The 114,096-nt window shown below is 64.4% G+C and carries 103 protein-coding genes and 2 tRNA genes (1 of these 105 only partly in view); 43 read left to right on the forward strand and 62 right to left on the reverse strand.

Features of this window, described 5'->3' with window-relative positions:
- Positions 1–78: 78 nt before the first annotated feature.
- Positions 79–1,278 (reverse strand): tyrosine--tRNA ligase, encoded by a 1,200-nt coding sequence (gene tyrS / locus PTT45_RS04710; RefSeq protein WP_273811783.1) that lies wholly within the window; start codon positions 1,276–1,278, stop codon positions 79–81.
- A 181-nt stretch (positions 1,279–1,459) separates the two neighbouring features.
- Between tyrS and PTT45_RS04715 the strand changes: the two genes are divergently transcribed.
- Both PTT45_RS04715 and PTT45_RS04720 read left to right on the forward strand, forming a co-directional pair.
- Entirely contained in the window at positions 1,460–2,878 is a 1,419-nt protein-coding gene (locus PTT45_RS04715) for a peptidoglycan DD-metalloendopeptidase family protein (protein WP_273811784.1), read from the forward strand.
- A gap of 1 nt (position 2,879) precedes the next feature.
- On the forward strand, positions 2,880–3,971 hold the full coding sequence (locus tag PTT45_RS04720; protein ID WP_273811785.1) for an anhydro-N-acetylmuramic acid kinase: 1,092 nt from the start codon (positions 2,880–2,882) through the stop codon (positions 3,969–3,971).
- Positions 3,972–4,057: 86 nt separating this feature from the next.
- On the opposite strand, the gene erpA is transcribed toward PTT45_RS04720, so the two are convergent.
- On the reverse strand, positions 4,058–4,408 hold the full coding sequence (gene erpA / locus PTT45_RS04725; protein WP_043308183.1) for an iron-sulfur cluster insertion protein ErpA: 351 nt from the start codon (positions 4,406–4,408) through the stop codon (positions 4,058–4,060).
- Between the two features lie 169 nt (positions 4,409–4,577).
- Complete coding sequence (argC, locus tag PTT45_RS04730) at positions 4,578–5,612, reverse strand: N-acetyl-gamma-glutamyl-phosphate reductase (RefSeq protein ID WP_273811786.1); 1,035 nt, start codon at positions 5,610–5,612, stop codon at positions 4,578–4,580.
- Between the two features lie 276 nt (positions 5,613–5,888).
- Here argC and hemJ point away from each other — a divergent pair, with 276 nt between their 5' ends.
- The 4 genes from hemJ (at position 5,889) to PTT45_RS04750 (ending at position 9,177) form a co-directional block, all read left to right on the forward strand.
- The gene (hemJ, locus tag PTT45_RS04735) at positions 5,889–6,314 is read left to right on the forward strand and encodes a protoporphyrinogen oxidase HemJ (RefSeq protein ID WP_273811787.1); all 426 of its coding nucleotides are present in this window, start codon (positions 5,889–5,891) and stop codon (positions 6,312–6,314) included.
- Between the two features lie 20 nt (positions 6,315–6,334).
- Positions 6,335–7,297, forward strand: coding sequence for an NAD(P)H-dependent flavin oxidoreductase (locus PTT45_RS04740; RefSeq protein WP_273811788.1), 963 nt, complete (start codon positions 6,335–6,337; stop codon positions 7,295–7,297).
- An 88-nt stretch (positions 7,298–7,385) separates the two neighbouring features.
- Positions 7,386–8,366 carry a DUF805 domain-containing protein gene (locus PTT45_RS04745; protein WP_273811789.1) on the forward strand — a complete coding sequence of 327 codons (981 nt, stop codon included), beginning with the start codon at positions 7,386–7,388 and terminating at the stop codon, positions 8,364–8,366.
- 4 nt (positions 8,367–8,370) lie between these two features.
- Positions 8,371–9,177 (forward strand): SDR family NAD(P)-dependent oxidoreductase, encoded by an 807-nt coding sequence (locus PTT45_RS04750; RefSeq protein ID WP_273811790.1) that lies wholly within the window; start codon positions 8,371–8,373, stop codon positions 9,175–9,177.
- Here the strand turns inward: PTT45_RS04750 and PTT45_RS04755 are convergent.
- Positions 9,174–10,655, reverse strand: coding sequence for an AAA family ATPase (locus PTT45_RS04755; RefSeq protein WP_273811791.1), 1,482 nt, complete (start codon positions 10,653–10,655; stop codon positions 9,174–9,176). The two genes, PTT45_RS04750 and PTT45_RS04755, sit on opposite strands and share 4 nt — an antisense overlap.
- 59 nt (positions 10,656–10,714) lie before the next feature.
- Here PTT45_RS04755 and PTT45_RS04760 point away from each other — a divergent pair, with 59 nt between their 5' ends.
- Together PTT45_RS04760 and coq7 are read left to right on the forward strand one after the other, a co-directional pair.
- Positions 10,715–11,053 (forward strand): histidine triad nucleotide-binding protein, encoded by a 339-nt coding sequence (locus tag PTT45_RS04760; RefSeq protein WP_273811792.1) that lies wholly within the window; start codon positions 10,715–10,717, stop codon positions 11,051–11,053.
- Between the two features lie 84 nt (positions 11,054–11,137).
- The gene (gene coq7, locus PTT45_RS04765) at positions 11,138–11,785 is read left to right on the forward strand and encodes a 2-polyprenyl-3-methyl-6-methoxy-1,4-benzoquinone monooxygenase (protein ID WP_273811793.1); all 648 of its coding nucleotides are present in this window, start codon (positions 11,138–11,140) and stop codon (positions 11,783–11,785) included.
- 60 nt (positions 11,786–11,845) lie between these two features.
- Here coq7 and PTT45_RS04770 read toward each other — a convergent pair whose 3' ends face one another.
- Entirely contained in the window at positions 11,846–12,268 is a 423-nt protein-coding gene (locus PTT45_RS04770) for an OsmC family protein (protein ID WP_021702473.1), read from the reverse strand.
- A gap of 237 nt (positions 12,269–12,505) precedes the next feature.
- Here PTT45_RS04770 and crp point away from each other — a divergent pair, with 237 nt between their 5' ends.
- A complete protein-coding gene (gene crp, locus PTT45_RS04775; RefSeq protein ID WP_043308170.1) occupies positions 12,506–13,150 on the forward strand; it encodes a cAMP-activated global transcriptional regulator CRP in 645 nt (214 codons plus the stop codon).
- 58 nt (positions 13,151–13,208) lie between these two features.
- Here the strand turns inward: crp and trpC are convergent, their stop codons facing one another.
- From trpC to PTT45_RS04835, 12 genes are all read right to left on the reverse strand, one after another.
- Positions 13,209–14,045 carry an indole-3-glycerol phosphate synthase TrpC gene (gene trpC, locus PTT45_RS04780; protein ID WP_273811794.1) on the reverse strand — a complete coding sequence of 279 codons (837 nt, stop codon included), beginning with the start codon at positions 14,043–14,045 and terminating at the stop codon, positions 13,209–13,211.
- Positions 14,042–15,088, reverse strand: coding sequence for an anthranilate phosphoribosyltransferase (gene trpD, locus PTT45_RS04785; protein WP_273811795.1), 1,047 nt, complete (start codon positions 15,086–15,088; stop codon positions 14,042–14,044). Before trpD ends, trpC begins: the two co-directional genes overlap by 4 nt.
- Positions 15,088–15,681 carry an aminodeoxychorismate/anthranilate synthase component II gene (locus tag PTT45_RS04790; protein ID WP_273811796.1) on the reverse strand — a complete coding sequence of 198 codons (594 nt, stop codon included), beginning with the start codon at positions 15,679–15,681 and terminating at the stop codon, positions 15,088–15,090. Before PTT45_RS04790 ends, trpD begins: the two co-directional genes overlap by 1 nt.
- Before the next feature lie 11 nt (positions 15,682–15,692).
- Positions 15,693–17,171, reverse strand: coding sequence for an anthranilate synthase component I (trpE, locus tag PTT45_RS04795; protein WP_273811797.1), 1,479 nt, complete (start codon positions 17,169–17,171; stop codon positions 15,693–15,695).
- A gap of 73 nt (positions 17,172–17,244) precedes the next feature.
- The gene (locus tag PTT45_RS04800) at positions 17,245–18,018 is read right to left on the reverse strand and encodes a phosphoglycolate phosphatase (protein ID WP_273812262.1); all 774 of its coding nucleotides are present in this window, start codon (positions 18,016–18,018) and stop codon (positions 17,245–17,247) included.
- Between the two features lie 38 nt (positions 18,019–18,056).
- The gene (rpe, locus tag PTT45_RS04805) at positions 18,057–18,731 is read right to left on the reverse strand and encodes a ribulose-phosphate 3-epimerase (RefSeq protein ID WP_273811798.1); all 675 of its coding nucleotides are present in this window, start codon (positions 18,729–18,731) and stop codon (positions 18,057–18,059) included.
- A 102-nt stretch (positions 18,732–18,833) separates the two neighbouring features.
- Positions 18,834–19,661 carry an ABC transporter permease gene (locus tag PTT45_RS04810; RefSeq protein WP_273811799.1) on the reverse strand — a complete coding sequence of 276 codons (828 nt, stop codon included), beginning with the start codon at positions 19,659–19,661 and terminating at the stop codon, positions 18,834–18,836.
- A gap of 16 nt (positions 19,662–19,677) precedes the next feature.
- On the reverse strand, positions 19,678–20,925 hold the full coding sequence (locus PTT45_RS04815; protein WP_273811800.1) for an ABC transporter permease: 1,248 nt from the start codon (positions 20,923–20,925) through the stop codon (positions 19,678–19,680).
- A gap of 123 nt (positions 20,926–21,048) precedes the next feature.
- On the reverse strand, positions 21,049–22,089 hold the full coding sequence (locus tag PTT45_RS04820) for an ABC transporter substrate-binding protein (protein ID WP_273811801.1): 1,041 nt from the start codon (positions 22,087–22,089) through the stop codon (positions 21,049–21,051).
- 44 nt (positions 22,090–22,133) lie between these two features.
- Entirely contained in the window at positions 22,134–23,243 is a 1,110-nt protein-coding gene (locus PTT45_RS04825; protein ID WP_273811802.1) for an ABC transporter ATP-binding protein, read from the reverse strand.
- 170 nt (positions 23,244–23,413) lie between these two features.
- Positions 23,414–24,043 (reverse strand): response regulator, encoded by a 630-nt coding sequence (locus PTT45_RS04830; RefSeq protein ID WP_273811803.1) that lies wholly within the window; start codon positions 24,041–24,043, stop codon positions 23,414–23,416.
- Positions 24,040–26,418 (reverse strand): PAS domain-containing sensor histidine kinase, encoded by a 2,379-nt coding sequence (locus PTT45_RS04835; protein ID WP_273811804.1) that lies wholly within the window; start codon positions 26,416–26,418, stop codon positions 24,040–24,042. The genes PTT45_RS04830 and PTT45_RS04835 overlap by 4 nt, the downstream gene beginning before the upstream one ends.
- 98 nt (positions 26,419–26,516) lie before the next feature.
- Here PTT45_RS04835 and PTT45_RS04840 point away from each other — a divergent pair, with 98 nt between their 5' ends.
- Positions 26,517–27,506: an alpha/beta hydrolase family protein gene (locus tag PTT45_RS04840; RefSeq protein WP_273811805.1), complete on the forward strand. Its 990-nt coding sequence runs from the start codon at positions 26,517–26,519 to the stop codon at positions 27,504–27,506.
- A 48-nt stretch (positions 27,507–27,554) separates the two neighbouring features.
- Here PTT45_RS04840 and PTT45_RS04845 read toward each other — a convergent pair whose 3' ends face one another.
- The 3 genes from PTT45_RS04845 to PTT45_RS04855 are packed head-to-tail and all read right to left on the reverse strand — an operon-like array spanning position 27,555 to position 30,023.
- Positions 27,555–28,328, reverse strand: a complete 774-nt coding sequence (locus PTT45_RS04845) for a TerB family tellurite resistance protein (RefSeq protein ID WP_273811806.1) — start codon at positions 28,326–28,328, stop codon at positions 27,555–27,557.
- Between the two features lies 1 nt (position 28,329).
- Entirely contained in the window at positions 28,330–29,001 is a 672-nt protein-coding gene (murU, locus tag PTT45_RS04850; RefSeq protein WP_273811807.1) for an N-acetylmuramate alpha-1-phosphate uridylyltransferase MurU, read from the reverse strand.
- On the reverse strand, positions 28,998–30,023 hold the full coding sequence (locus tag PTT45_RS04855) for an aminoglycoside phosphotransferase family protein (RefSeq protein ID WP_273811808.1): 1,026 nt from the start codon (positions 30,021–30,023) through the stop codon (positions 28,998–29,000). Before PTT45_RS04855 ends, murU begins: the two co-directional genes overlap by 4 nt.
- A gap of 127 nt (positions 30,024–30,150) precedes the next feature.
- Here PTT45_RS04855 and PTT45_RS04860 point away from each other — a divergent pair, with 127 nt between their 5' ends.
- From PTT45_RS04860 to PTT45_RS04910, 11 genes are all read left to right on the forward strand, one after another.
- Positions 30,151–32,925 (forward strand): LPS-assembly protein LptD, encoded by a 2,775-nt coding sequence (locus tag PTT45_RS04860; RefSeq protein WP_273811809.1) that lies wholly within the window; start codon positions 30,151–30,153, stop codon positions 32,923–32,925.
- Positions 32,900–34,198, forward strand: a complete 1,299-nt coding sequence (locus tag PTT45_RS04865) for a peptidylprolyl isomerase (RefSeq protein ID WP_273811810.1) — start codon at positions 32,900–32,902, stop codon at positions 34,196–34,198. Before PTT45_RS04860 ends, PTT45_RS04865 begins: the two co-directional genes overlap by 26 nt.
- Before the next feature lie 88 nt (positions 34,199–34,286).
- The gene (gene pdxA / locus PTT45_RS04870; protein ID WP_273811811.1) at positions 34,287–35,279 is read left to right on the forward strand and encodes a 4-hydroxythreonine-4-phosphate dehydrogenase PdxA; all 993 of its coding nucleotides are present in this window, start codon (positions 34,287–34,289) and stop codon (positions 35,277–35,279) included.
- Positions 35,280–35,484: 205 nt separating this feature from the next.
- Positions 35,485–36,297, forward strand: coding sequence for a 16S rRNA (adenine(1518)-N(6)/adenine(1519)-N(6))-dimethyltransferase RsmA (gene rsmA, locus PTT45_RS04875; protein WP_273811812.1), 813 nt, complete (start codon positions 35,485–35,487; stop codon positions 36,295–36,297).
- A gap of 31 nt (positions 36,298–36,328) precedes the next feature.
- Positions 36,329–36,709, forward strand: a complete 381-nt coding sequence (apaG, locus tag PTT45_RS04880; RefSeq protein WP_273811813.1) for a Co2+/Mg2+ efflux protein ApaG — start codon at positions 36,329–36,331, stop codon at positions 36,707–36,709.
- Complete coding sequence (locus tag PTT45_RS04885; RefSeq protein WP_273811814.1) at positions 36,709–37,533, forward strand: symmetrical bis(5'-nucleosyl)-tetraphosphatase; 825 nt, start codon at positions 36,709–36,711, stop codon at positions 37,531–37,533. The genes apaG and PTT45_RS04885 overlap by 1 nt, the downstream gene beginning before the upstream one ends.
- On the forward strand, positions 37,530–37,859 hold the full coding sequence (glpE, locus tag PTT45_RS04890) for a thiosulfate sulfurtransferase GlpE (RefSeq protein WP_273811815.1): 330 nt from the start codon (positions 37,530–37,532) through the stop codon (positions 37,857–37,859). Before PTT45_RS04885 ends, glpE begins: the two co-directional genes overlap by 4 nt.
- 279 nt (positions 37,860–38,138) lie before the next feature.
- The gene (locus PTT45_RS04895; RefSeq protein ID WP_273811816.1) at positions 38,139–40,061 is read left to right on the forward strand and encodes a PrkA family serine protein kinase; all 1,923 of its coding nucleotides are present in this window, start codon (positions 38,139–38,141) and stop codon (positions 40,059–40,061) included.
- 74 nt (positions 40,062–40,135) lie between these two features.
- Entirely contained in the window at positions 40,136–41,407 is a 1,272-nt protein-coding gene (locus PTT45_RS04900) for a YeaH/YhbH family protein (RefSeq protein WP_273811817.1), read from the forward strand.
- Positions 41,408–41,417: 10 nt separating this feature from the next.
- Positions 41,418–42,983 carry a SpoVR family protein gene (locus tag PTT45_RS04905; protein WP_273811818.1) on the forward strand — a complete coding sequence of 522 codons (1,566 nt, stop codon included), beginning with the start codon at positions 41,418–41,420 and terminating at the stop codon, positions 42,981–42,983.
- A gap of 80 nt (positions 42,984–43,063) precedes the next feature.
- Positions 43,064–44,293, forward strand: coding sequence for a multifunctional CCA addition/repair protein (locus tag PTT45_RS04910; protein ID WP_273811819.1), 1,230 nt, complete (start codon positions 43,064–43,066; stop codon positions 44,291–44,293).
- Here PTT45_RS04910 and folK read toward each other — a convergent pair.
- Both folK and folB read right to left on the reverse strand, forming a co-directional pair.
- Entirely contained in the window at positions 44,290–44,823 is a 534-nt protein-coding gene (folK, locus tag PTT45_RS04915) for a 2-amino-4-hydroxy-6-hydroxymethyldihydropteridine diphosphokinase (protein WP_273811820.1), read from the reverse strand. The two genes, PTT45_RS04910 and folK, sit on opposite strands and share 4 nt — an antisense overlap.
- Entirely contained in the window at positions 44,820–45,173 is a 354-nt protein-coding gene (gene folB / locus PTT45_RS04920; RefSeq protein ID WP_273811821.1) for a dihydroneopterin aldolase, read from the reverse strand. Before folB ends, folK begins: the two co-directional genes overlap by 4 nt.
- 75 nt (positions 45,174–45,248) lie before the next feature.
- Between folB and plsY the strand changes: the two genes are divergently transcribed.
- The gene (plsY, locus tag PTT45_RS04925) at positions 45,249–45,818 is read left to right on the forward strand and encodes a glycerol-3-phosphate 1-O-acyltransferase PlsY (protein WP_273811822.1); all 570 of its coding nucleotides are present in this window, start codon (positions 45,249–45,251) and stop codon (positions 45,816–45,818) included.
- A gap of 19 nt (positions 45,819–45,837) precedes the next feature.
- Here the strand turns inward: plsY and tsaD are convergent, their stop codons facing one another.
- Entirely contained in the window at positions 45,838–46,863 is a 1,026-nt protein-coding gene (gene tsaD / locus PTT45_RS04930; protein ID WP_273811823.1) for a tRNA (adenosine(37)-N6)-threonylcarbamoyltransferase complex transferase subunit TsaD, read from the reverse strand.
- A 204-nt stretch (positions 46,864–47,067) separates the two neighbouring features.
- Here tsaD and rpsU point away from each other — a divergent pair, with 204 nt between their 5' ends.
- From rpsU to PTT45_RS04960, 6 genes are all read left to right on the forward strand, one after another.
- On the forward strand, positions 47,068–47,283 hold the full coding sequence (gene rpsU, locus PTT45_RS04935; protein ID WP_021702507.1) for a 30S ribosomal protein S21: 216 nt from the start codon (positions 47,068–47,070) through the stop codon (positions 47,281–47,283).
- A gap of 140 nt (positions 47,284–47,423) precedes the next feature.
- Positions 47,424–49,424, forward strand: a complete 2,001-nt coding sequence (gene dnaG, locus PTT45_RS04940; RefSeq protein ID WP_273811825.1) for a DNA primase — start codon at positions 47,424–47,426, stop codon at positions 49,422–49,424.
- A 67-nt stretch (positions 49,425–49,491) separates the two neighbouring features.
- A complete protein-coding gene (rpoD, locus tag PTT45_RS04945) occupies positions 49,492–51,333 on the forward strand; it encodes an RNA polymerase sigma factor RpoD (RefSeq protein WP_273811826.1) in 1,842 nt (613 codons plus the stop codon).
- An 85-nt stretch (positions 51,334–51,418) separates the two neighbouring features.
- The gene (locus tag PTT45_RS04950) at positions 51,419–55,153 is read left to right on the forward strand and encodes a bifunctional diguanylate cyclase/phosphodiesterase (RefSeq protein ID WP_273811828.1); all 3,735 of its coding nucleotides are present in this window, start codon (positions 51,419–51,421) and stop codon (positions 55,151–55,153) included.
- A gap of 17 nt (positions 55,154–55,170) precedes the next feature.
- Positions 55,171–55,247, forward strand: a tRNA-Ile gene (locus PTT45_RS04955).
- Between the two features lie 275 nt (positions 55,248–55,522).
- Complete coding sequence (locus tag PTT45_RS04960; RefSeq protein WP_273811830.1) at positions 55,523–56,524, forward strand: hypothetical protein; 1,002 nt, start codon at positions 55,523–55,525, stop codon at positions 56,522–56,524.
- A 204-nt stretch (positions 56,525–56,728) separates the two neighbouring features.
- Here PTT45_RS04960 and PTT45_RS04965 read toward each other — a convergent pair whose 3' ends face one another.
- Positions 56,729–57,622, reverse strand: a complete 894-nt coding sequence (locus PTT45_RS04965; RefSeq protein ID WP_273811831.1) for a LysR substrate-binding domain-containing protein — start codon at positions 57,620–57,622, stop codon at positions 56,729–56,731.
- Between the two features lie 183 nt (positions 57,623–57,805).
- Here PTT45_RS04965 and PTT45_RS04970 point away from each other — a divergent pair, with 183 nt between their 5' ends.
- From PTT45_RS04970 to PTT45_RS04980, 3 genes are read left to right on the forward strand one after another with little or no spacing between them, the layout of a single operon-like run.
- On the forward strand, positions 57,806–58,834 hold the full coding sequence (locus PTT45_RS04970) for an alpha/beta hydrolase (RefSeq protein ID WP_273811833.1): 1,029 nt from the start codon (positions 57,806–57,808) through the stop codon (positions 58,832–58,834).
- A 17-nt stretch (positions 58,835–58,851) separates the two neighbouring features.
- A complete protein-coding gene (locus PTT45_RS04975) occupies positions 58,852–60,069 on the forward strand; it encodes an MFS transporter (RefSeq protein WP_273811835.1) in 1,218 nt (405 codons plus the stop codon).
- Positions 60,070–60,085: 16 nt separating this feature from the next.
- Positions 60,086–60,532: a cyclophilin-like fold protein gene (locus PTT45_RS04980; protein ID WP_273811836.1), complete on the forward strand. Its 447-nt coding sequence runs from the start codon at positions 60,086–60,088 to the stop codon at positions 60,530–60,532.
- A 477-nt stretch (positions 60,533–61,009) separates the two neighbouring features.
- Here the strand turns inward: PTT45_RS04980 and PTT45_RS04985 are convergent, their stop codons facing one another.
- The 7 genes from PTT45_RS04985 to PTT45_RS05015 form a co-directional block, all read right to left on the reverse strand.
- A complete protein-coding gene (locus PTT45_RS04985; RefSeq protein WP_273811837.1) occupies positions 61,010–61,417 on the reverse strand; it encodes a hypothetical protein in 408 nt (135 codons plus the stop codon).
- 240 nt (positions 61,418–61,657) lie between these two features.
- On the reverse strand, positions 61,658–63,112 hold the full coding sequence (locus PTT45_RS04990; RefSeq protein ID WP_273812264.1) for a tyrosine-type recombinase/integrase: 1,455 nt from the start codon (positions 63,110–63,112) through the stop codon (positions 61,658–61,660).
- A 321-nt stretch (positions 63,113–63,433) separates the two neighbouring features.
- Complete coding sequence (locus tag PTT45_RS04995; protein WP_273811838.1) at positions 63,434–63,967, reverse strand: hypothetical protein; 534 nt, start codon at positions 63,965–63,967, stop codon at positions 63,434–63,436.
- A gap of 279 nt (positions 63,968–64,246) precedes the next feature.
- Positions 64,247–64,693, reverse strand: a complete 447-nt coding sequence (locus tag PTT45_RS05000; protein ID WP_273811839.1) for a hypothetical protein — start codon at positions 64,691–64,693, stop codon at positions 64,247–64,249.
- 376 nt (positions 64,694–65,069) lie between these two features.
- Positions 65,070–65,288, reverse strand: coding sequence for a helix-turn-helix domain-containing protein (locus PTT45_RS05005; RefSeq protein ID WP_273811840.1), 219 nt, complete (start codon positions 65,286–65,288; stop codon positions 65,070–65,072).
- A 79-nt stretch (positions 65,289–65,367) separates the two neighbouring features.
- Positions 65,368–65,853 carry a hypothetical protein gene (locus PTT45_RS05010; protein ID WP_273811841.1) on the reverse strand — a complete coding sequence of 162 codons (486 nt, stop codon included), beginning with the start codon at positions 65,851–65,853 and terminating at the stop codon, positions 65,368–65,370.
- Positions 65,850–67,163 carry a tyrosine-type recombinase/integrase gene (locus PTT45_RS05015; RefSeq protein WP_273811842.1) on the reverse strand — a complete coding sequence of 438 codons (1,314 nt, stop codon included), beginning with the start codon at positions 67,161–67,163 and terminating at the stop codon, positions 65,850–65,852. Before PTT45_RS05015 ends, PTT45_RS05010 begins: the two co-directional genes overlap by 4 nt.
- A 129-nt stretch (positions 67,164–67,292) precedes the next feature.
- Here PTT45_RS05015 and PTT45_RS05020 point away from each other — a divergent pair.
- The 3 genes from PTT45_RS05020 (at position 67,293) to PTT45_RS05030 (ending at position 72,001) form a co-directional block, all read left to right on the forward strand.
- Positions 67,293–67,367: transfer RNA gene (locus PTT45_RS05020), tRNA-Ser, on the forward strand.
- Between the two features lie 354 nt (positions 67,368–67,721).
- Positions 67,722–70,922 carry a M10 family metallopeptidase C-terminal domain-containing protein gene (locus PTT45_RS05025; RefSeq protein ID WP_273811843.1) on the forward strand — a complete coding sequence of 1,067 codons (3,201 nt, stop codon included), beginning with the start codon at positions 67,722–67,724 and terminating at the stop codon, positions 70,920–70,922.
- Positions 70,923–70,996: 74 nt separating this feature from the next.
- Positions 70,997–72,001 carry a hypothetical protein gene (locus PTT45_RS05030; RefSeq protein ID WP_273811845.1) on the forward strand — a complete coding sequence of 335 codons (1,005 nt, stop codon included), beginning with the start codon at positions 70,997–70,999 and terminating at the stop codon, positions 71,999–72,001.
- Positions 72,002–72,053: 52 nt separating this feature from the next.
- On the opposite strand, the gene PTT45_RS05035 is transcribed toward PTT45_RS05030, so the two are convergent.
- The 4 genes from PTT45_RS05035 to PTT45_RS05050 all read right to left on the reverse strand — a co-directional run bounded on the left by PTT45_RS05035 (position 72,054) and on the right by PTT45_RS05050 (position 76,122).
- A complete protein-coding gene (locus PTT45_RS05035) occupies positions 72,054–72,212 on the reverse strand; it encodes a YqaE/Pmp3 family membrane protein (RefSeq protein WP_003084988.1) in 159 nt (52 codons plus the stop codon).
- 84 nt (positions 72,213–72,296) lie between these two features.
- A complete protein-coding gene (locus tag PTT45_RS05040; protein ID WP_273811851.1) occupies positions 72,297–72,530 on the reverse strand; it encodes a DUF1145 domain-containing protein in 234 nt (77 codons plus the stop codon).
- 11 nt (positions 72,531–72,541) lie between these two features.
- On the reverse strand, positions 72,542–74,257 hold the full coding sequence (locus tag PTT45_RS05045; protein ID WP_273811853.1) for a sulfatase-like hydrolase/transferase: 1,716 nt from the start codon (positions 74,255–74,257) through the stop codon (positions 72,542–72,544).
- 77 nt (positions 74,258–74,334) lie between these two features.
- Positions 74,335–76,122 carry an alkyl/aryl-sulfatase gene (locus PTT45_RS05050; RefSeq protein ID WP_273811855.1) on the reverse strand — a complete coding sequence of 596 codons (1,788 nt, stop codon included), beginning with the start codon at positions 76,120–76,122 and terminating at the stop codon, positions 74,335–74,337.
- Positions 76,123–76,218: 96 nt separating this feature from the next.
- On the opposite strand from PTT45_RS05050, the gene PTT45_RS05055 reads away from it, so the two are divergent.
- Complete coding sequence (locus PTT45_RS05055; protein ID WP_273811857.1) at positions 76,219–77,136, forward strand: LysR family transcriptional regulator; 918 nt, start codon at positions 76,219–76,221, stop codon at positions 77,134–77,136.
- 6 nt (positions 77,137–77,142) lie between these two features.
- On the opposite strand, the gene speB is transcribed toward PTT45_RS05055, so the two are convergent.
- Together speB and PTT45_RS05065 are read right to left on the reverse strand one after the other, a co-directional pair.
- Positions 77,143–78,096: an agmatinase gene (gene speB / locus PTT45_RS05060; RefSeq protein WP_273811858.1), complete on the reverse strand. Its 954-nt coding sequence runs from the start codon at positions 78,094–78,096 to the stop codon at positions 77,143–77,145.
- Positions 78,097–78,154: 58 nt separating this feature from the next.
- The gene (locus PTT45_RS05065; RefSeq protein ID WP_273811859.1) at positions 78,155–79,228 is read right to left on the reverse strand and encodes a polyamine ABC transporter substrate-binding protein; all 1,074 of its coding nucleotides are present in this window, start codon (positions 79,226–79,228) and stop codon (positions 78,155–78,157) included.
- Positions 79,229–79,370: 142 nt separating this feature from the next.
- Between PTT45_RS05065 and PTT45_RS05070 the strand changes: the two genes are divergently transcribed.
- Complete coding sequence (locus tag PTT45_RS05070) at positions 79,371–80,267, forward strand: LysR family transcriptional regulator (RefSeq protein ID WP_273811860.1); 897 nt, start codon at positions 79,371–79,373, stop codon at positions 80,265–80,267.
- 3 nt (positions 80,268–80,270) lie between these two features.
- On the opposite strand, the gene PTT45_RS05075 is transcribed toward PTT45_RS05070, so the two are convergent.
- Positions 80,271–80,456, reverse strand: a complete 186-nt coding sequence (locus tag PTT45_RS05075) for a hypothetical protein (RefSeq protein WP_273811861.1) — start codon at positions 80,454–80,456, stop codon at positions 80,271–80,273.
- Positions 80,457–80,770: 314 nt separating this feature from the next.
- Between PTT45_RS05075 and PTT45_RS05080 the strand changes: the two genes are divergently transcribed.
- Positions 80,771–81,331: an NADPH-dependent FMN reductase gene (locus tag PTT45_RS05080; RefSeq protein WP_273811863.1), complete on the forward strand. Its 561-nt coding sequence runs from the start codon at positions 80,771–80,773 to the stop codon at positions 81,329–81,331.
- Here PTT45_RS05080 and PTT45_RS05085 read toward each other — a convergent pair.
- A complete protein-coding gene (locus PTT45_RS05085; RefSeq protein ID WP_273811865.1) occupies positions 81,328–82,812 on the reverse strand; it encodes a flagellin in 1,485 nt (494 codons plus the stop codon). The genes PTT45_RS05080 and PTT45_RS05085 overlap by 4 nt on opposite strands.
- Before the next feature lie 158 nt (positions 82,813–82,970).
- Between PTT45_RS05085 and PTT45_RS05090 the strand changes: the two genes are divergently transcribed.
- The gene (locus PTT45_RS05090; protein ID WP_273811868.1) at positions 82,971–83,900 is read left to right on the forward strand and encodes an ion channel; all 930 of its coding nucleotides are present in this window, start codon (positions 82,971–82,973) and stop codon (positions 83,898–83,900) included.
- A gap of 62 nt (positions 83,901–83,962) precedes the next feature.
- Positions 83,963–84,580, forward strand: coding sequence for a glutathione S-transferase (locus PTT45_RS05095; protein WP_273811870.1), 618 nt, complete (start codon positions 83,963–83,965; stop codon positions 84,578–84,580).
- On the opposite strand, the gene PTT45_RS05100 is transcribed toward PTT45_RS05095, so the two are convergent.
- From PTT45_RS05100 to PTT45_RS05135, 8 genes are all read right to left on the reverse strand, one after another.
- Entirely contained in the window at positions 84,568–85,101 is a 534-nt protein-coding gene (locus tag PTT45_RS05100; RefSeq protein WP_273811872.1) for a hypothetical protein, read from the reverse strand. The genes PTT45_RS05095 and PTT45_RS05100 overlap by 13 nt on opposite strands.
- A complete protein-coding gene (locus PTT45_RS05105) occupies positions 85,098–85,376 on the reverse strand; it encodes a hypothetical protein (protein WP_273811874.1) in 279 nt (92 codons plus the stop codon). The genes PTT45_RS05100 and PTT45_RS05105 overlap by 4 nt, the downstream gene beginning before the upstream one ends.
- Before the next feature lie 118 nt (positions 85,377–85,494).
- A complete protein-coding gene (locus PTT45_RS05110) occupies positions 85,495–85,800 on the reverse strand; it encodes a hypothetical protein (RefSeq protein ID WP_443218150.1) in 306 nt (101 codons plus the stop codon).
- A gap of 45 nt (positions 85,801–85,845) precedes the next feature.
- Complete coding sequence (creD, locus tag PTT45_RS05115) at positions 85,846–87,195, reverse strand: cell envelope integrity protein CreD (RefSeq protein WP_273811876.1); 1,350 nt, start codon at positions 87,193–87,195, stop codon at positions 85,846–85,848.
- Positions 87,196–87,302: 107 nt separating this feature from the next.
- On the reverse strand, positions 87,303–87,737 hold the full coding sequence (locus tag PTT45_RS05120) for a CBS domain-containing protein (RefSeq protein WP_273811877.1): 435 nt from the start codon (positions 87,735–87,737) through the stop codon (positions 87,303–87,305).
- Positions 87,738–87,856: 119 nt separating this feature from the next.
- A complete protein-coding gene (gene creC, locus PTT45_RS05125; RefSeq protein WP_273811878.1) occupies positions 87,857–89,278 on the reverse strand; it encodes a two-component system sensor histidine kinase CreC in 1,422 nt (473 codons plus the stop codon).
- Between the two features lie 5 nt (positions 89,279–89,283).
- Positions 89,284–89,964 carry a two-component system response regulator CreB gene (gene creB / locus PTT45_RS05130; protein ID WP_273811880.1) on the reverse strand — a complete coding sequence of 227 codons (681 nt, stop codon included), beginning with the start codon at positions 89,962–89,964 and terminating at the stop codon, positions 89,284–89,286.
- A 60-nt stretch (positions 89,965–90,024) separates the two neighbouring features.
- A complete protein-coding gene (locus PTT45_RS05135; protein ID WP_273811881.1) occupies positions 90,025–91,272 on the reverse strand; it encodes an HD-GYP domain-containing protein in 1,248 nt (415 codons plus the stop codon).
- A gap of 143 nt (positions 91,273–91,415) precedes the next feature.
- On the opposite strand from PTT45_RS05135, the gene PTT45_RS05140 reads away from it, so the two are divergent.
- From PTT45_RS05140 to PTT45_RS05155, 4 genes are all read left to right on the forward strand, one after another.
- Complete coding sequence (locus tag PTT45_RS05140) at positions 91,416–92,303, forward strand: acyltransferase (RefSeq protein ID WP_273811882.1); 888 nt, start codon at positions 91,416–91,418, stop codon at positions 92,301–92,303.
- 97 nt (positions 92,304–92,400) lie between these two features.
- Positions 92,401–93,735 carry an ATP-dependent RNA helicase DbpA gene (dbpA, locus tag PTT45_RS05145; RefSeq protein WP_443218153.1) on the forward strand — a complete coding sequence of 445 codons (1,335 nt, stop codon included), beginning with the start codon at positions 92,401–92,403 and terminating at the stop codon, positions 93,733–93,735.
- 13 nt (positions 93,736–93,748) lie between these two features.
- Positions 93,749–95,002, forward strand: coding sequence for a diguanylate cyclase domain-containing protein (locus tag PTT45_RS05150; RefSeq protein ID WP_273811884.1), 1,254 nt, complete (start codon positions 93,749–93,751; stop codon positions 95,000–95,002).
- A 167-nt stretch (positions 95,003–95,169) separates the two neighbouring features.
- Positions 95,170–97,098 (forward strand): tyrosine-protein phosphatase, encoded by a 1,929-nt coding sequence (locus tag PTT45_RS05155; RefSeq protein ID WP_273811885.1) that lies wholly within the window; start codon positions 95,170–95,172, stop codon positions 97,096–97,098.
- A gap of 60 nt (positions 97,099–97,158) precedes the next feature.
- Here PTT45_RS05155 and PTT45_RS05160 read toward each other — a convergent pair whose 3' ends face one another.
- The 15 genes from PTT45_RS05160 to PTT45_RS05230 form a co-directional block, all read right to left on the reverse strand.
- Positions 97,159–98,124, reverse strand: coding sequence for a helix-turn-helix transcriptional regulator (locus PTT45_RS05160; RefSeq protein WP_273811886.1), 966 nt, complete (start codon positions 98,122–98,124; stop codon positions 97,159–97,161).
- Positions 98,125–98,222: 98 nt separating this feature from the next.
- Positions 98,223–98,972, reverse strand: coding sequence for a substrate-binding periplasmic protein (locus PTT45_RS05165; protein ID WP_273811887.1), 750 nt, complete (start codon positions 98,970–98,972; stop codon positions 98,223–98,225).
- A gap of 400 nt (positions 98,973–99,372) precedes the next feature.
- On the reverse strand, positions 99,373–103,557 hold the full coding sequence (locus PTT45_RS05170) for a DUF6701 domain-containing protein (protein ID WP_273811889.1): 4,185 nt from the start codon (positions 103,555–103,557) through the stop codon (positions 99,373–99,375).
- A 2-nt stretch (positions 103,558–103,559) separates the two neighbouring features.
- Positions 103,560–103,919 (reverse strand): hypothetical protein, encoded by a 360-nt coding sequence (locus PTT45_RS05175; protein WP_273811890.1) that lies wholly within the window; start codon positions 103,917–103,919, stop codon positions 103,560–103,562.
- Positions 103,920–103,962: 43 nt separating this feature from the next.
- Positions 103,963–104,856 carry a PulJ/GspJ family protein gene (locus tag PTT45_RS05180; protein WP_273811891.1) on the reverse strand — a complete coding sequence of 298 codons (894 nt, stop codon included), beginning with the start codon at positions 104,854–104,856 and terminating at the stop codon, positions 103,963–103,965.
- On the reverse strand, positions 104,847–105,341 hold the full coding sequence (locus tag PTT45_RS05185) for a type II secretion system protein (RefSeq protein ID WP_273811892.1): 495 nt from the start codon (positions 105,339–105,341) through the stop codon (positions 104,847–104,849). Before PTT45_RS05185 ends, PTT45_RS05180 begins: the two co-directional genes overlap by 10 nt.
- A complete protein-coding gene (locus tag PTT45_RS05190) occupies positions 105,338–105,769 on the reverse strand; it encodes a pilus assembly FimT family protein (RefSeq protein WP_273811893.1) in 432 nt (143 codons plus the stop codon). Before PTT45_RS05190 ends, PTT45_RS05185 begins: the two co-directional genes overlap by 4 nt.
- 6 nt (positions 105,770–105,775) lie before the next feature.
- Positions 105,776–106,234 carry a type II secretion system protein gene (locus PTT45_RS05195; RefSeq protein ID WP_273811894.1) on the reverse strand — a complete coding sequence of 153 codons (459 nt, stop codon included), beginning with the start codon at positions 106,232–106,234 and terminating at the stop codon, positions 105,776–105,778.
- Between the two features lie 21 nt (positions 106,235–106,255).
- The gene (locus PTT45_RS05200) at positions 106,256–106,744 is read right to left on the reverse strand and encodes a type II secretion system protein (protein ID WP_273811895.1); all 489 of its coding nucleotides are present in this window, start codon (positions 106,742–106,744) and stop codon (positions 106,256–106,258) included.
- Positions 106,745–106,761: 17 nt separating this feature from the next.
- Positions 106,762–107,280: a hypothetical protein gene (locus tag PTT45_RS05205; protein ID WP_273811897.1), complete on the reverse strand. Its 519-nt coding sequence runs from the start codon at positions 107,278–107,280 to the stop codon at positions 106,762–106,764.
- Positions 107,277–108,512: a type II secretion system F family protein gene (locus PTT45_RS05210; protein WP_273811899.1), complete on the reverse strand. Its 1,236-nt coding sequence runs from the start codon at positions 108,510–108,512 to the stop codon at positions 107,277–107,279. The genes PTT45_RS05205 and PTT45_RS05210 overlap by 4 nt, the downstream gene beginning before the upstream one ends.
- Positions 108,509–110,248, reverse strand: a complete 1,740-nt coding sequence (locus PTT45_RS05215) for a GspE/PulE family protein (RefSeq protein ID WP_273811901.1) — start codon at positions 110,246–110,248, stop codon at positions 108,509–108,511. The genes PTT45_RS05210 and PTT45_RS05215 overlap by 4 nt, the downstream gene beginning before the upstream one ends.
- Entirely contained in the window at positions 110,245–111,609 is a 1,365-nt protein-coding gene (locus PTT45_RS05220) for a tetratricopeptide repeat protein (protein WP_273811902.1), read from the reverse strand. The genes PTT45_RS05215 and PTT45_RS05220 overlap by 4 nt, the downstream gene beginning before the upstream one ends.
- Positions 111,606–112,535, reverse strand: a complete 930-nt coding sequence (locus PTT45_RS05225) for an ExeA family protein (RefSeq protein ID WP_273811903.1) — start codon at positions 112,533–112,535, stop codon at positions 111,606–111,608. Before PTT45_RS05225 ends, PTT45_RS05220 begins: the two co-directional genes overlap by 4 nt.
- Positions 112,536–112,539: 4 nt before the next feature.
- A protein-coding gene (locus tag PTT45_RS05230) for a secretin N-terminal domain-containing protein (RefSeq protein ID WP_273811905.1) crosses the window boundary here: on the reverse strand, positions 112,540–114,096 show its 3' portion. It continues 48 nt past the right edge of the window; 1,557 of the gene's 1,605 nt are visible here — the last part of the coding sequence; the start codon falls outside the window, past its right edge; its stop codon occupies positions 112,540–112,542.

Genomic DNA, 114,096 nt, shown 5'->3' on the forward strand with positions numbered 1-114,096 from the left:
TTTTCAGATCAGGCTGCGCCGGAACAGGTGCGCATTCTAGGGATTTAGAATCTCCCGTCAACTCTTTTCTGAAAGAACTTACTCCGACTTAACGGAGATGCGCGCAAAGGCCTTCTTGCCAGCCTGGCAGACATAGCTGCAACCCAGCTTGAAGATGAAGCTGCGATCAACCACCTCGCCGTCGACCTTCACGCTACCGGCACTCAGCAGGTCGCGCGCCGCAGCCGCGTTCTTCACCAGGCCTGCCTTATTAAGGACATAAGAAATCGGCATATCTTCGGCAGACAGCAGCTCCACCTCCGGCAGGTCATCCGGCAGCTCGCCATCCTTCAGACGATTGCCAGCCGAACGATGGGCATTCGCCGCAGCCTCTTCCCCATGGAAGCGCGCAACGATCTCCTCGGCCAGCTTGATCTTGATGTCGCGCGGATTGGCTCCAGCAGCGACATCGGCCTTGAACTGCTCGATCTCTTCCATGGAGCGGAAGCTCAGCAACTCGAAGTAGCGCCACATCAAGGAGTCAGGCATCGACACCAGCTTGTTATACATGACGCCCGGAGCCTCCTGGATACCGACGTAGTTACCCAGGGACTTGGACATCTTCTTCACGCCATCCAGACCCTCCAGCAGCGGCATGGTGACGATGCACTGGGACGACTGACCATAGGAACGCTGCAGCTCGCGCCCCATCAGCAGGTTGAACTTCTGATCGGTACCACCCAGCTCCACGTCAGCGCGCAGGGCAACCGAGTCATAGCCCTGAACCAGCGGATAGAGAAATTCGTGGATGGCGATCGGCTGATTGCCTTCATAGCGCTTCTGGAAGTCGTCACGCTCGAGCATGCGCGCCACGGTGTACTGCGAGGCCAGGCGAATGAAGTCGGCCGGCGTCAGCTGGTCCATCCAGGTGGAGTTGAAGGCAACCTCGGTCTTGGCCGGGTCGAGGATCTTGAATACCTGAGCCTTGTAGGTCTCGGCATTATCCAGGACCTGCTCACGAGTCAGCGGCGGACGAGTAGCGCTCTTGCCACTGGGGTCGCCGATCATCCCGGTGAAGTCGCCGATCAGGAAGACCACCTGATGGCCGAGCTCCTGGAACTGACGCAGCTTATTAATAAGCACGGTGTGCCCCAGGTGCAGATCCGGCGCGGTCGGGTCGAACCCGGCCTTGATACGCAGCGGCTCGCCACGCTTGAGCTTCTCGATCAGCTCCGCCTCAACCAGGACCTCTTCCGCACCACGCTTGATCAGCGCCAGCTGCTCTTCTACCGACTTCATGACAGGACTCACGCCACTTGCAAACCAAAAAGGGAACCAACCATACAAGATCACTGACCAATTACAAGCTTTGCGCCCGGCCCGGGCCACTCGGCCGATAACCGATCCCTAGGGTTGCCTATAGGGAAATTTGATTATATTTTAGACAGTTAATGCACTCTTCCAAGAAACGCCCTGAGCCATGACGCAATCCATACCCAAAGCCCCGCCCTATCCGCGAAGCCACCTGCTGGCTGCCAGCGGTGTTGCGGCGCTGTTGAGCCTGGCCTTGCTGGTGTTCCCGTCGCGTGAAGTCGAGGCGAAGAAGACCTACCTGAATCTGGAACTGGACAACGGCTCCGAGCAGATCCTGCAAGAGAAAGACGACCTCCGACCAGACCAGGCAACCGGGGATCGAGGCGCATCGCCCTTTGCCGATGCCAACCTCGGCGACAACAAGAACAGCGCCCAAGCAGACGCGAATAAGAAGAAAGAAGACCAGACACCTACCGACCCATTGAGCAAGAGCGTCACCGTCGCCAGCGGTGACACTCTGTCGACCGTGTTCGCGCGCGTCGGCCTGGACGCCAATGCTGTGCACGAGGCTATTAACAGCAGCAAAGACGCCAAGCGTTTCGGTCGCCTGCACGTCGGCCAGGCGCTGGACTTCAAGCTGACTGCCGATGGCAAGCTGGAGCGCCTGAGCAGCAAACTGAGCGACCTGGAAAGCATCGTCCTGACGCGCAACGACCAGGGCTTCTCGTTCAAGCGCGAGCTGGTCAAGCCGGACGTGCGCACCACCTATGCCCACGGCGTGATCAACAGCTCGCTGTTCCTCTCGGCCAAGCGCGCCGGCTTGTCGCACAGCCTGACCATGGATCTGGCCAACGTGTTCGGCTATGACATCGACTTCGCCCAGGACATCCGCGAAGGCGACGAATTCGAGCTGATCTACGAAGAGCATGTGGTCAGCGGCAAGCAGGTAGGTAGCGGCAACATTCTCTCCGCCCGCTTCACCAACCGCGGCAAGACCTACAGCGCAGTGCGCTACACCAACAAGCAAGGCGCCACCAGCTACTACAACGCCGATGGCATGAGCATGCGCAAGGCGTTCATCCGCACCCCGGTGGACTTCGCCCGCATCAGCTCGAAGTTCTCCATGGGCCGCCGCCACCCGATTCTGAACAAGATCCGCGCACACAAGGGTGTCGACTACGCCGCTCCGCGGGGTACTCCGATCAAGGCTGCCGGCGATGGCAAGGTGCTGCTCGCCGGGCGTCGCGGTGGCTACGGCAATGCCGTGATCATCCAGCACGGCAACAGCTATCGCACCCTGTACGGGCACATGCAGGGCTTCGCCAAGGGCGTGCGCACCGGCGTCAACGTCAAGCAGGGGCAGATCATCGGCTACATCGGCACCACCGGTCTCTCCACCGGGCCGCACCTGCACTACGAGTTCCAGGTCAACGGCCGCCATGTCGACCCGCTGAGCCAGAAGCTGCCGATGGCTGACCCCATCGCAGGCGCCGACAAGAAGCGCTTCCTGCAGCTGAGCAAGCCGCTGATGGCCCGCATGGACCAGGAAAAGGCCACTCTGCTGGCCGCCAACAAGCAGCCCTGAAATGCCACGCTATCTGGGGGTGATGTCCGGTACCAGTCTCGATGGACTGGACATCGCCCTGATCCAGCACGACACCCGCCCCACCCTCCTCGCTTACCACTACCTGCCGATGCCCGACGCCCTGCGCGCCGAGCTGCTGGGCCTGTGCGCCTCGGGCCCCGATGAGCTGGCGCGCGCCGCCATCGCCGAGCAGCACTGGGTCGAGCTGGCAGCTGCCGGCATCCATGAATTACTGCAACGCGAGGGCCTCGAACCTCACGACGTGCGTGCCATTGGCAGCCATGGGCAGACCGTGCGCCATGAGCCGGCACGCGGCTTCACCGTGCAGATCGGTAACCCCGCCCTGCTGGCCGAGCTCACCGGCATCGACGTGGTCGCCGATTTTCGCCGCCGCGATGTCGCCGCCGGCGGCCAGGGTGCGCCACTGGTGCCGGCCTTCCACGAGGCATTGTTCGACAGCAGTGCGCAGCCCAAGGCGGTGCTCAATGTGGGCGGCTTCAGCAACCTCAGCCTGATCGAGGCAAGACAACCAGTACGCGGTTTCGATTGCGGCCCCGGCAACGTGCTACTGGACGCCTGGATCGGCAAGCACCGCGGCGAGACCTTCGACCGCGACGGTATCTGGGCGGCGAGCGGCACCCTTAGCGAGACACTGCTGAGTCAGCTGCTGAGCGATCCCTTCTTTGCCGGCAAGGGGCCGAAGAGCACGGGCCGCGAACTGTTCAACCTGCCCTGGCTGGAACAGCATCTCGCCACCCTACCCGACCTATCACCTGCCGATGTGCAGCGCACCCTGCTGGAACTGACCGCCCGCAGCATCGTCGAGTCGCTGCAACTGGCACAGAGCCACACCGCAGAACTGCTGGTCTGCGGCGGCGGCGCGCATAACCTCACGCTGATGCAGCGCCTGCAGGAGCTGCTGCCGGCCTGCCAGGTGGCCAGTACCGACGCACGTGGCGTGCCGCCCGATTGGGTCGAGGCCATGGCGTTCGCCTGGCTGGCCCACTGCTGCCTGGAGCGGATCCCGGCCAATCGCCCCAGTGTCACCGCCGCCAAGGGGCCGAGGGTCCTCGGAGCAATCTATCCAGCCTGAGGAGTGCGCGGAGGGCGCGACCTCTTCCGCTCACCACCCAGCAACAAAAAAGCCGCGCATAAGCGCGGCTTTTTATTGGGCGAAACTCAGATCGAGAAGGACGAACCGCAACCGCAGGTAGTGCTGGCGTTGGGGTTGTTGATCACGAAGCGCGAACCTTCCAGGCCTTCCTGGTAGTCCACTTCGGCACCGGCCAGGTACTGGAAGCTCATCGGATCGACCACCAGGCTGACGCCCTCGCGCTCGACGATGGTGTCGTCGTCGGCCACATCTTCATCGAAGGTGAAGCCGTACTGGAAGCCGGAGCAACCGCCGCCGGTGACAAACACGCGCAGCTTCAGGCGCGGATTGCCTTCTTCATCGACCAGGCTCTTCACCTTGTTCGCCGCACCCTGGGTGAAGATCAGGGGGGTGGGAGTGAAGGTCTCGACGCTCATCTTGCTGCTCTCCTGGCGCCAGGCGCCATGTTACGTACCACACACGGGCGGCGATTATCCGCTTACCCGAGCAAATCGGTCAATTATTAGGCGACGACAAAGCCCCGCCCTCTTCCTTAGATGGGCGCGCCCGCGGCGAATTCAAGTCATCGCCGCGGCGCGTCTGTGGTCAGGGCAGCAGGGCGGCGTGGGACAGGCCCAGGCGCTCGTCCAGCCCAAAGAGGATGTTCATGTTCTGCACGGCCTGGCCGGAGGCGCCCTTGACCAGGTTGTCGATGGCAGACAGCACCACCACCAGCTCGCCGCCCTGCGGACGGTGTACGGCGATGCGGCAGACGTTGGCGCCACGCACGCTGCGGGTCTCCGGATGGCTGCCGGCCGGCATCACATCGACGAAGGGCTCGTTGGCGTAGCGCTTCTCGAACAGCGCCTGCAGGTCCACACCGCGATCGGCGACGGTGGCGTACAGGGTCGCGTGGATGCCACGGATCATCGGCGCCAGGTGCGGCACGAAGGTCAGGCCGACCGGGCCGCCGGCCGCGCGACGCAGGCCCTGGCTGATTTCCGGCAGGTGGCGATGGCCCTTGACCGAGTAGGCCATCATGCTCTCGCTGGCCTCGCACAGCAGCGAACCGACTTTGGCGCCACGACCAGCACCGCTGACACCGGAAGCACAGTTGGCGATCAAGCGGCTCGGGTCGGCCAGGCCGGCCTCCAGCAGCGGCAGCAGGCCGAGCTGGGTTGCGGTCGGATAGCAGCCCGGCACGGCGATCAGGCGCGCGCCCTTGATGGCCTCGCGATTGACTTCCGGCAGGCCGTAGACCGCCTCGGGCAGCAGCTCCGGCGCGCCGTGCGGCTGGCCGTACCACTTGGCCCATTCTTCGGCATCCTGCAGGCGGAAGTCGGCGGACAGGTCGATGACCTTGGTGCCGGCAGCCAGCAGTTCACCGGCCAGGGCGTGGGCCACGCCGTGCGGGGTGGCGAAGAACACCACGTCGCAAGCACCCAGGGTGGTCACGTCCGGCACGCTGAAGGCCAGGTTGTCGTAGTGGCCGCGCAGGTTGGGGTACATGTCGGCGACCTTGACCCCGGCCTCGGAGCGCGAGGTGATCACCGCCACCTCGGCCTGCGGGTGCTGGGCCAGCAGGCGCAGCAGCTCCACTCCGGTGTAACCCGTGCCGCCGACGATTCCGACCTTGACCATTGCGTACCCCCACTGCGTGACCGTTGAGAAAGGCTGCCGATGATAAGGCCCATGCGGGCCGCGGCCAACCTCGAAGCCGCTTGCAATCGACGGTGTGGTGACCAAATGGCACCACAAGCGACTTCAGTCGCTCATTTTCCGCCCACCAACCCCACTGCGCCGAGCATCTGACCGGCGCTCGCCGCCATCTAGCAGACTGTCGAGGCGGTTTCGCAGGTGACGTGCGGACACGGCTTTCTCTACTATCGACAGCAAATCGTCTGCTGGATGCCATCAATGCTCTATCTGTGGGTCAAGGCCCTGCACATCATCGCCATCGTCTGCTGGTTCGCCGGGCTGTTCTACCTGCCACGGCTGTTCGTCTACCACGCCATGGCCGACGACGAGACCAGCCGCGAACGCTTCTGCGTGATGGAGCGCAAGCTGTACCGCGGCATCATGAACCCGTCGATGATCGCCACCCTGGCCCTTGGCGCCTGGCTGCTCTACCTCAATCCGGCCTGGCTGAAGATGGGCTGGCTACACGCCAAGCTGCTGCTGGTGTTGCTGCTGGTCGGCTACCACCATGTCTGTGGCGCCCAGCTCAAGCGCTTCGCCCGCGGTGAGAACGCCCGCGGCCACGTGTTCTACCGCTGGTTCAACGAGGTGCCGGTGCTGTTCCTGCTGGCCATCGTGATACTGGTGGTAGTGAAACCCTTCTGATAACGACGAGAGGAAAGACCATGTCCCTGCCCGCCCTGTTCGACCAGCGCCTGCGTCTGCCGGTGGTCGCCGCGCCGATGTTCCTGGTATCCACCCCGCCGCTGGTATTGGCCTGCAGCAACAGCGGCATCGTCGGCAGCTTCCCTGCGCTGAACCAGCGCGAGAGCAGCGGCTTCAAGGCCTGGCTGGAGGAGATCGAGGCAGGGCTGCAGCCGGACGCGGCGCCCTATGCGGTCAACCTCATCGTGCATGGCAGCAACCCGCGCCTGCAGGCTGACCTGGCCATCTGCGTCGAACACAAGGTGCCGGTGGTGATCACCAGTCTCGGCGCGGTCAAGGAAGTGGTCGACGCGGTGCACAGCTATGGCGGCCTGGTGTTCCACGACGTCACCACCCGCCGCCATGCGGAGAAGGCCGCTGAGGCCGGGGTCGACGGCCTGATCGCGGTGGCCGCCGGCGCCGGCGGGCATGCCGGGACCTGGAGCCCGTTCGCCCTGATCGCCGAAATCCGCCAGTTCTTCGACAAGACCCTGCTGCTCTCCGGCTGCCTCAACCATGGCCACGAGATCCTCGCCGCGCAGCTGCTCGGCGCCGACCTGGCCTATATGGGCACGCGCTTCATCGCTACCCAGGAGAGCAATGCCGACGGCGACTACAAGCAGATGATCCTCGACGCCCGCGCCGCCGACATCGTGCACACCCCGGCGGTATCCGGCGTGCCGGCCAGCTTCATGCGCCAGAGCCTGGAGAAGGCCGGCTATGACCTGAAGCAGCTGCAGAACAAGGGCGACGTCAACTACGGCGAGAAGCTCAAGCCGATCAACGACGAGGCCAAGGCCTGGAAGACCGTGTGGTCGGCAGGGCAAGGCGTCGGCGACATCGCCGACGTGCCCAGCGTGACTGAACTGGTGGCGCGCCTGGATGCCGAATACCGCGCCGCGCTCGGCCGCTCCGCGCAACTGCCGCAGCGCTGGCCGCGCTGAGCAGGAATTTGCGCAGGCGTTCGCTTGTCCACGCCCGGCAAAGCCCCTAGGCTCTGGGCACCTTCATTGACGTAACAGGGATGCACGCATGACCGAAGCTCGCTACAAGATCGTCTTCGACGGCAAGCTGATGCCGGAGATGACGCTCGACACGGTGAAAGACAACCTGGCCCGCCTGTTCAAGAGCGACCAGAGCAAGATTGACGCGCTGTTCACCGGCTCGCCAGTGGCGCTCAAGCGCGACCTGGCCGAGGCCGAGGCCGACAAGTACATGGCCGTGCTGCAGAATGCCGGCGCCCAGGTCCGCAAGGAGCAGGACCTGGCCGCGGGCCTGAGCCTGGTCGCCCATGACGACGAGCGCGAGCAGGCGCCGACCAGCAGCGAGCAGATGAGCTGCCCGAAATGCGGCCAGCAGCAGGCCAAGGCCGCCGAGTGCGCGAGCTGCGGCATCATCATCGAGAAGTACGTGGCGCGTCAGGCCCAACTGGCCGAGAGCACACCAGTCGTCGCCGCCACAGCCACCGCCTCGCCCTACAGCACGCCGAAAGCGGAAGTCGGCGAGACGCTGCCGGAGTACGGCGAACTCAAGGTGTTCAGCATCAACGGCCGCATCGGCCGGGTCCGCTACCTCGGCTGGTACATGGGCGTGATGCTGCTCGCCATGCTGGGCTACGGCATCGCTGCGGGCATCATGGCCGTCGCCCCGATCATCGGCGGCATCCTGATGATCCCCCTGGTCATCGCCACCGTCGTGGTTTCGATCCAGGTCGGTGTGCAGCGCCTGCACGACCTCGGCTGGTCCGGCTGGCTCCTGCTGATCAACATCATCCCGGTAGTAGGCAGCGTGTTCGCCCTGCTGATGCTGGTGGTGCCCGGCAGCCAGGGTGCCAACCGCTACGGCCCGCCGCCGCCGCCAAACAGCACCGGCGTGGTCGTGCTGGCCTGGAGCGGCCTGCTGGTACCGATCCTGGCCATTCTCGCCGCCATCGCCATCCCGGCGTATCAGGACTACACCGACCGCGCGCTGGAAACCCAGCAACAGCAGTACGCCCCGGCAGACGAGGAGTAAGACCTTGAGCAGTTACGCCCTGATCACCGGCGCCTCCAGTGGCCTCGGCCTGGCCCTGGCCGAGGCGCTGGCCCGGCGTGGGCGTAACCTGATCCTGGTGGCCCGCCAGCGCGATGCCCTGGAAAGCATCGCCTGCGAGCTGAGCCAGCGCTTCGGTGTCGAGGCACTGTTCCGGGTCTGCGACCTGAGCGAGCCGCTGCAGCTCACCGGCCTGATCCAGGAGCTGGAACAGGGCGAGCGGCACATCGACCTGCTGGTGAACAACGCCGGCATCGGTAGTGCCGGCCTGTTCGTCGAGCAGGACTGGATGCGCGAGCAGGAGCTGATCGAGCTCAACATGCTGGCGCTGGCCCGTCTCTGCCATGCCCTCGGCGCTGACATGAAGCGCCGCGGCAGCGGGCAGATCCTCAATGTCGCGTCCCTGGCAGCCTTCCAGCCGGGGCCGCTGATGGCCAACTACTTCGCCAGCAAGGCCTATGTGCTGCACCTCTCCGAGGCGCTGCGCAACGAGCTGGCGCCCTTCGGCGTGAAAGTCTCGGCTCTGTGCCCGGGGCCGGTCGCCACCGCCTTCTTCCGCCGTGCCGAGCTGTACAGCGGCGGCCTGGAACGCCAGCAGCAACTGGCCAGCCCCGAGGAAGTGGCGCTGATCACCATGCGCGGCCTGGAGCGCAACCAGGCCATCATCATTCCCGGCTGGCGCCACCGTCTGCTCCCGCAGCTGCTACGCCTGACGCCTAGGGCGCTGGTACGCCACGTGGCGATGAAGATGGTGCGCCCACTGCTGCCACGCACGGGCGCCGAACAGCCCTAATCAGCGTTCACCGTACGCCCGTCGGCCCAGGCACGTAGCGCCGTCAGGCGCTCGGCCATCACCACCGACAGCGGCGCCGTTCCCTGGATATTGGTCAGCAGCAGCGTCTGGTCCACGGCCTGTTGGCGCGCCTGCGCGGCATACAGCGCGCTGACCACCACCTGCTCGATCTCTGCCCCGGAGAAGCCCTCACTAGCCGCCGCCAGCGCCGGCAGATCGAACTGCTCGGGCACCAACTCACGGCGACGCAGGTGGATGGCGAAAATCTCCGCGCGGATCGCGGCCTGCGGCAGATCGACGAAGAACAGCTCGTCGAAGCGGCCCTTGCGCACCAGCTCCGGCGGCAGGCGGTCGATGGCGTTGGCGGTGGCGACCATGAACACCGGCGCCTTGCGCTCGGCCATCCAGGTCAGCAGGGTACCGAGCACCCGCTGGCTGACGCCGTCATCGTTACTGCCGGTGGCCAGGCCCTTCTCGATCTCGTCCATCCACAGCACGCAGGGTGCCATCTGCTCGGCCATCCGCAACGCCTCACGCAGGTTGCGCTCGGTCTCGCCGAAGAACTTGTTGTACAGGCTGGCGAAGTCCAGGCGCAGCAGCGGCAGGCCCCAGAGGCCGGCCACCGCCTTGGCCGCCAGGCTCTTGCCGCCACCCTGCACGCCGACCAGCAGCATGCCGCGCGGGCTATCGGTACCCTTGCCGGTGGCGAAGATTTCCTGCCGCTCCCCCAGCCAGCGCTTGAGGTTGTTCAGGCCACCGACTTCGGCGAAGCGCGCGGTGTCGTGCTCGAAGCTGAGCACGCCCTCCAGGTCGAGCAGTTGGAACTTGGCCTTGTTCAGCTCCGGCAGGTCTTCCTGGGTGATGGCGCCATCGTCGCAGATCAGGTTGCGCGCCAGCGCCCGTGCCTCGGCATGGCTCATGCCGCGCAGGTTCTTCACCACCTGTTGCAGGGTGCGGTTGTCGGTACGCACTCGCGCACCGCTGTTGCGCTCGCTCCAGCGCGTGGCCTCATCGCGGACGATGGCCAGCAGCTCTTCCTCGGTCGGCAGCGCCAGGCTGAAGCGCGCCGCGTAGCGCTGGATGTCGGCCGGCAGCTTGAGGGCATGCGACACCAGCACCAGGGTCGGCTTGTGCGGCGCCTCGCTCATGGCGATCTCTTTGAGCAGGCGCACCAGCTTGGGGTTATCGGCCATGAACGGATGCAGGTCGCACATCACGTAGAGGTTCGGCGTCGGGTCGGCCTTGATCAGGCGCAGCGCCTGCTCCGGCTCGCGGCTGTCCAACTCGCCTACCGGCTCGCCGCCGAAGGCCAGGCGCTGCAGGCCCTCGGTCACCGCCCAGGTGTAGATGCCCAGGCCGCGCTTGATCGCCAGCGAAGTGAGGGTCTCCAGCACCCGCGGCTCGTCCCAGGACTCGATGACCACCAGCTTGACGCGGGACTCGAGCACCAGCCCCAGATCATGAACGTCGTTCTTCACAGCCTCTCCTTGTGCGGTACTAGACTCGCAGCATACCCAAAGCCCCCGGAGGAAAGCTCATGGACTGCCTGTTCTGCCGCATCGTCGCTGGCGAGATCCCGGCCCGCAAGTTCTATGAAGACGACCAGGTGCTGGCCTTCCACGACATCGGTCCGCAAGCGCCGGTGCATTTCCTGGTGATACCCAAGCGCCACATCGCCAGCCTCGATCAGCTGGGCGAGGACGACCGACCGCTCGCCGGCCACATCCTCTATACCGCCCAGCGCCTGGCCATCGAGCAGGGCTGCGCGGAAGGCTTTCGCGTGGTGATGAACTGCAAGGAACTGGGCGGGCAGACGGTGCATCACATCCACATGCACGTGCTGGGTCAGCGCCAGCTGCACTGGCCGCCGGGCTGAGATGCAGCGACCCGTTGTCGCCGAGCGAAAATCTACCCGGTCCATCAGGTAAACTGCCCGCCTGCTTTATTCGTGGAGATGGCCATGACCAGCGAACGCCAGTTTTCCCCCCTCGACCGCCTGCTGATCCAGGCCGATGCCGCCATGCGCACCCTGCTGCCCTTCAGCGGCGCGCCGGCACGGCCGTCGCCGGCGATCCTCGAAACCGAGACCGAGCTGAGCGATGACCAGGCTCGCCACGTAGCAGGGCTGATGCGCATCAACCACACCGGCGAGGTCTGCGCCCAGGCGCTGTACCAGGGCCAGGCGCTGACCGCCAAGCTGCCGGAGGTGCGCAAGGCCATGGAGCACGCCGCCGACGAAGAGGTCGATCACCTGGCCTGGTGCGAACAGCGCATCCGCGAGCTGGGCAGCCACCCGAGCGTGCTCAACCCGCTGTTCTACGGCCTGTCCTTCGGCGTCGGCGCAGTCGCCGGACTGATCAGCGACAAGGTCAGCCTGGGCTTCGTCGCCGCCACCGAGGATCAGGTGGTCAAGCACCTGGACGAGCACCTGGAGCAGATCCCGCAGGACGATGCCAAGACCCGCGCGATCCTCGAGCAGATGCGCGAGGACGAGCAGCAGCACGCCACCAGCGCCATAGAGGCCGGCGGCCTGCAGTTCCCGAGGCCAGTGAAGTTCGGCATGACCCTGCTGTCCAAGGTGATGACCAAGAGCACCTACCGCATCTGAATCGCAGACATGAAAAAGGGCGCCTTCTGGCGCCCTTTTTCATTGGCTCACACGAGCGGATCAACCCAGCTCGACGATCTCGTAGTCGTGGGTGATCTCTACACCGGCACGGCCGAGCATGATCGAGGCCGAGCAGTACTTCTCTGCCGACAGCTCCACCGCGCGCTTGACCTGCGGTTCCTTGAGGCCACGGCCCTTGACCACGAAGTGCAGGTGGATCTTGGTGAACACCTTGGGATCCTCGTCGGCACGCTCGGCCTCGAGGAACGCCTCGCAGCTCTCTACCGGCTGGCGCGCCTTCTTGAGGATGCTGACCACATCGAAGTTGCTGCAGCCGCCCAGGCCGATCAGCACCATTTCCATGGGGCGTACACCGAGGTTGCGCCCACCGGCCTCGGGCGGACCGTCCATCACCACCACATGGCCGCTGCCGGATTCGCCGAGGAACATGGCCTCGCCGGCCCACTGAATGCGCGCTTTCATCGCCTGGACTCCACTGCCCGAAAAAAGGCGCGTAGCTTACCACAGCACTCTGCGCGGGCTTTTCGACAGACCAGTCGGCACCCACGGCCTGCACAGTGACTACTGCGTCGCAAAAACGCATTACCCGAGGCCGCCTGTCTGTTAATCTGGCGGCGGATAACTGGCACACTTGTTCGGATAACTAATAAGAAATTCGCCTGCTGGACAAAGGCTTACTCTAATTTTCGGGACTCGGGCATGGTCGCTATTACCCTTACACCTAAGATCAAGAACATCGACAAGCTGCTCGCGCACTGTCATCGCCGTCGCTACACGGCCAAGAGCACCATCATCTATGCAGGGGACCGTTGCGAGACCCTGTTCTTCATCATCAAGGGTTCGGTCACCATCCTCATCGAGGATGACGACGGCCGCGAGATGATCATCGCCTACCTCAACGCCGGCGACTTCTTCGGCGAGATGGGCCTGTTCGAGAAGGACGGCGCCGAGAAAGAGCGCAGCGCCTGGGTTCGCGCCAAGACCGAATGCGAAGTCGCGGAGCTGAGCTACGCCAAGTTCCGCGAGCTGACCCAGCAGGACCCGGAGATTCTCTACGCCCTGGGCAGCCAGATGGCCGACCGCCTGCGCAACACCACGCGCAAGGTGGGTGACCTGGCCTTCCTCGACGTCACCGGCCGCGTGGCCCGCACCCTGCTCGACCTGTGCAAGCAGCCGGACGCCATGACGCATCCGGACGGCATGCAGATCAAGATCACCCGCCAGGAAATCGGCCGCATCGTCGGCTGCTCCCGCGAGATGGTCGGTCGCGTACTCAAGTCCCTGGAGGAACAGGGCCTGGTGCACGTGAAAGGCAAGACCATGGTGGTGTTCGGCACCCGCTGAGCCCACCGGCGACGCACAAAAAAGCCCGCCAATCGGCGGGCTTTTTCATGGCTGGCGATCAGTCCGGATCAATCCCGGCGACTATGCGGCTGCCATCAGGGAAGAACAGGCGCTTGAGCTCGGTGCCCGGCTCCTCGGCGCGCATGAACGCCTCGCCGACCAGGAAGGCATAGACCCGGTTGATCTCCATCAGCTCCACGTCGGCGCGGGTAAGGATGCCGCTCTCGGTGACCACCACGCGATCGTGAGGAATACGCGGCAGCAGGTCGAGCGTGTTCTCCAGGCTCACCTCGAAGGTATGCAGGCTGCGGTTGTTGATGCCCAGCAGCGGCGTGTCGAGGTGTTTGAGCGCACGCTCCAGCTCGTCGCCGTCATGCACTTCCACCAGCACGTCGAGGCCCTGCTCCTTGGCCACGCTGGCCAGCTCGACCATGCGCGCATCGTCCAGCGCCGAGACGATCAGCAGGATGCAGTCGGCGCCGATGGCCCGCGCTTCCACGACCTGGTAGGGGTCGATCATGAAGTCCTTGCGGATCACCGGCAGCGAGCAGGCAGCGCGGACCTGCTTGAGGTAGTCGTCGGCGCCCTGGAAGAAGTCGATGTCGGTCAGCACCGACAGACAGGCGGCGCCGCCGGCCTCGTAGCTCTTGGCGATCTCGGCCGGCACGAAGTTCTCGCGCAGCACGCCCTTGCTCGGCGATGCCTTCTTCACCTCGGCGATCACCGCCGGCTGCTTGTGCGCCACGCGCTCCTGCAGGGCGCGGGCGAAGCCGCGTACAGGGTCGGCGGCACGCGCCTGCGCCTCGACTTCGGCAAAGCTTGCGCGAGCACGGCGCTCGGCCACTTCCTCGGCCTTGCGGGCGAGGATCTTCTCCAGCACGGTTGGAATGCTCACTCTTGGTTCTCCACGCGGAATACGGCGGTAAAGGACACCAGCTCGTCCAGCTTTTCCCAGGCCAGGCCAGTGTGCAGGGCATCCTGGGCCAGCTGCATACCTTCCTTGAGGCTGGTGGCGATGTCCGCGGCATACAGGGCCGCACCGGCATTGAGCACGATCATGTCGGCGGCCTTCTGGCCATTCTCGGTCTTGCGCCGGCCGAGTGCATCGCGGATCAGCGCCAGTGAGCCCTGGGCGTCTTCGACAGTCAGGCCGATCAGGCTCTGGCTCTTGATGCCGAAGTCCTCGGGCTGGATGCGGTACTCGCTGACCACGCCATCCTTGAGTTCGGCGACATGGGTCGGCGCGGCCAGGCTGATCTCGTCCAGGCCATCGCTGGCGTGCACCACCAGCACATGCTTGCTGCCCAGGCGTTGCAACACTTCTGCCATCGGCCGGCACAGCGCCTGGCTGAACACGCCGATCACCTGGTGCTTGACCCCGGCCGGGTTGGTCATCGGGCCGAGCATGTTGAAGATGGTGCGCAGGCCCAGCTCGCGGCGCGGGCCGATGGCATGCTTCATCGCGCCGTGATGGGCCGGAGCGAACATGAAGCCGACTCCCACGGACTCTACGCAGCGTGCGACCTGCTCAGGCTTCAGGTTCAGGTAAACGCCGGCAGCTTCCAGCAGGTCGGCGCTGCCGCTCTTGCCGGACACGGCGCGGTTGCCGTGCTTGGCCACGCGCCCGCCAGCCGCGGCGACCACGAAGGCCGCGGCGGTGGAGACGTTGAACACGTTCATGCCGTCGCCACCGGTACCGCAGGTATCGACCAGGCGTTCGGCGTTGATCTGCACCGGCGCGGCCAGCTCACGCATGACGGTGGCGGCGCCGACGATCTCGTCGATGGTCTCGCTCTTCATGCGCATGCCCATGAGGAACGCGCCGATCTGCGCATCGGTGCACTGGCCGGTCATGATCAGGCGCATCACGTCCTGCATCTCGGCGGTGGTCAGGTCCAGCTGGGCGACCACCCGGTTGAGGGCTTCCTTGATATCCATCAGCGCACCCCGCCCTGCTGCTTGAGGAAGTTGGCGAACAGTTCGTGGCCCTGCTCGGTGAGGATGGATTCCGGGTGGAACTGCACACCCTCGATGTTCAGGGTCTTGTGGCGCAGGCCCATGATCTCGTCGACCGAACCATCGGCATGCTGGGTCCAGGCGGTGATCTCCAGGCACTCCGGCAGTGTCTCGCGCTTGACCACCAGCGAGTGGTAGCGGGTCACGGTCAGCGGCTTGTTGAGGCCGGCGAACACGCCCAGGTCCTCATGGAACACCGGGCTGGTCTTGCCGTGCATCACCTGGCGCGCACGCACCACATCACCGCCGAAGGCCTGGCCGATGCTCTGGTGGCCCAGGCACACGCCGAGGATCGGCAGCTTGCCGGCGAAGTGCAGGATGGTCTCGATGGACACACCCGCCTCGGTCGGCGTGCACGGCCCGGGCGAGACCACGATGCGCTCGGGCTTGAGGGCCTCGATCTCGGCGACCGTCAGTTCGTCGTTGCGGATCACGTGGACATCGGCACCCAGCTCGCCTAGGTACTGCACCACGTTGTAAGTAAAGGAGTCGTAGTTGTCGATCATCAGCAGCATGGTTGGGCCCCTTACTCTACGGACTGTTCGGCGAGGCTGACCGCGCGGAACATGGCGCGGCGCTTGTTCAGGGTTTCTTCCCACTCCAGGGCCGGCTGCGAGTCGGCGACGATGCCGGCACCAGCCTGCACGTGCAGCTCACCGTCCTTGATCACCGCGGTACGAATCGCGATCGCGGTGTCCATGTTGCCGTTCCACGCCAGATAACCCACGGCGCCGCCGTAGACACCACGCTTGACCGGCTCCAGCTCGTCGATGATTTCCATCGCGCGCACCTTGGGCGCGCCGGACAGGGTGCCGGCCGGCAGGATGGCGCGCAGCGCGTCCATCGCACTCAGGCCCTGCTTCAGCTGGCCGGTGACGTTGGAGACGATGTGCATGACGTTGGAATAGCGTTCGATGACCATCTGCTCGGTGACCTTTACCGAACCGGTGGCCGACACGCGACCGGCATCGTTGCGGCCCAGGTCGATCAGCATCAGGTGCTCGGCGATCTCCTTGGCGTCGGACAGCAGGTCCTTCTCCAGCTCGATGTCAGCTTCTTCGGTCGCGCCGCGCGGACGGGTGCCGGCGATCGGGCGCACGGTGACCAGGTTGTCCTCGACGCGCACCAGCACTTCCGGCGAACTGCCCACCACGTGGAAGTCGCCGAAGTTGAAGAAGTACATGTACGGAGTCGGGTTGATGCAGCGCAGCGCGCGGTACAGGTCGATCGGCGCAGCCTGGAACGGGATCGACATGCGCTGGGAGATCACCACCTGCATGCAGTCGCCGGCCAGGATGTATTCCTTGATCGCGCCGACCGCAGCCTCGTAGTTGTCACGCTTGAAGCTGGAGACGAAGTCCGGCTCCTTGCCGGCCGGCTTGCTCAGGTCCACGCCCAGGCGCGGGGTGATCGGCTGGCGCAGCTTGTTCAGCAGCTCGCGCAGCTGGGCCTGGCCCTGCTCGAAGGCATCGGCCTGGGCCGGATCGGCGAGGACGATGGCGTGCATCTTGCCGGCCAGGTTGTCGAACACCACCACGGCATCCGAGACCATCAGCAGAATGTCCGGGGTGCCCAGCGGATCGGGGTTCGGGCACTGCGCCAGCTTCTTCTCCACGTAGCGCACGCTGTCGTAGCCGAAGTAGCCAACCAGGCCGCCGTTGAAACGTGGCAACCCGGCAATGGTCGGCACGTTGTAGCGCGCCTTGAACTGCTCGACGAAGGCCAGCGGGTCTTCGCTTTCCAGGCTCTCCACCTCGACGCCGTCGACACGCACGCTGATCTGGTGACCATGCACGCGCAGCACGGTGCGTGCCGGCAGGCCGATGATCGAATAACGGCCCCACTTCTCGCCGCCCTGCACGGATTCCAGCAGGTAGGAGTTGGGGGTGTCGGCCAGCTTGAGGTAGATCGACAGCGGGGTGTCGAAGTCGGCCAGGGTTTCGAATGCAAGCGGAATGCGGTTGTAGCCGTCGGCGGCCAAGCGCAGGAATTCTTCGCGGGTCATGCTCTGCCTCGTGGTATGAGGAGGTGAAACGGATGTTGGGCAAACGCGCCGGAACCAGCCGGCCAGGAGAAAATCAGGCGCGCCAGCGCCAGCGGGCCAGGGCCTTGATGACTTTCATCCATTGTTTGCTGGCAACTACCACGATGCTGTCTCGATGAGGCGGGTAATCAGAAGAGTCCGGCGACATTAGCGCAGCGTCATCGGCCGCGCAACCGGGCAGCAGCTGGCGCAGATCGTCGAGCACCCGAGCCGGGTTCTCCTCGGCAATCGGCCGACCGTGGTTGTAGCCGTAGCTCAGCGCTACGCACGGCACGCTGGCGGCGCGGGCGGCCAGCACGTCGTTGCGCGAATCGCCAATGAAAAGGGCGCGCTCGGGCTCGACGTTGGCCAGGCGCATGACGAACAGCAGCGCCGCCGGATCGGGCTTCTGCTGCGGCAGGGTGTCGCCACCGATGATCCAGCGGAAGTAGCGCCCCAGCTTCATCTCGTCCAGCAGCGGGGCGACGAAGCGCTCCGGCTTGTTGGTGATCAGCGCCAGCTCCACGCCCTGCTTCTTCAGCCACTTGAGGGTAGAGGTGACGCCTGGGTAGACGGTGCTCAGCGCATGACTGCCGGAGTAGGCCTCGTTGAACAGTTCGAGTGCCTGCTCGGTGTCGGCATCGCTGATCTCGGTGTGCTCGATGTCGCCGGCCAGGGCGCGACGCACCAGCACGCGGGCGCCGTTGCCGACCCAATCACGTACGCGCTCGACACCGGCGGCCGGGCGACCGAGCTGCACCAGCATGCGGTCGATGGCGGCAGCCAGGTCGGGCACCGAATCCACCAGGGTGCCGTCCAGGTCGAACATCACCAGGCGCGGCAGGCGCCCTTCGAACAACTCGTGGATCACGCGCGCACCTGGGCCAGCTCGGCGCGCATGGCGTCGATCACCGTATTGTAGTCGGGCTGGTTGAAGATGGCCGAGCCGGCGACGAAGGTGTCGGCGCCCGCCGCGGCGATCTCGCGGATGTTCTTGGCGCTGACGCCGCCGTCGATCTCCAGGCGGATGTCGTAGCCGGAGGCGTCGATCAGGGCGCGGGCTTCGCGCAGCTTGTCGAGGGTGCCGGGGATGAACTTCTGCCCGCCGAAGCCGGGGTTCACGCTCATCAGCAGGATCATGTCGACCTTGTCCATCACGTACTTCAGGCAGTCCAGCGAGGTGGCCGGGTTGAACACCAGGCCGGACTTGGCACCGCCGTCGCGGATCAGCTGCAGGGAGCGATCGATGTGCTGGGTGGCTTCCGGGTGGAAGGTCACGTAGGTCGCGCCGGCGTCGATGAAGTCGCCGATGATGCGGTCGACCGGCGACACCATCAGGTGGGCGTCGATCGGGGCGGTGATGCCGTACTTGCGCAGTGCCGAGCAGACCATCGGGCCGATGGTCAGGTTGGGCACGTAGTGGTTGTCCATCACATCGAAGTGGACGATGTCGGCGCCGGCGGCGAGCACCTTGTCGACTTCCTCGCCCAGGCGGGCGAAATCGGCGGACAGGATCGACGGAGCGATGGCGAAGGGTTGCATGGCGGCCTCAGGCTTCAATCACGGTGGTGCGATTGTAGCCTGAGAGCAATACGCAGCGGTTGTCGTACGTCAGTCTGGCGCTTCGACCATGGTCGAAAAGCCTTACTCCGGCAGCGAGGTCCGCATCTTCTCGCTACGCCCGCGCAGCCACTCCAGGGTCAGCAGCATGACCACCGAGAAGGCGATCAGCAGGGTCGCGGCGGCGGCGATGGTCGGCGACAGGTTCTCGCGGATGCCGCTGAACATCTGCCGTGGCAGGGTGGCCTGCTCGGGGCCGGCGAGGAACAGGGTCACCACCACTTCGTCGAACGAGGTGGCAAAGGCGAACAACGCGCCGGAGATCACCCCAGGGGCGATCAACGGCAGGGTCACCCGGCGGAACGCGGTGATCGGCGAGGCGCCCAGGCTGGCCGCAGCGCGCACCAGATTGTAGTTGAAGCCCTGCAGCGTGGCCGACACGGTGATGATCACGAAGGGCACGCCGAGCACGGCGTGCACCAGGATCAGCGAGGTGTAGCTGTTGCCCAGCCCCAGCGGAGCAAAGAACAGGTAGCTGGCCACACCGACGATCACCACCGGAGCGACCATCGGCGAGATCAGCAGGCTCATCACCAGCGCCTTGCCGCGGAACTCGCCACGGGTCAGGCCGATGGCCGCCAGTGTGCCGAAGACCATGGCCAGCACGGTGGCGGCCGGCGCCACGATCATGCTGTTCTTCAGCGAGCGCATCCACTCGGCCGAGGTGAAGAACGACTCGTACCAGCGCAGGGAGAAGCCCTGCAACGGGTAGACCAGGAAGCTGCCGGAGTTGAACGACAGCGGGATGATCACCAGCACCGGCAGGATCAGGAACAGCAGCACCAGCGCGCACAGGCTGCGGTGGGTCCAGAACCAGGCGCGTTCGACGGGGGACTTGTAGGGGCTCAGCATCTCGTTGTTCTCCTGATCAGCCCAGACGCAGGCGGCTCGCGCCCACCAGCCAGCTGTACACCACGTAGAGCAGCATGGTCGCCAGCAGCAGCAGGCCGCCCAGCGCGGTGGCCATGCCCCAGTTGATGGTGCTGTTGGTGTAGAAGGCGACGAAGTAGCTGATCATCTGATCGCCCGGGCTGCCCAGCAGGGCCGGGGTGATGTAGTAGCCGATGGACAGGATGAACACCAGCAGGCAGCCAGCGCCGACGCCGGCCAGGGTCTGCGGGAAGTACACCCGCCAGAAGCTGGCGAACGGGTGGCAGCCGAGCGAGATGGCGGCGCGCATGTAGCTCGGCGAGATGCCCTTCATCACGCTGAAGATCGGCAGGATCATGAACGGCAGCATGATGTGCACCATGGCCACGTACACGCCGGTGCGGTTGAACACCAGCTGCAGCGGCTGATCGATGATGCCCATGGCGATCAGCGCGCTGTTGATCAGCCCGCCCGACTGCAGCAGCACGATCCACGCCGCCACACGCACCAGGATCGAGGTCCAGAACGGCAGCAGCACCAGGATCATCAGCAGGTTGCTGGTGCGGGTCGGCAGATTGGCCAGCAGGTAGGCCAGCGGATAGGCCAGCACCAGGCAGATGGCGGTGATCACCAGGCCCATCCAGAAGGTGCGGGCGAAGATGTCCAGGTAGATGGCCTGGTCCGGGGTGGCGGACGCCAGCTCGCCGAGATCGTCGATCCGGTGGTCGAGGGACGCCAGCAGGAAATACGAGGTGAAGGCACTGTCGTTGCGGCGGATCACCTGCCAGTAGGCCGGGTCGCCCCAGCGCTCGTCGAGGCTCTCCAGCGCATCCTTGTACGAGGCCGGCTCCTGCTTGAACGGCAGGGCGCGACCGGTCTTGGCCAGCAGGCTGCGGTAGCCGGCCAGCTCCATGTTCAGGCGCTTGGAAAGGTCGCCGATGGTCTGGTTCTTCCGTGCCTCGGCCAGGTCCTGGGCCAGGGCCTGGTACACCGGCTCGTCGGGCAGGCCGCGGCCATCCCAGGCGCCAATCGCCTCGACGGTACGCGGCAGGCTGCCGACCACCTCGGGGTTCTCCACGCTCTTGTACAGCAGGATGCCGATCGGCAGCAGGAACACCACGAAGAGGAACACCAGCAGCGGCAGGATCAGGCCCTGGGCCTTGAGCCGGTTGATGCGCTCGGCGCGGGCCAGCTTCTGCTTGAGGGTCAGGCCGGCAAACTCGGTAATGGAAACGGTAGTGGCCATCGCGGGCTCCAGATACACCGGGACAAAGCGCCCTCGCCCAAACGCGGGCGAGGGTTAGGAGGAACGGGGGAGCGTTCCTCCAACCAACTCCCCTTCACCAGGAAGGGGCACAGCACGGGAAACTTACTTAGCCGCCCAGGCGTTGAAGCGTTGCTCCAGCTGCTCGCCGTAGTCGGCCCAGAAGGTCACGTTCATGGCCACCTGGTTGGCGATGTTTTCCGGAGTGGTCGGCATGTCCTTGAGCAGCGCCGGGTCGAGCAGCTCGACGGCCTTCTTGTTGGCCGGGCCGTAGGCGATGTTCGAGGAGTAGATCTTCTGCTGCTCGGGCTGCACGCTGAACGCGGCGAAGGCCTTGGCGGCGTCGCCATCCTTGGTGCCCTTCGGAATGGCCCAGGAGTCGAAGTCGTAGATGCCGCCGTTCCACACCACCTGCAGGTTGCTCTCCTTCTGCACGGCGGCGATGCGGCCGTTGTAGGCGGAGCTCATGACCACGTCACCCGAGGCGAGGAACTGCGGCGGCTGGGCGCCGGCTTCCCACCACTGGATGTTCGGCTTGATCTCGTCGAGCTTCTTGAACGCGCGATCCTGGCCTTCCTGGGTGGCGAGCACGGTGTAGACGTCCTTCGGTGCCACGCCATCGGCCATCAGGGCGAACTCCAGGGTGTACTTGGCGCCCTTGCGCAGGCCGCGTTTGCCCGGGAACTTGGCCACGTCCCAGAAATCGGCCCAGCTGGTCGGTGCGGCGGACAGTTTGTCGGCGTTGTAGGCGAGCACCGTGGACCACACGAAGAAGCCCACGCCGCACGGCTGCAGCGCTCCCTCGACGAAGTCGGCCTCGTTGCCGAACTGGGCCGGATCGAGTTCCTCGAACAGGCCTTCGTCACAGCCGCGGGCCAGTTCCGGCGATTCCACTTCCACCAGGTGCCAGGACACGCTGTTGGTATCGACCATGGCCTTCACCTTGGCCATCTCGCCGTTGTACTCGCCGGCGATGATCTTGCCTTTGCCGGCCGCTTCCCACGGCTGATAGAAGGCCTTGACCTGGGCATCCTTGTTGGCGCCGCCGAAGGAGATCACGGTCAGGTCGGCCGCCATCGCCTGAGAGGCGGCGGCCAGGCCCAGGGCCAGAGTCCCGAGGCGGAACATGCTGCGGATGTTGCTCATTGTTTTTCTCTCCACGCTGCTAGTTGGTCTTGCCTTGGTAGCGCCTATTCCACGATCAGCGGATCGAGCGCCCGTACGTGCTCCACATGCCAGCCGAGCGGCACCACGTCGCCCACGCCTAGGGCGGGGTCGAGCTCGGCGATCGGCTGCTTGACGAAGAAGTTGGGGTTGCCGCAGACCTCCATGCGAATGCGCACGTGGTCGCCCAGGTAGATGAACTCGGCCACGCGGCCGCTGAAGCGGTTGGCGCAGCTCTCGCTGGCGGCGTTGATGCGCACGCGCTCGGGGCGGATCGACAGGCTCACCGGCTCGCCCGGCGCACCGACCTTCACCGCCAGCGCCTGCACCTGCTCGCCACGCGCGGTACGCACGGTGCAGCGCTCGCCGTCCTGGCTGACCAGCTCGCCGGCCAGGCGATTGTTCTCGCCGATGAAGTGGGCGACGAAGGTGTTGCGCGGCGCCTCGTAGAGATCACGCGGTGGAGCGATCTGCTGGATCTCGCCCTGGTGGAACACCGCCACGCGGTCGGACATGGTCAGCGCCTCGCCCTGGTCGTGGGTCACGTAGACCACGGTCACGCCCAGGCGCTGGTGGATGTGCTTGATCTCCATCTGCATGTGCTCGCGTAGCTGCTTATCGAGCGCGCCGAGCGGCTCGTCCATCAGCACCAGCTGTGGCTCGAACACCAGCGCACGGGCCAGGGCCACGCGCTGCTGCTGGCCGCCAGAGAGCTGCGCCGGGTAGCGGTTGCGGAAGTTGTCGAGCTGCACCATGGACAGCGCGCGCTTGACCCGCTCGGTGATGTCGGTCTTGTTCATGCCGCGCACGGTGAGCGGGAAGGCCAGGTTCTCGGCCACCGTCATGTGCGGGAACAGCGCGTAGTTCTGGAACACCATGCCGATGTCGCGCTTGTGCGGCGGCACGTTGTTGATGGCGCGCCCGGCCAGGAGGATCTCGCCGGCGGTGGGCGTCTCGAAACCGGCCAGCATCATCAGGCTGGTGGTCTTGCCGGAGCCGGACGGGCCGAGCAGGGTGAGGAACTCGCCCTTGCGGATGTCCAGATTGAGGTCTTTGACGATCAGGCTTTCGCCGTCGTAGCTCTTCTGCACGCCCTTGAAACTGACGAGCACGTCGCTGGAAGCATTCTCGGCCATCACCACACCTTTGTTCTTGTTGCCGTGTGGTAAGACTAGAAAGCCATGCAGCCGGTGCAAATCGGGCGGTATGAGAGATTGCTATAAGGCTTGCGGAGGACCCGCTGTAGGGATCGCCCTACAAGAGGCGAGTTACCGAGGGAGCCCTCACCCGGGAGAGGGAGCAGCGGTCAGAGCAGCTTGTGCTCAACGGCGTACTTCACCAGGTCGGCCACCGAGTGCAGGTTGAGCTTCTGCATCAGGCGCGCCTTGTGGGTGCTGATGGTCTTGCTGCTGACCGACAGCTGCAGGGCGATCTCGTTGACCCCCTCGCCGCGTACCAGGCGCTCGAATACCGAGAACTCGCGTTCGGACAGCAGCGCATGCGGCGGCCGCGAGTCGGTCAGGCCGACCTCGAAGACCATGCGATCGGCCAGCTCCGGGTCGATGTAACGGCCACCGGCGGCAACCTTGCGGATGGCGGTGAGCAGCAGCGCCGGGTCGCTGTCCTTGGTGGCGTAGCCGGCGGCGCCGATCTTCAGCGCGCGGGCAGCCATCTGCGCCTCGTCATGCATGGACAGCACCAGCACCGCCGGCGGCTCGTCCAGGGCGCGGATGCGCGGAATCGCCTCCAGGCCGTTCACCCCGGGCATGGAGATATCCAGCAGCACCACCTCGCAGGGCGTATTGCGCAGGGTCTCCAGCAACTGCTCGCCGTTGCAGGCCTCGCCAACCACCGTGAGGTCCTTGGCCAGGCCGATCAGTTGTTTTATGCCCTCGCGGACGATGGTGTGGTCTTCGGCCACCAGTACTCGAATCACGCTACGACCTCTTCATCCAGTGCCACGTGCACGCTCAGGCTAGTGCCCTCCCCCGGCCGGCTGTCGAGGTGCAGACGGCCGCCGAGCATCAGCACGCGCTCGCGCATGCCGACCAGGCCGAAGGATTGTGCGCGCTGGGCGGCCACCTCGAAACCCCGACCATCGTCACTCACGCCCAGGTACAGCTCGCGGCCCTGCACCTCCAGGGTGATTTCCACGCTATGCGCCTGGGCATGCCGCAGCACGTTGGTCAGCGCCTCCTGCAACACGCGGAACAGGCCGATGGCCTTGGCATCTGAGAGTGCCGGCAGCTGCTCGGGCACCTGCACCAGGCAGGCGATGCCGCTGCGCGCCTCGAAGCGCCGCGCCTGCCACTCGATGGCCGAGGCGATGCCGGCGTCGAGGATCGGCGGGCGCAGCGCGGTGGCCACGTCACGCACCAGCTGGAACAGGTTGGCGATCAGCTTCTTCATGCTGTCCAGGCGCGTCTGTAGGCCGGGGTCGAGGCCGGCGAAGGCCAGCTCGCACATGGAGGTCTCCAGCTTGAGCACGGTGAGCACCTGGCCTAGCTCGTCGTGCACCTCGCGTGCGATGCGCGCCTTCTCCTCCTCGCGCACGCTCTCCAGGTGCGCGGACAGCTCGCGCAGCTGGGCGCGCGACTCGGCCAGCTCCAGCTCGATGGTCTTGTTGTCGCTGATGTCCCACACCACGCCGTCCCACACCACGTGCTCGGCACTCAGCTGACGGGCACTGGCCTTGATATCGGCCCAGCGCACGCGGCCGTCGCGGGTGAGGATGCGGCCCTGCCACTGCCAGTCACTGGCCGCCTCGATGGCCGCATCCTGAGTCGCGTGGTAGGCAGCGCGATCCTGCGGGTGGACCAGGCTGCGGATGCCGAAGTCCACCGCCATGATGGTCGCCGGCGGGTAGCCGACCAGTTGCTCGCTACCCTCGCTGATAAAGGCGAAGTCCACCGGCGCCCCGGCCACCGGCCGCTCCAGGCGGAACACCAGGCCGGGCACGTTGCCGGCGATGCCCTTGAGGCGCGCCTCGCTCTCCTCCAATGCGGCACGGGCGCGGCGGCGTTCGGTGACGTCGGTGAGATAGACCACCAGATACTCGGCCTCGCGAAAGCGCAGGAAGCCCAGGGTCACGTCGGCCGGCATCCAGCTGCCATCGGCGCGCCGGCAGTTGCTCTCGAAGTTCAGCGCGCCCTCTTCCTGCTGGCGCACGCGCTTCCACAGGTTGAGCCAGCGATCCATGCCCAGGTTCGGCTCGAACTGCTGCAGCGGCTGGTCGACCATCGCCGGCGCGGCGTAGCCGAGCATCTCGGCCACCGCCTGGTTGGCGTAGCGCACGCGGCTGTCCCAATTGACCCAGAGGATGCCCACCGTGCTGTGGTCGAGGGAGAACTGCGCCAGGCGCAGCGCCTCTTCGGCCACCTCGCGCTGGCTCAGCGTGTGCCGCACGGCCAGCAGACGCTTTTCCAGACGCCCGCGCTGGCGGCGTACCAGCACCAGCAACAGCAGGCTGATCAGCAGCAGCAGGCCGAGCAGGATGCTCAGGTTGCGCCAGAACTGCGGCGACTCGCCCAGGCTCGGCTTCTTCGCCGTCAGCCAGCGTTGCTGCAACTGTTCCATGCGCTCGGCCGGCAGCTCGCGCAGGCCGGCGTCGAGGATGCCGGCCAGCTCCGGCCAGTCGCGCCGGCTGCCGAAACGTAGCAGCTGCGGCAGGCCGACATCGGCGACCACGGCAAGGGCGGCGAACTCGCGCTCCTGGGCGAGACGACTGAGCTGTGCCTGATCCACCGCGGCGTAGCGCGCCCGCTGCTCCAGCACCGCGCGCAGGGCATCGCGGTCGGTGGCCTGGGGGCGCAGGTGCAGGTTGAAATAGTTGCCGCGCAGGTAGTCGAGCACCGCACTGGGCTCGCGCACGGCGATGGGCTCGCGCGGGCCGAGGTTCTCCAGCTCGACGCCGACCTCGCCGAGGCGCTCACCGACCAGCAGGTGCGGGATGCGCAGGTAGGGGTCGGAGAACTGCCACAGGCGCAGGCCGGCGGGAGTCTGGGTCAGGCCGGGAGCGAAGTCGACGCGGCCGGCGCGCAGGGCCTGCTCCAGTTCGGCCTGGTCGGCAACGCCGAGCCAGCTCAACTCGACGCCGAGGGTCTTGGCCAGCGCCTCGGTCAGCTCGACATTGAGGCCACCGAGACGTTGCTGGCGATGCTGGAACTCCGCGTAGGGCGCCTGCAGCACCACGCCCACGCGCAGCCGCGGGTGCTCGGCCAGCCAGGCGCGCTGGGCCGCATCCAGCCCGGCCGCCCAGGCCGACAACGGCCCCAGCAGCCACAACGAAAGCAACAGTACGAGCCTGCGCACACCCCAGCTCCCGAGCATCAACACTGTCCTTACCTTACCTGACAAACCGTGGCGAAGCGCTTAGGCTGCAGAAACCGCCACCCATATGAAGTGCTGAGATGCGCCGTCCAGTCCTGTCGACACTCCTGGCCCTGTGCCTGACCCTCGCCCCGCTCGCCCAGGCCGAGGAGGAGGCCCCCGCCGCCGACAAGGCCGCCAGTGGCGAAGCCGCTCCCGCCGACCAGGCGCCGCGCCAACCACTGGAGGAGCGCAGCCAGGACAGCGCCGAGGGCCTCGAGCGCCAGTTGCCCAAGGACGAACAGCAGATGCTGCAGGCCGGCGACGAGAAGTTCCTCGCCCTGTGGAAGCCGGCGAACGTGCCCGAGGCCAAGGGCCTGGTGATCCTGGTACCCGGCGCCGACGAGAGCGCCGACTGGCCCCAGGCGATCAAGCCGCTGCGCCTCAAGCTGCCCGATGTCGAATGGAGCACCCTGAGCCTCAGCCTGCCGGACAGCAAGGCCGCGCCGCTGCCGGAGGCCGTGCTGCCACGCGCGCCGGAGCCGGTAAGCGTGGACACGGCCAAGGCACCGCCGGCAGACCCGGCCAGCGCCGGCGCGACCACCGGAGCACCGGGCGAGACGCCGCCCGCGGCCGACACTGCGGAACCCGCGCCGGCATCGGCGCCGGTTCCAGTGGATCCTTCTGTGCGCATCTTCGCCCACATCCAGGCCGGCATCGCCTTCGCCGAACAGCAGGACGCCAAGAACATCGTGCTGCTCGGCCATGGCGACGGAGCCTACTGGGCCGCGCTCTACCTCAAGGAGCGCAAGCCCGACATCAAGCAGCTGGTGGCGGTAGCCCCGCAGCTGCCGGCCGGGCAGACACCGCCACTGGAGGAACTGATCCCGGGCCTCAAGCTGGCCACTGGCGACTTCTTCTACAAGGACCTGACCGCCGACCGCGGCAATGCGGTGCGCCGCAAGCAGGCCAGCAAGCGCCTGGGCCACGACGGCTACACGCAGATCGCCCTGAAGGCCCTGCCGGGCAATCTGGAGGCCGAGCAGGAGCAGCTGTTCCGCCGTGTGCGCGGCTGGCTGGACAAGCAGTAGGCAGGCGCAGGCTATTTATAGGCGCCCCGGCAACACCGGTAGATTTCGCTAACGGAAGCCGCGGCGCTGGCGCACCAGGTCGTAGGCGACCTGCAGTTCACGGGTCTTGTCGGTGGCGCTGCGCAACTGGGCCGGGGTAGCACCGCTGCCGGCCAGTTTGTCCGGATGGTGACGACTGAGCAGGCGACGGTAGGCGCGCTTGATCGCCACCGGGTCACTGTCCGCCTGCACGCCGAGCAGACGCAATGCGGCCTGATAGTCGCTGGACTTCACCTCCGGCACCCGGCGCGTCGGCTCGTACTCGCGGGCCAGAGCATCCAGTGCCTCGCGCCGCCAACCCAGCCAGATACCCCACTGGCGGATCAGCTGCGCTTCCCCGTCACTGACCTTGCCATCGGCCCAGGCCATGCGCCAGCAGGTGCGCAGCAAGGCCTCGCTGCGTTCCGGACGATGGTGCAGCGCGCGCAGCGGCGCCCGCAGCTCCTGGTCCTCGACCAGCTTGCCGCGGTTGAAGGCCTGCATCGCGCGGCGCCGTGCCGCCTCGTCCAGCCCCAGGCGCTGCATCTCGTTGCGCGCCACCTGGATATGGCTGTCGAGCACCCGGCCTTCGCTCTTGGCCAGGCGTCCGACCAGCATGAACAGCAGGTCCTCGTCGTCCAGCGACGGCGGCTTACGTCCGAGCAGCTCGCGCAGGTGATCGAGCGACTGCACCCGCAGGCGACGATCCAGCACCTGGCCTAGCAGACCGCCGAGCAGCGCGCCGGGAATGCTGGCCAGCGCCAGGCCGACGGTGGCGCCGATCAGCGTCGCTGGCCAGAGCATCTCAGGCCTCCGCCAGCAGCAGGCGTTCGACATCGGCCAGACGCTCATGCGTGCCGACATCGATCCAGCGCCCGTCGAAATGCTCGCCGCTGACCTGCCCTTCGAGCATGGCCGCGCGCAGCAGCGGCGCCAGCTTGAACGCTCCCGACTGGCAGCCGGCGAACAGTTGCGGGTGCAGCACGGCCATGCCGCTGTAGGTGAACGACGGCTCGCCGGGCACGGCGTCCGTCACCTGGCCATCGTGCAGGCGGAAGTCGCCCTGCTGGTTATGCCCGGGATTGTCCACCAGCACCAGATGCGCCAGGCCCTGGCGCGGAGCGCGCAGGGCGGCGAAGTCGTAGTCGGTCCAGATATCGCCGTTGACCACCAGGAACGGCTCGGCGCCCAGCAGTGGCAGCGCCTTGTAGATGCCGCCGCCGGTCTCCAGGGGCTCGCCCTCGGCCGAGTAGGCGATGCGCAGGCCGAAGCGGCTGCCGTCTCCCAGGTAGTCCTCGATCTGCTGGCCGAGCCAGGCGTGGTTGATCACCAGCTCGGTGAAGCCGGCCGCAGCCAGGGCGCGCACGTGGAACTCAATCAGCGGCGTACCGGCCGCACGCACCAGCGGCTTGGGTGTGTGCAGGGTCAGCGGACGCAGGCGCTCACCCTTGCCCGCCGCGAGGATCATCGCCTTCATGCCGGCTGCGCCTCGCGCTGCGGCAGGCTGGCCAGCAGCTCGCCGAGCACGGCCAGTTCCGGCCGGCGCGCCAGCACAGCTTCTATATAGGTGAAGAAGCGCGGCACGTCGGCGAGGTACTTGGGCTTGCCGTCGCGGTGGCAGATGCGCGCGAAGATGCCGATCACCTTGAGGTGACGCTGCACGCCCATCAGGTCACTGCCGCGGTGGAACTCGGCGAATTCGGCCGGCACTGCCAGGTTCGCAGCGATCGCCAGCTGCCAGTAGCGCTGCAGCCAGCCGCGCACGCGCTCCTCCGGCCAACTGAGGAAGGCATCCTTGAACAGGCTGGTCACGTCGTAGCTAATCGGGCCGTGCACCGCATCCTGGAAATCGAGGATGCCGGGGTTGGGCTCGCTCAGCATCAGGTTCCGCGGCATGTAGTCTCGATGCACGAAGACCCGCGGCTGCGCCAGCGCGCTGTCCACCAGCAGATCGCAGACCTGCTGCCATTGGGCCTGTTGCCCCTCGTCCATCTCGACACCCAGGTGACGCTGCAGATACCAGTCGGGGAACAGCTGCAGCTCACGGCGCAGCAGCGCATCGTCGTAAGCAGGCAGCTGGCCGTCGACCGGCAGTTGCTGGAAGGCCACCAGGGCCTGCAGGGCCTGCTCGAACAGGGCATCGGCGTTGTTCGCGTCCAGCACTTCCAGCCAGGTCTGGCTGCCCAGATCGTCCAATACCAGGAAACCCCGCTCCAGGTCCTGGGCCAGGATGCGCGGCACATGCACACCGGCATCGGCCAGCATGGCGGCGACCTTGACGAAGGGCCGGCAGTCTTCCTGGGGCGGCGGGGCGTCCATCAGGATCAGGCTGCGGCCGGCGGCCTGCCAGCGGAAATAGCGACGAAAACTGGCGTCGCTGCTGGCCGGAGCCAGGCTCGCGGCAGGCACCTCACCCCAGCCCTCACGCTGGAAAAGGGCGGGCAAACAGTCTTGCAACCAGCTCTGCAGGAGCTGCAGACGTACATCTTGATCAGGCATTACAGGGGTCTCCGACGGCGCTAGCCGTTGCGCGGGTCATGCTTTATTATCCAGCATCTTTTTCAGCCCATCGAGAGGCGTGCGGCCCCCGCGGGTCGAAGGCGCGCAGGAAGCCCGGAAAAACAAGATGGCAGTAAACCTCCCGCTGTTCCGTAAGAAATTCCCGTTGCTGGTGACCGGCGGCCTGCTGGCTCTGCAACCCCTGGCCTCGCCTTTCGCCCTTGCTGCCGAGCAGTACGACTGCTCCGCCTCCGCTTCTGGCGGCTGGGCCTGCGCGCCGAAAACCAATGCCGCTGCCGCGCTGCCGCGCCCACAGCATACGGCGTCGGCCGTCAGTGCCGTTGCCGAAGGCGGCGCCGCCCAATCGAGCGATGGCGAGCCCAAGCCCGTGCTGGTTACCGAGAGCGCAGGCCGTGGCCTGAGCAGCCGCAGCGCCGACTACAGTCACTTGGACTGGGTTCCGCGCGAGAAGTTGACTGCCGCGCAGCTGGCCGAGGTCGGTCCTTATTGCGAAGGCTCCTACATCGAGCCGACCCGACCGGGCATGAGCGACAACACCCCGCTGGACGAGGCGCCGATGTTCGTCTCCGCCAAGGCCTCGCGCTACGAGCAGGAGAAAGAGACTGCCACCCTGGCAGGTGACGTGGTCCTGCGCCAGTCGAGCATGCAGATCGAGGCCGACGAGGCCAGCCTGCACCAGGCCGACAACGTCGGTGAACTGAAAGGCAACGTGCGCATTCGTGACAACGGCATGCTGGTCGTCGGCGATCGCGCCGAGATCCAGCTGGACAACGGCGAAGCCAAGGTCGAGAACGCCGAGTACGTGATCCACAAGGGTCATGCCCGCGGTAGCGCGCTGTATGCCAAGCGTGAAGAAAGCGCCGTCGTTCGCCTCAAGGACGGCACCTACACCCGCTGCGAACCCGGTAGCAATGCCTGGCAGCTGAAGGGCAACAACGTCAAGCTGGATCCAGCCACCGGCTTCGGTACCGCGACCAACGTGACCCTGCGGGTGAAAGACATTCCGGTCTTCTACACCCCCTACATCTATTTCCCGATCGACGACCGCCGCCAGTCCGGCTTCCTCGCCCCGGGCATCAGCACCTCCAGCGACACCGGCTTCTCGCTGTCGACGCCGTACTACTTCAACCTGGCGCCCAACTACGACGCCACCCTCTACCCGACCTATATGGCCAAGCGCGGCCTGCTGATGGAAGGCGAGTTCCGCTACCTGACCAAGGGCAGCGAGGGCCAGGTCGGTGGCGCATGGCTGGACGACAAGGAAGACGAGCGCGAGCAGCAGTCCGAGTACGAAGACCAGCGCTGGATGTACAACTGGCAGCACAAAGGCGGCCTGGACGAGCGCCTGCTGGCCGAGGTCGACTACACCGATATCAGCGACCCCTACTACTTCCAGGATCTCGACAGCGATCTGGAAGGCCTGCAGGCCCCCGATTTCCTCAATCAGCGCGGCACTCTGACCTGGCGTGGCGACAGCTTCACCGCGCGCCTCAACGCCCATGCTTATGAGGCCACCAGCGTCATCGACATAACCCCATACGAGCGCCTGCCGCAGCTGACTCTGGACGGCACCCTGCCGTTCCAGCCCGGCGGCCTGAATGTGTTCTATGGCACCGAGTACGTACGCTTCGACCGTGACCTGCGCAGCGGCAACTTCACCGACGAAGATGGCAATGTCGAGCCGTGGTACGACAACAACGTCCGCGGGCTGGACCGCGCCAACGGTGAGCGTATCCATCTGCAACCTGGCATCAGCCTGCCGATGGAAGCCAGTTGGGGCTTCATCAAGCCCAGCATCAAGTATGCCTATACCCAATACGACCTATCGCTGGACTCCATAGGCAAGGCATACCTTGCCAGTCGCGGAGAGTCCTTCCAGGACAGCCCAGACCGCAGCGTCCCGATCTTCAGCGTGGACAGCGGCCTGTACTTCGACCGGAATACGCAGTGGTTTGGCAATGACTACAGGCAGACCCTGGAGCCACGTGCCTTCTACCTCTATGTGCCGGAAGAGGATCAAGACGATATCCCGGTATTCGATACCGGTGAGTATGCCTTCAACTACGCTGCCCTCTGGCGTGACAACCGCTTCAGCGGCCGCGACCGCATCGGTGACGAGAACAAGCTGTCCCTCGGCGTAACCAACCGCTGGATCGAGAACAACGGCTTCGAGCGCCAGCGCTTCAGCATTGGCCAGGCTTTCTATTTCGAAGATAGAAAAGTCACCATGCCAGACCGAACCGGCACCCTGAACCAGCGAAGCGATTACACCTCCAGCTCCTCGCCCTATGCCATGGAGTACATGTATCGCTTCAATCGCGACTGGCGCGTCACATCGGACCTCAACTGGGATGGCGATACCCATCGCACCCGCTCCGGCAGCCTGATGTTCCACTATCAGCCGGAGGACAATCCGAACAAGGTGATCAACGCCGGCTACCGCTATCGCAATGACACCATGCGCTACGACCGCACCACCGGCAGCTGGACCTATGGCAGCGATTTCGGCACCCCGGGCAATGCCAATTACATCAAGGATTATTACAAGGTCCAGCAGCACGACTTCTCGGTCATCTGGCCGATGGTCCCGCAATGGAACGTGATCGCCCGCTGGCAGCGCGACTACGCTCGCAACCGCACTCTCGAGGCCTTCGGCGGTTTCGAATACGACAGCTGCTGCTGGAAGCTGCGTCTGATCAACCGTTACTGGGTTGACTACGACGAGAGCAGCCTCAACCCGAGCGAGAACGAAGAGCCGGATCGCGGCATCTTCCTGCAGATCGTCCTCAAAGGCCTCGGCAATGTGCTGGGTGGAAAGACCGAGGGCTTCCTCGAGCAAGGCATTCAAGGTTACCGTGAACGTGAAGAACAAGCTTTCTGATTGCCTGCGCCCGCTCCTGCTGGGCGCAGTACTCCTCGCATCCGGCGCCCAGGCGCAGTTCCAGTCCCTCGACCGTGTCGTCGCCATCGTCGACAACGACGTGATCATGTACAGCCAGCTGGACCAGCGCCTGCACGAGGTCGAACAGACCATCGGCAAGCGCGGCGGTCAGCTGCCGCCGCAGGACGTGCTGCAGCAACAGGTACTGGAGCGCCTGATCGTCGAGAACCTGCAACTGCAGATCGGCGATCGCTCGGGCATCCGCATCACCGATGAAGAACTGAACCAGGCCATGGGCAGCATTGCCGAGCGCAACAGCCTGAGCCTGGATCAGTTCCGCGCCGCCCTGGCCCGTGATGGCCTTTCCTATGAAGATGCCCGCGAGCAGATTCGTCGCGAGATGATCATCAGCCGCGTGCGCCAGCGCCGCGTAGCCGAGCGCATCCAGGTGACCGATCAGGAGGTGCAGAACTTCCTGGCCTCCGAAATGGGCCAGATGCAGCTGTCGGAAGAGTACCGCCTGGCCAACATCCTGATCCCGGTGCCGGAAGCGGCCTCCCCGGACGAGATTCGTGCCGCGGCGCAGAAGACCTCGCAGGTCTATGACAGCCTGCGTGGCGGCGCCGACTTCGCCCAGACCGCGATGTCCAGCTCCGCCAGCGAGAACGCCCTGGAAGGCGGCGAGATCGGCTGGCGCAAGGGCGCTCAGCTGCCGCCGGCGTTCGTCGAGATGATTCGCGCGCTGTCCGTCGGCGACATCACCGAACCCGTTCGCACCCCGGGCGGCTTCATGATCGTCAAGCTGCTGGAGAAGCGTGGCGGCGACACCCTGGTGCGCGACGAAGTGCATGTGCGCCACATCCTGATCAAGCCGAACGAAGTGCGCAGCGAGGAAGAGACTCGCCGCCTGGTACAGCGCCTGTATGAGCGCATCGTTGCCGGTGAGGACTTCGCCACCCTGGCCAAGAGCTTCTCCGAAGATCCGAGCTCGGCTCTCAACGGTGGCGATCTGAACTGGATCGACCCCAACAGCCTGGTGCCCGAATTCCGCGACGTGATGGCCAAGACCCCGAGCGGCAAGCTGTCCGAGCCGTTCCGCAGCCCCTACGGCTGGCATGTTCTGGAAGTAATGGGCCGCCGCGCCACCGACAGCAGCGCGCAGTACCGCGAGCAGCAGGCGATGACCGTCCTGCGCAATCGCAAGTACGACGAAGAGCTGCAGGCCTGGCTGCGTCAGATCCGCGACGAAGCCTACGTCGAGATCAAGCTCTGACGGCACGCAGCATCACGAAAAGCCCGGCACCGCCGGGCTTTTTCTTGGGCGTAGAATAACCACAGCCTTACGACCTCCGAGATTGACCATGAGCGTACCCCGCCTGTTTGCCCTGACCCCCGGCGAGCCATCCGGCATCGGCCCAGACCTGTGCCTGCTGCTGGCTCGCGAAGCCCAGCCCGAGGCCTGGGTGGCCATCGCCAGCCGCGACCTGCTGGAGGCGCGCGCCAAGCAACTTGGCCTGAGTATCGAGCTGCATGAAGTAGCGCCGGGCCGCTGGCCAGGCACACCCGCACCGGCCGGCAGCTTGTACGTCTGGGATACGCCGCTGGCCGCTGCGGTCAGTCCCGGCAAGCTGGAGAAGAACAACGCTGCCTATGTGCTGGAGACATTGACCCGCGCCGGCCAAGGCTGCATCGATGGCAGCTTTGCCGGGATGATCACGGCGCCAGTGCACAAGGGCGTGATCAACGAGGCCGGCATTCCCTTCTCCGGGCATACCGAGTTCCTCGCCGAACTGACCGCCACCGAGCAGGTGGTGATGATGCTCGCCACCCGCGGCCTGCGCGTGGCCCTGGTGACCACCCACCTGCCGCTCAAGGACGTCGCCGCCGCCATCACCGCCGAGCGCCTGGCACGGGTTACGCGCATCCTGCACGCCGATCTGGTGGAGAAGTTCGGCATCGCCAAGCCACGCATCCTGGTCTGCGGCCTCAACCCACATGCCGGTGAGGGCGGCCACCTGGGCCGCGAGGAGATCGAGGTGATCGAGCCGACCCTCGAGCGCCTGCGCGCCGAGGGCATGAACCTGATCGGCCCGTTGCCGGCCGACACCCTGTTCACCCCCAAGCACCTCGAGCACTGCGACGCGGTGCTGGCCATGTACCACGACCAGGGCCTGCCGGTGCTTAAGTACAAGGGCTTCGGCGCGGCGGTCAACGTCACCCTGGGCCTGCCGATCATCCGCACCTCGGTCGACCATGGCACGGCGCTGGACCTGGCCGGCACCGGCAGGATCGATACCGGCAGCCTGCAGGTCGCCCTGGAAACTGCCTACCAGATGGCTGCCACACGCCGCTAATGCTCGGCTACGCGTCGGAAAACTGCGTTTAAAGCAGCTTAGGCATGCTCCCTTACCCTCGGTAAATTCCGCCGCCTCAGCCGCTGTCGCCTGGTTTCTCTAGCTCGCACGAGCTTAGGCGCTTAGAGCCTGGCCACTTGGCTGCTAAACTGCCGCTCTTTGCATTGCGCTTTGAGCTTGTGGCTTGAAGCTTGGAGCCTTACCGATGTCCGAGTACCAACACCGCGCGCGCAAGCGCTTCGGCCAGAACTTCCTGCACGATGCCGGCGTGATCCACCGCATCCTGCGCGCCATCCATGCCAAAGAGGGCGAGCGCCTGCTGGAAATCGGCCCGGGCCAGGGCGCCCTCACCGAAGGCCTGCTGGGCAGCGGCGCGCAGCTCGACGTGATCGAACTGGACCTCGACCTGATCCCCATCCTGCAGGGCAAGTTCGGCGCCAATCCCAACTTCCGCCTGAACCAGGGCGATGCGCTGAAGTTCGACTTCAACCGCCTGGAGGCTGCACCGCACAGTCTGCGCGTGGTCGGCAACCTGCCCTACAACATCTCCACCCCGCTGATCTTCCACCTGCTGAATAACGCCCACCTGATTCGCGACATGCACTTCATGCTGCAGAAGGAAGTGGTCGAGCGCCTGGCCGCAGAGCCGGGTGGTGGCGACTGGGGCCGCCTGTCGATCATGGTCCAGTACCACTGCCGCGTGGAGCACCTGTTCAACGTCGGCCCAGGCGCCTTCAACCCGCCGCCCAAGGTCGACTCGGCCATCGTCCGCCTGGTGCCGCACGAGACCCTGCCGCACCCGGCCAAGGATCATCGCCTGCTCGAACGCGTGGTGCGCGAGGCCTTCAACATGCGCCGCAAGACCCTGCGCAACACCCTCAAGCAACTGCTGCCGAACGAAGCCATTGAGGCCGCCGGCGTGGACGGCGGGCTGCGCCCGGAACAGCTGGACCTGGCCGCCTTCGTGCGCCTGGCCGACCAACTGGCCGAACGCCAACCCGCCGATCAAGCGGACTAAACTGCCCTTCCAGCCTGTCGAGTTTCTCCAGATGGCCGACCCGCGCTACCAGATCGACGTCAGCGTCGAGACCCGTTACCTGCCGGAGCAATCCACTCCGGAGCAGAACCGCTATGCCTTCGCCTACACCGTGACCATTCACAACGGCGGCAGCGAGGCGGCCAAGCTGCTCAGCCGCCACTGGATCATCACCGACGGCGACGGCCGCGTGCAGGAAGTGCGCGGCTCCGGGGTGGTCGGCCAACAGCCGCACCTGGAGCCCGGCCAGAGCCACACCTACAGCAGCGGCACGGTGATGGCGACCAAGGTCGGCAACATGCACGGCAGCTACCAGATGGTCGCCGACGACGGCAAGCGCTTCGACGCCACCATCGCCCCGTTCCGCCTGGCCGTGCCTGGGGCGCTGCACTGATGGCGACCTACGCGGTCGGTGACCTACAAGGCTGCCTGCAGCCACTGAAATGCCTGCTCGAGCGAGTCGACTTCGACCCAACCCGGGACAAGCTGTGGCTGGTTGGCGATCTGGTCAACCGCGGCCCTGAATCGCTGGAGACCCTGCGTTTCCTCTATGCCATGCGCGATGCGCTGGTCTGCGTGCTGGGCAACCATGACCTGCACCTGCTGGCCACGGCGAACAACATCGAGCGCCTGAAGAAGAACGATACCCTGCAGGAAATTCTCGACGCCCCGGATCGCAAGGACCTGCTCGATTGGCTGCGCCAGCAGAAGCTGCTGCATCACGACGAGCAGCGCGACATCGCTCTGGTGCATGCCGGCATCCCCCCACAGTGGACGCTGAAGAAGGCGCTCAAGCGCGCCGCCGAGGTCGAAGAAGCGCTGCGTGATGACGCGCGCCTACCGCTGTTTCTCGACGGCATGTATGGCAACGAGCCGGCCCAGTGGGACAGCGACCTGCAGGGCATCACCCGCCTGCGGGTGATCACCAACTATTTCACCCGCATGCGCTTCTGCACCGCCGACGGCACCCTCGACCTGAAGAGCAAGGAAGGCGTGGGCACCGCCCCACCCGGCTACGCGCCCTGGTTCGCCTGGCCCGAGCGCAAAGCGCGTGGGCAGAAGATCATCTTCGGCCACTGGGCTGCTTTAGAAGGCCACTGCGACGAGCCCGGCCTGTTCGCCCTCGACAGCGGCTGCGTGTGGGGCGGCGCCATGACCCTGATGAATATCGACAGCGGCGAGAAATTCCGCTGCGACTGCAAGGAGACATCCCAATGAGCGAATTCAAACGCATCCCACCGGAGCAGGCCCAGGCCCTGCGCGAGCAAGGCGCCGTGGTCGTGGACATCCGCGACCCGCAGAGCTTCGCCAATGGCCACATCAGCGGCTCCCGTCATCTGGACAACCACAGCCTGCCGGACTTCATCGCCAAGGCCGATTTCGATGCGCCGCTGATCGTCTCCTGCTACCACGGCAACTCCAGCCAGAGCGCTGCCGCCTACCTGGCGCACCAGGGTTTCGCCGAGGTCTACAGCCTCGACGGCGGCTTCGAGCTGTGGCGCAGCCAGTACCCCGACCAGGTGTCGCAAGGCGACGCCGAGTAAAAAAATCTGCCGCGGCGCAAAGCCGCGGCCTGCGCTGCCTGCGGCGGACTTACCGACGAGCGGCAACACCTTGTCACCCTCCTGCAACGCTTGACGACCGAGAAACCGAACTACTCTTAGGACGAGGCCATCCAGAAGGGAGAGCCGGCACACCGGTTCCGGGCCATCGGTAGCGTTTTTGTGGTGTTCTGGGGGATTTCCAACGGCTGAGCAGCCGTCTTCCCGCGCACCCGCCCGAATGACCCGCCCCGGCTCCACGCAAGCGAGCGAGGTGCAGTCATGAGTATATTCAGCCACTTCCAGCAACGATTCGAAGCGACTCGGCAGGAAGAATATTCCCTGCAGGAATATCTGGAGCTGTGCAAAGCGGACCGCAGCGCCTATGCCACCGCTGCCGAACGGATGCTGATGGCGATTGGCTCGCCCGAGCTGCTGGATACCTCGGTCGACCCCAGGCTGTCGCGCATCTTCTCCAACAAGGTGATCCGTCGCTACCCGGCCTTCGCCGACTTCCACGGCATGGAAGAGTGCATCGACCAGATCGTCTCCTACTTCCGCCATGCAGCTCAGGGCCTGGAGGAGAAGAAGCAGATCCTCTACCTGCTGGGCCCGGTGGGCGGCGGCAAGTCCTCGCTGGCCGAGAAGCTCAAGCAGCTGATGGAGCACATTCCCTTCTACGCCATCAAGGGCTCGCCGGTGTTCGAGTCGCCGCTCGGCCTGTTCAACGCCGATGAAGACGGCAAGATCCTCGAAGAGGAGTACGGCATCCCGCAGCGCTACCTGCGCTCGATCATGTCGCCCTGGGCCACCAAACGCCTCAACGAGTTCGGCGGCGACATCAGCAAGTTCCGCGTGGTCAAGCTGCACCCCTCAATCCTCAACCAGATCGCCATCGCCAAGACCGAGCCGGGCGACGAGAACAACCAGGACATCTCCGCCCTCGTGGGCAAGGTGGATATCCGCAAGCTCGAGGAATTCCCGCAGAACGACGCCGACGCCTACAGCTACTCGGGCGCCCTGTGCCGGGCCAACCAGGGCCTGATGGAATTCGTCGAGATGTTCAAGGCACCGATCAAGGTGCTGCACCCGCTGCTGACCGCCACCCAGGAGGGCAACTACAACAGCACCGAGGGCCTCGGCGGCCTGCCCTACAGCGGCATCATCCTGGCCCACTCCAACGAGTCCGAGTGGCACAGCTTCCGCAACAACAAGAACAACGAGGCGTTCATCGACCGTATCTACATCGTCAAGGTGCCCTACTGCCTGCGCGTCACCGACGAGATCAAGATCTACGACAAGCTGCTCACCCATAGCTCGCTGGCCAATGCCCACTGCGCGCCGGACACCCTGAAGATGCTGGCCCAGTTCTCCACCCTGTCGCGCCTGAAGGACCCGGAGAACTCCAATATCTACTCGAAGATGCGCGTCTACGACGGCGAGAACCTCAAGGACACCGATCCCAAGGCCAAGTCGATCCAGGAATACCGCGACAGCGCTGGCGTCGACGAGGGCATGAACGGCCTATCCACCCGCTTCGCCTTCAAGATCCTGTCCAAGGTATTCAACTTCGACCCACACGAGATCGCCGCCAACCCGGTGCACTTGCTGTACGTGCTGGAGCAGCAGATCGAGCAGGAGCAGTTCCCCGCCGAGATGCGCGAGCGCTACCTGCGCTACATCAAGGAGTACCTGGCGCCGCGCTATATCGAGTTCATCGGCAAGGAGATCCAAACCGCCTACCTGGAGTCCTACAGCGAGTATGGCCAGAACATCTTCGACCGCTACGTGCTGTACGCCGACTTCTGGATCCAGGACCAGGAATACCGCGATCCGGAGACCGGCGAGATCCTCAACCGCGTGGCCCTCAACGAGGAACTGGAGAAGATCGAGAAGCCGGCCGGCATCAGCAACCCGAAGGATTTCCGCAACGAGATCGTCAACTTCGTGCTGCGCGCCCGGGCCAACAACAACGGCAAGAACCCCACCTGGCTCAGCTACGAGAAGCTGCGCGTGGTGATCGAGAAGAAGATGTTCTCCAACACCGAGGACCTGTTGCCGGTCATCAGCTTCAACGCCAAGGCCAGCAAGGAGGATCAGCAGAAGCACAACGACTTCGTCAAACGCATGGTCGAACGTGGCTACACCGAGAAGCAGGTACGCCTGCTGTCCGAGTGGTATCTGCGGGTTCGCAAGTCGCAGTAACCCGCCGCCGGCGCGCCGTGTCAGGCGCGCCGGCTGCCATACGCCCGCAAGGGCGTATGCGCTAAGGAGACGCTATGAGCTATGTGATAGACCGGCGCCTGAACGGCAAGAACAAGAGCACGGTGAACCGCCAGCGCTTCCTGCGGCGTTACCGTGAGCACATCAAGAAGGCCGTCGAGGAGGCGGTCAGCCGGCGTTCCATCACCGACATGGAGCACGGCGAGCAGATCAGCATTCCCGGCCGCGACATCGACGAGCCGGTGCTGCACCACGGCCGTGGCGGGCGGCAGACCATCGTCCACCCCGGCAACAAGGAGTTCAGCTCCGGCGACCATGTGCCTCGCCCGCAGGGCGGTGGCGGCGGGCGCGGCCCCGGCAAAGCGAGCAACTCCGGCGAGGGCATGGACGAGTTCGTGTTCCAGATCACCCAGGAGGAGTTCCTCGACTTCATGTTCGAGGACCTGGAACTGCCCAACCTGATCAAGCGCCATCTGACCGGCACCGACACCTTCAAGACGGTGCGCGCCGGCATCAGCAACGAAGGCAACCCGGCCCGCATCAACATCGTCCGTACCCTGCGCTCGGCCCATGCGCGACGCATCGCCCTGTCCGGCTCTAGCCGCAGCAAGCTGCGCGAGGCCAAGGCCGAACTGGAGCGGCTCAAGCGCGAGGAGCCGGACAACTTCGGCGACATCCAGACGCTGCAGGAGGAGATCGAGCGGCTCAGCGCACGCATCCACCGTATCCCGTTCCTCGACACCTTCGACCTCAAGTACAACCTGCTGGTCAAGCAGCCCAACCCCAGCTCCAAGGCAGTGATGTTCTGCCTGATGGACGTGTCCGGTTCGATGACCCAGGCCACCAAGGACATCGCCAAGCGCTTCTTCATCCTCCTGTACCTGTTCCTCAAACGGAACTACGAGCGCATCGAGGTGGTGTTCATCCGCCACCACACCAGCGCCAAGGAAGTCGACGAGGAGGAGTTCTTCTACTCCCGCGAAACCGGCGGCACCATCGTCTCCAGCGCGCTCAAGCTGATGCAGGAGATCATGGCCGCGCGCTACCCGACCAACGAATGGAACATCTATGGCGCCCAGGCGTCGGACGGGGACAACTGGAACGACGACTCGCCGGTGTGTCGCGACATCCTGATCAACCAGATCATGCCGTTCATGCAGTACTTCACCTACGTCGAGATCACCCCGCGCGAGCACCAGGCGCTGTGGTACGAGTACGAACAGGTCAGCGAGACCTTCGCCCAATCCTTCGCCCAGCAGCAGCTGGTCTCCGCCGCGGACATCTACCCGGTGTTCCGCGAGCTGTTCCAGCGGCGCATGGTCACCTGAGGGCCGCACCATGAGCGCAGCCGAGAAAAGACGCCAGCCGCTGTCCATCGGGTCGGAGTGGACCTTCGACCTGATCCGCCAGTACGACAAGGAGATCGCGCGCATCGCCGAGCGCTACGCGCTGGACACTTACCCCAACCAGATCGAAGTGATCACCGCCGAGCAGATGATGGACGCCTACTCCTCGGTGGGCATGCCGCTGGGCTATCACCACTGGTCCTATGGCAAACACTTCCTGGCCACCGAGAAGGGCTACTCGCGCGGACAGATGGGCCTGGCCTACGAGATCGTGATCAACTCCGACCCGTGCATCGCCTACCTAATGGAAGAGAACACCATGTGCATGCAGGCACTGGTCATCGCCCACGCCTGCTACGGCCACAACAGTTTCTTCAAGGGCAACTACCTGTTCCGCACCTGGACCGACGCCAACTCGATCATCGACTACCTGGTGTTCGCCAAGCAGTACATCATGCAGTGCGAGGAGCGCCACGGCATCGATGCGGTGGAGGAGCTACTGGACTCCTGCCACGCCCTGATGAACTACGGCGTGGACCGCTACAAGCGCCCCTACCCGATCTCCGCCGAAGAGGAACGGCGCCGGCAGAAAGACCGCGAGGAGCACCTGCAGAAGCAGATCAACGACCTCTGGCGCACCATTCCCAAGGGCAGCGGCAAGGGCCACGAGCAAGACAACAAGCGCTGGCCGGCCGAACCCCAGGAGAACATCCTGTACTTCTTGGAGAAGCACGCACCGTTGCTGGAACCCTGGCAGCGCGAGGTGGTGCGCATCGTGCGCAAAATCGCCCAGTACTTCTACCCGCAACGCCAGACCCAGGTGATGAACGAGGGCTGGGCCACCTTCTGGCACTACACACTGATGAACGACCTGTACGACGAAGGCCTGGTCACCGAAGGCTTCATGATGGAGTTCCTGCAGTCGCACACCGGCGTGGTCTACCAGCCCGGCTTCGACAGCCCCTACTACAGCGGCATCAACCCCTACACGCTGGGCTTCGCCATCTACTGCGACCTGCGCCGCATGTGCGAGCGCCCCACCGACGAAGACAAGCGCTGGTTCCCGGACATCGCCGGCAGCGACTGGCTGTCGACCATCAAGTTCGCCATGGCCAACTTCAAGGACGAGAGCTTCATCCTGCAGTTCCTCTCGCCCAAGGTGATCCGCGACCTCAAGCTGTTCAGCGTGCTCGACGACGACCAGAAGGACGACCTGCTGATCCCCGCCATCCACGACGAGCCGGGCTACCGGCAGATCCGCGAAACCCTGGCAGCCCAGTACAACCTGGGCAACCGCGAGCCCAACATCCAGATATTCAGCGTCGACCGCCGTGGCGACCGCTCGCTGACCCTGCGTCACTACCAGCACGATCGCAAACCGCTGGGCGACTCCACCGCCGAGGTGCTCAAGCACCTGCATCGCCTGTGGGGCTTCGACATCCACCTGGAGAGCATGCGCGGCGACCAGGTGGTTGGCGTGCAGCACGTGCCGCCCAAGGGCGAACAGAGCGACGACAACGAGTACCCGCGCCTGGACCTGGTGATCCCGCCCATCTGAGCCGTTGCTCCCAGGCGCTGGCGACGAGGAAGCGTCAGCCGGCGCTTTCGCTTATCCTCCGCGGCAATGGAGGAATCGACATGCAGATTTACAAGGTTGGCGGCGCCGTGCGCGACCGCCTGCTCGGCCGCCCGGTCAGCGATATCGACTGGGTAGTGGTGGGCGCCACCGCCGAAGCCATGCAAGCCCAGGGCTATCGCCCGGTGGGCAGCGACTTCCCGGTGTTCCTCCACCCCGACAGCGGCGAGGAATACGCGCTGGCCCGCACCGAGCGCAAGTCGGGCAAGGGCTATGGCGGCTTCACCTTCCACGCCAGCCCGGACGTCACCCTCGAAGAAGACCTGATCCGCCGCGACCTGACCATCAACGCCATGGCCGAGGACGATGACGGCCAGGTGATCGACCCCTACGGCGGCCTGCAGGATCTCGAAGACCGCCTGCTGCGCCACGTCTCCCCGGCCTTCGCCGAGGATCCGCTGCGCGTATTGCGCGTGGCGCGCTTCGCCGCCCGCTACGCGCCGCTGGGCTTCCGCGTGGCCGACGAGACCCTGGTGCTGATGCGCCAGCTGGCCGAATCCGGCGAGCTGGAGGCCCTGACGCCCGAGCGCAGCTGGAAGGAAATCTCCCGCGCCCTGCTGGAGCCACGCCCGGATGTGTTCATCCAGGTACTGCGCGACTGCGGCGCCCTCGCCCGCCTGCTGCCAGAGCTCGATGCGCTGTTCGGCATACCGCAGCCCGAGGCGCACCACCCCGAGGTGGACACCGGCGTGCACTGCCTGATGGTGCTGCAACAGTGCGCCCTGCATGAGCAGCCGCTGACCGTGCGCTGGGCCTGCCTGCTGCACGACCTGGGCAAAGGCCGCACGCCCGAGGCCGAGTGGCCGCGGCATATCGCCCACGAGCATCGCGGCCTCAAGCTGATCGCGGCGGTCAATGCGCGCTGCAAGGTGCCACGGGACTGTGCCGAGCTGGCCCTGCTGGTCGGCGAGTACCACACCCACAGCCATCGCGCCCTGGAGCTACGCGCCAATACCCTGCTGGAGCTGCTGCAGAGCTTCGACGTGTATCGCCGGCCGCAGCGTTTCGAGGAGTTTCTCGCTGCCTGCGAGATGGACGCCCGCGGCCGCCTGGGCCTGGAGCAACGCGACTATCCGCAGGCCGCCTACCTGCGCGGCGCCATGCAGGCTGCCCGCGCGGTGGCGGTGCAGCCACTGGTCGAGCGCGGCCTGAAAGGGGCGGAGTTGGGTGAGGCGCTCAAGGGCGAACGCCTGAAAGCGCTCAAGGCCTACAAGGAACAGGCCCGAGCCTAGAGCGGAGCCGGATAGCTCTGGATGAGCGACGCAGGCGTCAGCTCGGCGCCGCGCCACTGGAAGGGCACCGGCCACAGCTGCTGCTCAATCTGCGCCTTGAGCCACAGCTCGGCGAAGGCCTTGCCGGTGCCGCTGTGAAGCGCTTCAGGCGCCAGCAGCGCCAGCGGCCAGAGCACGAAGGCGTTCTTCAGGATCTCCGCGCGCGGCAACACCAGGCCATCGAAACTGCCGACCTGATCGCCGTACATCAGCACGTCGATATCCAGCGGCAGCCCCTTGCGCTCCGGCGCGTAGCGGCCATTGTCGGCCTCGATGCACTTTAGCCGGCGATCCAGCTCCGCCAACGGCAGGTCGGTACGAGCGCTGACCGCCAGGTTGTAGAAGTTGCCGCTCTTGATCCCCACCGGACGGCTCTCGAACACCGGCGAGCAACGCAGATCGACGAGAAACTCGGCCAGCGCATCGAGGCCTGCATCCAGGTGCAGTTCGCGGTCAGCGTTGCTGCCAAGGCCGAGGAAGATAGGCGTCATGACCGGCTACGCTCGATTTCCACACCCACGGCGCGGGCCTGGGCATTGGCACCCGGCTTGGTCACCTTGAGGCGCAACCAGGACATGCCGAACTCCGTGAGCAGGGCTTCGGCCAGGCGCTCGGCGAAGGTCTCCACCAGTTCGAAGCGGGCGGCGTCGGCAAAGGCCTGCACGCTCTGGTTCACTGCGGCGTAGTCGAGGGCCTTGCCGAGGTCGTCATCGGCGGCAGCCGGGCGAATGTCCCAGGCAAATGTCAGGTCGAGCAGCAGGCACTGGCGAATGCCACGCTCCCAGTCGTAGGCACCGATCAGGGTGTCGACTTCCAGACCTTCGATGAAAACCTTGTCCAAACCTCGTCTCCGCTGCACGACAAGACCAGGGTCCCGCCGCTAGAATCGGGACTCTCTCGCCCCGGAATGGATACCATGTTCTGGCTGCTGGTACTGCTCGCCTATCTGCTCGGCTCGCTGTCCTTCGCCATCCTGCTCAGCCGCCTGGCTGGCGGCCCCGACCCTCGCGCCAGTGGCTCGGGCAATCCGGGCGCCACCAACATGCTGCGTGTAGCAGGCAAGAGGCTCGCCGTACTGACCCTGCTCGGCGACCTGGCCAAGGGCCTGCTGCCGGTGATGGTCGCCTACCTGCTCGACCTGTCGGTTCAGGAGCAGGCCTGGGTCGGCCTGGCAGCGGTGATCGGCCACCTCTACCCCATCTACTTCCGTTTCCAGGGCGGCAAGGGCGTGGCCACTGCGGCCGGCATGCTGCTCGGTCTCTATCCGCCGGCAGCACTACTGGCCCTCGCCGCCTGGGCGCTGACCTTCTTCCTCACGCGGACCAGCTCGTTGGCATCGCTGATCGCCACGCCACTGACCCTGCCTCTGCTGGCCTGGCAGCAACCGGGAGCGCTGCTACCGATGTGCGTGCTGACCGGGCTGATCGTCTGGCGTCATCGCGGCAATCTACGCGACCTGCTGGCCGGACGCGAACGACATTTCTAATCCGCCGGCTGAGCCCGGCTCATATCGCCGGCAACTGCTCCATCGGCCAGCGAGCCTGCACCTTGATCTCCGGCCCTTCGTGCTGGCCGGCCAGCAGGCGCTGGCAGCCGGCGTAGGCGATCATCGCGCCGTTGTCGGTGCAGAAGCGCGGGCGGGCGTAGAACACCTTGCCCTTGAGACCCGCCAGCATGCCTTCCAGCGACTGGCGCAGGGCCGAGTTGGCGCTCACCCCACCAGCGATCACCAGGCTGTTGAGGCCGGTCTGCTTGAGCGCGCGCTTGCACTTGATGGTCAGGGTATCGACCACCGCCTCCTGGAAGGCCAGGGCGATGTCGGCACGGGTCTGCTCACTGGCATCGCCGGCGTCGCGGCATTGCTGCCAGGTATTCAGGGTGAAGGTCTTCAGGCCGCTGAAGCTGAAATCCAGGCCGGGGCGGTCGGTCATCGGCCGCGGGAAGGTGAAGCGCCCCGCCGTGCCCTGCTCGGCCAGGCGAGCGATCTCCGGACCGCCCGGATAGCGCAGGCCCATCAGCTTGGCAGTCTTGTCGAAGGCCTCGCCGGCGGCATCGTCCAGCGACTCGCCGAGCAACTGGTAACGGCCGATACCGTCGACCCGCACCAGTTGGGTGTGCCCACCGGAAACCAACAAGGCGACGAACGGGAAAGCTGGCGGCGTTTCCTCCAGCATGGGCGCCAGCAGGTGGCCCTCCATGTGGTGCACGCCCACTGCCGGGATGCCCCAGGCGAACGCCAGGGCCTGGGCGCAGGCGGCGCCGACCAGCAGCGCACCGACCAGGCCGGGGCCGGAGGTATAGGCGATCGCCTCGATCTGCTCGCGGGAAGCGCCCGCCTCGTCCAGCACCTGGCGAATCAGCGGCAGCATACGCTTGACGTGGTCACGCGAGGCGAGCTCCGGCACCACACCGCCATAGACGCGGTGCAGGTCGATCTGGCTGAACAGGGCATCGGCCAGCAGGCCGCGCTCGCTGTCGTAGAGCGCGACGCCGGTCTCGTCGCAGGAGGTTTCCAGGCCCAGTACTAGCATGGGGGTTAGGACCTTCAACACTGGCTATAAAAGGAGGCGCGCATAATAATCGTCGCCCTCAGGCCCGGCCAGCGCTTTTCGATCAGAGGCTTTGCATTCCGAGGCGCGAGGCGTTAATATCCGCAGCCCTTGAAAACCGACGTACTCCCGTGCCCTTGCCGGATCGCGTCGTCCATTCGGTAAAACAGTGAAGGTACGACCTGGATGCCAGCCGTCAAAGTTAAAGAGAACGAACCCTTCGACGTAGCTCTGCGTCGTTTCAAGCGCTCCTGCGAAAAGGCCGGTGTTCTGGCCGAAGTGCGCAGCCGCGAGTTCTACGAGAAGCCCACCACCGAGCGCAAGCGCAAGGCTGCTGCCGCTGTTAAGCGTCACGCCAAGAAAGTGCAGCGCGAGCAGCGTCGCCGCGAGCGCCTGTACTGAGTTATCAGTCGCGCCGCTAAAGGCTTTCGCATAGCCCGGCTTCGGCCGGGTTTTGCATTTTTGACTCCGCGTCGCCACCTGGCGATGGCCGGAGTTTTTTCGTTTATGCTGCCGCCTTCCCACCTTCACGCTGACGAGCCATGGCCGGTCTGATTCCGCAGTCCTTCATCGACGACCTGCTCAACCGCACCGACATTGTCGAGGTGGTGAGTTCGCGCATCCAGCTGAAGAAGGCGGGCAAGAACTACTCGGCGTGCTGCCCGTTCCACAAGGAGAAGACCCCCTCCTTCAGCGTCAGCCCGGACAAGCAGTTCTACTACTGCTTCGGCTGCGGCGCCGGTGGCAACGCCCTCGGCTTCATCATGGACCACGACAGTCTGGACTTCCCCCAGGCCGTCGAGGACCTGGCCAAGCGCGCTGGCATGGACATCCCGCGCGAGGAAAGCGGCCGCGGGCGAACGCCGCGCCAGCCCACCGACTCACCGCTCTATCCACTGCTGACTGCCGCCGCCGACTACTTTCGCCAGGCCCTGAAGAGCCATCCGACACGCAAGTCGGCGGTCGACTACCTCAAGGGCCGCGGCCTGACCGGCGAGATCGCCCGCGACTTCGGCCTCGGTTTCGCCCCACCCGGCTGGGACAACCTGCACAAGCACCTGGCCGGCGACAAGCTGCAGCAGAAGGCCATGATCGATGCCGGCCTGCTGATCGAGAACGCCGAGAACGGCCGTATCTATGACCGCTTCCGCGACCGCGTGATGTTCCCCATCCGCGACAGCCGCGGAAGGATCATCGCCTTCGGTGGCCGCGTACTGGGCGACGACAAGCCCAAGTACCTCAACTCCCCCGAGACCCCGGTGTTCCACAAGGGGCAGGAGCTCTACGGCCTGTACGAAGCGCGCAAGAACAACCGCGACCTCGACGAGATCATGGTGGTCGAGGGCTACATGGACGTCATCGCCCTGGCCCAGCAAGGCCTGCGCAACGCGGTTGCGACCCTCGGCACGGCCACCAGCGAGGAACACCTCAAGCGCTTGTTCCGCCTGGTACCGAGCGTGCTGTTCTGCTTCGACGGCGACGCCGCCGGACGCAAGGCCGCCTGGCGCGCCCTGGAGGCGACCCTGTCCAACCTGCAGGACGGCCGTCGCGCGCGCTTCCTGTTCCTGCCCGAGGGCGAGGACCCGGACACCCTGGTCCGCAGCGAAGGCACCGATGCCTTCCGCGCGCGCATCAACCAGCACGCCCAGCCGCTGGCCGACTACTTCTTCCAGCAACTCTCGGAAGAAGCCGACCCGCGCTCACTGGAAGGCAAGGCGCACCTGGTGACCCTGGCCGCCCCGCTGATCGAGAAAATTCCCGGCAACCACCTGCGCGCCCTGATGCGCCAGCGCCTGTCCGAGATCACCGGCCTCTCGGGCGAGATGCTGGCACAGGTCGCCCAGGGCGCACCGGCAGCCCCCGCAACACCTGCCAGCCACGAGCCCACCGGAGACTACGGCCACTACTACGACGCACAACCGGATTACGGCGACATCGCCGACTATGCCGACCATATCGAGCCGCCAGCCGAAGCCTACGAACAGAAAAAGCCCTGGCAGAAGGGCGACGGCAAATCCTGGAAGAAGGATGGCGAGTGGAAAAAGGGCGGCGACTGGAAGAAAGGCTCGCGTGACGGCGCGCCACCGCGCAAGCCGGTACACGTCGAATCACCGACCCTGACCGCCCTGCGCACCCTGCTGCACCACCCGCAACTGGCTCAGAAGGTCGAAGATGTCAGCCACTTCGCCGACGAAGGCGATACCTACGCCCAGCTGCTGGTGGCACTGGTCGGCGCCGTGCAGAAGAGCCCGAACCTGCGTTCGCTGCAGCTGATCGCCCGCTGGCACGGCACCGAGCAGGGCCGTCTGCTGCGCGCTCTGGCGGAAAAGGAATGGCTGATCGAGGGCGACAATCTTGAAAAGCAGTTCTTCGACACCATTACTACACTTGCCAATGGCCAGCTGAAGAAACGACGCGATCAGCTACTGCGAAGCGTCATGCACAAGAGCCCCAGCGAACTGAGCGATGAAGAGAAAGCACTGCTGCGAGAGCAGTTCAGCCACACATCATCGCCCGACAGCAAGACCCCAACTGGCGCCTGACCCGTCAAATCAGGTATAATCCTCGGCTTATTTTCAGCCCGCCAAGACCTTCAGTGGATAGGGTGCTATGTCCGGAAAAGCGCAACAGCAGTCTCGTTTGAAAGAGTTGATCAGCCGTGGTCGTGAGCAGGGTTACCTGACTTACGCCGAGGTCAACGACCACCTGCCGGAGGATATTTCCGATCCGGAACAGGTGGAAGACATCATCCGCATGATCAACGACATGGGGATCAACGTATTCGAGAGTGCTCCGGATGCGGATGCCCTGTTGCTGGCCGAGGCCGATACCGACGAAGCCGCTGCCGAAGAAGCCGCCGCGGCTCTGGCTGCGGTAGAGACCGATATCGGCCGCACCACTGACCCGGTGCGCATGTACATGCGTGAAATGGGTACCGTGGAGTTGCTGACCCGCGAAGGCGAGATCGAAATCGCCAAACGCATCGAGGAAGGCATCCGCGAAGTCATGGGTGCCATCTCCCTGTTCCCGGGCACCGTCGACAGCATCCTCGCCGAATACCAGCGCGTCACCACCGAAGGTGGTCGCCTGTCCGACGTCCTCAGCGGCTACATCGACCCGGATGACGGCAGCCTGCCGGCCGAGGAAGTCGAGCCCGAGCTGAAGGAAGCCGCCGCCGAGACCAAGGACGACGAAGAAGAAGACGAAGAAAGCGACAGCGACGACGATGAAGGCGATGGCGGTCCGGATCCGGAAGAAGCTGCCCGCCGCTTCGGCGCCGTTGCCGAGCAACTGGAGAAGGCCCGCAAAGCGCTGAAGAAGCACGGCCGCGGCAGCAAGCAGGCGGACAAGGAGCAGGAGCTCCTGGCCGAACTGTTCATGCCGATCAAGCTGGTGCCGAAGCAGTTCGACGCCCTCGTCGAGCGCGTGCGCGGCTCGCTGGATCAGGTTCGCTCCCAGGAACGCGCCATCATGCAGCTGTGCGTGCGTGATGCCCGCATGCCGCGCGCTGACTTCCTCAAGCTGTTCCCCGGCAACGAAGTCTCCCAGGACTGGGCCGCCGGCCTGGCCAAGGGCAAGGCCAAGTACGCCGAAGCCATCGGCAACCTGCTGGCCGATATCCAGCGCTGCCAGGAAAAGATGTCCGCCATCGAGGCCGACGCCGGCCTGGTGATCGCCGAGATCAAGGACATCAACCGCCGCATGTCCATCGGTGAAGCGAAAGCTCGCCGGGCGAAGAAAGAGATGGTCGAGGCCAACCTGCGTCTCGTGATCTCCATCGCCAAGAAGTACACCAACCGTGGTCTGCAGTTCCTCGACCTGATCCAGGAAGGCAACATCGGCCTGATGAAGGCGGTGGACAAGTTCGAATACCGCCGCGGCTACAAGTTCTCGACCTACGCCACCTGGTGGATTCGCCAGGCGATCACCCGCTCGATCGCCGACCAGGCGCGCACCATCCGTATTCCGGTGCACATGATCGAGACGATCAACAAGCTCAACCGCATCTCTCGTCAGATGCTGCAGGAGATGGGCCGCGAGCCCACTCCGGAAGAGCTGGGCGAGCGCATGGAGATGCCCGAGGACAAGATCCGCAAGGTCCTGAAGATCGCCAAAGAGCCGATCTCCATGGAGACGCCGATCGGCGACGACGAAGATTCGCACCTGGGCGACTTCATCGAGGACTCCACCATGCAGTCGCCGATCGAGGTGGCTACCGTGGAAAGCCTCAAGGAAGCCACCCGCGAAGTGCTGGCCGGGCTCACCGCTCGCGAAGCCAAGGTCCTGCGCATGCGCTTCGGCATCGATATGAACACCGACCACACCCTCGAGGAAGTGGGCAAGCAGTTCGATGTCACCCGTGAGCGTATCCGCCAGATCGAAGCCAAGGCGCTGCGCAAGCTGCGCCATCCGACGCGCAGCGAGCACCTCCGCTCGTTCCTCGACGAGTGATCACAGAAACCCCGGCTAACGCCGGGGTTTTTGCTTTCTGCCCGGCTACACTGCAAGAGTCTCCAACGCTTTCCGGAACTGCCGCATGTCGCGTCTGCTGGCCATTCTCCTGTCGTGTCTGGCGTGCTGGGCGCTCCCGGCGGCGGCTCTCGAGCTCAGCCAGGAGGAAAAGGCCTGGCTCGAGCAGCACCCACAACTGCGCCTCGGCATAGACGCCTCCTGGCCCCCCTTCGAGTTTCGTGACGAACAGGGCCGCTACAGCGGGCTCAGCGCCGCCTATGTCGAGCTGATCGAGAAGCGGCTCAACATGGACATCGTGCCGGTCGAGCCGAGCAGCTGGAGCGAGGTTATGAGCAGCGCCAAGAACGGCCAGCTCGACCTGCTTCCCGGCATCATGTCCACCCCCGAGCGGCAGCGCGACCTGGCCTTCACCCGCCCCTACCTCGACTTCCCCATCGTCATCCTCACCCACCGCAACGGCCCACAGCCCAGCAAGCTGGGGCAGCTCTACGGACTGAAGGTGGCTGTGGTGCAGGACTATGCGCCCCACGAGCTGCTGCGCAACCAGCATCCCGATCTCAACCTGCTGCCGCTGCCCAGCGTGAATGCGGCCCTGCAGGCACTGGCCACCGGCCAGGCCGATGCGATGATCGGCGACCTCGCCTCCAGCGTCTGGGGCATGCGCCGGCTCAGGCTTGAGGGCCTGCAGGTGAACGGAGAGACGCCCTACCGCTATCAGCTGGCGATGGCCGCACCGCACGACAACAAAGTGCTGATCGGCATCCTCGACCGCCTGTTCGCCGAACTCAGCGCCGAAGAAGTCGCCGCCCTGCAGGAGCCCTGGGTCGGCGGCGTGCTGGACGATCGCGGCGGCTGGCAGTTCACCCTGCTGCTGTATGGCATCCCGGCGCTGCTGCTGGCCCTGCTGATCCTCGCGGCCGTACTGCGCATCAACCTGCGCCTGCGCCAGGAGATGCACGAGCGCCACGCCCTCGAAGAGCAGCTGCGCAACAGCGAACAGCACTACCGTGGCCTGGTCGAAAGCCTCAACGCCATCGCCTGGCAGATGAGCCTGGACGACTATCGCTTCACCTATGTCTCCCCGCATGCGGAGAAACTGCTCGGTTACCCGCAGGCCGCCTGGCTGGAGCCCGGCTTCTGGCAACGCACGCTGCACCCGGACGATGCCCATCGGGCAGAAGCCTACTGCCGCGATGAGAGCAGCGCCGGCCGCGACCATAGCCTGGACTACCGCATGCTCGCCGCCGACGGCCGCATCGTGTGGATACGCGACATCGTTACACTGATCTCCAGCGCCGAAGGCACCGTGCTGCGCGGCCTGATGATCGACATCAGCGAGGCCAAGCACAGCGAAGCGGCGCAGCGTCTGTCGGAGGAGAAGTTCGCACTGGTCTTCCACCACTGCCCGGACATTCTGGTCATCGCCCGCCGGGTCGACGGCGTACTGCTCACCGTCAACCGCACCTTCGAGCAACAGCTCGGCATCAGCGCCCAGGAAGCCGTCGGCAAGACCGCCAGCGAGCTGGATATCTGGGGGCTGCCGAGCGTGGGGCCGATGCTGCTGGACCGCCTGCAGCAGGAGGTTCTCAACAACATCGAAATGCCGTTCCGTCGGCGCAACGGCGAGCAGTTCAGCGGCCTGATCTCCGCCCAGCATATCGAGATGGATGGCCAGCCCGCCCTGGTCGTGGCCGTACGCGATATCACCGAACTGCAGCGCACCCAGCAACGCCTGCAGCTGTCCGAGGAGAAGTTCGCCAAGGCCTTCCATGCCTCGCCGGATGGCCTGCTGATCACGCGTCTCGCCGACGGCACGATCCTCGAGGCCAACGACGGCTTCTTCCGCATCACCGGCCACGACAGCCAGCGGGTGATCGGCCACACCACGTTGGCCCTCGGCCTCTGGGCACAGCCACAGGCGCGCGACGCCATGGTCGCCCAGGTCCGCAGCCAAGGCGCGGTGCGCGACTTCCGCGCCTGGATCAACACCGCCGCCGGCCAGTTGCGCCTGAGCGAACTCGCCGTACAGCCACTGATGATCGAAGGCGAACCGTGCATGCTGATCATCGCCCGCGACGTTACCGAGCGCGAACAGATGCAGGCGCGCCTGCACCAGGCCGCTACCGTGTTCGAGAGCACCGCCGAAGGCGTGATGATCACCGATCTCGACCAACGCATCACCGCGGTCAACCGTGCCTTCAGCGCGATCACCGGCTACAGCGAGGCCGAGGCCCTGGGCCAGAGCCCGCGCCTGCTCGCCTCGGGCCGCCACGACAGCGCCTTCTACGCAGCCATGTGGCACCAGCTGGCCGCCGAGGGCCACTGGCAGGGCGAGATCTGGAACAAGCGCAAGAACGGTGAATCCTTCCCGGAGTGGCTGACCATCAGCGCAGTGCGCAATCAGGAGGGGCAGATCACCCACTTCGTCGGCGTGTTCGCCGACATCAGCTCGCTCAAACATGCCCAGGCCCGGCTCGACTACCAGGCCCATCACGACCCACTCACCGGCCTGCCCAACCGCATGCTGTTCGAGAGCCGCCTGGACGCCGCACTGAACGACGCGCGCGCCGAACAGCGGCAAGGCGCCGTGATGTTCCTCGACCTCGACCGCTTCAAACACATCAACGACAGCCTCGGCCATCCGGTCGGCGACCAGTTGCTCAAGGGCATCGCCCTGCGCCTGCGCGAACAGCTGCGCGACATCGACACCGTGGCGCGCCTGGGTGGCGACGAGTTCATCGTCCTGCTACCCGGCCTGCACCAGTCCAGCGATGCCGAACGCATCGCGACCAAGCTGCTGGCCTGCTTCAGCACTCCGTTCCAGGCCGACGGCCACGAGTTCTACATCACCGCCAGCATCGGCATCAGCCTGTTCCCCGAGGACGGCAACGACGTCGCCACCCTGGTGAAGAACGCCGACGCGGCCATGTACAGCTCCAAGGCCAAGGGCCGCAACCGCGTCGAGATGTACACCCGCAACCTGACCTTCCAGGCCACCGAGCGCATGACCCTGGAGTTGGAGCTGCGGCGCGCGCTGGAACGCGACGAACTGAGCCTGCACTACCAGCCCAAGCTGTGCCTGCACAGCGGCCAGCTTATCGGCGCCGAAGCGCTGATTCGCTGGCGCCACCCGATCTTCGGCGAAATCCCGCCCGACCGCTTCATCCCGCTGGCCGAAGACAACGGCATGATCCTGCAACTCGGCGACTGGGTGCTGCAGGAAGCCTGTCGACAGATGCGTGAGTGGCAGGCCAGCCACGCGCCGTTCGGGCCGCTGTCGGTCAACCTGTCCGGCAGCCAGCTGCGCCAACCCCAGCTGACCGAGCGCATTGCCGGCACCCTCGCCGACTTCGGCCTGAGCGCCGACAAGCTGCAGCTGGAAATCACCGAGAGCTTCATCATGACCCAGGCCGAGGAGGCCCTGCAGATCCTGCAGGAACTCAAGGACCTCGGCCTGCAGCTGGCCATCGACGACTTCGGCACCGGCTACTCCTCGCTCAGCTACCTCAAGCGCCTGCCACTGGACATCCTGAAGATCGACAAGTCGTTCATCCGCGGCCTGCCCCACGACCAGGACGACGCCGCGATCACCCGCGCCATCATCGCCCTCGGCCGCAGCCTGCAGATGACGGTGATCGCCGAGGGTGTGGAAACCAAGGCCCAGGAGATCTTCCTGACCAGCGAAGGCTGCGCGCAGATCCAAGGCTATGTGGTCAGCCGCCCGCTGAGCGCCGAGGCCTTCGCCGCCAATTTTCTCGGCCCGCTACCAATTGGCAGCACGGAAAAGGCGCCGGTATAATCCGCCGCTCCTTCTGAGGGCCTATAGCTCAGTCGGTTAGAGCAGAGGACTCATAATCCTTTGGTCCACGGTTCGAGTCCGTGTGGGCCCACCAACAAAATCAACGATCTAGGCCAGCCATTGCGGCTGGCCTTTTTCGTTTCTGGCTTCCGTGTAAGCACTTTGTAAGCATCCGACGAAAAAATCCGCCCGAGCTGCCAGGCAGGAGATGACCTGCAATCGGCCAGAAGCGGACGTTTAGAGTGTGACCAGTAATCTATCCCCAGTTCCTTCCTATGGTGGCAGAGCTCTATGAAGGAGAGGCCTTAGGGCTGGTGCTAAACTCGTGCGCAGAAAAACCATGAGAAGACATACAGGGAGGAGTTGCTGATGGCTGAACTGATAGAACGGTCACCTGCTGCTAAGCAGTGGGTCCAAAGTGCGCTTCTTCGTCTTTCAGGAGGGATTTTCGGCAAGCTACTGCCAGCGGTGATCTGGACTGACGCACGAGATGAACTTGGTGCTCGGTTGGTGCCTATCGAGGCTCAACACTTGGTCGAGTCAATAACCAACTCCCCGTATATCTTTTTGCACAATCATGACCCTGGCAAGCCAAAGGGCCAGATACTGGAAGCTGCGAGCTTCGAGACGCATGATGGCCAGAAATTTGTAGTGGCAATCCTGGGATGCTTTGCAGGTGGCGAGGTATTAGCGTTCCAAGACTTGAATCTGCTTAGTGAATGGGAGGTTCAGTCGCCCCAATCTCTTCCTGTGCTGCCTGAAAGTGTATGGATTCAGATCGCGACTGATCCGAGGGAGGTGGATAACGCTTGGCTAGATAGCGTGACCAGCGACGCCCCTCTTCGGGTTGAGCGAACCGAGCTTTCACACAACGCAGCGGATTCCCTGCAAGAGTTAATACGAGTTGGGTTGCCCTACCTTGTACTCGTGTGGAATCCATTCGTGACCTCAATCGCCACTGAAGCCGGCAAAGACTCCTATCTCGCAGTTCAGGGCTGGATTAGAAAGTTATTCGAGCACTTAGCTGAGCGGAACAACCCTATTCTTGACATCCGGGCACTGCAAGGCGGCTGTGAGGTTTCATTCCTAATTCGTGGCAAAAAAGTAGATCACCATTACGCAGCGCATGCAGCATTGCCTGCTGCGGCAGCTCAGGCTGCGCAGCTTGTGGCGAAGCTGAGGGAGAGAGGAGTCGCAGGTCGGGAGCTAATCTACGAGTTCGATGGCCAGGCGCTTAGATGGTTTCCATCCTATGCCGTGCTCTGTGATGGTCGAATAGTTACAGACAACAGCGAGTTGATTGCAATCGAGCAGCTTCCCACTAGTTTGAGTCTAGGTTTTACTCCTGAGCCGCAGAGTCCAGACGTCTGAACGATTGGCGAAAACAAGACTTTGTTTGGGCACGCCGCAAACCACGCATTGGGTGGCGGTTTGAGCTGGACCAAAACGTCCTTGGTTAGTGGCGGACGCTGGTGACAGGCTGCAATCGGCTAAAAGCAGACGTTTGTGATTGGCTGCTTCCGGCCAAAAGCGGACATCGAGGACAAGATATGAAGCCAACCCGTCGTTTTGGCTCTACCTCGTTACTCGCAACGCCTCGAGCACGAGGGCAAAAGCAGGCGAGGGTTGTCTACGGCTGGGATAGTAGAGGTGATAGCCGGAAAACGGCTCGCACCAGTCCTCCAGCACACGAATCAGCCGGCCCTCTTCAAGGTGGGGGGCGAACTCGTCTTCGGGTAGATAGGCGATTCCCAAGCCGCCGACGGCGGCGTCCGCAATATGGGTCGTGGTATTGAACACCAGTTGCCCTTTGACCCTCACCCTCAGCTTTTTGCCTTTGCGCTCGAACTCCCAGGCATCCACTCCACCATAGGTTGGAAAGCGGATATCGATGCACCGATGCGCAGCCAGATCATTGGGATGCGTGGGGAGGGGGTGCTGGGCGAAATAGCTGGGGGCCGCCACTGCTGCCATGCGCAGATCGCCGCCGATGGGCACCGCGATCATGTCCTGAGCCACCGTCCCGCTGAAGCGCACGCCAGCATCGAAGCGCTCAGCCACGATGTCACGGAAGCCGTAGTTGATATCGAATTCGAGCTTGATATCCGGATAGGTCTCCAGAACGGGTATCAGCTTGGGTAGCAAGGTCGTCTTGATAATGTTGTCACCACAGGTGATACGCACCGTTCCCGCTGGTTTGTCACGCAGCTCGGTCAGGGCATCCAGCTCGACTTCGATTTCATCGAAACGATGACCGATAGCCTCCAGCAGCCGTTCACCAGCCGCCGTCAGGGAAACACTGCGGGTGGTGCGGGTGAGCAGGCGAATCTGTAGCCGTGCCTCCAGCCCAGACACCACCTGACTGACTGCCGACTGGGTAACGCCCAGGTGCGCTGCTGCGCGCGTGAAGCTGCCTTCGCGAGCCACTGTCACGAAGGCCTGGAGGTCGTTGAAGTTATGCCGAGGCATGAGCCAATCCCCTGATTAAGTAGCAGGAGTTATAGCGGCTTTAAGCATTCATTAGCTAATCAAAACCTATTTCTTTTACGAAAATGCCTCCTGTCCCCCTTGCGTCTTCTCCCGCGAGCGGGCCCATGCAATCGCCAGAGCTGGCTCGGTGATTGATCTTCAACCCGTGAAGAGGGCGATCCCATGAACAGACTTCTTATAGCGCTGGGCCTTCTGCTCAGCACGATCACCGCTTTAGGAGCCGATATGTCCAACGGCGCAGACAACTTTTTCAAGAGCGACAAGGTGACCCTGGAAAAGGTCAGCTTCAACAACCAGTACCAGATGAAGGTGGTGGGCAACCTGTTCATCCCCAAGAGCCTGGGTAAGTCCGCACGCAGCCCGGCCATCATCGTTGGCCATCCCATGGGCGCGGTGAAGGAGCAGAGTTCCAACCTGTATGCCCAGAAACTGGCGGAGCAAGGCTTCGTTACTCTGGCGCTGGACTTGTCGTTCTGGGGCGAGAGCGAGGGCAGCCCGCGCAACGCCGTTCTCCCCGACATGTATGCGGAAGACTTCAGTGCGGCTGTCGACTATCTCGGTACCCAGGCATTCGTGGATCGGCAGCGCATCGGTGTGCTGGGCATCTGTGGCAGCGGCAGCTTCGTCATCAGTGCGGCCAAGATCGACCCGCGCATGAAGGCAATTGCAACGGTCAGCATGTATGACATGGGTGCCGCCAATCGCAATGGCCTCAAGCACTCGCAAACCCTGGAGCAGCGCAAGCAGGCAATCGCCGCCGCAGCCGAGCAGCGCTACGAGGAGTTCACCGGCGGCAAGACGCAGTACACCAGCGGCACCGTGCATGAGCTGACGGACGATACCCACCCGATCCAGCGTGAGTTCTTCGATTTCTATCGCACTGCGCGAGGCGAGTTCACCCCGGCGGGCTCGAGCCCAGAGCTGACCACCCACCCGACGCTGACCAGCAATATCAAGTTCATGAACTTCTACCCGTTCGCGGATATCGAGACTATCTCCCCGCGCCCGATGCTCTTTATCGCTGGCGAGAACGCTCACTCGCGCGAGTTCAGTGAAGAGGCCTTCCGCTTGGCGGGCGAACCCAAGGAGCTTTTCATCGTCCCCAACGCCGGGCACGTCGACCTGTATGACCGGGTGAATCTGATTCCTTTCGACAAGCTCACCCAGTTCTTCCAGAACGGCCTGAAGTGATCCGCGAGGCAGGCACCATGACTAGCCAACTTGCCGCCCAGCCAGGCGCCTTCGCCACTGACCAGCCGCAGTCCCGCCCCAGTCACTGGGGTGGGGTCTTGGCGATGACGCTCTGTGTCTTTGCCCTGATCGCCTCGGAGTTCATGCCCGTCAGTCTGCTGACGCCACTGGCAACGGATCTGCAGGTCAGCGAAGGTGCTGCGGGACAGGGTATCGCCATCTCCGGTGTGTTCGCCGTGCTGACCAGTCTGTCGATTACCTGGCTGGCTGGGAGCATGGATCGCAAGACGCTGCTGCTCATCCTGACGGGCCTGATGGCGGTCTCCGGCGCCGTGGTAGCGTTCGCGCCGAACTTTACCTTCTACATGCTGGGACGAGCGTTGCTAGGCGTGGTCATCGGCGGTTTCTGGTCAATGTCGGCGGCCACGGCCATGCGCCTAGTGCCCGATGATCAGGTGCCCAAGGCGCTGGCGATCTTCAACGGTGGCAATGCCCTGGCCACGGTGATCGCGGCGCCGCTGGGCAGCTACCTGGGCTCGGTAATCGGTTGGCGAGGGGCATTCCTCTGCCTGGTGCCGGTGGCAGTCGTCGCGCTGGTTTGGCAGTGGTTCAGCCTGCCAAGCATGCAGCCCCAAGTGCGAAAGAGTCCTGCACCTAGTGTTCTCAGGCTGCTCGGCACTCGCTCGGTGGCGTTCGGCATGGCGGCTTGCGGCGTCTTCTTCATGGGGCAGTTTGCTCTGTTCACCTACCTCCGGCCATTCCTCGAAACGGTGACCCTGGTCGATGCCACCACCCTGTCATTGATCTTGCTAGTTATCGGTGTAGCCGGTTTGGCTGGAACGCTGTTGATTGGCTCACTGCTGAAAAAGGGCCTGTATCGCACGTTGATTACTATTCCAGTGCTGATGGCTGTGATTGCCCTCGCGCTGATCCCTACCGGCGGTTGGGGCGTTCCGGTGGCGATACTGCTAGGCCTGTGGGGGCTGATGGCCACGGCAGCACCTGTTGGCTGGTGGAGCTGGATTGCACAAGCGATGCCCAATGATGCCGAGGCAGGTGGTGGGCTGATGGTGGCAGTGGTGCAGTTTGCCATTGCCTCGGGCTCTACACTGGGCGGCTGGTTGTTCGACCACAGCGGCTACCAGAGCACCTTTACTGCAAGTGCAGCCATTCTGTTGCTTGGCGCAGCGCTTACCGTTCTGGCCATGCGTGCGCCACCGGGTCAGTCAGGGTGAGGTGGGAGTCTTCAAGATGTATAAGCTCAGCCAACATTTCTGCCTTTCGGGCGTTCGGCTATGCCTGCTGTTCATGCTGAGTGGCTGCGTATTCGCGGAGACAACTCTGAAGGAGGATCGTATGTGGATGACCGTTGGCGAACAGCGCTTCGCAATTACCTTGGACGATAGCGAGACCTCACGGGCACTTACACAGCTATTACCACTTACCCTGGACATGAGCGAACTCAATGCCAACGAGAAATACACGAGCCTGCCGCAGCGGTTGCCAGCCCGCGCAGAAAGGCCCGGCACGATCCGCACTGGTGATCTAATGCTGTACGGCGCGGATACGCTGGTGATTTTCTATCGGACGTTCGAATCGACCTACGCCTACACCCGAATAGGTCGTGTCGATAGCCCCGAGGAGCTAGCCAAAGCGTTAGGCCGGGATGATGTGAAAATTCACTTCTCGGTGAAGTAGGAGAGGCGCGAAGCCTGCCCAGTGAGTGTCCGCTTTTGGCCGATAGCTGCCTATGGCGATAGTCATGCGAGGCTGGTTTCGGCCACTCAGTGGTGGTGGGTGCAATCGAATCAGAACTGCGGCCCGATACATTGGCCGTTGATCATCTGGCCATAACAGGTTGCTTGAGGTTGCGCTGCGCCGGTACTGCCATGACACACACCATTAACCACGGCGCCTATGCAGTCTTGAGCGCGGTATACCGGCTGACCATAATGCTGCTGCATCTGCACTTGCCCCTGCGTAGGCGTTGTCTGTCGCGGTAAGCCCAGCGAATCGACCCACTGCAAGTAGTCACGGCGGGTCTCAGTCAGTTCGGCACATCCTGTAGTGGCTATCGCCAGCGCCAGAAGGAGTGGCATCAGTTTATGCATGTCGATTGCCTCTGGAACGGGGCGCAGGATCGCTGCTCCAGCCTGTACATTGCCAGAGCAGGAGCTAGGCAAGGCTCGACACCGGAACAGCCGGCAAGCACTCGGCCCACACCTGGCCCCGATCATCCGGGAAGACCTCGCCTACCGGAACCAGCACCAAAGGCGAATAGTCTTTGATCTTGCGCGGCCTGGCATTCACATCGGCTGCTGTGCAGACAACCATATAGCCCGGCACACGAGCCATCAGCATGGAAACGTGGTTCATCCGCTCCATATAGCCCACCGAGTCGCTGGTAGCGCCCAGCACCATGCGGAACCACTTGCCGTCTATGTATTGCTTCCGATCCTCCCACACACGCAGGATTACTTGATCCTCATGAGCGCCATGGCGCACCGCTCCCCACGAATTCCTAGGATTACGCAGCGGCGCGCCTAGGTCGGCGAAGTGCTGAGAGATTGGCTTTTTGTCCATGGTGTCTCACCTGGATTGAGCGCTGCCGCAAAGGCCACGCGAACAGCTTTAGATTCTACCTAGACACGCTCACCAGCTACCGTCGACACGACGTGCCAAGGCACGAACGGACAGCAACCGCACACCATCCCGACGAGTGGCTGATTTCGTGCTTCTAGCCATTCTCGCGGCATATCTTTGACTGCGCTTCACATTGGCACCGTGAATGGCTTGAGTGTTCGCTGGATCGGTCGAGAAGGATCATGCCCGCCCCGGCCAGCTGGAGCGCGGCACCGAGTTGCCGGTCATGCTGGTCTGTACACCGCTGGCCGCGACCTGATGCACCAGGCCGTCACTGGCTACCATCAGCCCCAACCCCGGCGCCCGGTCATTGCCTGGCCCGTGCCACAGTTCCAGGGCTTCGCGCTTGAGCTGGCCTAGGTTGCTCTGCACATAGGTCGCAGCCAGGCCAGGCAGCGCGTGATTGAGCAGCATCTCGGCCACCAGATAATCAACCCCCAGCTCCGCCCAGCCGGCTCGCGCCATCTTGCGCAGGTCATGGCTCGACCAGGCGCCGCCGCTGAATCGTCTGATGATCGAAGCCGCCATCGTTTCCGACAGTGGCTGGCCCATGCCACCGGGGAACAGGTACACGCTCGGCCTGCTTTGCTGGGTCTGCTGGTAGCGCTGCAGCAGCGCGATCAGCTGCGGCGATAACGGCGTTTCCAGCAGGGTGCGCGTCTTGGTCAGCGCGCCCGGAATGACCAGCACCTTGGCGCCCAAGTCGAACCAGGCCCAGCGCAGTTGCCGCGTTTCGCCCACCCGCAGGCCGAGCAGCAGCATGAGGAAGGCCAGCATTGCGTCACGCGGTGCGCCGTCGAAGGTGGCGACCAGCAGGCCGGCTACCCCCTGCGCATCCTTGGGCATCAACCTAGCTTCGCGGGGTTTGAGCTGACCCAGGCCGAAGTCAGGAAACTTCACCCCCTCCAGCGGATTGCGCACGATCAAGCCAACCTGCTGCGCGGCATGGATCGCAGCCATCAGCATGCGGTATGCCTTGGCGATGGTGGCCGGCCTGCACTCGGCGCGCATCGGCTGAATCAGGCGCGCGTCGACCAAGGTTCTGGAGAGCCTCGACACCGGCAGGGCGAACAGCGCCGGCCTGATCCATTTTGCGACGGCGGAGCGGATCGACACCTTGCGCCGCTCTGAGATGTCGGCGGCATTCACCTGCCTGGCCAACCACCAGTCGAGCAACTGGCCGACGCTCTCCAGCTGGCCGCCATCCGCATCCGGCAGGCCACCCGAGGCGCGGCGGTCCAGCAGATCACCGAGCGCCGTGGTCATGGCTGCGCAGCTGATCGCGGGCCAGATGCCACCGCCCTTCCAGTGACCATCGGCCAGCGTTTCCCAGGTCGCCCGGCGCCGATCCGCCAGAAACCGCAGGCGCAGGGCCGGGAAGCGGTCATCACGCAGTAAGCGCGCATTGCCTCCGGCCGCTGCCTTGATCGCTGATTCGCTGAATTGGACGTGTAATGTCTGGCCCATTTGTTCACCTCGGTGGCATATGAAATGCCCCCCCGCAGTAACGGTAGGCGGAAACCAGCGGCAGCCTGGTAAAACGCACCGAAACCGCCGCAACTCGTTGTTTGCACGAACTTTTATTGAGCTGTAAAAAACCGAGAACGGCAGTGTCAGCTCGGAAAACCAAGACACCAGCAATCGTCACGCTTCCGCGTAGTGGCAGCTCCGCCGCGATAGCCAGCCCCAGCAAGGCGTTATCGCGTGTTCAACTGCACCACGACAGCGACTCAACACCCACCCCAGCACCAACCCCGCACACCCACGCCGCGCAACAATCCCCCAACCAAACTGACCAGTAACGGCACGGGAGAACCAGAAAACCGGCACCGCCAAAAAACTCCCTCAAAACGCATCGAGCTGAGCATTTTCGAGCGCTGCCCATTCAAACGCCCACCCGATCAGGCCCCGGTATGGTTTCCGAAGCCCCACGCAGAGAAGGCAGCAGTTTTTTGGTTATATACCGCCCGGTGGCAACAACACGGCATGCCAGTCAGTCACGCTAGTCAGCAGGCGGGCATCTAGCTCGCGCTCCAACCCAGCCACCTGCGCCACCGTCGCGCCCTCCTCGGAATACCTGCGCAGGATTTCCCGCCGCTGGTCGCTGCTCTCAAGATCAGGACACCCTGCCAGCGCCCAAGCCCGCAACGTAGCCAGCGGCAACACCCCACCCGACAACCGCGCCACCCGACGCTGCGCTTTACTCATGCTCAGCGCGAACAAGTATCCATCGGCGCCAAGTGCCGCCAGCCCATAGAGCTTCAGCAGATGCAGCACCGGGTCAGTCAGCGGCAGGCAGCAGGCGGCTGCCCCACACCACCACAACCTAGCGGCCAGGTCGAAGTCAGCCGTTCGCGCCTGCAGCACAACATCAGGCGGCTGCCCGTAACACAAAGTCAGCAGGCCGAGCAGCGCGGCCTGGGGGTCACTTCCGAAACCATCCAGTAGCCTCGACACAGTCCAGTCGAGCAGCGGCAACGTCTCCCGCATCACTCAGCACTCCAGTGGATCGCACACCAGCAAACCCTGAACCTATGCCGCTCGCCTGATCGCCGCTTCCAGCACGCGAAGCGAAACAGCCGCCGAACACGAACTATCCACAGCCTTAACCTCGAACAACTGCCAGCCCTCGACCCCGCAAGCGGGGCCCCACTCGGGCAAGATCAAAGTCAACGATTTTTCAATCGACTAGGCAGATCAAGAGCAAGGGCGGGGGCGAGGGCTCAATCAGGAATCAGGATTCAGGATTCAGGAATCAGGAATCAGGATTCAGGAATCAGGGCGTTTCCTAACGTTTAGCTGACCGTTGCCTAGCCGTTGGCTAACGCTGACTTTGCGTTGCTCCCCCGTTATGCACCCGTTCTTTTTGCGCTCGTGGGCAGTTAGCTCGCCGTGCCTATCGGGCAGCTCGCTATCCCTCTCGGTGGCGTGCGGCCTCTGATGCCTGGTGAAGTTGACCACCTGAATAACCGACCAGCCAGCAACGGCATATCGCTCGATAAAGCCCGCCTGCTCTAACGCAATCAGACCCTGCTCAACCTGGTATTCATCACAGGGGAACAGCTCCATTTTGATCCGCTTCGGGCGGTCTTCGACTCGCCCCTCTCGGTCGGCTAGGCACCACAGGCCAATGAAAAGTAATCGGTCAAAAGGGGGAAGCTCGGCCAAAAGCTCGTTCTTGAAAAAGCTAGGTTTGATATTGCGCGAACGCGCCATAACTCAGCGCTCCAGCCGGCCTAGGTCGAGCAGCGCGGCGCTCATCGGGCACCCCGCCTACTGCGCCCGTGGGCGTGGAAAATAACGGTGCTGTGTGGGTGCCAGGCAGTGGCGAAGCCATCACCGTCCGGCAGCAGCAGGTACCGCCCCGTAGGGTGTCCGGGCTGGTCGCCCCTGGCCGGGTACTGGTGTGGTTTGCCGTCAGCCACAGGCGCGCCGTCAAGCTGACCGCCAAGGGCTTCGATCTCGTCTTTTGGATTCACTGGTTTGACCCTCGCAAGTTGTCGAAGGCCGGGCGCAGGTGCGACTATCGGTGCGCCGGTCACTGACTCGAACACAGTGACCCGCTCAACCGGACGCATGCACGTCCGGTTTTTTATGCAGGCTGGTTTTCCGAGCGGAGAGCATCCAACAGCTCGCGGACGGCTGAGGTCGGCCATGCCAAGCGCCCGCCGATGCGCGTGCATTTGATCGGCCCGTCATTGCGAGTTGCCCAGTTCCGCAGAGTCTGAGGCTGGCGGTTCAGGTAGTAGGCGGCTTCCGCCGTGGTGAGGCTGGGACGTTCGATGGCGTCCAGGGATTTGAAGGTGTTCATGCACTGCTCCCGTAGGTGCCGGAAAATCCGGGTTACGGGTTCAGCATTATTCACATGGTTGTGTTGAAGTCATGGACAGTCACCCCTGCAGGTCGGTGTCCACAAGCAGCGTAAGTCGCCTGTCATCCTTGGCAAGCTGATCCTTCTTGAACTTATTTATTCGCTCGTTTCTTCGCCGCTGGGTCCGAGCCTCTGTCTCATACGGATCCAGCTCCGCTATAGCCTCTGCATCCAGACTCACCGCTTCCGCATCCGTTATAACCTGTTCAACCTCACATTCATTTATTTTCTGTTTTAGGCGCATGGCGGTCAGCAGCTTTTCGCCGCCCGGGTGATACATCAGTTGATCAAGCAGAGTCTGCATAGACTCACTTGCGACTGAACCAATGGGTTTGTCATCAATTAGCTTCTGCCGGTGGAAGTCCCATAGATCGCAAAGATCATCCAGCGACTCAAACGGCCTCAGTTGGGGCGGCACCGCGCCGTCATCTCCTAGCGGTAGGTGCATCGTGATGCCCGCGTTACGGCACCGTAGATTTACCTCTTTCCACTTCTGCTTGCTCATTGCACAGCCCTCAAGCGCAGACCCTCAGCGACCGGCAGCGGCAGCCCGGCCTGCTCCAGCATCCACGCTTCGAAGCGCTCATGGTGCAGGCGCAGCAGGTCAAGTGGACGCACCTTGTAATGCCGCTCCTGTGTTGCGCTGGGCTTGTGGCCACCGATCTGCGCAATAACGCCTGCAGGCAGCTCCAGCCACTCCGACAAGCTCACAAACGACCGGCGCAGGTCATGCGGCGTGACCGACACACCAGCCACGCTGCAGGCACGGTCAAGCGCGTGATTGGCTTCGGAGATACGCCCGGTGCTGCTGGTCGGGCTGGAGAAAACCCACTGATTACGCTTCGGTAGGCCGTCGAGCAGGCGAGCAACGTATGGGGTCAACGGGATAGTCCGCAGGCCGTCGCGCCCGCCTTTGCTGGCATCCTTGTCGCGGATCGTCAGGCTTGACCACTTCCGATCAATGTCCGACCACTTCAACCCCAGTAGCTCACCAGGGCGGGCGCCGATCAGCAGCAGCGCCTGCAGGTAGGCCGCCAGCACCGGGTTATCGAGGCCGCGCACCGCCGAGAACCAAGCCGGCAGCTGCTCTTTCAGCAGGCATCCTTGCTTGGCCTCAGCACGACCCAGGCGCTCGCGGGCGCGCTTGGTAATGGCCTGATCGCCAGCCACCGCCGCCCGGTAGTCGGGCGCATCAGCAGCCCAGCGCAGAAACGCTTTCAGGCAGCGCATGGCTAGCCGCGCACGGGCGGGCCGGGTCAAGCCCTCCTTTGCCGCCCAGCGCTCGACAGCATCGCCGCTCAGCTCCGACAGGGGCAGTTGCAGCAGCTCATGCAGCGGCCCGGCCAGCGTCTTGCCGGTGCCGCGCTTGCGCTGCTCGCCGCCCGCCTGCGCCAGTTTCAAGTGGTCTTGGTAGTGGGTATCGCCCCAGTGCGGCTGGCGGTCTTTCAGGTAGTCGGCCCAGGCTTGCGCCACCGTGACCGCCTCCAGCCGAGCCTGCTCCGATGCAGCTACGGCTGCGGCCTCAGCATCCCGTTTCAGCTGGCGAGGATCACGCCCCGCGTCCAGCTCGGCCTGGAAGCGGCGCGCCACGACTTCGGCCTCAGCGATGCTTTTGCCCGGCCAGGCGCCGATGGTGATGCGCACGACCTTGCCCAGGTAGCGGCCCTGCCAGATGAATGCCTTGTTACCAGCAGTCACCCGGACAGCCAGACCAGCCTGCGCAGCGCTCCAGTAGAAGTCCTGCCCGCCAGGTGCTGGCGGCGCTAGGTCATTGATGCGCTTTACCGTCAGCCCGATTCGCTTTGCCTGCCCCACCCGACACCTCTGTTTTCATGTAAGCACTATGTAAGCATCCGGCCAATATTTTGCGGTATACCGCTCAACAATGCCAGATCACAAAAGCCCATGAATAGCGGCCTGCATACCGCACCACATCAACGTTTCGGGATATTTTGGGAAAGCAATTTACGAGGACTCATAATCCTTTGGTCCACGGTTCGAGTCCGTGTGGGCCCACCAAGCGGTTCAAAGAAAAGGCCAGCATCGTGCTGGCCTTTTGCTTTTCCAGACCACCGACACGGCAGCACTGCCAGCAATCACGCCCCCTGGCGATAGCCGCAAGCCTTAAACGTCGATTCGGTGAAGCAGCCGCTGGATACTCACTGACGACACTGGTCAAACCGCAACCTGACCGCACCGACGAGGAATATCTCTTCTGCCGCCATCGCATTCACGATCGATTTGCCGATGATCGGCGACAAATTGCCGAGCAAGTCTCTTGAGCGCAGCGAGCCGCCACCCTAAATTAACGCCCTTCACTGAAAACTCTCATGGGAGCGATCCCAGTCTCTCAAATTGCCAGGATGGTGATGAATGCCTAGCCCTACCCAATCCAGCCCTTTCTCCTTTGTCGGACTGTCTGGCGACACCCAGATCGACAGCCTGATCCACGGTACAAAGTGGGGTGGCGCCCTGGGTACCGGGACATCTCTCACCTATAGTTTCCTGAGCTACAGCTCCCGATTCGCCGCGAATTACTCCTACGATGACGAGCATCGCAACTCCTTTTTCCTGACGAACGCTCAACAGAACGCGGCTGTCGATGCGCTGAAAGAGTGGAGTGCTGTCGCCAACCTCGACTTCGACCGGGTCAATGACAGCAGCACCCAGGCAGGCACGCTGCGCTTCGGCGGCTATAGCAACATGGATAGTGACGCTGCTGCCTGGGCCTATCTACCTGGCGGTTCGCCGGTATCTGGCGACATCTGGCTGAGCCCGGATACCGGCAAAGACCCAGAGCCTGGCGATTACGACTATCACACGCTGGTTCATGAGATAGGCCACGCGCTGGGTCTCAAGCACCCGTTCGAGAGCAGCGGCGTGAGCAATGTGTCGCTGGCGGGCACCGTTTACGACGACGTTCGCTACACGGTCATGAGCTACAACGATCCCTACTACTTCGAGCCCACCGGGCCGATGCTGATCGACATTGCCGCCATGCAGTACCTGTATGGCGCCAACATGTCATGGCAGACCGGCAACAACACCTATAGCTGGGGCACCAATACCAGTATCTTCGAGACCATCTGGGATGCGGGCGGCACCGATACCATCGATGCCAGCAACCAGGCCGGCGCAGTCACTCTCAACCTCAATGCAGGTAGTTTCAGCAGCATTGGCAAGGCGTTCTGGAATGGCACTGCCTACATCAACAACTGCCTCGCGATCGCCTACGGCGCCCAGATCGAGAATGCCACCGGCTCCAGGTTCAACGATTCGCTCATTGGCAACGATCTGAATAACGTGCTGAATGGCCTGGCCGGCGCTGACGTGATGAGCGGGGGCAACGGCAGCGATGTCTATTACGTCGACAATTCCCGCGACGTGGTGAGTGAAACACAGGCCGACCGCAGCATCGGCGGAAGCGATACGGTCTACAGCTATCTGAGTACTTACAGTCTGGGCAGCAATCTCGAAAACCTGAGGCTGCTGAGCACGGGCTCTGCCAACGGCACCGGAAACAGCCTGGACAACGTCATTTATGCCGGCAGTGGCAATAACAGCATGAATGGCAAAGACGGTGTCGACACTCTTTCCTATCGCTACGCCAGCAAAGGTGTGACCGTCAGCCTGGCGCTGGCCACAGCCCAAGTCACCGGCGGCTCGGGAACCGACACCCTAGTCAACTTCGAAAGTTTGATTGGCAGCAAGTACGACGACAAGCTCACTGGCAACGACGCTGACAACAGGTTGACCGGCGATGCAGGCAAGGACGTGCTGAACGGCGGCCTGGGTGCTGACACCATGATCGGCGGCGATGGCAATGACAGCTACTACATCGACGACAGTGGTGATGTGGTCAGTGAAAGTAATGCAAATGCAGCCACGGGCGGTACCGACACCGTCTACAGCTATCTCGCCGACTACACGCTGGGAAATAACGTCGAGAACCTGCGCATCCTGGCGAGCGGCGGTGCCAATGGTTCCGGTAACGCACTAAACAATCTCATCTACGCTGGGGCCGGCGACAACGTCATGGACGGTGCCTCGGGCAGCGATACAGTGTCCTACCGCTTCGCCAGACAGGGCGTCACGCTGGACCTGAGCCTGACTTCAGCCCAGGCCACAGGCGGCTCGGGCAACGATGTAGTACTCAACTTCGAGAATGCCACCGGTAGTCAGTACGACGACATGCTGATTGGCGACGGCTCCGCCAACATACTGGATGGAGCGCTGGGCAATGACGTCCTCGATGGTGGCGCCGGTGCGGACTGGATGATTGGCGGAGACGGCAACGACACCTACTACGTCGACAATAAAGGCGACGTTATCAGCGAAACCAATGCCAGCAAGATTACTGGGGGAAGTGACACAGTCCTGAGCTCTCTGTCGAGATACACGCTGGGCAGCAATCTGGAGAATCTGCGAATCCTGGCCAGCGGTACCGCCAACGGCACAGGCAACGCCCTGAACAATGCCATCTATGCCGGCGCTGGAAACAACATCCTGGATGGTGGAGCGGGCACCGATACCATTTCCTATCGCTATGCCACACAAGGCGTTGCCGTCGACCTCAACCTGACATCAGTCCAGGCCACTGGGGGCTCGGGCAGCGATCAGTTGCTCAACTTCGAGAACCTGTTCGGCAGCAAGTACGATGACCGCCTGCAGGGCAACAACGCCAATAACAGGCTGAGCGGCGACGATGGCAACGATCTCCTGAATGGCCGCAAGGGCGCCGATTACATGATCGGAGGCAACGGCAACGACATCTACTACGTCGACAACACCGCCGATGTCGTCAGCGAAACGAACGCCGACCTGGCCACCGGTGGCAACGACACCGTCTACAGCTACCTGACGGCCTATACGCTCGGCAGCAATGTGGAGAATCTGCGCATCCTGGCAACTGGCGATGCCAGTGGCACCGGTAATGCGCTGAACAACACGATCTACGCAGGCAGCGGCAACAACCTCCTCAACGGCAGCAATGGTGAGGACACCCTGTCGTATGTCTATGCCAGCAAAGGGGTGTCGATCAACCTGGGCGTGAGAACAGCCCAGGCCACCGGAGGCTCAGGGAGCGACACCGTTCTGAACTTCGAGCACCTTGCCGGCAGCCACTACAACGACAACCTTGTTGGAAACAGCGGTGCCAATACGCTTTATGGCAACAAGGGTGACGACGTGCTGAATGGCGGCGCTGGCAATGATGTGCTGGTAGGGGGGGCAGGTGCTGATCAGCTCACGGGCGGTGCCGGAGCGGATCGCTTCGAGTTCCGAGCTCTTGGTGAACTCGGCCTGGGCACGCTGCGCGACGTGATTCGCGACTTCAATGCCCTCGCGGGTGACGTGATCGACCTCTCCTTCCTCGATGCAGACAGCTCGACAGCCGGTCTGAACGAGGCGTTCACCTACATCAACGATGCAGACTTCAGTCTCAGCGACGCTACCGGACAGCTGCGCTTCAGCAATGGCATCCTGTACGGCAGCATCGACGCCGATGCAGATGCCGAGTTCGAAATTCAGCTGCTTGGCGTTGCCAGTCTCGATAGCAGCAGCCTGATCGTCTGACGGCAAGCCTCAACTACAATCATGCACACCGGCGCCTATCTGGCGCCGCCAAGGACTTACAGCAAAGGATTTGTATGTATAAGCCAGCCAGCACTCTCGCCCTATTGCTTGCCGCTATGGCACCCTGTCTGCAAGCAGCGACCAACATCACTTCCTGTAGCGCCACTGGCAAGACCGGCTACGCGATCACCAAAATTCAGGAGAGGGCCAGCGCCTGCAGCGGCAAAAACCTCTACACATTCACACTACTTGCCGGCGAGAAGCAGCTGGAAATTTGCAACAACGCAATCCCTGCCGGTTGGGTCAACTCCAAGCTACGCAGCTACTCGGGCAGTGGCGCCTGTGGGGCTGCCAACGGCATCCCCAAGCAGGTTTGGCAGATCAGCAACACCTATGGCCAAACCAAACTGACGTCCTGCAGCAGAACGCTGCCTACAGGCTGGGTCATCACCAAGGAAAGCAGCTATTCCGGCTTAGGTGACTGCGGAAAAGCCTCGTCCGGGAAACTGTCCAAACTGGAGGTACAAAGCACCGCAGGTCAAACCCAGTTGAATGTTTGCCGCAGCTCAACACTACCAAGCGGCTGGGCGGTGGCCGCTACCTCCAGCAGCTCCGTGTGTGGAAGCGGGTCTGGCAATCTCTGGAAAATCCTCAACAATGCGCCACCCGCCAAAATCGCACTGCATCACTACGCAAACACCAAGAATGGCGACCACATGTACGTCATCAAGCGTGATGATCCTGCCATGGCTAAGCAGGGCTACAGCTATCAGTCGGTACTGGCCACAGTTCCTAACAAAGCCGTGTTCGGGACCACCCCGCTACACCGTTATTACAACAAAAGCTCCCTGGATAGCCTCTATACCACCACGCGCGACGATGCTCTCCTGAGTAAATCGGGGTACGCCTACGTGGCCGTCGCGACCCAGGTGTATACGGCAGCAGTCCCAAAATCAGTGCCGCTCTACCGTTACTGGAATGCGACCAACAAACACCATCTCTATCTGACAGCCCTCTATAGCAATGGCGTTTATGGTTTCAAGTTCGAGAAAATCGAGGGCTACGTCTACCAGCCCTGATACCCGCGAAAAGAAAAGCCGCGCAATTGCGCGGCTTTTTCGTTTCTGCCCTTCAGCGTTTGGCGATGATGTACACCGCGTGCACGATGCCCGGGATGTAGCCGAGCAGGGTGAGTAGGATGTTCAGCCAGAAGGCGCCGCCGAAGCCGACCTGGAGGAATACGCCCAGTGGCGGCAGCAGGATGGCGATGAGGATTCGGATAAGGTCCATGGGCTACTCCTTGGGGTCCATGCTGGCGAAAGCGCCGTACCAGAACAGACCCGAACAAGCGCAGCGCGGTTCAAGCTGATTCGCTCAGGCACTCAAGCCACGCACATGCAGCACGCCGAACAGCAGCACCTGCAGCCGATCCTGCCAAGGCTGGGCCTGGCGCTGCAGGCGGCGGTGCAGCAGAGCGATCTCCAGCACGTGCACCAGCAGCATCAGGCCCGCGATCCAGGTCATGTAGGGGCCGGCGAAGGGGTGTAACAGGTTGACCAGCGCCAGCAGCCAGAACACGGCCAGTGCGCCCTTGGCGATTTTCAGCATGGGTAACTCCTTCAGCTGTAGAGAAAGGTCGGGCCCGGGTGTTCGCGGCCGTCGTCGACGCCGACTTCCTGGGCCAGCAGCTCGTTGAGCCGGCCGCTCAGGCGCTCGATCAGCGCGCGCTGCGCCTGCGGGTCGGCGGCCAGATTATGCAGCTCGTCCGGATCGCTCTGAGTGTCGTACAGCTCCAGGTCATTGCGCGCCAGCAGGTCGTCGAAGCTGGCCGGGATGTGATGATCCTCGGCGGCGAAGTAGCGGGCAAACTTGTAGCGGCCGTCATGAATGCCGCGGAACAGCGCGCGGTTCTTCATCGACGGACCGAGCTGCATCTGCGCCAGCGACTCCTGGATGATCGCCCAGGGCGTGACCTGGTCATGGTCGCGCATCACCGCCTCGGTGAACTCCGGGTCCAGGTACATGACCACGCCGTAGTCGTACAGGTGGCCGCGCTCATCGCGCGCGGAGCGCTTGCTCGCCCCGCCGATGCTCTCGGCCAGGCTGACGCCCGCCAGCTGCGGATAGCGCTCGGCCTGCCCCGCCATGTCCAGCCCGGCCAGTTCCAGCACGGTCGGCACGATGTCGACGGTGGAACCCAGCGCTTCGCTGGTGAAGCCCTGCTGGATGTCCGGGTGACGGACGATGAAATTGACCCGGGTGTTCTCCTTGTACATGTGCGGGCCCTTCTGCCGCAGCTGGTGGGCACCGGCCATCTCGCCGTGGTCGGCGGTGAGGATGACGATGGTGTCGTCGGCCAGGCCGCTGCTCTCCAGCGCCAGCAGCACCTGCTCGATGGACTGGTCGACGTCGCGCACGCAGTTCAGGTAGTAGCTCTGCAGGCCCTGCCAGGCCTGCTCGTCCTTGGGGTCGAGGCGGCCGTAGACGTTGTTGCACAGCTCCACGTCGGCGCGCTGGGCCCAGGGCTTGCGGCTCAGGTCCTCGGCGTAGAAGCTCTTCGGCAGCGGCAGGTCCCAGTGTTTCTCGTACAACCCGGTGCTCGGCCCCGGCGAGATCGGGCCGAGGAAGTTGCGCCGCAGGCGGCTCTGCTCCTGCTTGACCCCCGAGCTGTAGAACATGATGTCGTGCGGGTTGACGAAGTTGACCGCGAGGAACCACGGCTGCTCGTCACTGCGGTGCTGCTGCAGCCAGGCCACCGAGTCACTGGCGGTGACCTTGTCGTAGATGAAGCCGGTCATCAGCGAGCCATGCGGATCGCCATTCAGGTTGTAGTCGGCGAAGCCGTACGGCAGCAGCGCATCGGTACTCGGCTGCACCACGCCGTAGGTGAGGTTGCTCGACTGCTCGATGTGGGACAGGTGCCACTTGCCCTTGTAGGCGGTCAGGTAGCCCTGCTCGCGCAGCATGTGGCCGAGGGTGGGAATCTGCGGCGACAGCTCGCGGAACGGCGGCAGGCCGACGTTGGCGGTGATCAGGGTCTTCTGCGTGTGCTGGCCGGTGAACAGCACCGAACGCGACGGCGAACAGGGCGTGGTGTTGACGTGGAAATTGCCCAGGCTCGCTGCGCGCTGCAGCAGGCGCTCGTGGCCGGGCAGCGGCACGGCGCTGGGCAGGTCCTGGTGGGCGCGCTGCTGGTCGGTGACGATCAGCAGGATATTCGGCTTGCGCCCAGCGGGCCGCACCAGCGCCGGGGCGGTTTGCTGCCCGAGCACCGGAGCCGCCAGGCCGGCGGCGGACAACGCGGCCGCCTTCTTCAACAGTTCGCGACGCTGCATGACGCTACTCCTCCAGACGCGGGATGGTCAGCCGCTGCCGGCAAACCGGCAGCGGCACATGGCGGATGACCGGCTGCTCAGCGCACGGTCAGGGCGATGGGGGCATCCTCGAAGTCGAAGCAGCCGAGGAAGGTCTTGATGTCGAGCAGGTTGCCGTCGACCTTCACGTCGCCCAGCAGGGCACCCTTGAGCAGGCCGTTCTCGCCGCTGATCACGGTGTCCAGGTAGGTCTTGTCCAGGGTCAGCTTGAGCGTGGTGCCAGCCGGGATGCCCTTGTGCAGCTCGACCACACCACGACGCACTTCCAGGGCCCACTCCTCGCCGATATCGGGGAAGGCGAAGCCCAGGGTCAGCTCGACGTCGGCGCTCTTCTGCGGGTCGATGCGGGTCACCCAGTTCTGCAGGAAGATGCGCGCCGGCAGGTTCTTCAGCATGTCGGCGGAGAGGAACGCACCGCGGATGCGCCGGCCCAGCTCCTCGGCACCACCGTCGTCGAACTTGCCTTCCAGCTCCATGGCGCTCATCAGGTACCAGTTGCGCCAGTTGATGTTCATGCTGGCGTAGCCCAGTTTGCGGAAGCTGCGGGCCTTGATGTCACGCGCCAGCTTGTCGCCATGGTCGACGCGGATGGCGTAGCCGGACAGCTCGGCAGCCCACTGGTAGTCGCCCTTGAGATAAGCCTCGCCGGCAGCCAGCAGCACCTTCTCGCGGCCGCCCATCAGGGCGATCAGGCGCTTGGCCTTCTCCACCGGCGGGATCGGATCGAGGTCCACCGGGTCGGCCTGGAACCAGCCGAGGTAGCCCTGGTAGATCTGCCGCACGCTGTGTTTCACCGTGCCGTAGTACTCGCGCAGGTAGGGGGTGTAGCCGGCCAGGTGCGGCGGCAGCTGGACCTTCTCGACCAGCTCGTCGGGGGTCAGACCCTTGTTCATCCAGCGCACGGTCTGGTCGTGGATATAGGCGATGGCGTCGCGGGTCATGCGCAGCACTTCCTCGACCTTGTCCTTGCCACTCACCGGCTGGCCGTGCAGCGGCACCATGTAGTCGGCCTGGAAGGCACGCAGGGCATCGAGGCTCTTCACCCACACCACCGGGTCGCGGAACTTGGTGCCGCGCAGGGTGTGCACGTTGGGCAGGGTCGGGCCCTGGGTGACCTCGGCGCTGATCAGCACGCGGTTGTTCGGCAGGTACAGGACGATCTCGTCCGGCGCCTCGCTCGGCACGTGGAGGAACTGCACCGGCAGCCCGGCGATGGTGGTGTCGAGTTTGTCCTTGAAGGTGATGGTCGGCGCGATGAAGGTCGATTGCCCCTCGTGCGCCAGCGGGCCGAGGCCGGCGTTCATCTGCTGCTTGTCGCTGTCCGGCAGGGCCGCGCCGAAGCTGTAGGCCGAGCGCATGGAGAGGATCGGCCCGACCAGCGCGCCCTGGGTGACGACGTTGTCGAGCAGGGTTTCCTGGGCGTAGATCTGCACCTCGCCGCTCTTCACCTGCTCTTCGCTGACGAAGCCCTTCACGCCGTTGATGTGGTCCGGGTGGAAGTGGGTGTAGACGATGGCCTTGATCGGCTTGGCGCTGATCTTGCGGAACTCGGCGAGCACCTTGCGCGACTGCTCGGCCGACTCGCCGGTGTCGACGATGATCAGCCCATCGGGCGCCTCGATCATCACGCTGTTGGCCAGGTTCCAGCCCACCGCCGACCAGACGTTGTCGGCGATCGGGTAGACCTTCTCGCTGAAGTGCTTGGTGTGTTCGGCCAGCTCGGCGTTGATCGAGGGCTCGATGCGCTCTTCAGGCAGGTCGGCCTGAGCGGTGAAAGGCAGGGCGGCGGCCAGCAGCAGGCCACTGAAGCGGCTGAAAGACGACATGGGGCGGACTCGTTGTTGTTATCTCGCTTGGCAGACTGACAAAGCGCATTCAATAATTCCAATGCATTCCACTTCGATAAATGATGCAGAACGCGCATGAATGATCTTCGTCAGCTTCGCCACTTCGTCGCCCTCGCCGACCACGGCCACTTCGCCCGCGCCGCCGAGGCCGTGCACCTCAGCCAGCCGGCGCTGAGTCGCAGCATCCAGGCGCTGGAAAGCGGCCTGGGCTGCACCCTGGTGGACCGGCACAGCCGGGGCATCAGCCTCACCGCCCATGGCCAACTGGTGCTGGAGCACGCGCGGCGCCTGCTCGCCGGTAGCCAGGCACTGAGCAATGCGGTGAGCCAGCTGGGCAATCTGGCCAGCGGCGAACTGCGTCTGGGTTCCGGCCCCTACCCCGCCGCGCGTCTGGTGCCGCAGGCCATCGGCCAGTTCGCCCAGCGTTATCCGCAGGTGCGCGTGGACCTGCAGATCGACAACTGGCAGCAGCTGCGCACGCGCCTGCTCGACGACCAGCTGGAACTGTTCGTCGCCGATATCCGCGAGCTGCACGACGACCCACAACTGCGGGTGGAGGCACTGCGCCGCCACCCCGGCGTGCTGTTCTGCCGCCCGCAGCATCCCCTGCGCCAGCACGCCCGCCCCCTGCAGAGCGGCGAACTGCATGCCTACGCCCTGGCCGGTACGCAGTTGCCGCAAACGGTGGCAGATGCCTTGCAGCGCCTGGGCGGTGGCCAGGCGCTGAGCATCCAGTGCGACAACTTCATGGTGCTCAAGGAACTGGTATCGAGCAGCGATGTGCTGAGCATGGCGCCCTGGGACGTGATCGCCCACGATGTGCAGGCCGGGCGCCTGGCCCTGTTGCAGCTGAGCGAACTGCCGCTGGCCAGCTCGGCCTACGGCATCGTCAGCCGCGCCGGGCACAGCCTCTCGCCGGCCGCGGAGCAGCTCTTGCAGCTGCTCCGCGAGCAGGACCGCGATAGCGAGATCCCGGCCTTGCCTTCCTTCTGATCCGCCTCAGAGCTTATGCCGGGCGGCGTACAGGCAGACCATCTCCATCGCCAAAGTGGCGCCGGCCAGGGCGGTGATCTCCGAGTTGTCATAGGGCGGCGCCACTTCCACCACGTCCATGCCGACCAGGTTGATACCGCGCAGGCCACGCAGGATTTCCAGGGCGTGGTGGCTGGAGAGCCCGCCGCATACCGGGGTGCCGGTGCCGGGGGCGAAGGCCGGGTCGAGACAGTCTATGTCGAAGGTCAGGTACACCGGGTTGTCACCGACGCGGGCGCGGATCAGCTCGGCGATCTGTTCCGGCGTGCTGCGGTTGACCTGCCGCGCATCCAGCACCTGGAAGCCCATCACGTCGTCGTTGGTGGTGCGCAGGCCGACCTGCACCGAGCGCGCCGGGTCGACCAGGCCGTCCTTGGCGGCGTGGTAGAACATGGTGCCGTGGTCGATGCGCGCGCCCTCCTCGTCCGGCCAGGTGTCGCTGTGCGCGTCGAAGTGGATCAGCGACAGGGGACCGTGCTTCTTCGCATGGGCCTTGAGCAGCGGGTAGCTGATGAAGTGATCGCCACCCAGGGTGAGCATGGCGCAGCCGGCGTCGAGGATCTTGTCGGCATGCGCTTCGATGGCCGCCGGGGTGTCCTGCGGGGTGCCGTGGTCGAAGTAGCAGTCGCCGTAGTCGATGCAGGCGAGCAGGTCGAAGGGGTCGAACTCCCAGGGGAAATGACGGGCCCAGGCCGACTGGATCGACGCGGCGCGGATGGCGCGCGGGCCGAAGCGGCTGCCCGGGCGATTGGTGGTGGCGGTGTCGAACGGCACGCCGCTGACCACCAGGTCCACCCCGCGCAGATCGCGGGTGTAACGGCGGCGCATGAAGCTGGTGATGCCGGCGTAGGTCGGCTCGGCCGCGGTGCCGTAGAGGCTGTCGCGGGTCATCGCCTGGTCGTTGTCGAAGGCTTGGTCCATGGTCGGATACTCGATTCTGCAGGGCGGGCCACTCGATGCCGGAGTGGCCATACGGCTATCAGTACTGGGTGCGGAACGCCGTCCACAGGCGGGTGCGCTGGCGCATCTCGCGCATCGGCAGGGTCTGCTCGGCGAACAACCTGGCGCGCATGTCCGCAGCCGGGTAGATGTCCGGATCGCCGCTCACGGCCTCGTCCAGCAACGATGTGGCAGCGCGGTTGGCGTTGGCGAAGTACAGCGAGTTGGTCAGCTCGGCGATGGCGTCCGGCTTGAGCATGAAGTCGATGAAGGCACGGGCGGCCTCAGGGTGCGGCGCGTCCACCGGAATGGCCAGGGTGTCGAACCAGATCAGCGTGCCTTCCCTGGGAATCCGGTAGACCACCGAGAACGGCTGCTTGGCTTCGATGGCGCGGGCGGTGGCCATGCCAGCGTCGCCGGTGTAGGTCAGCGCCAGGCAGATCTCGCCCTTGGCCAGGTCGTCGATCTGCCGGCTCTGCCCGACATAGCGCAGGTTCGGCTGCAGCTGCGCGAGCAGCTCCTTGGCCGCCTCGCGGTCGGCCTCGGCGGTGCTGTAGGGGTCCTTGCCCAGGTAGTTGAGGACCACCGCGATCACTTCCTGCGGCGAGTCGAGCACGCTGATGCCGCAGTCCTTGAGCTTGCTGGCGTTTTCCGGCTTGAACAGCAGGTCGAGGCTGTCCAGCGCCACTCCGGGCAGGCGCTTCTCCACCGCTTCCTTGTTGATGCCCAGGCCGATGGTGCCCCAGGTGTAGGGCACACCATAGGCGTTACCGGGGTCGACGCCGGCCAGCTTGGCCAGCAGTTCGGGATCAAGATTGCCCTTGCCGGCCAGCTCGCCCACCGGCTGCAACGCCTTGGCGCTGATGGTGCGGGCCAGCACGCTGGACGACGGCACCACCACGTCATAACCGCTGCCACCGGTGAGCAGCTTGCTCTCCAGCACCTCGGCACTGTCGAAGGTGTCGTACTTGACCTTGATCCCGGTCTCGGCCTGGAAGCGCTGCAGCGCCTCCACCGGCACGTAGTCGGCCCAGTTGTAGAGGTTGAGCACTTTTTCCTCGGCCTGCAGCGGCAGGGCGAAGGCGAACACAAGCAAGCTGGCGACAAGGCGCATGAGCGGATTCCTCGGCAGATTCGGTAGCCCGCGCCCCTCTGCTGGGGGCTCTGGAGTGGGCTCATCCTGCGCCGCGGTTTGCTTCCGATAAATACGAAGTGATCTACTCTGGCATCGCTATCTATCAATGTATGGAGCCGCCATGCTCAGCCAATTGCGCGACCTCGACCTGCAACTGCTGCGCCTGTTCGTCAGCGTGGTGGAGAACGGCGGCTTCAGCGCCGCCCAGGGCGAGCTGGGCATCGGCCAGTCGACCATCAGCACGCAGATGGCCAAGCTGGAGACGCGCCTGGGCTTTCGCCTGTGCGAGCGCGGCAAGGCCGGCTTCCGACTGACGCCCAAGGGCGAGCAGGTGCTGGCCGCCACGCGCAAGCTGTTCGGCGCCATCGAGACGTTCAAGGGCGAGGCCCAGGGCATGGCCGACAAGCTGCTCGGCGAGCTCAGCGTCGGCCTGTCGGAGTCGCTCGACGCCGGCGTGCTGCAACGCGTCGCGGCAGCCATCGGGCGCTTTCGCCGACGCAACCAGGCGGTGCAGATCGAGCTGATCAGCGCCACCCCGGCAGAGCTGGAGCGACGCCTGCTGCAGGGCCAGCTGCACCTGGCCATCGGCTACTTCTCCGGCAACCAGAGCGCGCTGGACTACCAGCCGCTGTTCGCCGAGCAGCAGTCGCTGTATTGCGCCAAGGGCCACCCGCTGTTCGGCCGGGCCAAGGTTAGCCACGCCGACCTCGACGCCTGCGACCGGGTGCTGCACCCCTACCGTTTCATCGCTGCCGACGAGCCCTGGCAAGCCGGCAGCAGCAGCGCGCGCTGCGAGCAGGTCGAGGGCAGCCTGGCCTTCATCCTCTCCGGCGCACACATCGGCTATCTGCCGCAGCACGTGGCCGCGCCCTGGATCGCCAGCGGCCAGCTGCGCGAGCTGCTGCCGAACGAGGTCGGCTTCAACGTGCAATTCCGCCTCACCCGCCACCGCGGGCGCCAGCCCAGCGAAGCACAGCAGGCCCTCAGCGAAGACCTGCTGGCGAGCTTCGCCGGCTAGGGCTCAGTGGCGTGGTGGCCGCCCCGCATCGCCGCGCTGACGCAGACGCTCGGCGAGGGCATCGAGTGCATGCAGGGCCTGGTGGATGCCGTGGTGGATCGAACGAGGTGCGCTGGCCGCAGAACCTGCAGCGGCGAAATCCTCGGCTTCGAGTTGGTAGCGCGGGTCGAAGAGGTTGAACCTATCCATAACCAATTCCTCACGAATCATGGCCGGCGCGGTATGCACAGGCGCAGTCGGGCAGTGACGGGCATCGGGGGATTGTTCTTGTTCGGCCAGCGTGCCGCCGGTTGATGACATGCATGCAGGCTATGCCTCACCTGGCGTGCCGGCGGTTTCGCCGCCGCTGATCAATTTCTGCGCAAACGCGTCCGCGATCAAGCCGGCGAAATGTCGCAGCCCGGCCAAGCCGCGAGCCAGAGCGGCAGCGCATTCGGCGCGGCGCACTATAGTTTCCTGCTCAAGCCTTCTGTCCGTTCACCCACTCGCACCCAGGAGTCACCATGAGCAAGGTTTACAAGGTCGCGGTCATCGTCGGCAGCCTGCGCAAGGCATCGATCAACCGCAAGCTGGCGCTGGCATTGGCTGAGCTGGCGCCACCGTCGTTGCAACTGCAGATCGTCGAGATCGGCGAGTTGCCGCTGTATAACGAGGACATCGACGTCAGCCCGGCGCCGCAGGCCTACACCCGCTTCCGCGAGCAGGTGAAGGGTGCCGACGCACTGCTGTTCGTCACCCCGGAATACAACCGCTCAATCCCGGCGCCGATGAAGAACGCCATCGACGTCGGCTCGCGCCCCTACGGCCAGAGCGCATTCGGCGGCAAGCCCGGCGCCGTGCTCAGCGCCTCCCCTGGCGCGGTCGGCGGCTTCGGCGCCAACCACCACCTGCGCCAGTGCCTGGTGTTCCTCGACGTTCCCGTGCTGCAGCAACCCGAGGCCTACCTGGGCGGCGCCGGTAGCTTCTTCGACGACAACGGCAAGCCGAACGACGGCATCAAGGGCTTCCTGCAGAAGTTCATCGAGGCCTATGCGGCCTGGGTGGAGAAGAACCTGAAGGGCTAGATGCTCTGCAGCAAGCTGAGGATGGCCTGAGGCTGCTGGTTGGCCTGGGCCAGAATGGCGGTGGCCGCCTGTTGCAGTATCTGGTACTTGACCAGATTGGCGACCTCCGCCGCATAGTCGGTATCCCTGATCCGGCTATGCGCGGCAGAGAGGTTCTCCGACATGTTCTGCAGGTTGGCGATGGTGTATTCGAGACGGTTCTGCACCGCACCGAGGCCGGCCCGAGCACTGTCGATCATGTTCAGTGCACCATCGATTACGCCAATCGCCGTCTGCGCCCCGGTATTGGTGAGCACATCTACCTCGTTGATCTGCTCGAAAGCGCTGTAGTTGGTTGTGGTGCTGCCATCCAGCGTGGCCACGTCGGCCTCGCTGGTGAAAGCCTCTGAGCTGCTCAGGCGAACCACGCCGATGGCGCGTAATGCGGAGTCGTCACTCAGGGTGGCCACCGATGCGGTCAGCTCCTCTTCGCCCTCATAGTCGAAGTTCTGCGCCAGGGCCGTGCCCGTATCCTCGGAGAGGAAGTTCTCCAGCACGATATCGTCGCCGCGCTCGCTGATCATCCACAGCTGGTTGCCTTCGACCTGGGCGCTGATACCGGTACGCACGGTTTCGGCATTGATCGCATCGGCCAGTTGCGACAGGTCGCCGTTGTCGATCTCGGCGCTGATGCTGCGCATTTCGCCCTTGAGGTCCTGCAGCTCGAAGGAGTAGCGATCATCCTCGCTGAACTCCAAGCGCAGCACGGTGCGCGCGTCCGCCGTCACGCCGGTCTGGTCGGAGCGTTTGTTGATGGCCTTGGCCACATCCCAAGCTGATCCGGCTACGGCAAAGCTCTGGATCTTGCGCCCGGCGATGGTCAGATCAGCCGTCACGTCGTTGTCAGGCAAGGTTCCAGTCTGCGCGAGCAAACCACCCAGTTGATCAGCGATCCCGCTACCGGCGGTACCGTTGGTCAGATCGCGCACATTGCTACCCAGACGCGTGGCGCTGAAGTTGCCGAGGCTGATGGGGATGGTCTCGAAGGCGCCCGCCCCCACCTGGATACCAGTAGAGCCGAAGCTGCCGTCGAGCAGTTTGCGACCACCGAAGCTGGTGGTCTCGGCAATGCGCGTCAGCTCCTGCTGCAGCTGCGCCACTTCCTGTTGCAGCGCATCGCGCTCACTGCCACCGTTCGAGCCATTGGCCGCCTGCAATGCCAGATCACGCATGCGCTGGAGGATATTGGTCGACTGCTGCAGAGCGCCCTCGGCGGTCTGCGCCAACGAGATGCCATCGTTGGCATTGCGCATTGCCACGCGCATTCCGCTGATCTGGCTGTTCAGCCGGTTGGCGATCATCAGGCCTGCCGCATCGTCCTTGGCGCTGTTGATGCGATAGCCCGTGGACAGGCGCTGCATCGAGGTTTCCAGGGCACGCGTCGTCTCGCTCAGCGCACGCTGAACGCCGAGTGACGATACGTTGGTAAGAGTTAGCGCCATGCCAACAGTCCCTTGGGTGACAACCGTTCCCTAGTTGCAGCAGACCAGGCCCAATTTGGCCTATCGCTACCGCCATCGGCTGCCAGCGGCAATCCTTTAGGCCACTCGTCCGAAGTGATCCGCCACGACTAGGCTTGTCTGATCCGCAGGAGAACGCCATGGACACCACGTTGCCCGACGACAGCCACTGGCTAGACGCCGCCCAGGACCGCCGCCAGACCGACGACCTGGCGGCGCAACTGCAGGCACGCGCACGCAGTGGTGCATCGATGCGCGGTTTTCGCCTCAAGTACGCCAACCTCGCCGGCATCGACCTGGTCCACCACGGCAGCCGCGAGGGTTACGACCTGCGTGAGGCCGACCTGTATCGCGCCGACCTGCAGAACGCCCATCTGTTCGCCCTCGACCTGCGCGGCACCTCGCTGATGAAGGCCGATCTGCGCGGCGCCAACCTGCATTGCGCCGACCTGCGCGACTGCAACCTGCTCGGCGTACGCCTGGAAGGCGCGCGGCTGGACAACGTGTTGTGGGACCGCCAGCTGATCCAAGAGCGCCGTGGCCGCGAGTGCCAGCGCGCCGGCGATGTGAATGGCGCGCGGCAACATTTCGAGGAAGCCGAGGAAACCTACCGCAATCTGCGACTGCGCCTGGAGAAGGCCGGGCTGTTCGAGCAGGCCGGCTACTTCTTCCACCGCGAGATGGTCATGCGCCGCCTGCAGATGCCACGCCTGTCCGGAGCGCGCCTGCTGTCCTGGCTGGTGGACCTGTTCAGCGGCTACGGCGAGAAGCCGCTCAACGTGGTGCTGTTCTCCCTGGGTCTGATCGTCGCCTGTGGCCTGCTCTACTTCCTGGTCGGCGTGCGCCATGGCGAGCTGCCGCTTGGCCTGGCCCTCGAGCGCGGCCTGTCGGCCAACCTCATGGACCTGCTCGACTGCCTCTACTACAGCGTGGTGACCTTCACCACCCTGGGCTACGGCGACATCACGCCCCATGGCCTGGCGCGCCCCATCGCCGCCTTCGAGGCCTTCGCCGGCAGCTTCACCATGGCCCTGTTCGTGGTGGTATTCGTCAAGAAGATGACCCGCTAACTTGCCAGCCCCCACTCGCGATGCGAGCCTGACCCCAGCAAACACCTACTGCGGAGCCCACCATGAGCACCATGACCCTGTTCCACTCCCCCGCCTCGCCGTTCGTGCGCAAGGTGATGGTGCTGCTGCACGAGACCGGGCAGACCGATCGGGTGGCGCTGCACGAGGTGCAACTGACGCCGGTGGCGCCCAGCGCGGCGGTGGTGGCGGACAATCCGGCCGGCAAGATTCCGGCCCTGCGCCTGGCCGATGGCAGCGTGCTGCATGACAGCCGGGTGATCCTCGATTATCTCGACAACCAGCATGTCGGCGAGCCGCTGATTCCCGCCGGCAGCGCACGCTGGCGGCGGCTGACCCTGGCCTCGCTGGCTGACGCCATCCTCGATGCCGCCGTGCTGCTGCGCTATGAGACCTTCCTGCGCCCCGAGGACAAACGCTGGGATGCCTGGACCGCCGGCCAGCAGGACAAGATCGAACGGGCGCTGGCCTACTTCGAGCGCGACTGCCTGGCGGAGATCGACAGCCGCTTCGACGTCGCCGCCATCGGCCTGGCTTGCGCCCTCGGCTACCTCGACCTGCGCCAGCCGCAGCTGGGCTGGCGCGAGCGCTTCCCCGGTCTGGCCGGCTGGTATGCGGATGTCGCCCAGCGGCCTTCGATGCAGGCAACTCAGCCGAAGTAACCGAAGACGATCAGCCCCTCGCTCGGCAACAGCAACAGGGCGCCCTCCTCCTTCTCGCTGTAGTAGCTGCCCTCCTCCTGGCTGGCACGGCTGATACGCTCGCTCAACTCATCGTCGGCGTCGGCGCACTGCAGGCCGAGCGAGATGGAACTCAGGCTCCCACCCTCATCTGCCGGGACCGGCGTGGCCTGCCAGGGCTGGTAGTGGTAGTAGTCCCGGTCCGGGTAGCCGCGCGCCTGCCGTGCCTCCTGCAGCGCCGTCAGGCCCTCGCGGCGCAGACGGCCGCGCAGGCCCGGCGACATCTGCAGTACCGCCACGCCGCAGCCCTCGCGAATCCCGCTCTCGCCGCCCACCAGTACTACGCCATCCACCTCCAGCTGGGCCGGCAGCGCGTCGATCGCATGGTTGCGCTCGAGCATCTTGTATCCCAGGTAGAGCAGCAGGAGCAGGCAGAACCACAGCATCACGCCGCGATACAGCAGCTTGGTGAGCACCCAGAACACCGTCTTGATCTGATTCATGTCGGCAATCCATAGCAGTAGAACAACCAGAACAGCGCCACCGACGCTCCTCCCAATGCCGCGCCCTGGCGCCAGTGCCAGGCATGGGACTCGGCCGGACGCCACACGTAGGGCGCCTGCAGCAGCAGGCTCATCACCGCCAGTGGCGTGAAGAAGCCGTTGAACGGCCAGGACGGCAGCAGCAGGCTGAGCATCACCGCCAGCAGATAGGCCAGGTTGCTGCCGCCCATCAGTCCCGCCGTGCAGTACCAGACCGTACCCGGCTTCAGCGGCATGGCGGGGCCTCCCGCCGCAGGGCCCGAGAGGTTTTGTCGACCGGAGGAAACAGCCGGGCGATGCGCCGCGCCAGCTGATGACCCAGGCGCGCTTCTTCGCGCAAGCCGACGTGGCCGCTCATGTGCGGTACCACAGGCGGAAGAAGCCGGCGGCCAGCAGCAGGGCGATCTGCGCCAGGGCCACGCACAGCTGCAGGAACGACTGCACACTGGCGTTGCTGGCGGCGTCGGGCACCCCGGTCAGGCCATCCCAGAAGCCGCCCGGCAGCAGCGCCAGGGCGACGCTGGCCAGCGGGCGGCCGCTGAGGTTGAGGCCGTGGATCAGGTCAAACTGGCCGAAGAACATCAGGCCGATCAGCAACATCCCGGCCACTACCAGGCCGAGGGCGAAACAGGCGGAAAACTGCATCAGCAGGCGAATCATGGCGAATACCTCGCGAGGCGCGGCCAGAGCCGCGCCGATAGTGAGTCAGGCGGCAGTGGCCGGTTTGGCCAGGCCATACCAGTCGAGCTTGCGGGTCAGCACCATCACCGCGGCGAGCAGGCCGAACACCAGCAGCGAACCCATCAGCAGCGCGTAGTCCTCGGCGGACAGCAGGGCGTAGAGCATCGCGTAGAGCCCGGCCAGCGCGGCGGTGAAGCCGGCGCCGCGCAACCAGCTGTGCAGCACGTGGCTGACGTAGAAACCGATCAGCAGCACGCAGGCCGAGGCCGCCAAGGCATAGGCCTGGGCGAAGACCATGTGCTCGGCCAGCGACAGCAGCAGCAGGTAGAACATCGCCAGCGACAGGCCGACCAGGCCGTACTGCACCGGGTGCACAGCCAGGCGCTTGAGCACCTCGAAGAGGAAGAAGCCGGCGAAGGTCAGGGCGATGAACAGCAGCGCGTACTTCAGCGCGCGATCACTCTTCAGGTACTGGTCCACCGGATCGACGAAGCTGACGCCGAACTGGCGACCGAGGAAGGCGTTGCACTCGCCGGCGTTGGCGCAGTCGCTCAGGGCCTCCTCCATGTTGGTGGCGAAGAAGCTGGTCTGCCAGCGCGCGGTGAAGCCCTGGGCGGTGATCTCGCGCTCGCTCGGCAGGTACTCGCCGATGAAGCTCGGGTGCGGCCAATCGGCGCTGAGGTCGACTTGGGTCTCGCGGCCGACCGGGGCGATGCTCAGCTCGCCGGTGCCCTGCAGCAGCAGGTCGAAGGCGAAGTCCAGGCGCTGGCCCTGGTGGATGTCGGCCACCGCCATCGGCAGCGGCGCATGCACGCCGGCACCAAGCAGCGAGTCGGCGCTGCCCGGCTGGAACGGCAGCTTGCGCCCGCCCTGCTCCAGCACCAGGTTGTTCTTGATGCCGCGGATGTCGCTGATGCCGACGCTGACGAAGGGCTCGCTGAAGGTGTAGTCACCGATGTCTTCGGTGACGCCGAAGTTGGCCGGGATCTGGAAATGCCCGGTGAGGCGGCTGTTGCTGTGGAACAGACGGGCCTGGTAGATGCCACGGGCACGCAGCTCGGTACCGATGTCGCCGCCAACCGCCAGGCGCTCCGGCAGGAAGTACACGCGACCGCTCACTTCACTTTCTTCGAGATAGCGCTCGCCGGTCTTCTCGTTGGTTTTCCATTCGCGCACCGTCTTGCGATAGGGCGCGACCAGCAGCGGGCCGATGATCTTCTGGCTGTAGCTGGAGCTGCGGGCGATGTCTTCAAGCACGCCATCGCGCAGTTCCTGACGCTCCTCGACCATGCCGTCGATCATGATGATCGGGACCATCAGCAGCAGGATCAGTACGGCAATGGCGCCGAGCTTGATCAATAGATTGCGGTTCATTGGGACTCTCCTTGGGTTGGACCGTGGGGAGAGTCTCGACGGCGCCCGTGGCGGCGCCGTGCGAGGTATGTGGAGCCTGTGTGGAGTTTGTGTGGAGGTGACCGTGGTCACTCGCCGCGGATGTATTGCTCCAGCTGCTGGATCAGGCTGGCCTGGTCATCGATGGTCTGCTTGACCAGGTCACCGATCGACAGCATGCCGATCAGCTCGCCGTCGGCCAGCACCGGCAAGTGGCGCAGACGGCGATCACTCATAAGTTGCAGGCAGTGCTGCACGCTGTCGCGCGGGCCGACGCTGATCACGTCGGCGGTCATGATGTCGCTGACCTTGGCATCGAAGGCCGCACGCTCCAGTTCGGCCAGTTTGCGCACGTAGTCGCGCTCACTGACGATCCCCACCACGCGTCCGCCGGCCATCACCAGCAGCGCGCCGATCTTCTTCTCCGCCAGCAGCTTCACCGCGTCGAGCACCGAGACATCCGGGGCGACGTGATGGACGTAGGCACTGGGCTTGCTTCTGAGCAGTTCGGCAACGGTCTTCATGCAACGCCTCTCCAGGCTGTGTTGTTGTCCTGCAGCAAGCAGGATTTCTGCCAGCCCTCATCCGGCCGACCTGAAACGAAGAATAGACCAGCTCAGCCCAGGCCCTGCGGTTGATGGATTCAGGCAGGCAGATGCAGGCAGGCGCGCACGCCGCCCTGAACGTTGCTCAGCGTCAGCGCCCCGCCATGCAGCAGTGCCACCTCTTGCACAAAATTGAGCCCGAGCCCGGTGCTCTTGCGCCCACTCGCGGGGCGCGGCAGCGAGTAGAAGCGCTCGGTCAGGCGCGGCAGGGCGTACTCGGGTATCGCCTCGCCCAGGTTGAACAGCGCCAGCTCCACTATCCCCTCGCGTGGCTCGGCGCTGAAGCGCAGCCGGCCACTGGCTGGAGTGAAGTCGAGGGCGTTGTCGAGCAGGTTGGCCAGCGCCTGGCGCAGCAGAAAGCGCTCGCCGTGCACGACAACTCCGCTCGCGATGGCATTGTCCACCTGCAATGCGCCGGCCTCGATGCGCACTGCCTGGGCGCGCAGCAGTTCCTCGGCCAGCTCGTGCAGGTCGACCGCCACTCGCTCCTCCAGGCCCTGGCGCTGCTCCACCAGCGCCAGGTTGAGCAGGCGCTCGATCAGCTGCTGCAGGCGCGCGCCCTCGCTGGCGATGTTGGCCACGAAACGCTGGCGCTGCTCGGCGGGCATCTCGCCCTCGAGCAGTTCGGCGGCACCACGGATGGCCGCCAGCGGGCTCTTCAGTTCATGGGTCAGGGTGTGCACGTACTGCTCGACGTAGGCCTTGCCTTCCAGCTCGGTGCGCATCTTCTGCACCGCCTCGGCCAGTTGCTTGAGCTCGCCGCCGCGCAGCTCCGGCAGCTCGGCACGCTCGCCGCGGCTGACCGCGCCGGCGTAGCGGGTGAGCTTGCGCAGCGAGCCGCTGAGCCACCAGGACAGCGCGCCGCCGATCAGCAGGCCGAGCACGATCAGCCCAGCGCCGAGCCAGCCCAGGCGGCGCTGCGAGCGCTCGATATAGGGCTGCAACGACTTGTTCGGCTTGGCCACCGAGACCACGCCGATGATCTGCGTACCGTCCTTGATCGGCGCCGCCACGTACATCACCGAGCTGTCCTCGTCGGCCGGGTCCTCGCGGGTGGAGCGCGCGCCGTATTCGCCACGCAGGGTCAGGTAGACGTCGTTCCAGCGCGAGTAGTCCTGGCCGACGGCAACGCCACTGGAGTCGAGCAGGACCACGCCGCGGGCGTCGGTGACGTAGATGCGGTGGCTCACCGCGCCCTTCTCCACGCCCCAGATCTGCGCCTGCGGCTGACGCTGACCGTAAGCCTTGAGCAGCTCGGGCAGACGGCCCTGGGCCAGGCTGCCGTCCTTCACCTCGTCGCGCAGGATCTCGGCCAGCAGATTGGCGGTGTCGACCAGGGTCTCCTCGGTGGACTGGCGCACGCCGGGGCGAATCTCGTCCATCACCGTGCTCAGCACGAACCAGCCGGCGAGGCCGACGAACAGGAAGTAGACCAGGAAGATGCGTACGCCGAGCGGCATGCCGATCACTCCAGGCGCAGGCTGTAGCCCAGCCCACGGTGGGTCTGGATCGGCTCGCCAGCCGGCGCCACCTGCCGCAGCTTGGCGCGCAGGCTCTTGATGTGGCTATCGATATTGCGCTCGTAGCCGGCGTCCGCCGCGACCCCCAGCGCATCGAGCAGTTGCTCGCGGGAGAACACCCGTTCGGGCTGGCCGAGCAGCGTTTGCAGCAGGCGGAATTCATGGCGCGTCAGGCTGAGCGGCTGGCCGTGATAGTCGATCCGTGCGCGCTCGATATCGAGGCGGAAGGGTCCGCGCGAAGCGGCCTCTGGCTCAGGCTGGCGCGGCGCCAGACGCTTCAAGATGACCTTGACCCGCGCCGCCACCTCGCGCGGGCTGAAGGGCTTGATCACATAATCGTCGGCGCCGATCTCCAGCCCCACTACGCGGTCGATCTCGGCGTCGCGGGCGGTGAGGAAGATCACCGGCACCTCGGAGAAGCGGCGCAAGCGCTTGCAGGCCTCGAAGCCACTGATGTCGGGCAGGCCGACATCGAGAATCAGCAGGTCGGCCGGCGTGCGCTGCTGGAACTCCAGCGCGGCCTCGGCCAGGTTCAGCCAGGTGGTGGTGAAGCCCTCGCTCTGCAGGGCGAACACCAGCGTATCGGCAATGGCGGATTCGTCTTCGACTATGAGTATGTGCGGCATGGCATCCGTGCTGGGCGGCGTAAGGCTTGCCCGGCACGGTGCCGCATGCCGCCGATGGCGTCAATCGAACAGCGAGCCCCTGCCGGCCGGGATGCCCGACCAGAGTTCCTCGATGTTCTTGAAGCCCCACTCCTCGGCCGACTCGCGGCCGATGATCTTGTCGCGGCCGACCAGCTTGGCCAGGTCGATCACTTCCTGGGGGATCGGCATCTTCGAGCGGGCGGAGAAGAACACCTTGATCTTCGGCGTGAGCAGCGACTTCTCGTGCTGCTCCATGACCACGCCGAGGCGCCCGCTCTCCAGGCGCACCAGCGAACCGATCGGGTAGATGCCCAGGGATTTGACGAAGGCCTGGAACAGCTGCGGATCGAAGTGGCCTTTCCACTCGGCCATCTTGCGGATCGACTCGGCCGGGTCCCAGCCCTTCTTGTAGGGGCGGTCCGAGGTGATGGCGTCGTACACGTCGCAGATCGCGCCCATGCGCGCGAACAGGCTGATCTGCTCGCCGGCCAGGCGGTGCGGGTAACCGGAGCCATCGAACTTCTCGTGGTGGTGCAGGCACACGTCGAGCACCAACGCGCTGATCTGCCGGCAGTCTAGGAGCATGCGGGCGCCGGCCTCGGGGTGGCTGCGCATGGTGCCGAACTCGGCGTCGGTGAGCTTGCCCGGCTTGTTGAGGATGGTGTCGGGGATGGCCATCTTGCCGATGTCATGCAGCAGGCCGGCCTCGCCGGCCTCCCGCACCTGCAGCTCGGACAGGCCGAGCTGGCGCGCCATGGCGATCATCAGGGCGCAGACCGCCACCGAGTGCATATAGGTGTATTCGTCGCTGGTCTTCAGCCGCGCCAGGCTGATCAGCGCGTTGGGGTGGCGCAGCACCGAGTCGGAGATTTCCTTGACCAGCTCGCCGACACCCTCCAGCGAAACGGCCTGGCCCATGCGCGCGTCGCTGAACATCTGCACCACGGCCTCCTTGGACTGGGCGCACAGTTTGACCGCGCGTTGCACCTCGTCCTCAAGGCTGGCGCGCGCCGGTGGCAGCTCGCTCTCGGCCGCGGCCTGCAGGCGCTGTTCGGCCTCCGCCGCAACCTCGGCGACGCTCTGGCTGACCTGGCCGGCCGGCACGTCGAGGCCCTTGCTCACGTCGACCCAGACCTCGGTCACGTCGCTTTCGCGCACGCGCTCCAGGTCACGTTCGTTGTCGAGTAGAAAGCGCCCCTTCCAGAAGGGATGGTCCATCCATGAACCGCAGAACTCGTGGATGTACATGCCGACCAACAGATCGGAAACGGGAATGCGCTTGAGCACGATCGGTACCGATGGTTCCTAGTAGATGGAGCATAAGCCAGATTGCGACAAGGCATACTGCCATCAGTAAGGCGAGATAGCTGCAGATTTCAGCCGGCTGGCGGCGCCGTTATCATGGCGCCAATTCGCGACAAGGAGTCCCCATGCGACGACTGCTCACCGCCTGCAGCGTGGTCCTGCTGGTGCTGCTCAATACCCTGGTCCTGATCGGCCCGATGCTGCTGATCACCCTGCTCAAGCTGGTGCTGCCGGGCAAGGCGCTGCGCAATGCCTGCTCGCGCGGGGTGATGTGGGTGGCCGAGACCTGGGCCGAGATCGACAAGCTGATCTTCGCCACCCTCACCCCCACCGTGTGGGACATCCGCGGCGGCGAGGGTTTGCGCGGCGACCGCTCCTACCTGGTGGTGAGCAACCACCAGTCCTGGGTGGATATCCCCGCGCTGGTGCAGGCCTTCAACCGCAAGACGCCCTACTTCAAGTTCTTCCTCAAGCAGGAGCTGATCTGGGTGCCGTTCCTCGGCCTGGCCTTCTGGGCCCTCGACTACCCCTTCATGAAGCGCTACTCCAAGGCCTACCTGGCCAAGCACCCGGAGATGGCCGGCAAGGACCTGGAGATCACCAAGCGTGCCTGCGAGCGCTTCAAGGAGCTCAACGTTACCGTGGTCAACTACCTAGAAGGCACCCGCTGCACCCCGGCCAAGCAGGCCGCGCAGGGCTCGCCCTACCAGCACCTGCTCAAGCCCAAGGCCGGCGGCGTAGCCTTCGCCCTGGCCGCCCTCGGCCCGCAGCTAGATGCACTGCTCGATGTCACCCTGGTCTATCCGGGCCAGCGCCCACCAGGCTTCTGGGCGCTGATCAGCGGCCAGGTACCGAAGGTGATCATGGACATCCGTACCCAGGAGCTGGACCCGGCGCTGTGGGCCGGCGACTACGAGAACGACCCGCAGTTTCGCCAGTACATGCAGGCCTGGGTCAGCCAGCTGTGGCAGGCCAAGGACGCCCGCATCGCCGAGCTCAAGCGCGAGCTCTGAGGTTCGACGGGCGCGGCCTGCTACAATTCGCGCCCGCCCTCCCCGCCAGGTTCGCCCCGTGACCACCGCTTTCGCCTCCCTGCCGCTGTCCGCTGCCATGCGCGACAACCTCGCCGCCCTCGGTTATGCCGAGATGACGCCGATCCAGGCCGCCAGCCTGCCGCTGATCCTCAAGGGTCGCGACCTGATCGCCCAGGCCAAGACCGGCAGCGGCAAGACCGCGGCCTTCGGCATCGGCCTGCTACACCCGCTGAATCCGCGCTTCTTCGGCTGCCAGGCACTGGTGCTGTGCCCGACCCGCGAGCTGGCCGACCAGGTGGCCAAGGAGCTGCGCCGCCTGGCCCGCGCGGCGGACAACATCAAGATCCTCACCCTCTGCGGCGGCGTGCCACTGGGTCCGCAGATCGGCTCGCTGGAGCATGGCGCGCACATCATCGTCGGCACCCCGGGGCGCATCCAGGAACACCTGCGCAAAGGCACCCTGAAGCTCGACGGGCTGAACACCCTGGTGCTGGACGAAGCCGACCGCATGCTCGACATGGGCTTCTTCGACAGCATCGCCGAGGTCATCGAACAGACCCCGGCCAAGCGTCAGACCCTGCTGTTCTCCGCCACCTACCCGGCGGGCATCGAGCAGCTGGCCGCACGCTTCCTGCGCACGCCCGAGCGGGTGCAGGTGGAGGCAATGCACGACGACGGGCAGATCGAGCAGCGCTTCTACGAGATCGATCCCAAACAGCGCATGGAAGCGGTGATCCACCTGCTGCGCCACTTCCGCAAGCAGCCGGCGGTGGCCTTCTGCGCCACCCGCCAGCAGTGCGATGAGCTGGCCGCCCTGCTCGAATCGGAGAAGATTTCCGCCGCCGCCCTGCACGGCGACCTCGAACAGCGCGACCGCGACCAGGTGCTGACGCTGTTCGCCAACCGCAGCCTCAGCGTGCTGGTGGCCACCGACGTGGCCGCCCGCGGCCTGGATGTTGCAGGCCTGGAGCTAGTGATCAACGTCGAACTGGCGCGCGATGCCCAGGTGCATATCCACCGTATCGGCCGTAGCGGCCGTGCCGGCGAGAAGGGCCTGGCCCTGTCGCTGGTGGCTCCCAGCGAGGCCTACCGCGCCCAGGCCGTCGAGGAGCTGCAGGGCAGCCCGCTGACCTGGCAGCTGCTCGGTGAACTGAAGGACAAGGGCGAGGCGCTGCTGCCGCCGATGCACAGCCTGTGCCTGTCCGCCGGGCGCAAGGACAAGCTGCGCCCCGGCGATATCCTCGGCGCGCTGACCGGCGATGCCGGCATCCCCGGCGACAAGGTCGGCAAGATCGCCATCTTCGATTACCAGGCCTATGTGGCGGTGGATCGCAGCGTCGCCAAGCAGGCCATGCAGCGCCTGCAGAGCGGCAAGATCAAGGGTCGTTCGGTGAAGGTGCGGATGTTCTAGAGGGAAGTTGGCGATGCGCAATATTCTGGTGGTGGAAGACAGCCCACTGGTGCTGAAGATCCTCGAGCACCTGTTCCGTCAGGAGCCGGAGCTGGAGCCGCTGTTCTGCGCCTCGCTGGGTGAGGCGCAGGTGCTGCTGGAAACCTCCTCGGCGCTGTTCTTCGCCGCCATCGTCGACCTCAACCTGCCCGATGCACCGAACGGCGAGATCGTCGACCTGGTGCTGCAGTACAGCCTGCCATGCATCGTGCTCAGCGGTTCCTACGACGAGCACCGCCGCGACGAGCTACTGCTCAAGGGCGTGGTCGACTACGTGCTGAAGGAGAGCCAGCACTCCTACGAATACGCCTTCCGCCTGCTGCACCGGCTGGAGAGCAACAGCCACGTGAAGATCCTGGTGGCGGAAGACTCCGAGGCCACCCGCCACTTCATCCGCCGCGTACTGACCCCGCACCTGTACCAGATCATCGACGCCTGCGACGGCGACGAAGCGCTGCGCATCCTGCAGGAGCAGCCGGACATCGACCTGTTCCTGGTCGACCACAGCATGCCCGGCCTGAGCGGCTTCGAGCTGGTCAAGCTGCTGCGGCAGAAGATGAAGCGCAACGAGATGATCATTCTCGGCCTGTCGGCCGACGCCAAGGGCTCGCTCAGTGCCATGTTCATCAAGCACGGCGCCGACGACTTCCTGCGCAAGCCGTTCTGCCCCGAGGAGCTCAACTGCCGCGTGATGTCCTGCCTGGAGCGCCGCGACATGCTGCATGCGCTGAAGCAGGCGGCGCTGTTCGATTCGCTGACCGGGCTGTACAACCGCCGCGCGTTCTACGAACAGGGTGTGGAAATGATGCGCCAGGCGCAGAAGGGCGGGCAGGAACTGAGCGTGGCGATGATCGACCTCGACCACTTCAAGGTGATCAACGACGAGCACGGCCACGCCAGCGGCGACGCCGCCCTGGTGCACTTCGCCCGCACCCTGCGCAAGACCTTCCCGGACAGCCTGCTGGGCCGCCTGGGCGGCGAGGAATTCGCCCTGGTCAGCCGGCTCGACGGCGACACGGTCGGCAAATGCCTCGAACTGCTGCGCCGCCAGTGCGCCGCCCTGAAGTACGCCACCGGCGCGCCGCCGCTGGGCTTCAGCGCCGGCATCTATCACGGCGCCCCGGACGACCTGGAGAGCCTCCTGCACCTGGCCGACATGTGCCTGTACCAGGCCAAGCGCAGCGGCCGCGGGCGCTCCGTGAGCACCTCGGCAAACTCCATCGATTGAGAAGCTGCGGCTAACCGCCGGCAGCCCCTCCGACAGCCGCCATACGGACAGAAAGCGCAGCGCACGGACAGATCGCGCTGCGATTCTCCTCTGCCGCCGCTTTGTCATATTCGCGTTCACAACCCTGCAGATAGTGGCCCCGCCAACCAACACCAAGGGGCTACACCGTGCTGCACCGCGCTCTCTATTCGCTCTCCATCCTCAGCCTGTCCATCGCCACCGCTCATGCGGCCGAGACCTACACCCTGGACACGCCGAGACTGACCGGCATCGACAACTTCCGCGATCTCGCCGGCACCACCAGCGCCTATACCACCAGCCGCGACGGGGTCATGCGCTCCGGGGTGTTCTACCGCTCCAATGCCCTGACCCCGAGCGGGACCGACCTGGAGATTCTGAACGGCCTGGGCATCAGCGACGTCTATGACCTGCGCACCCCCAGCGAAGCAGCCGGAACCCCGGATACCCTGCCCAGCGGCGCCAGCTACCAGCTCATCGACATCATCGGCAGCACCACCTCGGGGTCGAACATCACGACCTCCGCGCTGAACATCACCAGCGCCGCCCAGGCCGTGGCCATGATGGAAGATACCAACCGCGCCTTCGTCAGCGATGCCGGCATGCGCGGCCAGTTCGCCGTGCTGTTCAACGAGCTCGCCGGGGCCGACGGGGCCGCCCTGTTCCACTGCACCGCCGGCAAGGACCGCACCGGCTGGACCGCCGCGGTGCTGCTGAGCATTGCCGGCGTGGACGACGCCACCATCATGCAGAACTACCTGGCCACCAACGACTACACCGCCGACCGGGTTGCGGCCACACTGGCGCACATGCCGGCCAGCTATGCGGCGATCTACGCGCCACTGCTCGGCGTACAGGCCAGCTACCTGCAGGCCGGCTTCGACGAGGTCGTGGCGCAGTACGGCAGCATGGACAATTACCTCAAGGAAGGCCTCGGCCTGAGCCAGGAAACCATCTACGTGCTGCGCGGCAAGATGGTCTACTACAGCAGCCTGCCGGAGACCGCCGGCCTGCTGGGCAACGCCGCCGCCGGCGCGCAGCTGCTGACCCAGCTGCAGAACAGCAGCCTGGCGGGGGACTACACCGCCTACAACTACTACCTGCAGTCGGCCATCGACTCCGGCACGCTGAGCGGCGTGGAGTCCACCATCGGCGGCCAGGTGCATGCCGACGCCACCAGCTACCTGCTGCGCCAGGACGCACTGATCGACAAGGCGGCCGAGCCCTATGCCAGCGGCATCGAACTCCAGGCCGGCCAGCGCCGCCTGTGGATGACCGGGCTGGCCGGCTATCAGGGCAACGACGGCTCAGCCGAGGCGGCCAGCAGCAACGAGCACACCCAGGGCACCATGCTCGGCGTTACACAACGCTTCTCCGAGCAGCTCAGCGGGCATGCCGGTTTCGGCTACAGCCGCGGCAACGTCGGCGGCGCGGGCGGCGAGGTGGATACCGACCTGACCTTCATCGGCCTCGGCGCACGCTTCGCCCCCAACGGGCTGGAGCGCGGCCTGTTCGTCGACGCCAACCTCAGTGGCGGCTGGCTCGACTACGACAGCAGTCGCGAACTCGGCGGCGGCCTGGGCAAGGTCAGCGGCGACAGCGACGGTACCCTGGTCGGCGCAGCCCTGGCGCTGGGCTACCGCCTCCCGGTGAGCAGCGTGACCCTGGAGCCAAGCCTGGGCCTGCGCGTCAGTCGCCTGGACCTCGACGGTTTCCAGGAGCAGGGCAACGACCTGGCCCTGGACGTCGACGATACCAAGGAGACCCGCACCAGCGCGGTGGCCAATCTGAAAGCCAGCTTCGCCCCGCAGAGCCTGAGCGGTGGCTGGCAACTGGTGCCGGGGCTGGAGGTGGGTTACGAACACGTGCTCGGCGACCACGAGGTCGACAGCGAGGGCCAGTTGCTGGGCCTGGATATTTCCCAGCGTGCCGCCTTCGACAGCCGCTACCAGTTCACTGGTGCGTTCAGCCTGACCGCCAACCTGGGTGAATTGAGCCTCGGCGCGCAAGCCGGGATCAGCGGCGGTGGCGATAGCCACGGCGCCAGTGGCGGCCTCAAGGCCAGCTATCAGTTCTGACCACAGGCTCACCCGCTCTGCCTTCCCCGGGCAGAGGGGGTGAATACCTCGCCGGCCGAGTCAGCGCGACCTGCGCAGCTCCGCAGGGCTCAGGCCAAAGGCATTCTGGAAGTACTGGCAGAAGCGCCCGACATTGCTGAAGCCCAGCGCCAACGACACCTCGCTGACCGACTGCACATCCTCCTGCTGCAGGACCTGGTAGGCACGCTGCAGCCTGACCTCACGCTGATAGGCGCCGATCGAAGTGCCGGCGAAACGCCGGAAGCCATCCTGCAAGGCGCGCAGGCTGACGTTGCACAACTCGGCCAGCTCGCTGCCGCTGATCAGCTTGCCGGGGTGCTCCTGCAGGAACTCCATCGCCAGCTTCACATGCCGCGGCGCGATCGAAGGTCCCGGCCGCCGCAACGCCTCGCTGTAGTTGTGCGGCCAAGCCTCCAGCACCGCATCCACCAGCATCTCCTGCAGCCGCGCCGGCATCAGCGAGCCGCCATGCAGCAGCGCATCGAAGCCGCCGCCGGTGGCCATCCCGACCACCGCCTTGATGCCCTGGCAGGCCTGGACGCTCAGGTCGACCACCGGCTGGAAGCGCACCTTGTGCAGGATCGGCCGCTCCAGCAGCGCCGCCAGGCGTCGGGCGAAGATCGAGCGCCTGACCGAGAGGCCGTATTGCGAGTGGCCGTCGATAAATCCCACCGAGCGCACCGCCGCCTTCTCGATGGCCAGGCCCAGCTGCGGCACACCCAGCGTCTCGCCGGCCTGGTTGAAGACCACCTTGCCGGCCGTGGGGAAGATGAAGCTGATTTCATCGTCCATGTCGGGCAATGCGGTGAGCAGGTCACCGCGAAAACTCAGCTGACGAAAGCTGACGCCCTCATAACGGCCGTACACACCGGCAATGGCAATCTTGTTCTCCGGGCGCGGCAGCCCCGAGTAGAGGCTGCCGAACATGCGCGTGAAGAGTGCGCCGAACTCGTCGGCGCTCAGATTCTCCGAGCGGATCAGGAACGGCTGGCGGGCTGTGATCATGGCTGCCTACTGAGGTTGGGCGATGCCACGCGATGCAGTCGCGTGGCGAATGGCCGCGCAATCTAGCAACAGCAAGTTACAACTCTGCTATGCCTGGCTCACTGTTCCCCACTGTCCAGGCCGTGCCGCTGAAAGATGCGCCGGTAGCCGCCGTCTGCGCGCATCGCCTCGATACTGGCATTGAACTCGCGAACGATCTGCTGGTGCAGCGGATGGCTGCGGCGCACCAGGATGTGCAGGCCGTTCTCGCTCAGCGGCGGCTCGATGAATTCCACCGCGTTGCGGATTTCCCGCAGGTCGCTGTTGAGGTGGTACTGCGCCACCAGCTCGTCCTCGAGGGTCAGCTGCACCCTCCCGGCCGCCAGCATGCGTGCGCCCATGGCAAACTCCAGCACCGGCACCTTGCTCAGCCCCGCGGCGCTATCGAAGGCCGCGTCATAGCTGTAGCCGCGCACCACGGCGATGCTATAGGCGCTCAACTGCCCCAGATCGGTGTATTCGATGGGCATGCCGGTGCGACGCAGAAAGCGGATGCGATTGACCAGATAGGGATCGGAGAACAGCCCGTAGCGGGTCCGCTCGGCGCTGTACCAGGCGGCGACCACCACGTCGTAATCGCCCTGCTGCAGCCCCCGCAGCACCCGCGCCCAGGGCACCTCGACATACTCGGTGCTGTGCCCGGCGCGCTGCAGGGCGGAACTGACCAGGTCCACCGCCAGCCCGTTGTTGGGCAACGTCTGATCGGTGAAGGGCGGCCAGGCATCGCCCGTCAGGCGCAGGTGCTCGGCCATGGCCGGGGCGTCCAGCAGCAGTGCAAACAGCAATGCCCAACCGCGTAATCCGCTCATGCGCCATGTCCGACTGCCAGAAGACTCCGTGAAGACTAGTCCCCCTGCCCTGATCCGCACAGCTGCCGAAAAGACGCCCTGAGTGCACCTGAGCGAATCTGCATACGGAGGCGCTGCAGCAGAAAAATAGCCACGGTCATAAAACTGGCACAGCTCCTGCTTAGTATCAGGTAACTCCAGTTTTGGGGACCTTGGTACAGGCAGGCCGGGGAATCCCCTCTTTTACACCCCAGGCAAAAAGGCCGCCCTCAGAGGCGGCCTTTTTCATTTCTATGCAAGAAATCAGGTATTTCGGCGCGGCTTCCTGCGCTTACCCGCACTCCAGGCAGCCAAGTCATCGCGAAAGCGCCCGATCAGAGGCGAACGATTCTGGTGCAATCGCACCGATCCGGACCATGAACTAGCGATAGACCTCACGGCGATAGATCAGCGGCGTCGAACCTCGATAGATTCCGAAGGTTGCGGTCGCCGCGGCGTCGGCCGTGATTTCGGAAGAAGTGGAACTGCATATACCACCATTGGAAATGGCCTCGGTATCCCGCCTAGTGCACAGCCAAATTGCCGCTGACAGCGTACTGCCGCCCTGGTGGGAAGAAGTTACTTCGAAGCGCAGGGTTGCAGCACCATTCAGCTGATTGTTCTGTCCCTGTTCGGCAACGACTGGAAGTCTCGTCTTGTCCCAAGCCCCTAAAGAGACCTGGGTCAGATTGCCAATGTATTGGTACTTGCTAGGGACGGCGCTCAGGCCGGTGCAGCTGTCCGCGGCCTGCGCCCAGGAATATCCGCTCCATTGTTCGAGCGGTATAGGCATCACCGCAACCGGCTTGGTATTGCTGCCCACAGCCACATCCGGCGCAGCCACATTCTCGGTACGCAAACGCCCCAGCCTCACTTTGCCGGCATCCACAACCGAGGACAGGAAGTCGACCGACGTGGTGCCCTTGTCCTGACTGTAAGAAGTCGAGTCATCGTCGACCAACTTGCTCTTGTCGATGAACATCTGCACCTTGCCGTCGAAAGGCGAGTCCTGCGAAGAGGGTGAAGTCGGCTTCAGATAACGCAGTTGACCCGATAAGGCGAAGGCTCGCTTGCCATCCTTCGGCGTTGCATCCGAACTGAGCACAAGGGCTGTCTGACTACCCAAGCGCACCGCCTGGCAGAGCGACGGGCTATCCGCAGCTACACAAGCGTCGTAAGGGGGCGCGATGCGTACGCGTGAATCGATCTCGGAACGCCCTGTACTGGAAAAGTAACGATGCTCAGGGACGGTGCTGAAGCGCCAGAAGAGATCGTAGTTGAGGGTGACACTCCCCTGCCGATTGCGCCCCTCGATCGTCAGCTCTGAGGTTGTCTTGGGAACGATAGGCTGGCCCTGGTAGCTAAAAGATCCGCTGGCAGTCGGTATCCCGCAGCTGGGCGGCAACTCAGCGGCTAGCGCAACATTCAAATAGGCTGGAGCGAAGCGACCGACCCGGTCGCTGTAGCTCAACGCATGCGTCATGCTCCTGCCCAGATAGGCCGGAGGGGTGGCCACGATCCGGAAGACGCCGACCTCGGAAACCGAGCGCTGCACTGTCGTACTGGCACCGCTATGAGCGTATTTCGCCGGGTCAGGGTCGACGGGAAGCCCCGCATTTCCCAGCGTGGCGTTCACACCTCCGACAGGAGCAAGCAGCACGGTGCTCAATGCCACATCGGCCTGCTGGTAATTGGGGGTCGTCTCGTTATTACAGATATTGGCGGCCATGAGCGGTGGAGACGAGTCCGTAGCACTCGTCCAGATCACCGGTTTCAGACGGACATCGAAGAGGTCGCCCGCGCGTATGGTGCTGGAGAAGCGTGGCGAGTCGAATGCGTAGTTGCTCGATGTCGCTTGATCGGTTGGCGAGTCGGTCTGAATACACAGGCCATAGGGGCGACTGACGAATGGAAGCAAAGTGGAGCCGGTAATCAAATGGCCAGAGGAGCCAGGGCCAGGATTCGCCGTGGTATCCACATAGCTGGCGTTCAGGTTCATCTGTCCGGCGTCGTTATAGCGCACGCTCAGCGGCGCCCGGCCATTGGCATCGAAGTCCAGATTGAGGGTCGTCGGGGTTGCCGTTGCGGCAGCCGCGCTCGTCGTAGTGGTTACGCTGCTGTTGTTGACTACCACCGACTTGGTGCCGCTCGCTGGATCGCTGTAGCTGGCATTGAAACGAATTCCGCGTGAAACGTTGGCAAAACCAGGAACGCAGACGGCCGAGTTATCAGCCTTGCGCACAGCCTGAATGGTTCCATCCACCGGCTTGCCAGCGATCATGTCGGGCACATTGATCAGGAAACCACTGTCGGCATAAGTGATCTTGCAGCCACTGGTAGAACAGACCCGCTGGGTCAATGGCCTGACGGCAGGCACCGAACTGCTTTCTCCAATGGTTACCTCACCCGCCCCGCTTCTTAGCTGGACGGTCGCCGTTCCCCCGGAGAAGTTGATGACGTTGCCACCCGTGACCGTAGCTGGAGCGGTCGCAGTCCATCCGGCCGAAGGACTCATCGTCACACTGACCGGATCGGTATAGAGGCTGGAGCAACTGGAATTCAGGCAGGCCTTTATCGTGATTGGCTGCGGATTACAGGTCAGGGCCGTACCGGAGTACACATACTCGAAGTGATCGATCTGGGCCCCGATGGTGTTCATCCTGTTGGCGCAAATCTGCAGGTTGTCGAGGTCATGGTTGTTTGCATTGCTGCCGGTCGAGCCGGTGAAACTGACCCAGAAATTCTGCGGAACGGTGCCCTGAACCCCACTGGCGCGCACGTCATAGCTGGATATCAAGGTGCTGAAACTGTTGCCCGAGCCAGTGGTATCACGCTCGACGGTGACCAGCGTCTTGCCCGATGTCCGGGAGTCGATGGTGATCCGATAGCGGTGACCGGGCGACGCGCTCGTCGTGGCGCTACTCGCATCGACCCCTGGCGAGAGGGTGTTGGTGCCAGTGAGGTAGGCATAGCTGCTGGCCGTGCTACCACGAATAGCAACTGCATCTGCCCGGAAGGCAGGGCCACCGACGCGCCCTTCGGCAGCTGCGGAATAGTTGCCGAACTCATCGAGACCAATGCCCAGCCACCCGCCATCGAACCCGGAGATACCGGTTTTCTGCGCATAACCGAGGGAGCCACCATAGGCACCTGGCTGAGGGGTTATCGCGGAGTCGGAAAGAATCAACGCGATGCCGTCCGCCCCGCGAGTCGACTTGTTCGAGTAGCCGTTGTAATCGAACGATACCGTGATGAGGTTGTTCGCCGCCGGGAACAGGCGTTGGAAGGTAACTGCAGTCGCCACCTCGGTACTGTCATCGGTCAGGCGCAAGCGATTGGTCACGATCTTCGGCACGCCGAATGTGCCGCTGCGGCTGGTCACGGCCCAGTCGCTGGTACCCAGCGCAGTGCGGTTGAAGTTGTCGCTGACACAGGATGGCACCGGTACCGCTTCGCACAGATCGGTCGGCGAAGTCAGGCTGGGGGTACAGGTACCCACCACTTTGCTGTTCCCGGTGCCGGTGATGGTGCTCCATGAGGCCGCAGTGACATCACCGGTGACGTTGGTACTGCCCAGCGTGATGGTATTGGTGGACGTCAGATTACCCGTGACGGTGCTGTTGTTGACCACCAGATTGTTGTTGGTAGCCGAGGCGTTGCCATTCAGCGTCAAGCCGCTCAAGGTGATTTGGCAGCAACTGCCGCTGATGTTGCCGTTGATGGTGCCGCCCGTGAGGTTGATGGTGCCTCCCGTTGCCACGACATCACCGGTGATGTTGGTGTTGCTGGAGGTCACCCCGTTGGTGCCGGTGACCTTGCCCCCCACGCTGCCCCCACCGAGGCTGACAGTACCGTTGGTGCTGGTAACGGCCCCGCCAATGGTCGTGCCATTGGTCGTCGTGATATTGCCGCCGGAGGAGAGCGCCCCCGCGACACTGCCGGCACTCAGTGATGCCGTGCCACTCGTGGTGACGTTGCTGCCGAACGTCGTCGAGGTTGCAACCAGGGTGCTGGTGATCTGGGCGGCGCCACCGATGGTGGCATTGGTCAGATTGTTGGGGCCGCTACTGGTCAGCGTGCCATTCACCGTCGTGCCATTGAGGGTGATCGAGCCGCTGGCAGACTCCAACGATCCGGTGATGGTGCCTGCCGTCAGCGAAATATTGCCGCTGCCCCCCTTCACCGAACCGTTGATGTTGTTGGTTCCCGTCGCGGTGATGGTGCTGTAGTCGGTCTCCAGGGAAATGTTCTTGCCCGAGGTACCGATGCTGTTGCCAGCCAGCGTGAAGCCCCCGGCCGCCCGGATCACGATGCTGTCGAGGGGCTCGAACCAGGCCGTGGAGACAATGACCACGTCTCCTGCTGCCAGCACCACGCGACCACTGCAGATATAGGTGCTGCCGCTGTTCGGATTGGACCAGGTGCCGCCCTGGCAAGGAGGCGGGCTATGGGTCGAGAAAAAGCCCTGGCCGAAGGTGTAGGTGGCAGCCTGGACCAGCCCCGGTAGCAGCAGGCAGGCCAGTAGAAGCGTCAGGCGCGAAAAGCTGAATCGCTGCATGATGGTCATCGCTATCTCTCAACTACCGCTGTCAGCTGTCGGTAAGCGTAGTCAGGACGGGCACTAGGATTGCCATTCTGCGCCGTGGCGGTAAACCGAAATATGGTGATCGCTATACCCTGCTCATTGGTATAGCCACTGCTGTTACAGGCCACGGCCACTGTGAACTCGCTCAGGTTGCCACCCAGGGCTGGGCTACCCGTAGCGCAGTTTCTGTTGTTGAAAGCCTGGGTTATGCCCCACTCGAGTCCGCTTCTAGCCGCTTGATAAGCTCGCGCCTGTTGAATGGCCAGGCTGGTAGTAGCGTGCTGACCACTCGACAGACGTGCCATTGCCGCAATCAACAGCGCCACCACGATAATCAGGAACATAGCTGCTACCAGACCGAAGCCCGCCGAGCGGTGCTGGTTCAGGTCAGGGCGCATTGTCGACATGGACCTGTTGCATCAGTTGTACGCTCTCGCCGTCCCGACTGAGTTGCAGATTGAGGGCCAGCAGACCGGTACGCTGAGTGCTGCCTGCCTGATAAACAAAGCTGCAGTTGGTGACATTGACCGCCACCGGCTGCGGGTTGGAGTTGTTTGGCGGAGGGTCCGGAATAGCAGCCTGCAAAGTGTTGTAGCTATAACGCAACAAGCGGCCAGCACCGTCACAGCGGTATCCAACCACCTCCTGAGCCAGATACATGCGCCGCTGCGGCGATGCGAAGCTGAAGCGAAAACCACCAGCTGGCAGATTGCCGAGAATGACCTGGCTCTCCCCCGCCGGCGTTCCGGTGACCGCGCTGAAGGTCGTGCCTGTCGGCGTAATGACTCCCGGATTGGCCGGCGCCCATACATTGTTGCCTGCCACAGGAACACCTCCCGAATCAGCACCAATGTTGTACAGCACCATCCAGCGGGCTCCGGCAGGGTTAAAGTTGCCATCCAGAACCTGCACGCTGTCGCAGCGACCTCCAGCTGTCGAACTACCGCATGAACCCGCTGCGCCACTGGTGAACACCAAGCCTTCGCTGCCGGTCCGATTCGGTCGATAGCGCCCTGCGCTATGGATCAGCAGCAACTCCATTGCCTGACCATTGGCCGAGACTCGCAGAGAGTTCGGGATGGCCAGACGCACATCACGACTCATGCGGCTCAGAGCCCCAGCCGCCTGGTCCACCAGGATTGCCCGCCGGCTCTGCCCGGCGAACCCCTCCATCGGTCGCGACAGCACAGTGCTGATCATCAGTACCACCAATCCTGACAGGGCGATGACCATGACCAGCTCGACCAGCGTAAACCCCTTCCCCAGTATCTTCACGGGCATACGCTGTTTCCACTCTGGTCATAGCCGTCATAGCAGGTTCGATAGCCCGCGAGCGTCAGCGTCTGGCCGGTCGGATCAGTCACAGTGACCTGAGCATAAAGCACCCGGTTAGCGGCCAGGCCTTCCCAGGCCTGCTGCGCAACTAAGACTCGCACGGAATATCCGCCCAGGCCGGCCACCAACTGCCCTCGCGCGTCGCGAGCCCCGATATCGTTGAGGCTGTTGTAATCGCAGACATTGTCGAAATTGGCACGCCCCGCTGGCGCTGCCGGGCAGATATTCCCGCTGCCCGGGTCGAGAAAAGGCTGCAAGGAGATCTCTTCGAGATAAGCCTCGGCGATGGCCAGGCTCTGCTGCCGCAGCATGGGATCGGCCGAACGGCCGCCGATGGCTGCCATGGCGCTGTACAACGCGGCAGCGGCGAGACCGACGATCACGATGGTGAGCACCAACTCGACCAGCGTCATGCCACGTTGACGCGTCATTGCACCAGACCTGTAGTGGCCGCCACGCTGATATTGAAGCCGCTGATAGTGGCGGCTGCAGCCGCCGAAGGCTGCCCCTGGGAGTCGAACACCACTGGAAAAGTGGTAGCCGTGATACTGACGCCGCCTGGCAAGGCCTTGGCGTAGGGCGTCTGACCATCGGGGCCCTGCACCGCGACGAAGTTGCCGCTAGTGCAGGTGGCGGCGCGCTGCACGCTGTAACCACTGACGCTGTTCAGGTCCACCTGAATCAGGCAACCGCTGGCCACAGCCAGCTTCTGCCCATAACGCACAGCGGCGAGTGCTTCTTCGTAATACAGGCGCTGATCAAAATCTGATCTAACGAAGAAGCGCGGCCCCACCACGGCGGCAAGGATACCGATGATGACCATCACCAGCATCAGCTCAACCAGGGTGAAGCCGCGCATCGGATATCAGCACCCCGCTGTATTGGAAGCAGTGATATCGCTGATGGTAGGTGCCGCATTTGCAGCCGCAGCAGTGTAGGAGAACGAACAGGTTGCCGGCGTTGGCGCACCTTTCACCCTGATGACAAGAGGAGCAGCACCACCGCCAGAGGTATCAAACTCACTGCTCAACTGTGCTGCAGCCACGATGCCGGCAGCATCTGCAGTCGGGTAATAGTTAGCCATCGTGATGGCAACTCCCTCCAGGGTCACGGAACCACCGGCAGCAGTTCCCTTCGCCAAAGCAACGGAATGCGCGACAGCAGATGCGGAGCGCACGGAGCCTAGGGCGCCATTCAAAGTTGCTATACGTGCATCCTGGCCCAAGTTCGCAAATCTAGGCAGAGCGAACGCCGCCAGAATGCCCAGAATCACGATGACCATGATCAGCTCGATCAGGGTGAAGCCGCCTTGTTGTTTTTTCATTTTCAGAGTCCCTTGGTTGGGTTATTCGGTGAAGACCGTTTCCACGGTGCCATCGGTGGGATCGTAGGTGATGGTGTCGTCGGCACCATCCGCCTGGTAGGTGTACACGCAATCGGTGCCACCGCTGGTGGCGACATAATCGATGCCAGTGGCGGCCGCAGTAGCCACCTTGGGAGCAGAGCCTTGCAACAGGGCACCCCAGAGACCAACACAATCGAGAGTGCCCCCAGTACCCAGCGGCCAACCGCTTGCATTCACGTCGACGGTACCGTCACCGAAGCCGACCACGTTGGTATTGGGGTTAGCCACACCCTTGCTGCGATTGACCTCCCACTGCGAGCGCACCAGCACCACGGCGGAAGCCAGAGCCCCACCCGCGCCTTCGACGGCTGCGCGGTGCGCATCCTTGGTCGCGTTCATGAAGCGCGGCAGCGCCACCGCGGCGAGAATGCCGAGGATGACGATCACCACCACCAGTTCGATCAGGGTAAAACCTTTGCTGTTCTTCATCGTGCTTCCTCTCTGACTCAAAACCCTTGCGCGGCCAATTCCACGGCAGGGACCGCCTCAAGCTCCAGGGCAAAGGCATTGCGAACCGATTGTGACGCAGTCGACATTACATCGGGAACCGCCAGCAACCGCCAAACCCGCACCTCACTCCCTTCCTTCGTCCATCCGTCCGCAAAACGCGGCCGGTACAACACCCATGCCTGCTGCGGCAGCCAGTACCAGCAGCCGACTTCAGGCTCATCACCCGCGGCCAACTCACCGCAGTAGTTGTCCTGCTGCCAGCGCAGCAGCACGAACGGATTCCGTTTCTGCCAGGCCGCATCCGGCACCTGGTCCTTGGCCATCTGCTCCGCCGCCACATGCGTGAGGCTGGTAGCCAGATTTTCGCGAGTGGCCTGCATGGCCCGTTCTTCGCTGACCTCGGCTATTTTCCAGCCTAGCGCCAATAACAATCCTGTCGCCATGATCAGGGTCAGTCCCCAACCAAACAGGCGCGAGCGGCGCACCCAGTATCCGGCCTCGTAATCCGGACTCACGCGCCGCCCTTGGCCACCGAAGCCAGCTCCCACATGGGCAGGAACACGCCCAGGGCCAGGATCAGCACCATCAAGCCCATGGCCACGATCAAGATAGGTTCGATGGCCGATGCCAATTGTTTGAGGTCGTAATCGACCTCCTGTTCATAGAAATCCGCTACTTCGACGAACAGGTCGTCCAGCGCACCGGTCTCCTCGCCCACCGCCATCATCTGCAGCACCAGCGGGGTGAACAGCCCGCTGGCCGAGGCAGTACGGGTCAGTGCCTCGCCGCGCTCGACGCCTTCACGCATGCCGAGGATAGCCTGGCCGATATGCCGGTTGCCGACGCTGGCGCTGTTGATCGACAGGGTCTGCAGCAGCGGTACGCCGGCCTTGTACATCATGGCGAAGGTGCGGGTGAAGCGGGCCAGGGCGATGCGCTCGAAGATCCCGCCGACGATAGGTAGGCGCAGTTTGGTGGCATCCCACTTGAGCGCGCCGGCGTCGGTTTCCGCCCACTTGAAGAAGGCATACAGGCCGCCAACGAAGGCCAGCAGCATCAGCCACCAGAAGTCCTGGAAGAACTGTGAGGTGCCGATCAGCACCCGGGTCGGCCAGGGTAGCTGGGCATGGAATTGCTCGAAGACCTTGGCGAAAGCCGGAATCACGAACAGGTTGATCACCACCAGCGCCACGCCCATGGCGGCCATGACGAACAATGGGTAGCGGGTGGCCTGTTTAATGCGCTTGCGCGTCTCGCGCTCCAGCTCCAGGTAGCTGGAAAGCTGGCGGAAGGCCTGGTCGAGCTGGCCGGTGTTCTCGCCGACGCTGATCATGCTGATGAACAGAGTGCCGAAGACCTTGGGATGGGCATGCAGCGCCACTGCCATGCTGACGCCGCCCTCCAGATCGGCACGCACTTCCTGCAGTACCTCGCGGAAGTACTGGTTGCGGTGTGACTCGGCCAGGCCGCCGATGGCGCGGATGATCGGCACGCCGGCCTTGGTCAGGCTGTACATCTGCCGGCAGAAGATGATCAGCTCCTCCAGGTCGATGCTCTTGCGCCGCAGCTTCTCCTTGAGCGCCGCGAACACGTCCTCGCCGTTCTGCTCCGCCTGTTCCTCGATGGTCAACGGGGTGATCTTCTGCGCCAGCAGGTCGCTGGCAACGCTATCGCTACTGGCGCCCTGCAGGGTGCCGACGACCTTTCCGCCTTGAGCATCGCGCCCGGTGTAGCGGAACTGGCTCATGCCAGCGCCTCATCGGTGAGGGTAGCGCAGACCTTGAGCACCTCCTCGACGCTGGTCACGCCGGCCAGCGCGTAATCCAGCGCGCAGGCCGCCAGCGGGCGATAGTTGGCGCTGTTCTTGGCCGCCTCGGCGAAGCCGTGCGGATCGTTGCGGCGCAACGCGGCGATCATCGCCTCGTCCATCTCCAGCAACTCGAACACGCCCAGGCGCCCGGCATAACCGGTGTTGTGGCACTGGTGGCAGCCGGCGCCGAGCTTGAAGGCCCGTCCGGCCAGCGCCGAGCCATGCAGGCTCTCCAGCCAGGCCATCTGTTGTGGCTCGGGCTGGTGGTCTTCCATGCAGTTCTCGCACACCCGACGCACCAGGCGCTGGGCCAGCACGGCATTGAGCGAGGTGGCAACCAGGAAGGGCTCGGCGCCCATGTCGATCAGGCGCATGGCCGAGGTCAGTGCGTCGTTGGTGTGCAGGGTCGACAGCACCAGGTGGCCGGTCAGCGCGGCGCGCAGGCCGATCTCGGCGGTCTCCTGGTCGCGCATCTCGCCGATCAGCACGATGTCCGGGTCCTGACGCAGAGCGGCGCGCAGCACTCGGGCGAAGGTCAGCTCGATCTTGGTGTTGACCTGCACCTGGTTGATTCGCGGCAAGCGGTACTCGACGGGGTCCTCCACGGTGATGATCTTCTTCTCCGGGCTGTTCAGCTCGGCCAGCCCGGCGTACAGCGTGGTGGTCTTGCCCGAGCCGGTGGGGCCGGTGACCAGCACCATGCCGTAGGGTCGCTGCAACAGGCGACGGAAACGCGCCAGCATGTCCGGCGGCATGCCACCGGCGTCGAGGCTGGCGATGCCGGCGCTCTGGTCGAGCAGACGCATCACCACCGACTCGCCGAACTGTACGGGCATGGTCGACACCCGCACGTCGATGTTGCGGTTCTTCACCCGGATGTTGAAACGGCCGTCCTGCGGCAGGCGCTTCTCGGAGATGTCCAGACCGGACATGATCTTCAGGCGCATGACCAGCGCCGAGGCGATGCGCTGCTCCTTCATCACCTGCTCGTTGAGCACACCGTCGATACGCTGGCGAATACGTACCACGCCCTCGTCCGGCTCGATGTGAATGTCCGAGGCCTTCATCTGCACCGCGTCTTCGAACAGGGTCTGCAGCAGGCGTACCACCGGCGCATCGCTGACGTTGTCGGCACCCAGCTTGGACAGGTCGAAGTCGCTGTCCTGCAGCTCGCCCTCCAGCTCGCCGGCGATCGAGGCGATCTCACTAGTACGCCGGTAGACCAGATCCAGCGTGCCAAGCAGCTCGGCCTCGCGCACCACTGCTGGGTGCACGCGGGTCTTGAGGATGCGCTCCATCTCGTCCTGGGCGAACAGGTCGAGCGGGTCGGACATGCCGACCAGGATGCCGCCGCCCTCACGCGAAAGCGGGATGGCGCGGAAGCGCCGGGCCATGGCCTCCGGCAGGGTCTGCACCAGCTGCTGGTCAAACTTGAAATGCTTGAGCTCGATGAAGGGAATCTTCAACTGCTCGGACAGCGCGGTGAGCAGCTTCACTTCAGCGACGAAGCCCATGTCGACCACAGTGCGGCCGAGCTTGGAGCCGGTGCGCTTCTGCTCCTGCAGGGCCTGCTGCAGCTGCGCATCGTTGATCAGTCCAGCCTGCACTAGCAGGTCGCCAAGACGGATCTTGCGCTGCGCCGCATCGGCGGACGGGCGGGCGTCCTCAATCATCCTCGACCTCCCAGAGCCGAAACGCGTTCGCTGGCGAAGCGCCTGGCGCTTTCGTCCAGCCCTAGCCCCTGCAGGGCCAGGCGGTAGTGACGGGCAGCCTCACCCGGTTGGTCGAGCTGCTCCATGGCGATGGCCAGGCCCAGCTGCCAGGTCGCCTGGCTGGGGCGCAAGGCAACCATCTGCCGGTACAGCGCGGCGCTCTGCTGCCACTGCCCGGTCTGTTGATAACTGGCGGCCAGCAAGGCGTGATAGGTGGGCTCCTGGGCCAGGGCAGGGGCGTTCTGCTCCAGGGTAGCCACTGCACCCATGGTGTCACCGGCCTGCAGCTGGGCGCGTGCCAGCAGCAGGCGCAGCTCGCTGTCCTGCGGTGTCTTCGCCAGTTGCTCCGGCAACCAGCCGAGCAGCCGCGCCTGCTGACCATCACCCAGATAAGCACGCGCCAGCCAGCGCATCACCTCCGGGTCTTGGCTGCGGGTTTTCTGCAGGGTTTCCAGCTCGCTGATGGCCTTGCGGTAGTCACCGGCCTGGATTGCCTGGCGCGCCTCGGCTAGGCCGTCGGGGCGATAGGGTTGGATCTTCACTTCCGGCGGGCCGCTGACCGGCTCGGGCTGCACGGCCGGCGCACTGGGCTCTGCAACCCTGGCGGCTGGCACAGGCGCCGTGGCCCAAGCCGGCATTTCCGGTTCCGCCGCGCGCTCTTCGGCCGGAGCGGCTGCGGGCAGCTGGTCCAGCTCCAGCGACGGCTCTATGGCGGCCACTGGCTCGTTCAACGGCACCTCGATCCACAGCATCCAGCGATCGCCGACAGGCTCCAGGCGATCACGCACCTCCAGTCCCTCGCCGAGGCCGACCAGCAGTACCTGCACATCCTCGCCCTGCGCCTCGACGCGCCAGGACAGGCTGCGCCCATTACGCTGCACGCGACTGGCCTGCGGCCCGCCGACCAGCGCAACGCCCGGCAGGCGCAAGCTCACCGCCCCGCTCTCCTCGGTACGCTGGTAGGGCACCGAGCGCTCCAGCAGAAGCTGCAGGGTCAGGCCACGGGAATCGTTCTGTGGCAGCACCTCCAGCAATCGAGGCTGTGCCACCAGCGGAGCGGCGGCAACCGGCTGCTGTGGCTTGGGCATCACCCCGCCCCAGGGAATCTGGCCGTTGACCACCCGGCCGATCATCACGCCGATCAGGGTGGCGATCAGCATCACTGCGAGGAACCAGATGGAGCCACGGCGCAGGCGTTCGATGCGCTCGCGACGATTGGCGCCAACCTCGTCCACCGCGTGCAGCCCTTCCAGCGCCAGGCGCTCGGTAGGCGCAGCGCGGCGCTCCTCGAGGTCACGCAGCATGTCGTTGACCAGGCTCATGGCAGCAGCTCCCGCCACTGGCTGAGCCAGGGCCAGGCACCAACCACGAGCAGCAGCGACAGACTCGCCGCCAGCCCCCAGCCGAGCCAGCTCGGACCACGCTGCAGGAACGGCTGGGCACCCTCGGTATCCAGCTGGGCACGCCGCACGTGTTCGCTGGATACCTGCCGCCGGCCTTCGCCGAAGGCCACCATCAGCGCCTTGTGCGCGAGGATGTTGATCAGCCGCGGGATGCCACCGCTGCCGCGCACCAGGCGGCGGATCGCCCGCGGGGCGAACAGCGGCTCGCCGCGGTAGCCGGCCACAGCCAAGCGCTCGCTGAGATAGCGCGTGCAGTCGCGCACATCCAGCGGGCGCAGCTGGTAGGAGAAAGTGATGCGCTGGCGCAACTGGCGGAACTCGTCACGCGCCAAGGTAGCGTCCAGCTCCGGCTGACCGAACAGCACCACCTGCAGCAGCTTGGCCTGCTCGGTCTCCAGGTTGGTCAGCAAGCGCAGGGCCTCCAGCGTCGCGGTCGGCAGGGCCTGGGCCTCGTCGATCAGCACCACGGTGCTGCGACCCTCGGCGGCCAGCTGGATCAGCCGATGATGCAAGGCATCCAGCACGCCCTGGGCATCCAGTTCCTCGATACCTTCGATCAGCAACTCGCGCGCCAGCGCCTGGCGCAGGCCCACCGGACTCATGCCGGGGTTGGGCAGGTAGGCCAGCTGGTAGCGCTCGCCTTCCAGTTCGTTGAGCAGAGCGCGGCAGAGCAGGGTCTTGCCGGTACCGACCTCGCCGGTAACCTTGATGAAGCCCTCACCTTCGCCCAGCGCCACCCGCAGCAGATTGAGGCACGCCTGGTACGGCGCCAGCTGCACCAGGAAGCCGGTGTTGGGCGTAAGCGCGAAAGGCTTCTCGCGCAGACCGAAGAAGGCCTCGTACATCGCCTTATCTCAGCTCCTGGAAGGTTTCCGCGCTGCGCTTGAGCTCGTTGAGCCAGACATCGTCGGTGACCACCTGCGGACGCATGAGGATCACCAGTTCGCTCTTCTGCAGCGACTTTCGCTGTTGCTTGAACAGGTTGCCCACGATCGGCAGGGTGCTGGCCCACGGCACTTCGGCGTCGTTGTTCTCGTTGGTGTTCTGCAGGAGACCGCCGATCACCACTACCTGGCCACTGCGGGCGCGCACGATGGAGTCAGACTGGCGCGAAGTGGACAGCGCCAGCGGCAGGTTGAACACGTTGTCTTCGCCCAGGACGATGGTCTTGTTCTGGTCCTCCACACGGCTCACGGTAGGCCGCACATGCAGGGTGACCACGTCGTTCTGGTCGATCTGCGGCGTCACGTCCAGCGAGATGCCGGAGAAGAACGGCGTCAGCGTCACGTCCTGGGTCGGCTGGGTAACGCCGGCAACGGTGGTGGTGGAGCTGTTGGACGACACCTCGGTGACGAAGAACTCGTCGGTACCGACCTTGATCACCGCCTTCTGGTTGTTCAGCGTGGAGATGCGCGGGCTGGACAGCACACGCACCTCGCCCTGGGTCTGCAGCAACTGGATCAGGCCGGTGAAGTCGCCAATGGTGAGCAGCCCGCTGAACACGCCGCCGATGCCGTCCGGCCCGGTAAGGGTGTCTCCATCGAGCGACACGCCTCCCTCGCTGCCGAACTGATCCCAGCTGATGCCGGCCTGGAAGCCGTCCTTGAGTTCGACCTCGAGGATCTTGGTCTCCAGCACCACCTGGCGCTGCAGGTTGCGCTGCGCCTGTTCGAGGAAGCGCGCGACGTTCTCCTGGTCGGCGCTGTTGGCACGTACCACCAGCAGGCTGGCCTGCGGGTTGACCACCACGCTGTTGCCCTCCTCCCCACCGACTATGGCGCGCACCACACCTTCGACCTCCTTCCAGAAGTCGACATTGCTGGTGGTCACCACCTTGCTGGCATTGAGCGTGGTCACCGAGCGGTCGCTGTTGGAGCTGCCGCCGTTGTTGTTGCTGTTGGAGCTGGAGTCGCTCTCGGTGCTCTCCACCTGGCCGGAGCTGACGCGGGTGTCCGACTCGCCCAGGCGCTGCAGGTTGAGATAGTTGAGGTCGTAGCTGCGGGTGACGATCTTGTTCGGCAGGATCTGGTAGCCGTAGCTGGTACGCCGGTAGTCGTAGCCATAGCTATCGCGCACGGCGGCGAGCACTTCTTCCAGAGTCACTCGACGCAAGCTGAAGGTGATGGTGCCGGTGACTTCCGGGTGCACCACCAGGTTCTGCCCGGCACCGTCCATCAGGCTGAGGAAGAAGTCGCGGGCCGGCATGTCCTTGGCCGCCACGTCGAAGCGCGGGCCGCCGCTGTACAGGCTGCTGGTCAGCGGCGGCAACAGGGCAGCCTGCACGGCGGGTGGCGGCGCCACTTTGCGCTGGGCATCGGCCTGCCGCACGCTCTCGTCGAGCAGCTTGCCGCTCTGCTCGTAGAGCTGCTTGTCGCCATCGATAAAGGTCTGGCAGGCGCTGAGCAG

Source organism: Pseudomonas sp. Gutcm_11s, from assembly GCF_028649395.1.
Lineage (GTDB): Bacteria > Pseudomonadota > Gammaproteobacteria > Pseudomonadales > Pseudomonadaceae > Aquipseudomonas.

Bases quoted from the DNA above. Each gene is read 5' to 3' on its own strand.
- tyrS (WP_273811783.1), bottom strand. From the start codon at position 1,278: ATGAAGTCGGTAGAAGAGCAGCTGGCGCTGATCAAGCGTGGTGCGGAA.
- PTT45_RS04715 (WP_273811784.1), top strand. From the start codon at position 1,460: ATGACGCAATCCATACCCAAAGCCCCGCCCTATCCGCGAAGCCACCTG.
- PTT45_RS04720 (WP_273811785.1), top strand. From the start codon at position 2,880: ATGCCACGCTATCTGGGGGTGATGTCCGGTACCAGTCTCGATGGACTG.
- erpA (WP_043308183.1), bottom strand. From the start codon at position 4,408: ATGAGCGTCGAGACCTTCACTCCCACCCCCCTGATCTTCACCCAGGGT.
- argC (WP_273811786.1), bottom strand. From the start codon at position 5,612: ATGGTCAAGGTCGGAATCGTCGGCGGCACGGGTTACACCGGAGTGGAG.
- hemJ (WP_273811787.1), top strand. From the start codon at position 5,889: ATGCTCTATCTGTGGGTCAAGGCCCTGCACATCATCGCCATCGTCTGC.
- PTT45_RS04740 (WP_273811788.1), top strand. From the start codon at position 6,335: ATGTCCCTGCCCGCCCTGTTCGACCAGCGCCTGCGTCTGCCGGTGGTC.
- PTT45_RS04745 (WP_273811789.1), top strand. From the start codon at position 7,386: ATGACCGAAGCTCGCTACAAGATCGTCTTCGACGGCAAGCTGATGCCG.
- PTT45_RS04760 (WP_273811792.1), top strand. From the start codon at position 10,715: ATGGACTGCCTGTTCTGCCGCATCGTCGCTGGCGAGATCCCGGCCCGC.
- coq7 (WP_273811793.1), top strand. From the start codon at position 11,138: ATGACCAGCGAACGCCAGTTTTCCCCCCTCGACCGCCTGCTGATCCAG.
- PTT45_RS04770 (WP_021702473.1), bottom strand. From the start codon at position 12,268: ATGAAAGCGCGCATTCAGTGGGCCGGCGAGGCCATGTTCCTCGGCGAA.
- crp (WP_043308170.1), top strand. From the start codon at position 12,506: ATGGTCGCTATTACCCTTACACCTAAGATCAAGAACATCGACAAGCTG.
- trpD (WP_273811795.1), bottom strand. From the start codon at position 15,088: ATGGATATCAAGGAAGCCCTCAACCGGGTGGTCGCCCAGCTGGACCTG.
- PTT45_RS04790 (WP_273811796.1), bottom strand. From the start codon at position 15,681: ATGCTGCTGATGATCGACAACTACGACTCCTTTACTTACAACGTGGTG.
- trpE (WP_273811797.1), bottom strand. From the start codon at position 17,171: ATGACCCGCGAAGAATTCCTGCGCTTGGCCGCCGACGGCTACAACCGC.
- PTT45_RS04800 (WP_273812262.1), bottom strand. From the start codon at position 18,018: ATGTTCGACCTGGACGGCACCCTGGTGGATTCGGTGCCCGACCTGGCT.
- rpe (WP_273811798.1), bottom strand. From the start codon at position 18,731: ATGCAACCCTTCGCCATCGCTCCGTCGATCCTGTCCGCCGATTTCGCC.
- PTT45_RS04810 (WP_273811799.1), bottom strand. From the start codon at position 19,661: ATGCTGAGCCCCTACAAGTCCCCCGTCGAACGCGCCTGGTTCTGGACC.
- PTT45_RS04815 (WP_273811800.1), bottom strand. From the start codon at position 20,925: ATGGCCACTACCGTTTCCATTACCGAGTTTGCCGGCCTGACCCTCAAG.
- PTT45_RS04820 (WP_273811801.1), bottom strand. From the start codon at position 22,089: ATGAGCAACATCCGCAGCATGTTCCGCCTCGGGACTCTGGCCCTGGGC.
- PTT45_RS04825 (WP_273811802.1), bottom strand. From the start codon at position 23,243: ATGGCCGAGAATGCTTCCAGCGACGTGCTCGTCAGTTTCAAGGGCGTG.
- PTT45_RS04840 (WP_273811805.1), top strand. From the start codon at position 26,517: ATGCGCCGTCCAGTCCTGTCGACACTCCTGGCCCTGTGCCTGACCCTC.
- PTT45_RS04845 (WP_273811806.1), bottom strand. From the start codon at position 28,328: ATGCTCTGGCCAGCGACGCTGATCGGCGCCACCGTCGGCCTGGCGCTG.
- murU (WP_273811807.1), bottom strand. From the start codon at position 29,001: ATGAAGGCGATGATCCTCGCGGCGGGCAAGGGTGAGCGCCTGCGTCCG.
- PTT45_RS04855 (WP_273811808.1), bottom strand. From the start codon at position 30,023: ATGCCTGATCAAGATGTACGTCTGCAGCTCCTGCAGAGCTGGTTGCAA.
- PTT45_RS04860 (WP_273811809.1), top strand. From the start codon at position 30,151: ATGGCAGTAAACCTCCCGCTGTTCCGTAAGAAATTCCCGTTGCTGGTG.
- pdxA (WP_273811811.1), top strand. From the start codon at position 34,287: ATGAGCGTACCCCGCCTGTTTGCCCTGACCCCCGGCGAGCCATCCGGC.
- rsmA (WP_273811812.1), top strand. From the start codon at position 35,485: ATGTCCGAGTACCAACACCGCGCGCGCAAGCGCTTCGGCCAGAACTTC.
- apaG (WP_273811813.1), top strand. From the start codon at position 36,329: ATGGCCGACCCGCGCTACCAGATCGACGTCAGCGTCGAGACCCGTTAC.
- PTT45_RS04885 (WP_273811814.1), top strand. From the start codon at position 36,709: ATGGCGACCTACGCGGTCGGTGACCTACAAGGCTGCCTGCAGCCACTG.
- glpE (WP_273811815.1), top strand. From the start codon at position 37,530: ATGAGCGAATTCAAACGCATCCCACCGGAGCAGGCCCAGGCCCTGCGC.
- PTT45_RS04895 (WP_273811816.1), top strand. From the start codon at position 38,139: ATGAGTATATTCAGCCACTTCCAGCAACGATTCGAAGCGACTCGGCAG.
- PTT45_RS04900 (WP_273811817.1), top strand. From the start codon at position 40,136: ATGAGCTATGTGATAGACCGGCGCCTGAACGGCAAGAACAAGAGCACG.
- PTT45_RS04905 (WP_273811818.1), top strand. From the start codon at position 41,418: ATGAGCGCAGCCGAGAAAAGACGCCAGCCGCTGTCCATCGGGTCGGAG.
- PTT45_RS04910 (WP_273811819.1), top strand. From the start codon at position 43,064: ATGCAGATTTACAAGGTTGGCGGCGCCGTGCGCGACCGCCTGCTCGGC.
- folK (WP_273811820.1), bottom strand. From the start codon at position 44,823: ATGACGCCTATCTTCCTCGGCCTTGGCAGCAACGCTGACCGCGAACTG.
- plsY (WP_273811822.1), top strand. From the start codon at position 45,249: ATGTTCTGGCTGCTGGTACTGCTCGCCTATCTGCTCGGCTCGCTGTCC.
- tsaD (WP_273811823.1), bottom strand. From the start codon at position 46,863: ATGCTAGTACTGGGCCTGGAAACCTCCTGCGACGAGACCGGCGTCGCG.
- rpsU (WP_021702507.1), top strand. From the start codon at position 47,068: ATGCCAGCCGTCAAAGTTAAAGAGAACGAACCCTTCGACGTAGCTCTG.
- dnaG (WP_273811825.1), top strand. From the start codon at position 47,424: ATGGCCGGTCTGATTCCGCAGTCCTTCATCGACGACCTGCTCAACCGC.
- rpoD (WP_273811826.1), top strand. From the start codon at position 49,492: ATGTCCGGAAAAGCGCAACAGCAGTCTCGTTTGAAAGAGTTGATCAGC.
- PTT45_RS04950 (WP_273811828.1), top strand. From the start codon at position 51,419: ATGTCGCGTCTGCTGGCCATTCTCCTGTCGTGTCTGGCGTGCTGGGCG.
- PTT45_RS04960 (WP_273811830.1), top strand. From the start codon at position 55,523: ATGGCTGAACTGATAGAACGGTCACCTGCTGCTAAGCAGTGGGTCCAA.
- PTT45_RS04965 (WP_273811831.1), bottom strand. From the start codon at position 57,622: ATGCCTCGGCATAACTTCAACGACCTCCAGGCCTTCGTGACAGTGGCT.
- PTT45_RS04970 (WP_273811833.1), top strand. From the start codon at position 57,806: ATGAACAGACTTCTTATAGCGCTGGGCCTTCTGCTCAGCACGATCACC.
- PTT45_RS04975 (WP_273811835.1), top strand. From the start codon at position 58,852: ATGACTAGCCAACTTGCCGCCCAGCCAGGCGCCTTCGCCACTGACCAG.
- PTT45_RS04980 (WP_273811836.1), top strand. From the start codon at position 60,086: ATGTATAAGCTCAGCCAACATTTCTGCCTTTCGGGCGTTCGGCTATGC.
- PTT45_RS04985 (WP_273811837.1), bottom strand. From the start codon at position 61,417: ATGGACAAAAAGCCAATCTCTCAGCACTTCGCCGACCTAGGCGCGCCG.
- PTT45_RS04995 (WP_273811838.1), bottom strand. From the start codon at position 63,967: ATGCGGGAGACGTTGCCGCTGCTCGACTGGACTGTGTCGAGGCTACTG.
- PTT45_RS05000 (WP_273811839.1), bottom strand. From the start codon at position 64,693: ATGGCGCGTTCGCGCAATATCAAACCTAGCTTTTTCAAGAACGAGCTT.
- PTT45_RS05005 (WP_273811840.1), bottom strand. From the start codon at position 65,288: ATGAACACCTTCAAATCCCTGGACGCCATCGAACGTCCCAGCCTCACC.
- PTT45_RS05010 (WP_273811841.1), bottom strand. From the start codon at position 65,853: ATGAGCAAGCAGAAGTGGAAAGAGGTAAATCTACGGTGCCGTAACGCG.
- PTT45_RS05025 (WP_273811843.1), top strand. From the start codon at position 67,722: ATGCCTAGCCCTACCCAATCCAGCCCTTTCTCCTTTGTCGGACTGTCT.
- PTT45_RS05030 (WP_273811845.1), top strand. From the start codon at position 70,997: ATGTATAAGCCAGCCAGCACTCTCGCCCTATTGCTTGCCGCTATGGCA.
- PTT45_RS05035 (WP_003084988.1), bottom strand. From the start codon at position 72,212: ATGGACCTTATCCGAATCCTCATCGCCATCCTGCTGCCGCCACTGGGC.
- PTT45_RS05040 (WP_273811851.1), bottom strand. From the start codon at position 72,530: ATGCTGAAAATCGCCAAGGGCGCACTGGCCGTGTTCTGGCTGCTGGCG.
- PTT45_RS05045 (WP_273811853.1), bottom strand. From the start codon at position 74,257: ATGCAGCGTCGCGAACTGTTGAAGAAGGCGGCCGCGTTGTCCGCCGCC.
- PTT45_RS05050 (WP_273811855.1), bottom strand. From the start codon at position 76,122: ATGTCGTCTTTCAGCCGCTTCAGTGGCCTGCTGCTGGCCGCCGCCCTG.
- PTT45_RS05055 (WP_273811857.1), top strand. From the start codon at position 76,219: ATGAATGATCTTCGTCAGCTTCGCCACTTCGTCGCCCTCGCCGACCAC.
- speB (WP_273811858.1), bottom strand. From the start codon at position 78,096: ATGGACCAAGCCTTCGACAACGACCAGGCGATGACCCGCGACAGCCTC.
- PTT45_RS05065 (WP_273811859.1), bottom strand. From the start codon at position 79,228: ATGCGCCTTGTCGCCAGCTTGCTTGTGTTCGCCTTCGCCCTGCCGCTG.
- PTT45_RS05070 (WP_273811860.1), top strand. From the start codon at position 79,371: ATGCTCAGCCAATTGCGCGACCTCGACCTGCAACTGCTGCGCCTGTTC.
- PTT45_RS05075 (WP_273811861.1), bottom strand. From the start codon at position 80,456: ATGGATAGGTTCAACCTCTTCGACCCGCGCTACCAACTCGAAGCCGAG.
- PTT45_RS05080 (WP_273811863.1), top strand. From the start codon at position 80,771: ATGAGCAAGGTTTACAAGGTCGCGGTCATCGTCGGCAGCCTGCGCAAG.
- PTT45_RS05085 (WP_273811865.1), bottom strand. From the start codon at position 82,812: ATGGCGCTAACTCTTACCAACGTATCGTCACTCGGCGTTCAGCGTGCG.
- PTT45_RS05090 (WP_273811868.1), top strand. From the start codon at position 82,971: ATGGACACCACGTTGCCCGACGACAGCCACTGGCTAGACGCCGCCCAG.
- PTT45_RS05095 (WP_273811870.1), top strand. From the start codon at position 83,963: ATGAGCACCATGACCCTGTTCCACTCCCCCGCCTCGCCGTTCGTGCGC.
- PTT45_RS05100 (WP_273811872.1), bottom strand. From the start codon at position 85,101: ATGAATCAGATCAAGACGGTGTTCTGGGTGCTCACCAAGCTGCTGTAT.
- PTT45_RS05105 (WP_273811874.1), bottom strand. From the start codon at position 85,376: ATGCCGCTGAAGCCGGGTACGGTCTGGTACTGCACGGCGGGACTGATG.
- PTT45_RS05110 (WP_443218150.1), bottom strand. From the start codon at position 85,800: ATGATTCGCCTGCTGATGCAGTTTTCCGCCTGTTTCGCCCTCGGCCTG.
- creD (WP_273811876.1), bottom strand. From the start codon at position 87,195: ATGAACCGCAATCTATTGATCAAGCTCGGCGCCATTGCCGTACTGATC.
- PTT45_RS05120 (WP_273811877.1), bottom strand. From the start codon at position 87,737: ATGAAGACCGTTGCCGAACTGCTCAGAAGCAAGCCCAGTGCCTACGTC.
- creC (WP_273811878.1), bottom strand. From the start codon at position 89,278: ATGCCGCTCGGCGTACGCATCTTCCTGGTCTACTTCCTGTTCGTCGGC.
- creB (WP_273811880.1), bottom strand. From the start codon at position 89,964: ATGCCGCACATACTCATAGTCGAAGACGAATCCGCCATTGCCGATACG.
- PTT45_RS05140 (WP_273811882.1), top strand. From the start codon at position 91,416: ATGCGACGACTGCTCACCGCCTGCAGCGTGGTCCTGCTGGTGCTGCTC.
- dbpA (WP_443218153.1), top strand. From the start codon at position 92,401: ATGCGCGACAACCTCGCCGCCCTCGGTTATGCCGAGATGACGCCGATC.
- PTT45_RS05150 (WP_273811884.1), top strand. From the start codon at position 93,749: ATGCGCAATATTCTGGTGGTGGAAGACAGCCCACTGGTGCTGAAGATC.
- PTT45_RS05160 (WP_273811886.1), bottom strand. From the start codon at position 98,124: ATGATCACAGCCCGCCAGCCGTTCCTGATCCGCTCGGAGAATCTGAGC.
- PTT45_RS05165 (WP_273811887.1), bottom strand. From the start codon at position 98,972: ATGAGCGGATTACGCGGTTGGGCATTGCTGTTTGCACTGCTGCTGGAC.
- PTT45_RS05170 (WP_273811889.1), bottom strand. From the start codon at position 103,557: ATGACCATCATGCAGCGATTCAGCTTTTCGCGCCTGACGCTTCTACTG.
- PTT45_RS05175 (WP_273811890.1), bottom strand. From the start codon at position 103,919: ATGTTCCTGATTATCGTGGTGGCGCTGTTGATTGCGGCAATGGCACGT.
- PTT45_RS05180 (WP_273811891.1), bottom strand. From the start codon at position 104,856: ATGCCCGTGAAGATACTGGGGAAGGGGTTTACGCTGGTCGAGCTGGTC.
- PTT45_RS05185 (WP_273811892.1), bottom strand. From the start codon at position 105,341: ATGACGCGTCAACGTGGCATGACGCTGGTCGAGTTGGTGCTCACCATC.
- PTT45_RS05190 (WP_273811893.1), bottom strand. From the start codon at position 105,769: ATGCGCGGCTTCACCCTGGTTGAGCTGATGCTGGTGATGGTCATCATC.
- PTT45_RS05195 (WP_273811894.1), bottom strand. From the start codon at position 106,234: ATGAAAAAACAACAAGGCGGCTTCACCCTGATCGAGCTGATCATGGTC.
- PTT45_RS05200 (WP_273811895.1), bottom strand. From the start codon at position 106,744: ATGAAGAACAGCAAAGGTTTTACCCTGATCGAACTGGTGGTGGTGATC.
- PTT45_RS05210 (WP_273811899.1), bottom strand. From the start codon at position 108,512: ATGAGCCAGTTCCGCTACACCGGGCGCGATGCTCAAGGCGGAAAGGTC.
- PTT45_RS05215 (WP_273811901.1), bottom strand. From the start codon at position 110,248: ATGATTGAGGACGCCCGCCCGTCCGCCGATGCGGCGCAGCGCAAGATC.
- PTT45_RS05220 (WP_273811902.1), bottom strand. From the start codon at position 111,609: ATGAGCCTGGTCAACGACATGCTGCGTGACCTCGAGGAGCGCCGCGCT.
- PTT45_RS05225 (WP_273811903.1), bottom strand. From the start codon at position 112,535: ATGTACGAGGCCTTCTTCGGTCTGCGCGAGAAGCCTTTCGCGCTTACG.